The 114,900-nt window shown below is 68.3% G+C and carries 101 protein-coding genes and 1 tRNA gene (2 of these 102 running past the window's edge); 56 read left to right on the plus strand and 46 right to left on the minus strand.

The features are described 5' to 3' along the window. Both B2515_RS13890 and B2515_RS13895 read right to left on the minus strand, forming a co-directional pair. A protein-coding gene (locus B2515_RS13890) for an anthranilate synthase component I family protein (RefSeq protein ID WP_293877243.1) crosses the window boundary here: on the minus strand, window positions 1-1,113 show its 5' portion. It extends 393 nt beyond the left edge of the window; only the first 1,113 of its 1,506 coding nucleotides appear in the window; its start codon is at window positions 1,111-1,113; its stop codon lies off the left edge, out of view. Window position 1,114: 1 nt separating this feature from the next. Next, window positions 1,115-3,055: a peptidylprolyl isomerase gene (locus tag B2515_RS13895; RefSeq protein WP_293877245.1), complete on the minus strand. Its 1,941-nt coding sequence runs from the start codon at window positions 3,053-3,055 to the stop codon at window positions 1,115-1,117. A 110-nt stretch (window positions 3,056-3,165) separates the two neighbouring features. Here B2515_RS13895 and tpiA point away from each other — a divergent pair, with 110 nt between their 5' ends. Both tpiA and B2515_RS13905 read left to right on the plus strand, forming a co-directional pair. Further along, entirely contained in the window at window positions 3,166-3,912 is a 747-nt protein-coding gene (gene tpiA, locus B2515_RS13900) for a triose-phosphate isomerase (RefSeq protein WP_293877247.1), read from the plus strand. Between the two features lie 57 nt (window positions 3,913-3,969). Continuing rightward, on the plus strand, window positions 3,970-4,713 hold the full coding sequence (locus tag B2515_RS13905; RefSeq protein WP_293877249.1) for an energy transducer TonB: 744 nt from the start codon (window positions 3,970-3,972) through the stop codon (window positions 4,711-4,713). A 6-nt stretch (window positions 4,714-4,719) separates the two neighbouring features. Here B2515_RS13905 and B2515_RS13910 read toward each other — a convergent pair whose 3' ends face one another. From B2515_RS13910 to rimO, 3 genes are read right to left on the minus strand one after another with little or no spacing between them, the layout of a single operon-like run. Continuing rightward, a complete protein-coding gene (locus B2515_RS13910) occupies window positions 4,720-6,081 on the minus strand; it encodes a leucyl aminopeptidase family protein (protein ID WP_293877251.1) in 1,362 nt (453 codons plus the stop codon). A 1-nt stretch (window position 6,082) separates the two neighbouring features. Beyond that, window positions 6,083-7,495 carry a serine hydrolase domain-containing protein gene (locus B2515_RS13915; protein WP_414711403.1) on the minus strand — a complete coding sequence of 471 codons (1,413 nt, stop codon included), beginning with the start codon at window positions 7,493-7,495 and terminating at the stop codon, window positions 6,083-6,085. 28 nt (window positions 7,496-7,523) lie between these two features. Further along, window positions 7,524-8,849: a 30S ribosomal protein S12 methylthiotransferase RimO gene (rimO, locus tag B2515_RS13920; protein WP_293877255.1), complete on the minus strand. Its 1,326-nt coding sequence runs from the start codon at window positions 8,847-8,849 to the stop codon at window positions 7,524-7,526. Between the two features lie 78 nt (window positions 8,850-8,927). Here rimO and B2515_RS13925 point away from each other — a divergent pair, with 78 nt between their 5' ends. Then, on the plus strand, window positions 8,928-10,013 hold the full coding sequence (locus tag B2515_RS13925) for an anhydro-N-acetylmuramic acid kinase (protein ID WP_293877257.1): 1,086 nt from the start codon (window positions 8,928-8,930) through the stop codon (window positions 10,011-10,013). A gap of 30 nt (window positions 10,014-10,043) precedes the next feature. Here the strand turns inward: B2515_RS13925 and B2515_RS13930 are convergent, their stop codons facing one another. The 5 genes from B2515_RS13930 to B2515_RS13950 form a co-directional block, all read right to left on the minus strand. Then, the gene (locus tag B2515_RS13930) at window positions 10,044-10,298 is read right to left on the minus strand and encodes a hypothetical protein (RefSeq protein ID WP_293877259.1); all 255 of its coding nucleotides are present in this window, start codon (window positions 10,296-10,298) and stop codon (window positions 10,044-10,046) included. A gap of 47 nt (window positions 10,299-10,345) precedes the next feature. After that, window positions 10,346-11,524, minus strand: a complete 1,179-nt coding sequence (locus B2515_RS13935; protein WP_293877261.1) for a vWA domain-containing protein — start codon at window positions 11,522-11,524, stop codon at window positions 10,346-10,348. Between the two features lie 77 nt (window positions 11,525-11,601). Continuing rightward, a complete protein-coding gene (locus B2515_RS13940; RefSeq protein ID WP_293877263.1) occupies window positions 11,602-12,168 on the minus strand; it encodes a CHAP domain-containing protein in 567 nt (188 codons plus the stop codon). Window positions 12,169-12,327: 159 nt separating this feature from the next. Continuing rightward, window positions 12,328-13,176, minus strand: coding sequence for an AAA family ATPase (locus B2515_RS13945; protein WP_230630400.1), 849 nt, complete (start codon window positions 13,174-13,176; stop codon window positions 12,328-12,330). 62 nt (window positions 13,177-13,238) lie between these two features. Further along, window positions 13,239-13,850, minus strand: a complete 612-nt coding sequence (locus B2515_RS13950) for a DUF6975 family protein (protein WP_293877267.1) — start codon at window positions 13,848-13,850, stop codon at window positions 13,239-13,241. Window positions 13,851-14,079: 229 nt separating this feature from the next. On the opposite strand from B2515_RS13950, the gene B2515_RS13955 reads away from it, so the two are divergent. The 4 genes from B2515_RS13955 to B2515_RS13970 all read left to right on the plus strand — a co-directional run bounded on the left by B2515_RS13955 (window position 14,080) and on the right by B2515_RS13970 (window position 18,203). Further along, entirely contained in the window at window positions 14,080-16,332 is a 2,253-nt protein-coding gene (locus B2515_RS13955; RefSeq protein ID WP_414711404.1) for a DPP IV N-terminal domain-containing protein, read from the plus strand. Window positions 16,333-16,452: 120 nt separating this feature from the next. Further along, complete coding sequence (locus B2515_RS13960) at window positions 16,453-17,481, plus strand: aspartate-semialdehyde dehydrogenase (protein ID WP_293877269.1); 1,029 nt, start codon at window positions 16,453-16,455, stop codon at window positions 17,479-17,481. Between the two features lie 43 nt (window positions 17,482-17,524). Continuing rightward, entirely contained in the window at window positions 17,525-17,806 is a 282-nt protein-coding gene (locus B2515_RS13965; protein ID WP_293877271.1) for a hypothetical protein, read from the plus strand. Continuing rightward, window positions 17,790-18,203, plus strand: a complete 414-nt coding sequence (locus B2515_RS13970) for a type II toxin-antitoxin system VapC family toxin (RefSeq protein ID WP_293877272.1) — start codon at window positions 17,790-17,792, stop codon at window positions 18,201-18,203. Before B2515_RS13965 ends, B2515_RS13970 begins: the two co-directional genes overlap by 17 nt. Before the next feature lie 9 nt (window positions 18,204-18,212). Here B2515_RS13970 and B2515_RS13975 read toward each other — a convergent pair whose 3' ends face one another. Together B2515_RS13975 and B2515_RS13980 are read right to left on the minus strand one after the other, a co-directional pair. Continuing rightward, window positions 18,213-18,851: a YitT family protein gene (locus B2515_RS13975; protein ID WP_293877273.1), complete on the minus strand. Its 639-nt coding sequence runs from the start codon at window positions 18,849-18,851 to the stop codon at window positions 18,213-18,215. Window positions 18,852-18,946: 95 nt separating this feature from the next. Beyond that, on the minus strand, window positions 18,947-19,210 hold the full coding sequence (locus tag B2515_RS13980; protein WP_414711408.1) for a hypothetical protein: 264 nt from the start codon (window positions 19,208-19,210) through the stop codon (window positions 18,947-18,949). 184 nt (window positions 19,211-19,394) lie between these two features. On the opposite strand from B2515_RS13980, the gene B2515_RS13985 reads away from it, so the two are divergent. Further along, on the plus strand, window positions 19,395-20,168 hold the full coding sequence (locus B2515_RS13985; RefSeq protein ID WP_293877277.1) for an alpha/beta fold hydrolase: 774 nt from the start codon (window positions 19,395-19,397) through the stop codon (window positions 20,166-20,168). A 62-nt stretch (window positions 20,169-20,230) separates the two neighbouring features. After that, the gene (locus tag B2515_RS13990; protein WP_293877279.1) at window positions 20,231-22,063 is read left to right on the plus strand and encodes a M2 family metallopeptidase; all 1,833 of its coding nucleotides are present in this window, start codon (window positions 20,231-20,233) and stop codon (window positions 22,061-22,063) included. Between the two features lie 46 nt (window positions 22,064-22,109). Here B2515_RS13990 and B2515_RS13995 read toward each other — a convergent pair whose 3' ends face one another. The 3 genes from B2515_RS13995 to B2515_RS14005 form a co-directional block, all read right to left on the minus strand. After that, the gene (locus tag B2515_RS13995) at window positions 22,110-22,658 is read right to left on the minus strand and encodes a hypothetical protein (protein WP_293877281.1); all 549 of its coding nucleotides are present in this window, start codon (window positions 22,656-22,658) and stop codon (window positions 22,110-22,112) included. A 62-nt stretch (window positions 22,659-22,720) separates the two neighbouring features. Further along, window positions 22,721-24,157 carry an AMP nucleosidase gene (locus tag B2515_RS14000; RefSeq protein WP_293877283.1) on the minus strand — a complete coding sequence of 479 codons (1,437 nt, stop codon included), beginning with the start codon at window positions 24,155-24,157 and terminating at the stop codon, window positions 22,721-22,723. Between the two features lie 178 nt (window positions 24,158-24,335). Then, on the minus strand, window positions 24,336-24,815 hold the full coding sequence (locus B2515_RS14005; protein ID WP_293877654.1) for a peroxiredoxin: 480 nt from the start codon (window positions 24,813-24,815) through the stop codon (window positions 24,336-24,338). 116 nt (window positions 24,816-24,931) lie between these two features. On the opposite strand from B2515_RS14005, the gene B2515_RS14010 reads away from it, so the two are divergent. The 9 genes from B2515_RS14010 (at window position 24,932) to trxA (ending at window position 38,493) form a co-directional block, all read left to right on the plus strand. After that, window positions 24,932-25,492, plus strand: a complete 561-nt coding sequence (locus tag B2515_RS14010) for a YqgE/AlgH family protein (RefSeq protein ID WP_293877285.1) — start codon at window positions 24,932-24,934, stop codon at window positions 25,490-25,492. 87 nt (window positions 25,493-25,579) lie between these two features. Continuing rightward, complete coding sequence (gene ahcY / locus B2515_RS14015; RefSeq protein WP_293877287.1) at window positions 25,580-27,016, plus strand: adenosylhomocysteinase; 1,437 nt, start codon at window positions 25,580-25,582, stop codon at window positions 27,014-27,016. 190 nt (window positions 27,017-27,206) lie between these two features. Continuing rightward, window positions 27,207-29,558: a PAS domain-containing sensor histidine kinase gene (locus tag B2515_RS14020; protein ID WP_293877289.1), complete on the plus strand. Its 2,352-nt coding sequence runs from the start codon at window positions 27,207-27,209 to the stop codon at window positions 29,556-29,558. A 4-nt stretch (window positions 29,559-29,562) separates the two neighbouring features. Next, window positions 29,563-30,009 carry a tRNA (adenosine(37)-N6)-threonylcarbamoyltransferase complex ATPase subunit type 1 TsaE gene (tsaE, locus tag B2515_RS14025; RefSeq protein ID WP_293877291.1) on the plus strand — a complete coding sequence of 149 codons (447 nt, stop codon included), beginning with the start codon at window positions 29,563-29,565 and terminating at the stop codon, window positions 30,007-30,009. Continuing rightward, entirely contained in the window at window positions 30,006-30,989 is a 984-nt protein-coding gene (locus tag B2515_RS14030) for an aminoglycoside phosphotransferase family protein (protein WP_293877656.1), read from the plus strand. Before tsaE ends, B2515_RS14030 begins: the two co-directional genes overlap by 4 nt. Beyond that, entirely contained in the window at window positions 30,986-31,741 is a 756-nt protein-coding gene (locus B2515_RS14035) for a nucleotidyltransferase family protein (RefSeq protein WP_293877293.1), read from the plus strand. The genes B2515_RS14030 and B2515_RS14035 overlap by 4 nt, the downstream gene beginning before the upstream one ends. Continuing rightward, window positions 31,734-34,700: a double-strand break repair protein AddB gene (addB, locus tag B2515_RS14040; protein ID WP_293877295.1), complete on the plus strand. Its 2,967-nt coding sequence runs from the start codon at window positions 31,734-31,736 to the stop codon at window positions 34,698-34,700. The genes B2515_RS14035 and addB overlap by 8 nt, the downstream gene beginning before the upstream one ends. After that, window positions 34,687-38,109 (plus strand): double-strand break repair helicase AddA, encoded by a 3,423-nt coding sequence (gene addA, locus B2515_RS14045; RefSeq protein WP_293877297.1) that lies wholly within the window; start codon window positions 34,687-34,689, stop codon window positions 38,107-38,109. Before addB ends, addA begins: the two co-directional genes overlap by 14 nt. 60 nt (window positions 38,110-38,169) lie before the next feature. After that, a complete protein-coding gene (gene trxA / locus B2515_RS14050; RefSeq protein ID WP_293877298.1) occupies window positions 38,170-38,493 on the plus strand; it encodes a thioredoxin TrxA in 324 nt (107 codons plus the stop codon). Between the two features lie 52 nt (window positions 38,494-38,545). On the opposite strand, the gene B2515_RS14055 is transcribed toward trxA, so the two are convergent. Both B2515_RS14055 and argJ read right to left on the minus strand, forming a co-directional pair. Then, on the minus strand, window positions 38,546-39,343 hold the full coding sequence (locus tag B2515_RS14055; protein ID WP_293877300.1) for an inositol monophosphatase family protein: 798 nt from the start codon (window positions 39,341-39,343) through the stop codon (window positions 38,546-38,548). A gap of 1 nt (window position 39,344) precedes the next feature. After that, complete coding sequence (gene argJ, locus B2515_RS14060; RefSeq protein WP_293877302.1) at window positions 39,345-40,571, minus strand: bifunctional glutamate N-acetyltransferase/amino-acid acetyltransferase ArgJ; 1,227 nt, start codon at window positions 40,569-40,571, stop codon at window positions 39,345-39,347. A gap of 161 nt (window positions 40,572-40,732) precedes the next feature. Here argJ and B2515_RS14065 point away from each other — a divergent pair, with 161 nt between their 5' ends. After that, entirely contained in the window at window positions 40,733-40,987 is a 255-nt protein-coding gene (locus B2515_RS14065) for a hypothetical protein (RefSeq protein WP_293877304.1), read from the plus strand. 112 nt (window positions 40,988-41,099) lie between these two features. Further along, window positions 41,100-43,847, plus strand: coding sequence for a preprotein translocase subunit SecA (secA, locus tag B2515_RS14070; protein WP_293877306.1), 2,748 nt, complete (start codon window positions 41,100-41,102; stop codon window positions 43,845-43,847). Window positions 43,848-43,930: 83 nt separating this feature from the next. On the opposite strand, the gene B2515_RS14075 is transcribed toward secA, so the two are convergent. The 6 genes from B2515_RS14075 to moaA form a co-directional block, all read right to left on the minus strand. Then, window positions 43,931-44,509 carry a CC0125/CC1285 family lipoprotein gene (locus B2515_RS14075; protein ID WP_293877307.1) on the minus strand — a complete coding sequence of 193 codons (579 nt, stop codon included), beginning with the start codon at window positions 44,507-44,509 and terminating at the stop codon, window positions 43,931-43,933. A gap of 112 nt (window positions 44,510-44,621) precedes the next feature. Continuing rightward, complete coding sequence (locus B2515_RS14080; protein ID WP_293877657.1) at window positions 44,622-45,038, minus strand: secondary thiamine-phosphate synthase enzyme YjbQ; 417 nt, start codon at window positions 45,036-45,038, stop codon at window positions 44,622-44,624. A 73-nt stretch (window positions 45,039-45,111) separates the two neighbouring features. Next, window positions 45,112-45,321, minus strand: a complete 210-nt coding sequence (locus B2515_RS14085; protein WP_293877308.1) for a hypothetical protein — start codon at window positions 45,319-45,321, stop codon at window positions 45,112-45,114. A 332-nt stretch (window positions 45,322-45,653) separates the two neighbouring features. Then, window positions 45,654-45,728: transfer RNA gene (locus tag B2515_RS14090), tRNA-Asn, on the minus strand. Window positions 45,729-45,818: 90 nt separating this feature from the next. Then, complete coding sequence (locus B2515_RS14095) at window positions 45,819-46,598, minus strand: NAD kinase (protein ID WP_293877309.1); 780 nt, start codon at window positions 46,596-46,598, stop codon at window positions 45,819-45,821. Continuing rightward, window positions 46,595-47,635: a GTP 3',8-cyclase MoaA gene (moaA, locus tag B2515_RS14100; protein WP_293877310.1), complete on the minus strand. Its 1,041-nt coding sequence runs from the start codon at window positions 47,633-47,635 to the stop codon at window positions 46,595-46,597. Before moaA ends, B2515_RS14095 begins: the two co-directional genes overlap by 4 nt. A 108-nt stretch (window positions 47,636-47,743) precedes the next feature. Between moaA and B2515_RS14105 the strand changes: the two genes are divergently transcribed. Beyond that, window positions 47,744-49,390, plus strand: a complete 1,647-nt coding sequence (locus B2515_RS14105; protein ID WP_293877312.1) for an EAL domain-containing protein — start codon at window positions 47,744-47,746, stop codon at window positions 49,388-49,390. Then, entirely contained in the window at window positions 49,384-49,794 is a 411-nt protein-coding gene (locus B2515_RS14110) for a YybH family protein (protein ID WP_293877314.1), read from the plus strand. Before B2515_RS14105 ends, B2515_RS14110 begins: the two co-directional genes overlap by 7 nt. 19 nt (window positions 49,795-49,813) lie before the next feature. On the opposite strand, the gene mfd is transcribed toward B2515_RS14110, so the two are convergent. Continuing rightward, window positions 49,814-53,296 (minus strand): transcription-repair coupling factor, encoded by a 3,483-nt coding sequence (mfd, locus tag B2515_RS14115; protein WP_293877316.1) that lies wholly within the window; start codon window positions 53,294-53,296, stop codon window positions 49,814-49,816. A gap of 164 nt (window positions 53,297-53,460) precedes the next feature. Further along, window positions 53,461-53,727 carry a succinate dehydrogenase assembly factor 2 gene (locus B2515_RS14120; RefSeq protein WP_293877318.1) on the minus strand — a complete coding sequence of 89 codons (267 nt, stop codon included), beginning with the start codon at window positions 53,725-53,727 and terminating at the stop codon, window positions 53,461-53,463. 73 nt (window positions 53,728-53,800) lie between these two features. Here B2515_RS14120 and recG point away from each other — a divergent pair, with 73 nt between their 5' ends. Next, a complete protein-coding gene (recG, locus tag B2515_RS14125) occupies window positions 53,801-55,867 on the plus strand; it encodes an ATP-dependent DNA helicase RecG (protein ID WP_293877320.1) in 2,067 nt (688 codons plus the stop codon). A gap of 25 nt (window positions 55,868-55,892) precedes the next feature. On the opposite strand, the gene B2515_RS14130 is transcribed toward recG, so the two are convergent. The 4 genes from B2515_RS14130 to serS form a co-directional block, all read right to left on the minus strand. Continuing rightward, window positions 55,893-56,204, minus strand: a complete 312-nt coding sequence (locus B2515_RS14130; RefSeq protein ID WP_293877322.1) for a PilZ domain-containing protein — start codon at window positions 56,202-56,204, stop codon at window positions 55,893-55,895. Window positions 56,205-56,274: 70 nt separating this feature from the next. Further along, window positions 56,275-57,504 carry a tyrosine--tRNA ligase gene (tyrS, locus tag B2515_RS14135; protein WP_293877324.1) on the minus strand — a complete coding sequence of 410 codons (1,230 nt, stop codon included), beginning with the start codon at window positions 57,502-57,504 and terminating at the stop codon, window positions 56,275-56,277. Window positions 57,505-57,554: 50 nt separating this feature from the next. Next, entirely contained in the window at window positions 57,555-58,679 is a 1,125-nt protein-coding gene (locus tag B2515_RS14140; protein WP_293877326.1) for a M23 family metallopeptidase, read from the minus strand. A 10-nt stretch (window positions 58,680-58,689) separates the two neighbouring features. Next, a complete protein-coding gene (gene serS / locus B2515_RS14145) occupies window positions 58,690-59,970 on the minus strand; it encodes a serine--tRNA ligase (RefSeq protein WP_293877328.1) in 1,281 nt (426 codons plus the stop codon). Between the two features lie 103 nt (window positions 59,971-60,073). Here serS and B2515_RS14150 point away from each other — a divergent pair, with 103 nt between their 5' ends. Then, window positions 60,074-60,529 (plus strand): host attachment family protein, encoded by a 456-nt coding sequence (locus B2515_RS14150; RefSeq protein WP_293877330.1) that lies wholly within the window; start codon window positions 60,074-60,076, stop codon window positions 60,527-60,529. A 70-nt stretch (window positions 60,530-60,599) separates the two neighbouring features. Here B2515_RS14150 and B2515_RS14155 read toward each other — a convergent pair whose 3' ends face one another. After that, a complete protein-coding gene (locus B2515_RS14155) occupies window positions 60,600-60,923 on the minus strand; it encodes a hypothetical protein (protein WP_293877332.1) in 324 nt (107 codons plus the stop codon). On the opposite strand from B2515_RS14155, the gene B2515_RS14160 reads away from it, so the two are divergent. The 3 genes from B2515_RS14160 (at window position 60,883) to B2515_RS14170 (ending at window position 62,938) form a co-directional block, all read left to right on the plus strand. Then, entirely contained in the window at window positions 60,883-61,503 is a 621-nt protein-coding gene (locus B2515_RS14160) for a hypothetical protein (protein ID WP_293877334.1), read from the plus strand. The genes B2515_RS14155 and B2515_RS14160 overlap by 41 nt on opposite strands. Before the next feature lie 539 nt (window positions 61,504-62,042). Further along, window positions 62,043-62,474, plus strand: a complete 432-nt coding sequence (gene dksA, locus B2515_RS14165; protein WP_293877336.1) for an RNA polymerase-binding protein DksA — start codon at window positions 62,043-62,045, stop codon at window positions 62,472-62,474. A gap of 128 nt (window positions 62,475-62,602) precedes the next feature. Continuing rightward, on the plus strand, window positions 62,603-62,938 hold the full coding sequence (locus B2515_RS14170) for a PilZ domain-containing protein (protein WP_293877338.1): 336 nt from the start codon (window positions 62,603-62,605) through the stop codon (window positions 62,936-62,938). A 40-nt stretch (window positions 62,939-62,978) separates the two neighbouring features. Here B2515_RS14170 and B2515_RS14175 read toward each other — a convergent pair whose 3' ends face one another. After that, a complete protein-coding gene (locus B2515_RS14175; protein WP_293877340.1) occupies window positions 62,979-63,134 on the minus strand; it encodes a YdcH family protein in 156 nt (51 codons plus the stop codon). 212 nt (window positions 63,135-63,346) lie between these two features. Between B2515_RS14175 and B2515_RS14180 the strand changes: the two genes are divergently transcribed. Next, window positions 63,347-63,544 carry a YdcH family protein gene (locus B2515_RS14180; protein ID WP_293877342.1) on the plus strand — a complete coding sequence of 66 codons (198 nt, stop codon included), beginning with the start codon at window positions 63,347-63,349 and terminating at the stop codon, window positions 63,542-63,544. Between the two features lie 91 nt (window positions 63,545-63,635). Further along, on the plus strand, window positions 63,636-64,094 hold the full coding sequence (locus tag B2515_RS14185) for a DUF1465 family protein (RefSeq protein WP_293877658.1): 459 nt from the start codon (window positions 63,636-63,638) through the stop codon (window positions 64,092-64,094). A 73-nt stretch (window positions 64,095-64,167) separates the two neighbouring features. Here B2515_RS14185 and B2515_RS14190 read toward each other — a convergent pair whose 3' ends face one another. Then, on the minus strand, window positions 64,168-65,124 hold the full coding sequence (locus B2515_RS14190) for an NAD(P)H-dependent flavin oxidoreductase (protein WP_293877343.1): 957 nt from the start codon (window positions 65,122-65,124) through the stop codon (window positions 64,168-64,170). 151 nt (window positions 65,125-65,275) lie between these two features. Between B2515_RS14190 and B2515_RS14195 the strand changes: the two genes are divergently transcribed. Next, window positions 65,276-67,852: a M1 family metallopeptidase gene (locus B2515_RS14195; RefSeq protein WP_293877344.1), complete on the plus strand. Its 2,577-nt coding sequence runs from the start codon at window positions 65,276-65,278 to the stop codon at window positions 67,850-67,852. A 21-nt stretch (window positions 67,853-67,873) separates the two neighbouring features. Here the strand turns inward: B2515_RS14195 and B2515_RS14200 are convergent, their stop codons facing one another. Then, on the minus strand, window positions 67,874-68,236 hold the full coding sequence (locus B2515_RS14200) for a hypothetical protein (RefSeq protein WP_293877345.1): 363 nt from the start codon (window positions 68,234-68,236) through the stop codon (window positions 67,874-67,876). Window positions 68,237-68,352: 116 nt separating this feature from the next. Between B2515_RS14200 and B2515_RS14205 the strand changes: the two genes are divergently transcribed. From B2515_RS14205 to B2515_RS14215, 3 genes are all read left to right on the plus strand, one after another. After that, on the plus strand, window positions 68,353-69,024 hold the full coding sequence (locus B2515_RS14205) for a DUF6445 family protein (RefSeq protein WP_293877347.1): 672 nt from the start codon (window positions 68,353-68,355) through the stop codon (window positions 69,022-69,024). A gap of 166 nt (window positions 69,025-69,190) precedes the next feature. Then, window positions 69,191-72,124 (plus strand): TonB-dependent receptor, encoded by a 2,934-nt coding sequence (locus tag B2515_RS14210; RefSeq protein ID WP_293877349.1) that lies wholly within the window; start codon window positions 69,191-69,193, stop codon window positions 72,122-72,124. An 83-nt stretch (window positions 72,125-72,207) separates the two neighbouring features. Beyond that, a complete protein-coding gene (locus tag B2515_RS14215; RefSeq protein ID WP_293877351.1) occupies window positions 72,208-73,710 on the plus strand; it encodes a tryptophan halogenase family protein in 1,503 nt (500 codons plus the stop codon). 140 nt (window positions 73,711-73,850) lie between these two features. Here B2515_RS14215 and B2515_RS14220 read toward each other — a convergent pair whose 3' ends face one another. Continuing rightward, window positions 73,851-74,903, minus strand: a complete 1,053-nt coding sequence (locus B2515_RS14220) for a LacI family DNA-binding transcriptional regulator (RefSeq protein WP_293877353.1) — start codon at window positions 74,901-74,903, stop codon at window positions 73,851-73,853. Window positions 74,904-75,074: 171 nt separating this feature from the next. Here B2515_RS14220 and B2515_RS14225 point away from each other — a divergent pair, with 171 nt between their 5' ends. Genes B2515_RS14225 through B2515_RS14245 form a run of 5 tightly spaced genes read left to right on the plus strand, consistent with a single transcriptional unit; the run spans window position 75,075 to window position 83,560 of the window. Continuing rightward, on the plus strand, window positions 75,075-76,901 hold the full coding sequence (locus B2515_RS14225) for an alpha-amylase family glycosyl hydrolase (RefSeq protein ID WP_293877355.1): 1,827 nt from the start codon (window positions 75,075-75,077) through the stop codon (window positions 76,899-76,901). Next, window positions 76,898-78,505, plus strand: coding sequence for an alpha-glucosidase (locus B2515_RS14230; protein WP_293877357.1), 1,608 nt, complete (start codon window positions 76,898-76,900; stop codon window positions 78,503-78,505). Before B2515_RS14225 ends, B2515_RS14230 begins: the two co-directional genes overlap by 4 nt. Further along, window positions 78,505-80,595 carry a glycoside hydrolase family 97 protein gene (locus B2515_RS14235; protein WP_414711405.1) on the plus strand — a complete coding sequence of 697 codons (2,091 nt, stop codon included), beginning with the start codon at window positions 78,505-78,507 and terminating at the stop codon, window positions 80,593-80,595. The genes B2515_RS14230 and B2515_RS14235 overlap by 1 nt, the downstream gene beginning before the upstream one ends. An 11-nt stretch (window positions 80,596-80,606) precedes the next feature. Next, on the plus strand, window positions 80,607-82,064 hold the full coding sequence (locus tag B2515_RS14240) for a tryptophan halogenase family protein (RefSeq protein WP_293877361.1): 1,458 nt from the start codon (window positions 80,607-80,609) through the stop codon (window positions 82,062-82,064). Beyond that, entirely contained in the window at window positions 82,061-83,560 is a 1,500-nt protein-coding gene (locus tag B2515_RS14245; RefSeq protein WP_293877363.1) for an MFS transporter, read from the plus strand. The genes B2515_RS14240 and B2515_RS14245 overlap by 4 nt, the downstream gene beginning before the upstream one ends. Here the strand turns inward: B2515_RS14245 and B2515_RS14250 are convergent. Next, a complete protein-coding gene (locus B2515_RS14250; RefSeq protein WP_293877365.1) occupies window positions 83,544-84,119 on the minus strand; it encodes an alpha/beta hydrolase in 576 nt (191 codons plus the stop codon). The two genes, B2515_RS14245 and B2515_RS14250, sit on opposite strands and share 17 nt — an antisense overlap. A 182-nt stretch (window positions 84,120-84,301) precedes the next feature. Between B2515_RS14250 and B2515_RS14255 the strand changes: the two genes are divergently transcribed. Next, window positions 84,302-85,303: an NAD-dependent epimerase/dehydratase family protein gene (locus tag B2515_RS14255; RefSeq protein ID WP_293877367.1), complete on the plus strand. Its 1,002-nt coding sequence runs from the start codon at window positions 84,302-84,304 to the stop codon at window positions 85,301-85,303. Window positions 85,304-85,312: 9 nt separating this feature from the next. Here the strand turns inward: B2515_RS14255 and B2515_RS14260 are convergent, their stop codons facing one another. Next, window positions 85,313-86,236, minus strand: coding sequence for a LysR family transcriptional regulator (locus tag B2515_RS14260; RefSeq protein ID WP_293877369.1), 924 nt, complete (start codon window positions 86,234-86,236; stop codon window positions 85,313-85,315). A gap of 91 nt (window positions 86,237-86,327) precedes the next feature. Here B2515_RS14260 and B2515_RS14265 point away from each other — a divergent pair, with 91 nt between their 5' ends. Further along, window positions 86,328-87,026, plus strand: coding sequence for a pirin family protein (locus tag B2515_RS14265; protein ID WP_293877371.1), 699 nt, complete (start codon window positions 86,328-86,330; stop codon window positions 87,024-87,026). 58 nt (window positions 87,027-87,084) lie between these two features. Next, entirely contained in the window at window positions 87,085-87,675 is a 591-nt protein-coding gene (locus B2515_RS14270; protein WP_293877373.1) for an NADPH-dependent FMN reductase, read from the plus strand. Here the strand turns inward: B2515_RS14270 and B2515_RS14275 are convergent. Continuing rightward, window positions 87,669-89,747: a malate synthase G gene (locus tag B2515_RS14275; RefSeq protein WP_293877374.1), complete on the minus strand. Its 2,079-nt coding sequence runs from the start codon at window positions 89,745-89,747 to the stop codon at window positions 87,669-87,671. The two genes, B2515_RS14270 and B2515_RS14275, sit on opposite strands and share 7 nt — an antisense overlap. Window positions 89,748-89,841: 94 nt before the next feature. Between B2515_RS14275 and B2515_RS14280 the strand changes: the two genes are divergently transcribed. Next, the gene (locus B2515_RS14280) at window positions 89,842-90,735 is read left to right on the plus strand and encodes a LysR family transcriptional regulator (RefSeq protein WP_293877376.1); all 894 of its coding nucleotides are present in this window, start codon (window positions 89,842-89,844) and stop codon (window positions 90,733-90,735) included. Window positions 90,736-90,745: 10 nt separating this feature from the next. On the opposite strand, the gene B2515_RS14285 is transcribed toward B2515_RS14280, so the two are convergent. Continuing rightward, window positions 90,746-92,287, minus strand: a complete 1,542-nt coding sequence (locus B2515_RS14285; RefSeq protein ID WP_293877378.1) for an MDR family MFS transporter — start codon at window positions 92,285-92,287, stop codon at window positions 90,746-90,748. Between the two features lie 145 nt (window positions 92,288-92,432). Next, window positions 92,433-93,797 (minus strand): cryptochrome/photolyase family protein, encoded by a 1,365-nt coding sequence (locus B2515_RS14290; protein ID WP_293877380.1) that lies wholly within the window; start codon window positions 93,795-93,797, stop codon window positions 92,433-92,435. Window positions 93,798-93,887: 90 nt separating this feature from the next. On the opposite strand from B2515_RS14290, the gene B2515_RS14295 reads away from it, so the two are divergent. Then, a complete protein-coding gene (locus B2515_RS14295; RefSeq protein WP_293877382.1) occupies window positions 93,888-94,313 on the plus strand; it encodes a hypothetical protein in 426 nt (141 codons plus the stop codon). Window positions 94,314-94,341: 28 nt separating this feature from the next. Here the strand turns inward: B2515_RS14295 and paoC are convergent, their stop codons facing one another. From paoC to B2515_RS14330, 7 genes are all read right to left on the minus strand, one after another. Beyond that, window positions 94,342-96,549 carry an aldehyde oxidoreductase molybdenum-binding subunit PaoC gene (gene paoC, locus B2515_RS14300; protein ID WP_293877385.1) on the minus strand — a complete coding sequence of 736 codons (2,208 nt, stop codon included), beginning with the start codon at window positions 96,547-96,549 and terminating at the stop codon, window positions 94,342-94,344. After that, window positions 96,546-97,502 carry an FAD binding domain-containing protein gene (locus B2515_RS14305; protein WP_293877387.1) on the minus strand — a complete coding sequence of 319 codons (957 nt, stop codon included), beginning with the start codon at window positions 97,500-97,502 and terminating at the stop codon, window positions 96,546-96,548. The genes paoC and B2515_RS14305 overlap by 4 nt, the downstream gene beginning before the upstream one ends. Next, window positions 97,499-98,134, minus strand: coding sequence for an aldehyde dehydrogenase iron-sulfur subunit PaoA (paoA, locus tag B2515_RS14310; RefSeq protein ID WP_293877389.1), 636 nt, complete (start codon window positions 98,132-98,134; stop codon window positions 97,499-97,501). The genes B2515_RS14305 and paoA overlap by 4 nt, the downstream gene beginning before the upstream one ends. A 170-nt stretch (window positions 98,135-98,304) precedes the next feature. After that, on the minus strand, window positions 98,305-99,603 hold the full coding sequence (locus B2515_RS14315; protein ID WP_293877391.1) for an OmpP1/FadL family transporter: 1,299 nt from the start codon (window positions 99,601-99,603) through the stop codon (window positions 98,305-98,307). 111 nt (window positions 99,604-99,714) lie between these two features. Beyond that, entirely contained in the window at window positions 99,715-100,128 is a 414-nt protein-coding gene (locus B2515_RS14320) for a DUF2147 domain-containing protein (RefSeq protein WP_293877393.1), read from the minus strand. Between the two features lie 282 nt (window positions 100,129-100,410). Continuing rightward, complete coding sequence (locus B2515_RS14325) at window positions 100,411-102,729, minus strand: 3-hydroxyacyl-CoA dehydrogenase/enoyl-CoA hydratase family protein (protein WP_293877395.1); 2,319 nt, start codon at window positions 102,727-102,729, stop codon at window positions 100,411-100,413. Then, complete coding sequence (locus B2515_RS14330; protein ID WP_293877397.1) at window positions 102,729-103,865, minus strand: thiolase family protein; 1,137 nt, start codon at window positions 103,863-103,865, stop codon at window positions 102,729-102,731. Before B2515_RS14330 ends, B2515_RS14325 begins: the two co-directional genes overlap by 1 nt. 123 nt (window positions 103,866-103,988) lie before the next feature. Between B2515_RS14330 and B2515_RS14335 the strand changes: the two genes are divergently transcribed. The 13 genes from B2515_RS14335 to sucD form a co-directional block, all read left to right on the plus strand. Further along, the gene (locus B2515_RS14335; protein ID WP_293877399.1) at window positions 103,989-105,692 is read left to right on the plus strand and encodes a long-chain-fatty-acid--CoA ligase; all 1,704 of its coding nucleotides are present in this window, start codon (window positions 103,989-103,991) and stop codon (window positions 105,690-105,692) included. 21 nt (window positions 105,693-105,713) lie between these two features. Further along, entirely contained in the window at window positions 105,714-106,136 is a 423-nt protein-coding gene (locus B2515_RS14340; protein ID WP_293877401.1) for a MerR family transcriptional regulator, read from the plus strand. A 53-nt stretch (window positions 106,137-106,189) separates the two neighbouring features. Next, the gene (gene hisI, locus B2515_RS14345) at window positions 106,190-106,549 is read left to right on the plus strand and encodes a phosphoribosyl-AMP cyclohydrolase (RefSeq protein WP_293877403.1); all 360 of its coding nucleotides are present in this window, start codon (window positions 106,190-106,192) and stop codon (window positions 106,547-106,549) included. Between the two features lie 5 nt (window positions 106,550-106,554). Further along, on the plus strand, window positions 106,555-107,040 hold the full coding sequence (locus tag B2515_RS14350; RefSeq protein ID WP_293877405.1) for a hypothetical protein: 486 nt from the start codon (window positions 106,555-106,557) through the stop codon (window positions 107,038-107,040). 37 nt (window positions 107,041-107,077) lie between these two features. After that, the gene (locus B2515_RS14355) at window positions 107,078-107,503 is read left to right on the plus strand and encodes a MerR family transcriptional regulator (protein ID WP_293877407.1); all 426 of its coding nucleotides are present in this window, start codon (window positions 107,078-107,080) and stop codon (window positions 107,501-107,503) included. A 4-nt stretch (window positions 107,504-107,507) separates the two neighbouring features. Continuing rightward, window positions 107,508-109,310 carry an acyl-CoA dehydrogenase C-terminal domain-containing protein gene (locus tag B2515_RS14360; protein ID WP_293877409.1) on the plus strand — a complete coding sequence of 601 codons (1,803 nt, stop codon included), beginning with the start codon at window positions 107,508-107,510 and terminating at the stop codon, window positions 109,308-109,310. A 138-nt stretch (window positions 109,311-109,448) separates the two neighbouring features. Then, complete coding sequence (locus B2515_RS14365) at window positions 109,449-110,030, plus strand: ATP-dependent Clp protease proteolytic subunit (protein ID WP_293877411.1); 582 nt, start codon at window positions 109,449-109,451, stop codon at window positions 110,028-110,030. A gap of 84 nt (window positions 110,031-110,114) precedes the next feature. Further along, on the plus strand, window positions 110,115-110,900 hold the full coding sequence (locus B2515_RS14370) for a succinate dehydrogenase iron-sulfur subunit (protein WP_163958972.1): 786 nt from the start codon (window positions 110,115-110,117) through the stop codon (window positions 110,898-110,900). 6 nt (window positions 110,901-110,906) lie between these two features. Beyond that, window positions 110,907-111,368, plus strand: a complete 462-nt coding sequence (locus B2515_RS14375; RefSeq protein WP_293877416.1) for a PaaI family thioesterase — start codon at window positions 110,907-110,909, stop codon at window positions 111,366-111,368. A gap of 122 nt (window positions 111,369-111,490) precedes the next feature. Next, window positions 111,491-112,591 carry a cell division protein ZapE gene (gene zapE / locus B2515_RS14380; RefSeq protein ID WP_293877417.1) on the plus strand — a complete coding sequence of 367 codons (1,101 nt, stop codon included), beginning with the start codon at window positions 111,491-111,493 and terminating at the stop codon, window positions 112,589-112,591. A 121-nt stretch (window positions 112,592-112,712) separates the two neighbouring features. Continuing rightward, window positions 112,713-113,675, plus strand: coding sequence for a malate dehydrogenase (gene mdh, locus B2515_RS14385; RefSeq protein ID WP_293877418.1), 963 nt, complete (start codon window positions 112,713-112,715; stop codon window positions 113,673-113,675). Window positions 113,676-113,756: 81 nt separating this feature from the next. Continuing rightward, on the plus strand, window positions 113,757-114,029 hold the full coding sequence (locus B2515_RS14390) for a GIY-YIG nuclease family protein (protein ID WP_414711409.1): 273 nt from the start codon (window positions 113,757-113,759) through the stop codon (window positions 114,027-114,029). A 54-nt stretch (window positions 114,030-114,083) separates the two neighbouring features. Beyond that, on the plus strand, window positions 114,084-114,900 hold the 5' portion of the coding sequence (gene sucD / locus B2515_RS14395; RefSeq protein WP_293877422.1) for a succinate--CoA ligase subunit alpha. It continues 68 nt past the right edge of the window; 817 of the gene's 885 nt are visible here — the first part of the coding sequence; its start codon is at window positions 114,084-114,086; the stop codon falls past the right edge of the window.

Genomic DNA, 114,900 nt, shown 5'->3' on the forward strand with positions numbered 1-114,900 from the left:
GCTGTAGAATTCGATGCCGTAGCTCGCCGTCACCCGCACCGATCCCGGCGCGGCCGAGCGGCCGACGTCGTTGCGGCCGAGGTCGAGCAGCATCAGATGCTCGGCACGCTCCTTGGGGTCGGCGAGAAGGCTGATCCGGTTCGCCTCGTCCTCGGCGGCGGTCTTGCCGCGCGGGCGGGTGCCGGCGATCGGGCGGATCGTCACCTGACCGTCCCGGACGCGCACGAGGATTTCGGGACTCGAGCCGATCAGCGCGAAGCCGGGCAGGTCGAGGTGATAGAGGAAGGGCGACGGATTGATCCGCCGCAGGCTGCGGTAGAGTTCGAAGGGCGGCAAGGCGAACGGCGTCGAGAAGCGCTGCGCCAGCACCACCTGAAAGATGTCGCCCGCGGCGATATAGTCCTGCGCGCGGCCGACCATCTGCGCATAATGCGCCGGGGTGATCGCGGGTGTGTAGGCGAGGTCGCCGGCATCGCCGCGCACCGGCACCGGCAAGGCGGTGTGCGCGAGCCGGGCGGCGGTGGCATCGAGCCGCTCCTCCGCCGCGGCGACCAGGGCCGCGGGATCGCGCGCCGCGTCCGGCCACACCGGTGCGACCAGATAGAGCGCATCCGCCAGCCGGTCGAAGACGCAGATCACCGTCGGCCTTACGAACAGCATGTCGGGCAGGCCGAGCGGATCTGCCGCCGGCTGGTCGAGCCGTTCGACCAGTCCGATCGTCTCATAGCCGAAATAGCCGACCAGACAGGCGAGCGCCCGCGGCAGGTCCGCCGGCACGTCGCCGCGGCATTCGGCCACCAGCGCGCGCAATGCCGCCAGCGTCGGCTGCCCGGCGGGCTCGAACGCGTCGCGATCGGTCGCCCAGTGCCGGTTGATCTCCGCCCGGTCGCTGGAGGCGCGGAAGACGAGGTCGGGGGCGAGGCCGATCAGGCTGTGCCGCCCGCGCGTCGCGCCGCCCTCGACCGATTCGAGCAGATAGTCGCCGCGCCCCGGCTCGATCAGCTTCAGCGCGGCGGCGACCGGCGTTTCGGTGTCGGCGATCTGGCGCCGCCAGACGAACGCCGGGCGGCCGGCGGCGACCGCCGCGACCGGATCGTCCATCGCCGCGCTCATCTCAATTGCCGTTGCCGGTCAGGTCGGCACGGACCTTGGCGAGGGCGGCGGCATCGGTCTTCACCCCGACCGCATTGCGCACCGCACGGGCGAACTGCTCGGCATATTCGCGGCCGACCAGTTGCGCGATGCTGCCGCGCGCACCGGCGACGGCGGCGGGTGTGCCGGCGGCGTTGCCGGGCACGACGGTGTCGAGCTTGACGATCAGCCAGCCGGCATTGTCCGGCGCCTCGAGCAGCTTGGCATTGCCCTTCGCCATGCTGAACATCAGCGCGAGCGCCGGCTGGACGTTGCCCTGCTGTTGGGCGAGCTGTGCGCGCGTCGCGCTGGCGGGCTGGACCGGCGGCAGCGCGCGACCCGATCCGGCCAGCGCCTGCGCCAGCGGCGTGCCCTTGTTCACCTTCGCCAGAATGTCGCTCGCCAGCTTGCGTGCGGCGGCGCGGGCGCGATCGGCGGTGACGTCGGCCGCGACCTGCGCGCGCACCTGCGCCAGCGGGCGGGGCGCCGCGGCGACGACGCGACCGATCGCGACCACCGCGAAGCCGCCGTCGGTGCCGACCGGCACCAGCTGCGCCGGGTCGCCCTCGGCCATCTGGAACGCCGCGGCGACCACCGGCGTCACTGCCGGATCGGGCTGCGTCGTCGGCGCATCGGGATTGATGCCATTGGCGAGCAGCGCCGGCGTGGTCTGCGCCGACAGCTTCTGGTCGGCGACCGCCTCGTCGAAGGTCGCATTCTTGGCGAGCGCATCGTCGAGCTTGTCGTGGACGTCCGACAGCGCCTGTTGCAGCTTTTGCTTCGACAGTTCGGCGACCAGCTCCGGTCGCGCCTGGTCCAGCGTCTTGCCGGCGACCTGCTCGACCGCATCGACGCGCGCGACCACCCAGCCGAGCGGCCCGCGGACCGGCCCGATCACACTCCCGCGCTGCGCGGCAAAGGCCGCATCGGCGATCGGGGGCGTCGTCGCTGTGGCATAGGCCGCTTTGGTGACGCCGGTCTGTACCGCGGGTTCCAGCCCGGCGGCGCGGGCGGCATCGGCGATCGACGTGCCGCCCTTCACCTTGGCGGCGAGCGTGTTGGCGCCGCCCTGATCGGCGATCACGACCTGGCTGATCGTGCGCTTCTCCGCCGCGGCGAAGCGGCTCGCCTGCTGCCTGTAGGCGGCGGCGACCTCCGCATCGGTCGGCACCGCCCGTGCCTTCACCTGATCGGGCGCAACGAGCGCATAGCGGACGACGCGGCGTTCCGGCACGGTGTAGCGCGCGATGTTGCGGCGATAGAAGGTCTGGAGATCGGCGTCGGTCGGCGCCACACCGGTATCCACCGCGCGGGCGGGGATGAAGCCGACCTGCCCGGTGCGCTTCTCGAGCAGCAGCGAGGCGTAGGGGAGCGCGACCTTCATCGGCACCTGCGTCGCGCCCTGCGTCGGCAGCATCAGCTGCTGGGCGACGATGTCGCGCGCGATATCGGTGCGGACCTGCGCGTCGGTCAGCTTCTGGTCGGCGAGCAGGCGCTGGTAGTTGGCCGGATCGAACTGGCCGTTGGGACCGCGCAGGCCGGGAATGCTGGCGATCACGCCATCGATCGATCGCTTGCTGACGACCATGCCCTGATCGAGCCCGAAGCGTTCGAGCGCGATACCGTTGATCGTGCGGTCGAGCACCGATTGCAGTCCGCCCTGTGCGAGCAACTGCTCCATCGTCGCGGTCGGCTGCTGCTGGCGCGCCGCCTGCAATTCGGTCTGGACGCGGTTGCGCAGCTCGGCCGCGGCGACCTTCTGCCCGCCGACGGTCGCGACGCTGCCGCCCGACAAGGCGCTGGTGCTGCCGCTCAGACCGGTGATGTCACCGGCGGCGAAGGCGAGCGCGATGACGCCCAGCACGATGAAGGTGACGACGATGCCGGCCTTGGAATTGATGATCCGGCGGAAGAAGCTGAGCATGAAAAGGCCGATCGTCCCTTGAACAATTGGCCTCGCTTTAGGGGGGCTGCGCCTTGCCATCAAGCACGGGCGCGGGCATTGCGTGTTTAACGTGTAAAACAGGAGGCGGGATGACGCGGCGCAAGCTCGTGGCGGGCAATTGGAAGATGAACGGGTCGCGGGCCAGCCTCGCCGAACTCGACGGCATCGCTGCGGCGGCGGCCGCCGCACCGGGCGTCGACGTCGCGGTTGCCGTCCCGTCGACGCTGATCGCCCCCGCGGCCGAACGCGTGCCGGGGCTTCAGATCGGCGCCGAGGACGTGCACGAGGCGGAAAGCGGCGCGCACACCGGCTGCGTCTCGGCGGCGATGGTCGTCGAGGCGGGCGCGCGCTTCACCATCGTCGGCCATAGCGAACGCCGGATGGACCAGGGCGAAACCAGCCACGACGCCTGGGCGAAGGCGGCGGCGGCACGGCGCGCGGGGCTCCACGTCATCTCCTGCTGCGGCGAGACCGAGGCGGAGCGCGACGCCGATCGCGCCGAGCGCGTCGTGCAGGCGCAGATCGAGAAATCGGTGCCCGACAATGCCGACGGCAGCTGGTTCACGCTCGCCTACGAACCGCGCTGGGCGATCGGCACCGGCCGCACCCCGACGCTGGAACAGATCGCCGCGATCCATGCGATCGCCCGCGCCAAGCTTCGCATGCTGATCGGCGATGCCGCCGATGGCGTCCGCATCCTCTACGGCGGATCGGTGACGGGCGAGAATGCCGCGACGATCCTCGCCTGCGAGAATGTCGACGGCGCCCTGGTCGGCGGCGCCAGCCTGACGGCAGCGAAGTTCGTGCCGATCATCGAGGCCGCGGCCGGACTGTAGGGCGGGGTACGCGCCCCGGTCAGCGTTGCGAAAGCTGCCATGCGCCATCATCTCGGGATGGTGATCGCGCCCACACCCCTACGCGAACGGCTCGGTGCCGCCGTGCTGACCGCGGCAATCGTCGCCGCGCTCGGCTATGCGCTGTTGCTCGGGCTGGCGTTCCACGGCGCCGCCGGGCCGGCGCAGCAGGCGCTCGCCACCTTCGATCTCGCGCCCGATCCGCCGCCGCCCGAGCGGATCGTGCCGCCACCGCGCAAGATCAACCGGCCGAGCGGCAAGGCATCGCCGCCCAATCTCCGCTCCAAAGCGACCGAGGTTACCGCGCCGGTGCCGATCATTCAGGTCGCGCCGCCGCCGCCGATCGTCGTCGCGCCGCTGCCCAACATCGGCGTGCAGGCGACGTCGGGCGCGTCGGATCGCGCCGGACCGGGCACCGGCGCAGGCGGGATCGGCAACGGCAATGGCGCGGGGGGTGACGGCGATGGCGACGGTAGCGGCCTCGAACGCGTACCGCGGCTCATCACCGGCCGGATCAAGGGATCGGACATCCCCGATGCGATCCTCGACATCGGCTTTCGCGGCGTCGTCGGCGTCCGCTACCGGGTCGGGACGGACGGCCGCGTCACCCAGTGCGCGGTAGTGCGATCGAGCGGCAACGCGCTGATGGACCAGGCGACCTGCGCCGCGATCGAAAAGCGCTTCCGCTACGATCCGTGGCGCGACGCCGCCGGCCGGCCGGTGCGCTCGACGGTGCTGCGCGACCAGCAATGGGACATCGACCCGCCGACGATCGATCGCTGAACGCGGTTATCGCGGGTAGCGCTGCCGCAGCATCGCATAGCAGGCGCGCAGGGCATAGGCGTCGCCGCCCTTGGGCCGACCCGGTTTGGCCCCCGGCCGCCACGCGAAGACGTCCATATGCGCCCATGCCACGCCCTTGGGCACGAAGCGGCGCAGGAACAGCGCGGCGGTGATCGCGCCCGCGAAGCCGCCGTCGGGCGCGTTGACCATGTCTGCGATGTCCGATTTCAGCATCTCGTCATAGGCGTCCCACAGCGGCAGCCGCCATAGCGGATCGTCGAGCGCGGTGCCGGCGGCGAGCAGGTCGGCGGCGAGCGCCTCATCGTCCGTAAACAGCGGCGGCAGGTCGGGCCCGAGCGCGACCCGCGCCGCGCCGGTCAGCGTGGCGAAATCGAGGATCAGCTCCGGTTTGCTCTCACCGGCCTTCGTCAGCGCATCGGCGAGGATCAACCGGCCCTCGGCGTCGGTATTGGTATTCTCCACCGTCGGCCCCAGCCGGCTGCGCAGCACGTCGCCGGGACGGAAGGCATTGCCCGCGATCGCATTCTCGACCGCGGGGATCAGCAGGTGCAGCCGCACCGGCAGCCGCGCCGCCATGACGAGGCTGGCGAGCGCCAACGCATGCGCCGCACCGCCCATGTCCTTCTTCATCAGACGCATGCCCGCCGACGGCTTGATGTCGAGCCCGCCGGTATCGAACACCACGCCCTTGCCGACGATCGCGACCCGGGGATGCGCCGGGTCGCCCCATGCGAGCTCGATCAACCGCGGCGCGCGTTCCTTGACCGCCGCCTGACCGACCGCGTGGATCAGCGGATAGCCGGTGGCGAGCGAATCGCCGCGGGTCACCGTGACGGTGGCGCCATGCTGACGGGCGAGCTGCTCCGTCGCCGCCTCAAGCTCCGCCGGGCCGAGATCGCCGGCGCCGGTGTTGACGAGGTCGCGGACCAATGCGGTCGCCGCGGCGATACGCAGCGTCTCGTCGATCCCGGCCGCGTCGGCGGTCAGCAGGATGCGCGCGGTGGGGTCTTCGGCCTGGCGGTAGCGTTCGAACCGATATTGCCCGAGCAGCCAGCCGAGCGCGGCCGGGCCGATGTCGCTGGCGACGCGATAGGTTCCGGCGGGCAACGCATCGGCCACCCGCGCCAGCGTCCACGGACCCATAGCGCCGGCGACCACCACCGCCTGGACGTCGTCGTCGGCATAGACCGCATGGCTACCCGCCTTGCCGCTGAAGCGCTGCGCGGCAAGGGCGGCGCGCACCCGCGCCGGCTGGGTGCCGAGCCAGGCGTCATAGCCATCGGGCGCGACGAGGTGGATCGGATGCGCAGGCTGGCTGCGGTCGGGCTGGAGCAGGATGTCGGGCATGTCAGTTCGCCGGGCTCACGAGGAATTGTTCGTAGCGCTGCCGGCCATCCGGCTCGGCGAAGGTGCCGATCGACAGCTTCCGCTTCGGATAGGTGACGGTGTAGCGCCGCTGGACGAAGCCGCCGCGCAACCGCTTGGGTCCGGCGAGTTCGAACCCGGTCGGCTCGCCCAGCGCGGACAGGCTGGACTTATAGTCGGCGAGCACCTGCGGCGTGAAATAATAGGCCGCGTTGGCGGTCAGCAGGTCGCGGTCGAGCGTGCCGTTGCGCAGGGCGTCGAACATCGCCCGCGCCGCGCGGGTCTTCGCGGCTTCCACCGCGTCCGCCCCGGCGGGCAGCACCGTCTTGGCGAGCCCGTCGGCGATCGCCATGAAGGCATCGCCGAAATCGGCATTGGTCAGTACGACGATCGCCGCTTTCTGTTCGGGGAACACGATATTCTCCGACAGGAAGCCAACCGCCTCGCCGCTATGCTCGACATAGGGTCGCCCGCCGCGCTTGCCGGCACTGACACCCAGGCCGTAATTGGTCGTGCTGCCATCGGCGAGCAGCACCGGCTTTTCCTGCGCGACCCAGTCGTCGGCGGGAAGCAGGCTGCGATCGAGCCGCGCGACGTCCCATTTCGCCAGATCGCCGGCCGTCATCGACAATTCGCCGGCCGCGAACAGCCAGCCGTCGGCGGGTGGCGGTGCCGCCCGCACCGGCCCCAGCGCATTGCGGTGATAGCCGACCGGGAAGCGGCCGCCGATCGCCTTGTCCTGATCGATCGCGGTGATGCCCAGCGGCTTGAAGATCCGCCGATCGAGGAACGTCATCAGCGGTTCGCCCGCCGCCTTCTCCGCGATCAGCCCGGCGACGACATAGCCGGTGTTGGAATATTGCCACTGCGTGCCGGGCGCGAAGTCGAGCGGTTTCTTCGCCCAGCAATCGACGATCGCCTGCGGCGTGGTCGGCGTCTCCATCGCGGCGAAGCTGTAATCCTGCGGCCAGTAATCCTGCAGTCCTGCGGTATGGCTGAGCAATTGCCGGATCGTGATCCGGTCGCCGCCGCTGATCCCGGGCAGCCATCGACCGACGGTGTCGTCCATCGACAGCTTGCCGTCATCCTCGAGCAACAGCAACGCCGCGGCGGTGAACTGCTTGGAGATGGAGGCGATCTGATAGGGCGCGTCGGTGCGCGCGGGGGCGGTATCCGACTGCCTGCCGTACGCTTTGACGAGCACGATCTTGCCGCCACGGACGATCGCTATCTGCGCCGAGGGCGTGCCGGTCCGGGCGAGGCCGTCCGCGACGACCGTGTCGATCGCGGTCAGTTCGGCGGGCGTGAGCGCCTGCGCCCGGGCGACGGAAGGTGCGACGGTGAGTGCGACGGCGGCGGCGAGCGATCGAAGGAACATCCCGGCGTGCTGCCACATCCACAGCCGCCGGCGAAAGCGAAATCGATCAGACCGGCACGCCGTACAGATCGTGCTCGTCCGCATCCTCGATTGCGACCGGCACGATGTCGCCGACCGAGAGGTGGGCGGCGTCGCGCAGGAAGACCTGGCCATCGATCTCGGGCGCGTCGGCCTGGCTGCGGCCGGTGGCGCCTTCCTCACCGACCTCGTCGATGATGACGGGCAGCGTGCGGCCGACCTTGGCGGCAAGCTTGGCGGCGCTGATCGCGGCGGTCTTGGCCATGATCCGCTGGTAGCGTTCTTCCTTCAGTTCTTCCGGCACGTGGTCGGGCAGGTCGTTCGCCGCCGCGCCCTCAACGGGCTCGAAGCGGAACGCGCCGACGCGGTCGAGCTGCGCCTCGTCGAGCCAGTCGAGCAGATACTGGAAATCCGCCTCCGTCTCGCCGGGGAAGCCGACGACGAAGGTCGAGCGGATCGCGATGTCGGGGCAGATGTCGCGCCATTGGTGGATGCGCTGCAGCACCTTGGCGTCGTTGCCCGGGCGCTTCATCCGCTTGAGCAACGACGGTGCGGCATGCTGGAACGGGATGTCGAGATAGGGGAGGACCAGCCCGTCGGCCATCAGCGGGATGACCTGGTCGACATGGGGGTAGGGGTAGACGTAGTGGAGCCGGACCCATGGCGCGATCTTGCCGAGCTCGCGGGCGAGGTCGGTCATGTGCGGCACGACCTCCTGCCCCTTCCACATCCGCGGCTCCTTGCGGATGTCGATGCCATAGGCACTGGTGTCCTGGCTGATGACCAGCAGTTCGCGCGTGCCCGCAGCGACCAGCTTCTCCGCCTCGCGCAGGATCGCGTCGGGGCGGCGGCTGACGAGATCGCCGCGCAGGCTGGGGATGATGCAGAAGGAGCAACGGTGGTTGCAGCCCTCCGAGATCTTGAGATAGCTGTAGTGGCGCGGTGTCAGCTTGAGGCCGGCGTCCGGGATCAGGTCGATGTACGGTGACAGGTTCGCGGGCGCGGCCTCGTGCACCGCCTCGACCACCTGTTCGTATTGATGCGCGCCGGTGACCGCGAGCACCTGCGGGAAGCGGGCGCGGATGACCTCCGCCTCCTTGCCCATGCAGCCCGTCACGATGACGCGGCCGTTCTCGGCGATCGCCTCGCCGATCGCCTCGAGGCTTTCCTCCTTGGCGGAATCGAGGAAGCCGCAGGTGTTGACCAGCACGACGTCGGCGCCGGCATAGTCGGCGGACATCTGATAGCCGTCGGCGCGCAGCTGGGTGAGGATGCGTTCGCTGTCGACCAGATTCTTGGGACAGCCGAGCGAAACCATGCCGACGCGCGGCGGGGAGGGGAGTCGAGTTGCCATGAGAGCGGCTCACATAGTCGTTTTCGCATGGTTTCGCCAGATGGTCCCGCTAGAGCACGCGGCAGGGAGTGCGCGACTATGCTGGCAGTGGGTCTGATGTCCGGAACGTCGCTCGACGGAATCGATGCGGCGCTGATCGAGACGGATGGCGAGGGGCAGGTCCGGCCCATCGCCTTTCGCGGCGAGCCGTTCTCGGACGCGGCACGGGCGCAGCTGGAGGCGGCGACGGCGCTGGCGCTCACCTTCGACCGGCCGCGGGCGAGCCCGGATCTGGTCGCGGCGGGCGAGCTGATCGACCGGACGCATGCCTTTGCCGTCCACAAGCTGCTGCGCGAGGCGGGGGTCGAGGCGGCGACGGTCGATGCGATCGGCTATCACGGCCAGACGGTGGCGCACCGGCCCGACCGCGGCTGGACGTGGCAGATCGGCGACGGTGCGGTGCTGGCGCGAGCGACCGGCGTCACCGTGGTGAGCGATTTCCGCAGCGCCGACGTCGCCGCGGGCGGGCAGGGCGCGCCGCTGCTGCCGGTCTATCATGCCGCGCTGGTCGCCGGGCTCGATCTGCCGGTGGCGGTGCTCAATCTGGGCGGCGTGGCGAACGTCACCTTCGTCGGTCGCGACGGCGCGCTGGTGGCGTTCGACACCGGGCCGGCCAACGGCCTGATCGACAGCTGGGTCGCGGCGGAGACGGGCGCGCGCTTCGACGACGGCGGCGCGCTGGCGGCGGCGGGCCGGGTCGACGAGGCGGTGCTGACCGGCATGCTCGACCATGGCTTCTTCGAACTGGCGCCGCCCAAGAGCCTCGACCGCAATGATTTCACCATCCAGCCGGCGCGGGGCCTGTCGGCCGCGGACGGCGCCGCGACGCTGACCGCCTTCACCGCGGCGAGCGTCAACGAGGCGATCGACCGGCTCCCCGAACGGCCGCGGCGGCTGATCGTCGCGGGCGGCGGGCGCCACAACCCGACATTGCTGCGGATGATCGCGGAGCGCACCGGACTGACGCCGGAACCGAGCGACGCGCTCGGCTGGAACGGCGATGCGATGGAGGCGGAGGGCTTCGCCTATATGGCGGTGCGGACGCTCAAAGGGCTGCCGATCAGCTTTCCGGGCACGACCGGCGTCGGCGCGCCGCTGGCCGGCGGGGTCGTGAACAGGGAGTGAGCGCTTGCCGCCCGAGACGGCGAACCCGACTCAGCGCCGGCGGACGCTCGCCGGAACGGGGCAGCCGTCGATCTCGCGGACGACGGTGTAGATCGGCGTCGCGGGCGGCATGTCGCCGAGCTTGCGGGCCGCCGGGGGTGGCAGGTCGCCGACGCGGCGGGCACCGGGCAAAACGCAGTGGGGCTTGCCCTTGTGAATGACCGGCGTGTTCGATGGAGGAATCGCGCCGGACTCTGCCAGCGCAGCGGCAGGCAGCAGGACGGCGAGGAGCGGCAGATGGCGCATAATGTGTCTCCCGAGGGGGATACATTATCCCATCGCGCGCGCCGACGCTACCGCTTCCGCGTCAGCTCGCGCATCGCGTCGTCGAGGCCTGCCAGCGTCAGCGGGTACATGCGGTCGGACATCAGCTCGCGCAGGATGCGGGTTGACTGGCTGTAGCCCCATTGCCCGTCCGGCACCGGATTGAGCCACACCGCGGCGGGATAGGTGTTGGTCAGGCGCTGCATCCACACCGCGCCCGCCTCCTCGTTGAAATGTTCGACCGAGCCGCCGGGATGCGTGATCTCATAGGGGCTCATCGCCGCATCGCCGACGAAGACCAGCTTATAGTCGTGGCCGAACTTGTGGAGCACGTCCCACAATGGCGTCCGCTCGGCGAAGCGGCGGCTATTGTCCTTCCACACCCCCTCATAGGGGCAATTGTGGAAGTAGAAGAATTCGAGGTTCTTGAACTCCGCGGTCGCGGCGCTGAACAATTCCTCGCAGAGCCGGACCCACGGGTCCATCGACCCGCCGACGTCGAGGAACAGCAGCATCTTCACCGCATTGCGCCGCTCGGGCCGCATGCGGATGTCGAGCCAGCCGGCGCGCGCGGTGCCGTCGATCGTGCCGTCGATGTCGAGTTCGTCCGCCGCGCCCTCGCGCGCGAAGCGGCGCAGGCGGCGGAGCGCGACCTTGATGTTGCGGGTGCCGAGTTCGCGGGTCGAATCGAGGTTCTTGAATGCGCGCTGGTCCCAGACCTTGAGCGCGCGGCCGTGCTTGCCCTCGCCGCCGATCCGCACCCCTTCGGGATTGTAGCCGGAATTGCCGAACGGGCTGGTGCCGCCGGTGCCGATCCATTTGTTGCCGCCCTGGTGGCGCCCTTCCTGCTCGGCGAGTCGCTGCTTGAGCGTCTCCATGATCTCGTCCCACGAGCCGAGCGACTTGATCTGCTCCATCTCCTCGGGCGTCAGGAATTTCTCGGCGACCGCCTGCAGCCAGTCGGCGGGAATGTCCTCCGCCTGCGTGCCATAGGTGGTGGCGATGCCGCGAAAGACCTTGGCGAAGACCTGGTCGAAGCGGTCGAGCAGCCCCTCGTCCTTCACATAGGTCGCGCGGGCGAGATAGTAGAAGGCCTCCGGCGTGCGGTCGATCACCTCGGCGTCGAGCGCTTCGAGCAGGATCAGATGTTCCTTGAGGCTCGCCGGGATGCCGGCGGCGCGAAGCTCGTCGAGGAAGGTGAGGAACATGCCCTCATCCTAGCCGCGCCGGGCGGCGTGTCCAGCGCGTGACGACCGGATGATCGGTCCGTCCGGTGGCGTATGTCCTAGCGCCCGGCGTCCGGGACGTAGGCGTCGATCAGCGCGCCGACATAATCGGGGTTGCGGCTGGTCAGTTGCGGCGAAGGCCGGCCGCCGTAGATGAAGCCTTCGACCGGATAGACGCTGCCGCCAAGGCCGTCGGCATCGCGATACCAGACCTTCACCTCGCTCCAGTCGTTGCGGTCGGAGACGTCGTACAGCGTCACATCCTGTTCGGCATGGCCGCGTTCGCCGTTCTGGCGCGACCAGTTGGCGTGGGTCAGCATCAGCACGCGCTTCTCGACCACCCGGCTGACCACGGCGACATGGCCGAGCGGCAGGCGACCGGTCTTCGCAAAGACGATGACCGATCCGATCCGCGGCGCGTGGCCGCGGTCGTAGCGGCCCTTTGCCTGCCCCCACCAGGTCCAGGCGTCGCCGTAGATCTGGATGCCCGAGGCTTCGCGCGCGAAGGGCACGCATTGGCCGACGTAATCGAGCAGGCCGGCCGAAGCGCCGAGCGGAGCGGCAATCAGCGTGGCCGCCAATGTTGCCGCGGCCACACTGCCGCATCTGGGAAGAAAACCCCGCATGACCATGGGTTACCGCGGGAGCGATGACCACAGCATTGGCGATTACGGTTAACGGACCATGCAAACGGCAATTATTTGCCGGTCGTTGCAGAGTCGAAACGGCTCGTCGCGGACTCGGTGGTGCGCGCAGTGACGGAAGGGGGCGTGACGGGCCGAGCGTCAGCGTCCCTGCCGTTTCGCCATGAAGGCGAGACGCTCGAACAGCATGATATCCTGTTCGTTCTTGAGCAGCGCACCATGGAGCGGCGGGATCGCCTTGGTCGGATCGCGGTTCTGCAGCACGTCGAGCGGCATGTCCTCGTGCAGCAGCAGCTTCAGCCAGTCGAGCAGCTCGCTGGTGCTCGGCTTCTTCTTGAGGCCGGGGACGTCGCGGACGTCGTAGAAGATGTCCATCGCCTTGCTCACCAGGATCTTCTGGATGCCGGGGAAGTGGACGTCGATGATCGCCTGCATCGTGTCGCGATCGGGAAATTTGATATAGTGGAAGAAGCAACGGCGCAGGAAGGCGTCGGGCAGTTCCTTTTCGTTGTTGCTGGTGATGACCACGATCGGCCGCTCGACCGCGCGCACCGTCTCCTTCGTCTCGTAGACGTGGAATTCCATGCGATCGAGTTCCTGCAACAGGTCGTTGGGAAACTCGATGTCCGCCTTGTCGATCTCGTCGATCAGCAGCACGGGCGGCGTCGGCCGGGTGAAGGCCTCCCACAATTTGCCGCGGCGGATGTAATTGGCGATGTCGTGGACGCGCTCGTCGCCCAATTGGCCGTCGCGCAGGCGGGCGACGGCGTCATATTCGTACAGGCCCTGCTGCGCCTTGGTCGTCGATTTGACGTTCCATTCGATCAACTCGGCACCGGTCGCCTTGGCGATCTCATAGGCCAGCACGGTCTTGCCGGTGCCGGGTTCGCCCTTGACCAGCAACGGCCGGCGCAGCGTCACCGCGGCGTTGACCGCGACCTTCAGGTCGTCGGTGGCGACATAGCTTTGCGTGCCTTCGAAGCGTTTCATGACCGTTCCCGTCAATCGAATGTCGGGTACGTCGTTGGCGGATCGTCGCCCGCCTTGCAAGGTCAGCCTTCGCGCGCGCTCGCCCGGGCCTCCAGCAGGTCCCACAGCGCGCGGTGCTGGGCGAGCAGCTGCTGCGCGCCGAAACTGACCGCGCGTTCGGTCGCCGGCGTGCCGCCGAGCATCGCGATGCTCGCGGCGGTTTCCGCGAGCGGCGGGAAGGCGGCGGGCACCGGCTCGACCCCGAAGCGGGCGGCGGCATGGTCGAGCAGCAGGCGGATCGTCGACCAGTCCTGCACCAGCGCGGCGACCGCGCCCGTGGCGCAGCCGCGCCGTTCGGACTTGGCCAGCATCTCGATCGCGTGATGGCTGGTGATGAGCGCGGCTTCGGTTTCCGCCTGGCCGGGAGTCGAGGGCAACGGTCCGGCGGCGGCGGCGAGCTGCGCGATATAGCTGCGTTCCGCGACGAACGCCTCGGCGACCGCGTCCAGCCAGTCGCAGGCGTCGGGCTGGACGCAATGGGTGCGTGCCTCCGCCGCGAGGCCGGGATGATCGCCATGGACGGCACAAAGCGCGTGGACGGCGTCGGACAGGTCGCGCGCCGACGCGGCGGGCGAGATGAGAAGGGCGAGATGCGGGTGCGCGGCACTGCCGTCGGCGTCACCCAGCTGGGTCACCAGATCCCATGCGCTCGAGTGCCAGCCTGTCTGTGCCGTATCCAACATGTTACCCCGGAAATGATCCCTGCCGTCCCGCCCATCCGTCACGACATGGGCCTTGTCCGACCATGACCTATACGAACCACGTAAAGACACGGTTTACGGCGCGTTAACCCCGGCGCAATCCACCTTTACGTCGCCGGAACGTGGCCTAAGAACGACGGCACGTTGGATTGGAGCTAAGGTGATGCGGAAATGGATCGTGGCGTTGGCGCTGGCATCGGCGGGGACCATGACGGTGGCCGGTGAGGCGGGCGCGCAGGTGGCGAGGCCGGCCGCGGCGGGCGACCTGACGCTGGCGCGGGTGTTCGGCAGCCCCGACCTGTCGGGATCGCAGCCGCGCGGCGTGCGGCTGTCGCCGGACGGCACGTTGCTGACCTTCCTGCGTCCGCGCGCGGACGAGAAGGAGCGTACCGACCTGTGGGCGCGCGACACGCGCAGCGGCGCGGAGCGGATGCTGGTCGACAGCAAGAAGGTCGGCAGCGGCGCGGAACTGACCGAGGCGGAGAAGATGCAGCGCGAGCGCGCGCGGATCGGCGGGTCGAAGGGCATCGTCGCCTATGACTTCGCGCCGGACGGCCGCTCGATCCTCGTGCCGCTCGACGGCGACCTGTATCTCGCGACGCTGAACGGCAATGTGCGGCGGCTGACGCAGACCCCGGGCGGCGAACTCAACCCGGTGGTGTCGCCGAAGGGCGGCTATGTCAGCTTCGTGCGCGACCAGAATCTGTACGCGCAGCCCTTGGCGGGCGGCGAGGCCCGTCCGGTGACGCAGGGCGGCGGCGGCACGATCCACTTCGGCGAGGCGGAGTTCGTCGCGCAGGAGGAAATGGATCGCCGCACCGGCTATTGGTGGTCGCCGGACGAACGCTTCATCGCGGTCGAGAAGTTCGACGAGGCGCCGGTCCATGTCTTCACCCGCGCCTCGATCGGCGCCGCGGGGACCAAGACCTACGAACAGCGCTACCCGGCGGCGGGCACGCCCAACGTGCTGGTCGAGCTGTATGTGATGCGGCCGGACGGGTCGGGACAGGTCAAGGTCGATCTCGGCAGCAACCCCGACATCTATCTGGCGCGGGTCGACTGGACGCCCGACGGCAAGACCCTGCTGGTGCAGCGCCAGAGCCGCGACCAGAAGACGCTTGACATGCTGCGCGTCGATCCGGAGACGGGCAAGGCGAGCGTGCTGTTCACCGAAAAGGCGGGCGCGAAGAGCTGGCTCAACCTCAGCGACGATTACAAGCCGATGAAGGACGGCAGCCTGATCTGGCGGTCCGAGCGCGACGGCTACGGGCATCTGTACCGCTGGACGCCGGGCGGCAAGTGGACGCAGCTGACCAGGGGGCCGTGGGTGGTCACCGGGCTGACGGGCGTCGACGAGGCGAAAGGCCGTCTCTACTTCACCGGGCTGAAGGACGACGTGCTCGAACAGCATCTCTATGCGGTCGATATCGCGAAACCGAACGTCATCACCCGGCTGACCGAGCTCGGCTGGACCAACGGCGCGAGCATGGATCATGCCGCGAGCCGCTTCATCGTGTCGCGCTCCAACCCGTCGCAGCCGACGCAAGTCTATATGGCGGATACGACCGGCAAGCGGATCGCGTGGATCAACGAGAATGCGATCGTGGCGGGCCATCCCTACCAGCCGTTCCTCGCCAGCCATCAGCCGACGAAGTTCGGCACGATCAAGGCCAAGGACGGCACGACGCTCTATTGGGAGATGATTACGCCGCCGCTGGTCGCCGGCAAGACCTATCCGGTGTTCTTCGAACATTACGGCGGCCCCGGCACTGGCCAGCAGGTGACGCGCGGCTGGCAGGGCGCGCTGCCGCAGTTCCTGGTCGATCAGGGCTGGATCTACTTCAAGATCGACAACCGCGGCTCGTACAACCGCGGCAAGGCGTTTGAGGACCAGATCTATCACGCGATGGGCACGGTCGAGGTCGAGGACCAGTTGGCGGGTGCCAACTACCTCAAATCGCTGCCGTTCGTCGACGGATCGAAGATCGCGACCTATGGCTGGTCCTATGGCGGCTATATGTCGCTCAAGATGCTGGAAAAGACGCCGGGCGTCTATGCGGCGGCCGTCTCGGGCGCGCCGGTGACCGCCTGGCAGCTCTACGACACGCATTATACCGAACGCTATCTCGGCGACCCGGCAAAGGACCCGAAGAGCTATGCGGCGTCGGCGGCGGTCGAGGAATCGGTCGGGATCAGGGACCCGCTGCTGCTGATCCACGGCATGGCCGACGACAACGTCTTCCTCGACAATTCGACCAAGGTCGCCGCGAAGATGCAGGGGGCGGGCACGCCGTTCGAGATGATGTTCTACCCCGGTTACACCCATCGCGTCGCTGGACCGGGGGTCAGCCAGCACCTCTGGGGGACGATCCTCGAGTTCCTCGACCGCAATGTGAAGAACAGGCCGGCGAAGTGACGCGTGGCGGCGGGGCTTCGGCTCCGCCGCCGGGCGATGCTTTGTGCGCAATAAAGCGAAAGCGGATGGACCTCGCCACGCAACGCCGATAGGGGGCGCGGCGTACGAGTGGAGGGTTTCATGGGTTATCGGGTGGTGGTCGCGGGCGCGACGGGCAATGTCGGGCGCGAGATGGTCAACATCCTCGCCGAGCGCGAATTCCCGGCGGACGAGATCGCAGTGCTGGCGTCGAGCCGCAGCCAGGGCGAGACGATCGAATACGGCGACACCGGCAAGATGCTCAAGGTGCAGAACATCGAGCATTTCGACCCCGCCGGCTGGGATATGGCGCTGTTCGCGATCGGCAGCGACGCGACCAAAGTCTATGCCCCCAAGTTCGCCGCAGCCGGCTGCACGGTGATCGACAATTCGTCGCTGTACCGGATGGATCCCGATGTGCCGCTGATCGTGCCCGAGGTGAATGCCGCCGCGATCGACGGCTACAAGGCCAAGAACATCATCGCCAACCCCAATTGCTCGACCGCGCAGATGGTCGTCGCGCTGAAGCCGCTGCATGACGCGGCAAAGATCACGCGCGTCGTCGTCTCGACCTATCAGTCGGTGTCGGGCGCGGGGAAGATCGGCATGGACGAGCTGTTCGAGCAGAGCCGCAACATCTTCGTCGGCGATCCCGCGGAGGCGAAGAAGTTCACCAAGCAGATCGCGTTCAACGTGATCCCGCACATCGACAGCTTCCTGGACGACGGATCGACCAAGGAAGAATGGAAGATGGTGGTCGAGACCAAAAAGATTCTCGATCCGAAGATCAAGGTCACCGCGACCTGCGTCCGTGTGCCGGTGTTCGTCGGCCATTCGGAATCGATCAACATCGAATTCGAGAACGAGATCTCCGCCGAGGACGCCAAGCGCATCCTGCGCGAGGCGCCGGGCATCATGCTGATCGATAAGCATGAGGACGGCGGCTATATCACCCCGATCGAGGCCGCCGGCGACGACGCCACCTACATCAGCCGCGTTCGCGAGGACCCGACGGTGGAGAACGGGCTGAACCTGTGGTGCGTCAGCGACAATCTGCGCAAGGGCGCGGCGCTGAACGCGGTGCAGATCGCGGAACTGCTCGGCCGCCGGCACCTCAAGAAGGACGGTTGAGGCTGGACTTCGTCTGTATCCGCGTTTGTGCTATACGACGCGGATGCACGACGGGTTTCACGATCGGATAGACGCCATTGCCGCCGACGCGATCGCGGAGCGTGCGTCCGCTTACGGTCATTCGATCGAAGAGGAGGTCGCTGCGGTGCGCCGCGAGGTGCGGCCGTTGACTATCGAGGAAAAGCTGGCCTTGTCGGCGAGACAGCGGGCGATGGCGCCAACGGATTGTCTGTCCGACGACAGCACCCTCATCATCCGCTGGTATCGCGACACCAATCATGGGCGCGATACCGATGATGGCTGGCCCGATGACGACGGTCGTTGACGCCAGCGTCGCGATCAAACTGTCGGTAGAGGAACTGGGGTCGGCGGCAGCGCTCGAGTTGGTAAGGACCGAGCCGTTTCTCGTCGCGCACGACCTGATCCTGACCGAGGCGGCCAATGCCTATTGGTCTATGGTCCGCACCAGTAGGCTGCTGATGGTGCATGCCGAAGATAATCTGGAAAACCTGCCTAGGTACTTCAGCCGCCTGTACCCAACCGGCGGCTTGATACAGGACGCCTTGCGCATTGCGTTCCTGCTGCGCCATCCGGTCTACGATTGCGTCTATCTGGCGCTGGCCGTACGCCTGCAATGCCGCCTGATCACCGCCGACCGCAAATTTCAGATCAAGGCGGCGGAGCGCTTCAACGTCGAGCTGCTGCCGTTCGAGACGGAATGACCAGACGGGTCAATGCCCGATATATCGTCCCGGGCGGTGCCAGGCGATGAGGATGAGGCTGATCGCCGCGGCGCTCAGCGCAGACCAGGCGAGCTGGACGGCGCTGATGACCGGGATCGACGCGCAGAGGATGACGACGTCGATCGCGATCTGGGTGCGGCCGGCGTTCCAGCCGCGGGTGTTCTGGAGCCAGAGCGTGAGGATTCCGGTGCCGCCGACCCCTGCCTGATGGCGGGCGAGGACGAGGATGCCGAGGCCGATGACGGTACCGCCGACCAGTGCGGCGAAGGCGGGATGGACGTGGACGACGTCGATCGACAGGCGCGAGACGGTCGACAGCAGCGCGATGCCGAGGTTCACCAGCAGCGACTTGACCGCAAACTTCGCACCCATGACCCGGTGTGCGAAGGCGAAGAAGGGAATGTTGATGAGCGTGAACAGCACGCCCGCCGGGATCGGCAGCCAATAGGACAGCAGCAGGGCGATGCCGGCGACGCCGCCGGTGACCAGTCCGGCCGCTTTCAGGAAGACGAGGCCGAGCACCAGCAGGATGCAGCCGATCGCCAGCGCATAGGCATCCTCGGCGACGCTGTGCGGCCGGCCGATCGGAAGGGCGCCGGAGGGAAGGGAATCGTCGCGGGGCTGCATCGGACCTCATGCGTGATGGGTCAGGCGCCTCTCCCGGTCCGCCGCTCTGGTCGGCGGTGATCCCGTCATACAGCAGTCGACGGCGAACGGAAGCGTCACGAGATGCGACGGTGCTTTCCGCCGTAGCGCTGGCCGACATAGGTGCCGATCCGCGCCATCTCGCGCGCCGCGGCCTGCGTCGCCTCGGCGCAGCAGGGCAGGGGATCGCGCTCGGCCTGCGCGGCGCGCATCGCGACGCGATCGGTCAGCTCCTCGATATCGGCGCGGCTGAGCAGGTTCTTCTCGCGCAGCAGGCACACAAGGCTCTGGAGGATCACCAGACTCTCGTCGCCGGCGCGGGATTGCAGACCATTGTCCATCATCGCTCTCCTTACGTCTTCGAATAGAGAGTATGCCGTTATTCGTCTGGTGAAAAGACCAAATCGGTCCCGCTTAATCCGCCGATCCGCCCGGGGCATCCGCTCTCGGGGCATCCGCTACGGCTGGACATGCGCCCCCATTCGACCCAACGAGCGGGGTATCGCCCACAGATGGAACGAGACCTTGGCCGACTCTCCCACCGACACGCAGTATTTCGCCAGCTTCGACGGCACCCGCATCGCCTGGCGCGAACTGGGCGCGGGGCGGCCGGTGGTGCTGATCCACGGCTATTTCTCGAACACCGAGGTCAACTGGCTGAAATACGGCCATGCCGCGGCGGTCGCCGCGCGCGGCTTTCGCGTCATCATGCCCGACCTGCGCGGCCATGGTGCGAGCGACCGGCCGCACGATCCCGTCGCCTATCCGCCCGATGCGCTGATGCGCGACGGGCTGGCGCTGATCGCCCACCTCGGCCTGACCGACTATGACCTGGGCGGCTATTCACTGGGCGGGCGGACGACGATGCGGATGCTGGTCAACGGCGCGCGACCGGGCCGCGTGGTGCTGGCGGGCATGGGGCTGACCGGGATCCTGCAGACCTCCGGCCGCGGCGAATATTTCCGCAACATCCTGACCAACCTCGGCAGTTTCGAGCGCGGCACCAACGAATGGATGACCGAGGCCTTCCTCAAGACGACCAGGGGCGATCCGGTCGCCTTGCTCAACGTGCTGGGGACGTTCGTCGATACGCCGCTGGAGGCGCTGGCGGCGATCGACGTGCCGGTCGCGGTCGTCACCGGGGCCGAGGACGACGACAATGGCTCGGGCGCCGACCTAGCTGCGGCGCTGCCGCAGGCGGTGTTCCGCGAAGTGCCGGGCGGGCATATGAGCGCGGTGGCCAAGCCCGAACTAGGGCAGGCGATCGCGGAGTTTCTGGGCGCCGACCGGCCGGCTTGACCTGCGGGGGGTGAGACGCGCATCCTGCCGGCAACACCATGTTTGTCAGGGGTTTCCAGTCCATGCGTCTCGTTTCCACCGCCGCGATCGCCGCGGCGCTGTTCGTCATGCCCGCCGCCGCCCAGGGGACGGACCAGAACACCGGCCAGACCACGCCGCCGACCGCGGCCGGGGCCGATGCCTATGTCGCCGCGGTCGAAACGGAGGCGGCGGCCCTGTCGATCCCCGCCAACCAGACCGCCTGGGTCAACGCCACCTATATCACCGACGACACCGATGCGCTGACCGCGAAGTCGGGCGCCGAGCTGACCGAGAAGGCGGTGCAATGGGCGAAGGGGGCGGCGCGCTTCAACGGCGTCGCCGGCGTGTCGGGCGACACCCGCCGCAAGCTCGACCTGCTCAAGAACGGCGTCGGCCTTCCCGCGCCGACCACGCCGGGCGCCGCGACCGAGCTGGCGACGCTGACCACCCGGATGTCGTCCAGCTACGGCAAGGGCAAGGGCACGCTCGACGGCAAGCCGATCAACGGATCGGACATCGAGGCGGCGATGGGCGAGACGCGCGATCCCGCCCGGCTCAAGGAAATGTGGGTCAGCTGGAACGACAACGTCGGCGCGCCGATGCGCAAGGACTATATGCGGATGACCGCGATCTCCAACGCGGGGGCGAAGGAGCTGGGCTTCGGCGACGTCGGCGCGATGTGGCGGTCGGGCTACGACATGACGCCGCAGCAGTTCGAGGTGCTGACCGACCGGATCTGGAAGGAGGTCGAGCCGCTTTACATGGCGCTGCACACCTATGTGCGCTGGAAGCTCAACGAGAAATACGGCGATGCGGTGCAGGCGAAGACCGGACCGATCCGCAGCGACCTGCTCGGCAATATGTGGGCGCAGGAATGGGGCAATATCTATGACATCGTCGCGCCCAAGGGGGCAGGCGACGTCGGCTACGACACCGGCGAACTGCTGAAAGCCAAGGGCTACGACCCGGTGAAGATGGTGAAGCAGGGCGAGGCCTTCTATTCCTCGCTCGGCTTCGCGCCGCTGCCCGAGACGTTCTGGCAGCGCTCGCAGATCACCAAGCCCGCCGATCGCGAGGTGATCTGCCACGCCTCGGCCTGGGACATCGACAATGCCGACGATATCCGCATCAAGATGTGCACCAAGGTGAACGGCGACGATTTCGTCACGATCCACCACGAGCTGGGCCACAATTACTATCAGCGCGCCTACAAGGGCCAGCCGTTCCTCTACAAGAACGGCGCGAACGACGGCTTCCACGAAGCGATCGGCGATACCGTCGCACTGTCGATCACGCCCGATTATCTGGTGAAGATCGGCCTGCTCGCGCCCGCGCAGGTGCCGAGCGCGGACAAGGACATCGGTCTGTTGCTGCGCCAGGCGATGGACAAGGTCGCGTTCCTGCCGTTCGGTCTGCTCGTCGACAAATGGCGGTGGGACGTCTTCTCGGGCAAGATCGGTTCGGGCGATTACCAGAAGGGCTGGGACGCGCTGCGCCTGCGCTATCAGGGCATCGTGCCGCCGGTCGCGCGCGACGAAAGCAAGTTCGACGCGGGCGCGAAATATCACATCCCGGCGACGGTGCCCTACACGCGCTACTTCCTCGCGCGGGTGCTGCAGTTCCAGTTCTACAAGGCGGCGTGCGATCAGGCAGGCTGGAAGGGGCCGCTGCATCGCTGCTCCTTCTACGGCAACACGGCCGTCGGCGAGAAGCTGAACGCCATGCTCGCCATGGGCCAGTCGAAGCCGTGGCCCGATGCGCTGCAGGTCATGACCGGCAGCCGGCAGATGTCGGGCAAGGCGCTGGTCGATTATTTCGCGCCGCTGAAGACGTGGCTCGACGCGCAGAACAAGGGCAAGCCGACCGGCTGGTGACGGTTCGCCTCTTCTCCCCTCCCTATCAGGGAGGGGAGGAGAAGGCTCAGATCGTGTCGGGGATGGTGTTCTCGTCGGCGATGCCGGCCTGGAACGACTTGGACGCATCCTGTCCGTCCGGGGTGTGCGCCTTTTTGCCGCCCTCCTTGGGCGTGCTGCTGCGGAGCGTCAGCAGCGCGGCCGCGGCGGCGGCCCCGACCGCGGCGACGCCCGCACCGACCGCGGCAATGCCCCATTTGCTGGTGCCGCTGTCCTTGGTCGCCTTCTTCGGCCCCGGCTTCTTCGCGGTGGCGGCGCGGGGAGTCGCGCGTTTGGTCGAGCGTGGCTTCACCGCCTTGGCGGCCGAAGCGACCGTGCCCTCGGCCTTGGTCGCCGCCGCCTTGACCCGGCGTGTCGTCTTGGCGGCGGTGTCGGCGACCGCGGTTTCGACCTTTTCCTCCGTCGACGGCTCGGGCTTGGCGCGCGGCGTGCGCGGCTTGGCGGTGGCCGTCTTGGCCGGCGTGCTGCGCGTCGTGCTGGTCTTGCGCGGCGCGCGGCGGCGCGGCGTGGCGGCGGGCGATTCGGTCTTCGGCGTGTCGGTGGTGTCGTCGGCCACGGGCATGGACTCCCTGATTGGTTCGGGGGCGTAACGCATTACCGGCGGTTCGGCTCCGACTCCTAGCGGAACGGCGGTTCGTCGAAGGCGCGCAGCTTGCGACTATGCAGTTTCGCCCCCTCCAGCCGCAGCTGTTCGCACGTTTCGATCCCGATCCGCATATGCTCGCTGATCGCGCGTTCGTAGAAGCGGTTGGCCTGTCCGGGCAGCTTCAGCTCGCCATGCAGCGGCTTGTCCGACACGCACAGCAAGGTGCCGTAGGGGACGCGGAAGCGATAGCCCTGCGCGGCGATCGTCGCCGATTCCATGTCGATGCCGACCGCCCGGCTGAGCGAGAAGCGCAGCGCCGAGGCGGAATAGCGCAATTCCCAGTTGCGGTCGTCGGTGGTGACGATCGTGCCGGTCCGCAGGCGACGCTTCAGCTCCTCCCCCGACTGGCCGCTGACGATCTCCGACGCGCGCGCGAGCGCCTGCTGCACCTCGGCGATGGCGGGGACCGGGATCTCGGGCGGCAGCACGTCGTCGAGGACATGGTCGTCGCGCAGATAGGCATGGGCGAGGACATAGTCGCCGATCCGCTGCGAGGGCCGCAGGCCGCCGCAATGGCCGATCATCAGCCATGCTTCGGGGCGCAGCACAGCGAGATGGTCGCAGATTGTCTTGGCGTTGGATGGGCCGACCCCGATGTTGACCAATGTGATGCCGGTGCGGTCGTCCGCCATCAGGTGATAGGCGGGCATCTGGTGCCGCCGCCACGCGCTGTCGTTGACCAGCTTGTCGACGTCGCCGGGGTTGTCGATGACGATATTGCCCGCGCCCGACAGCGCGGTAAACCGGCTTTCCGGCCCCAGCTGCGACGCGCCCCAGCGGACGAATTCGTCGACGTAGCGATGATAGTTGGTGAACAGGACGAAGCGCTGCGTGTGCTCCGACGGCGTCCCCATATAATGGCGCAGGCGGGCGAGGCTGAAATCGGTGCGCAGGGCGTCGAACAGCGCGAGCGGGCGGCTGCCCCCGTCCGCAATCCACAGGCCGTCGGCGATCTCGTCGCCGATATGCGCGAGTTCGGTCGCCGGGAAATGGCGCGCCAGCTCGGTCGCCGACACCGTGTCGAGGCTGAGCGCATGGCCGGGATCGAGCACATAGGGAAAGGGGATTTCCTGCCGCCCCTCGATCGCCTCGACCGTCACGTCATAATCCTCGAGCAGCAGGGTCAGCTGTTCGGTCAGATAGTCGGCGAACAGGGCGGGCTTGGTGACGCTGATCGTATAATCGCCGGGCGAGACGAGCCGGCCGAACGAGCGCAGCGGCGTCGGGCGGTCGCCGACGGTGGCGTAGCGCAGGCGGATGACCGGATAGGCGAACGACCCGTCGATGCGGCTCTGCGGCGAGGGCGGCGTTCCATCGGTGAGATAGGCAGTCAGCGCGGCCTGGAGGCGATCGACCGAGGCGCGGTACAGGCGGTCGAGGTCCGCGACGATCTGGGATGCGGTTGTCATTGCGGATGGTTACGCAATGCCCGTGACGGAGGCAAGACGGGGCAGGGTTCTCCTGAGAACAGCTGGCATCCCCGCGCAGGCGGGAATCCATAATCACGACGGTCGCGGATGGAGCCGTGCCGTCAGCCAGTATGGATCCCCGCCTACGCGGGCATGACCAAGATGTGAGGCGTGGCTGTTACAGCTCGCCGAGCAGATATTCGGCGCTGCTGACCTTGAACTCGCCGGGCGCTTCGACGTGCAGCTGCTTCACGACGCCGTCCTCGACCAGCATCGTGTAGCGCTGGCTGCGCTTGCCCATGCCGAACTTGCTGCCGTCCATGGTCAGGCCGAGCGCTTCGGCGAAGTCGCCGTTGCCGTCCGCCAGCATGGTGATGCCGTCCGCGTCCGCCGACTTGGCCCAGGCGCCCATGACGAAGGCGTCGTTGACGGAGGTGCAGGCGATCTCGTCGACGCCCTTCGCCTTCAGTTCCTCGCGCTTCTCGATGAAGCCGGGCAGGTGCTTGGCGGAGCAGGTCGGGGTGAAGGCGCCGGGGACGGCGAACAGCGCGACGGTGCGGCCGGCGAAGAAGTCGGTGGCGCTGACCTGGTCGGGGCCGTCGGGTGTGACCTTCACGAGGGTGGCGCTGGGCAGGGTGTCGCCGACGGTGATCGTCATGGGGTCAGTCTCCGGATAGCAGCGGCCGCCGGTCGGCGGTGCGCCGCACAGGTCGGGCGGATCGATGGCGATTTCAAGCATGGCGTGTCGCCGCGCGGCGCCTATGTTGCATGACGATGCAAACGCCCGCTTATCTTTCCGGCCAGTTCCTCCTCGCGATGCCGGGTATGATCGATCCCCGTTTCGACCATGCGGTGATCGCGATCTGCGCGCACGACAAAGACGGCGCGATCGGCATCGGCGTCGGCGCGACGATCGACGGTCTCGGCCTGCACGACCTGCTCGACCAGTTCGAGATCGCGCACGGCGTCGCGCCCGACGCGCCGGTGCATTTCGGCGGACCGGTCGAGCCGCGGCGTGGCTTCGTCGTCCATTCGAACGACTGGGGCGGGCAGGACACGATCGATGTCGCCGGGCGCTGGTGCCTGTCGAGCACGGTCGACGTGCTGCGCGCGATCGCGGAGGGCAGCGGCCCGACCCGCTGGCTGGTGGCGCTCGGCTATGCCGGCTGGGGCGAGGGGCAGCTCGACGGCGAGCTGCTGCGCCCGGGCTGGTTCCATGTCGAGGGCGATGCCGGCCTGCTGTTCGACGCGCCGGCGGAAACGCGCTGGACCAGCGCCTTCGCACAGGCGGGGATCGACACCCGGCTGCTCGCGCCGACGACCGGCACCGCCTGATTCACATATAAAGATATCTTTATATTTGATCCGGGCGGCCGGGGCGGCTAAGGGCTGCGGCATCCATTATCTTCAGGAGCATGACCCGTGGCTACTGCGCTCGCGCCCAATGCCGAAACTGGCTCAAACACCGATTACGTCATCAAGGACATCGCGCTCGCCGATTTCGGTCGCGCCGAGATCCGCATCGCGGAAACCGAGATGCCGGGCCTGATGGCGCTGCGCGACGAATTCGGTGCAGCACAGCCGCTCAAGGGCGCGCGCATCACCGGCTCGCTGCACATGACGATCCAGACCGCGGTGCTGATCGAGACGCTGACCGCGCTGGGTGCCGACGTGCGCTGGGCGACGTGCAACATCTTCTCGACGCAGGACCACGCCGCCGCCGCGATCGCCGCGACCGGCGTGCCCGTGTTCGCGGTGAAGGGCGAGAGCCTGGCCGATTACTGGGATTATGTCGGCGACATCTTCTCGTGGGATCGTGACGTCGACGGCCAGACCGCCAACATCATCCTCGACGACGGCGGCGATGCGACGATGTTCGCGCTCTGGGGCGCGAAGCTCGAGGCCGGCCACACGCTCGGCGAGCCGGAGAACGAGGAAGAGGTCGAATTCCAGCGCGCGCTCAAGGCGTTCATCGCCAAGAAGCCGGGCTATCTGACCGAGACGGTCAAGAATCTGAAGGGCGTGTCGGAAGAGACGACCACCGGCGTCCACCGCCTGTACGAGATCGCCAAGAAGGGCGAGCTGCCCTTCCCGGCGATCAACGTCAACGACAGCGTTACCAAGTCGAAGTTCGACAACCTGTACGGCTGCAAGGAATCGCTGGTCGACGCGATCCGTCGCGCGACCGACGTCATGCTCGCCGGCAAGGTCGCCTGCGTCGCCGGCTTCGGTGACGTCGGCAAGGGCTCGGCGCAGTCGCTCCGCAACGGCGGCGCGCGAGTGATGGTGACCGAGGTCGATCCGATTTGCGCCCTGCAGGCCGCGATGGAAGGCTTCGAGGTCGTGACGATGGACGAGGCGGTGAAGCGCGCCGACATCTTCTGCACCGCGACCGGCAACGCCGACGTCATCACCGCCGATCACATGAAGGCGATGAAGCCGATGTCGATCGTCTGCAACATCGGCCACTTCGACAGCGAGATCCAGATCGCCGCGCTGTCGAACTACAAGTGGACCGAAGTGAAGCCCGGCACCGACCTGGTCGAGTTCCCGGACGGCAAGCAGATCATCGTGCTCGCCAAGGGGCGACTGGTGAACCTGGGCTGCGCGACCGGCCACCCGTCGTTCGTGATGTCGGCGTCGTTCACCAACCAGACGCTCGCGCAGATCGAGCTGTGGACGAAGGGCGAGAACTACAAGAACGACGTCTACGTCCTGCCCAAGCACCTCGACGAGAAGGTTGCCGCGCTGCACCTCGAAAAGCTCGGCGTGAAGCTGTCGCAGCTGACCGCGAAGCAGGCGAGCTACATCGGCGTGCCGGTCGAGGGGCCGTTCAAGCCGGATCATTATCGCTACTGATCGGACGCGATCGGTTTCGATGCGACGAGGGCGGTGCCGAAAGGTGCCGCCCTTTTCGTTTGTGATCCTCTCCTCCTTGCGAGGGAGGGTAAGCATGATGCCTCCGGATCAACGACATTGCCGCTGCCGTATGTTCCGTTCTACAGCTTAACGCGAGGGTGCCGTCGGGAGGCATGACGAGGGGTAGGCGTTGATCCAGCTTTCAGTGATGGCGGCGGTCGTATGTGGTGCGATACTCGCGCTGCTGCTCGGCGGGGCCGGCTATGCGCTGTTCGTCGGCTGGCGCCTCCACGGCGAGGCGGCGGCGGTGCTGGATTATAGCCGCGAGACGGAGGCGCTGCGCAGCGTGTCGCCGGCGATGGCGATGCTGGTGCGCGCCGACGGCCGGGTCGAGATGCCGCCGCGGCTGGTCGACTGGTTCGGGCTGGATGCGTCGCCGCGGTTTCTGCAGGATCTGGCGGCGGACGGATCGGGACTGCACCCGGTCGAGGCGCAGGCGCTCGCCAACGATATCAAGGCGGCGCAGCGCGCCGGCCGCGGCTTCGAACGCGCCTTGCATCCGCAGGGGTCGGGCCGCGCGATCACGGTGCGGGGCAGCCGGGCGCCGGGCGAACTGGGCGCGACCGGCGCGGTCGTGGTGTGGACGCTCGACGCGACCGACAGCGAATCGGAGATCACGCGCCTGCGCGACGAGGTCGGGTCGCTGTCGATCGCCTTCGACGCGCTGACCGGGCTGATCGAGGCGGCGCCGCTGCCGATGTGGTATCGCGGCTCCGACCTGCGGCTGGCGATGGTCAACACCGCCTATGTGCGTGCGGTGGAGGGCGCGGACGCCGCCGATGTCGTGGCGCGGCAACTGGAGCTGGTCGAGGGATCGGGGCGCGGGGGGCCGCGTGCGGGTGCGCAGGCGGCGCGCGCGATGGGGACGCCGCAGCGCGAGGTGCTGCCCGCGACGATCGAGGGCGAGCGCCGCTCGCTCGAGGTGCACGACGTGCCGCTGCCCACCGGCGGCGTCGCCAGCTTCGCCGTCGATATTGAAGATCTTGAACAGTCACGTGCCGGCGCCAAACGCTTCGCCGACGCGCAACGTGCGATGCTCGATCGGCTGTCCGCGGGGGTCGCGCAATTCGGCCCCGACCGCGGTCTGGTGTTCTGTAACCAGCCGTTCCGCAGGATGTTCGCGATGCGCGCCGAATGGCTCGCCGACCGTCCCGAGTTCGACCGCGTGCTGGAGCGGATGCGCGAGGCGAGCCGGTTGCCCGAGGTGCGTGACTTTCCGAGCTGGAAGGTCGAGCGCCGCGCGTGGTTCGTCCCCGGCGACACCGCGATCGAGGAAAGCTGGCACCTGCCCGGCGGCACGCACCTGCGCGTCGTCGCCCAGCCGTTGCCGGACGGCGGCCTGCTCGCGATCTTCGAGGACCGCACCGAGCAGGTGCAACTGGCGAGCGCACGCGACACGCTGTTGCGGGTGCGGACCGCGACCTTCGACAATCTGTTCGAGGCGCTGGCGGTATTCGCCGCGGACGGCAAATTGCAATTGTGGAACAACCGGCTGCGCGCGGTCTGGGGGTTCGAGGAGGAGTTTCTCGCAGGCCATCCGCGCGTCGATGCCTTTGCCGAGGCGGCCGCGTCGAAGCTCGCGACGCCCAACCGCGCGGCATTGATCCCGGAACTGGTCCGATCGGCGACCGGGGACCGGCAGCAGCGCGCCGGCCGCGTCGCCTTCGCCGACGGACGCCATTTCGAATTTGCGGCGGTGCCGTTGCCGGACGGCAATGCGCTGCTGACGATGCTCGACATCACCGATAGCCGGCGCGCGGAACAGGCGCTGCGCGATCGCGCCAACGCGCTGGAGACGGCGGATCGGGTCAAGACGCAGTTCGTCGCGAACATGAGCTACGAACTGCGCACGCCGCTGACCTCGATCAGCGGGTTCGCCGAAATGCTGCACGCGGGCTATGCCGGCCAGCTGAGCCCCGACGCCGGCGGCTATGTCGAGGCGATCCTGCAATCGGTCGAGCGGCTCGGCTTGTTGATCGACGACGTGCTCGACCTGACGCAGGGCGGCGACGATGCCGAGATCGAGCGGATCGACGTCGATCTTGCCGCGACCGCGCGGGCGGCGGCGGAGACGATCATGCCCGCGGCGAAGCGTCGCAAGCTCGACTTCGCGGTGGAGCTGGCGCGGTCGACCGGGCGGGTCAGCGGCGATCCCAAGCGGCTGAAGGAAGTGGTCGAGCATCTTTTGCGCCATGCGGTTGCCTCAACGCCTGAAGGCGGGCGCATCCTGTTGCACAGCGACGGCAATGCGACGGGCGCGCGGATCATCGTATCCGACGACGGTTTCGGGATGGACGCGGAAAGCGTCGCGCGCGCGTTCGACCGGTTCGGCGAGCCCGGCATGCAGCCCACCGGCGAGCGCGCGCTGGGGCTGGGCCTGCCGCTGGCGAAGCAGTTCGTCGAGGCGCACGGCGGGCAGATCGATCTGGTGTCGGAGCCGGGCGAGGGGACGCTGGTGACGGTCGAATTGCCGCGGCGGTGAGGCTATGACTCCCATCCATTTGCCCGACGCGACGGCGACCGAGGCGTTCGGTGCGACGCTCGCCGACCATGTCCAGCCCGGCGACGTCATCACGCTCGCCGGCGATCTCGGCGCGGGCAAGACCAGCATCGCGCGCGGGTTGCTCGCCGCACTGGGCCTTGCCGGCGAGGCACCCAGCCCCAGTTTCGCGATCGTCCAGCCCTATGACCTGCCCGAGGTGCGGATGCCGGTGTTGCACGTCGACCTGTACCGGATCGACGACCCGGGCGAGATGGCGGAACTGGGGCTGGACGAGGCGCTGTCGGATACGCTGCTGCTGGTCGAATGGCCGGAGCGTGCGCCCGATCACTGGCCGCATGCGCTGGCGCTCACCCTGTCGCCGGCACCGGACGGCGGACGAATCTTGACAGCGGACGTGCCGGCGGGTTGGAGGCGGCGATGGCCGATATGACCCCGCCCGCCGGCGCTCCCGCTTTCCTCGCGCAACACGGCTGGGCCGGCGATCTGTCTCCTGTTGCAGGCGATGCCTCGTTCCGCCGCTATTTTCGAGTGACGAGCGAAGGGCGAACGGCGATCCTGATGGACGCGCCGCCGCCACACGAGGACCCGCGACCGTTCATCGCGATCGCCGAATGGCTGCGCGGACGCGGGTTCGCCGCCCCTGCGATCCATGCGGCCGACCTCGATCAGGGGCTGGTGCTGCTTGAGGATTTCGGTGACGCCCGGCTGCGCGAGGCGGCGGATGCGGACGAACCCGCAGCGCTGCCGCTCTATGCCGCGGCGATCGACCTGCTCGTCGAACTGCGCGCGCATCCGGCCGAAGGGCTCGCACCCTACGACCGCGCGGTGCTGCATCGCGAGGCGGGATTGCTGGTCGAATGGTATGCGCCGGCGCTGGGGCTCGATGTCGACGTCGCGGGCTATCACGCCGCCTGGGACGCGGTGTTCGACCATGCGCTGACCGACGAGCCGGTGACGGTGCTGCGCGATTACCATGCCGAAAACCTGATGCTGGTCGGCGCGGCGCAGTCACTGGGACTGCTCGATTTCCAGGACGCGCTCGCCGGCCATCCGGCCTACGACCTCGTGTCGCTGTTGCAGGACGCGCGGCGCGACGTCGATCCGGGCGTCGAGGAGGCGATGCTGCAACGCTATCGCGCGGCGACCGGTGCGGGCGAGGACTTCATGGCGGCCTATCACGTGCTCGGCGCGCAGCGGAACGCCAAGATCATCGGCATCTTCACCCGCCTGTGGAAGCGCGACGGCAAGCCGCGCTATCCGACGCTCTGCCCGCGGGTCTGGGCCTATCTGGAGCGGGACCTGTCGCATCCGGTGCTCGGCCCCGTCGCGCGCTGGTTCGACGACAACGTACCGCCCGAACTGCGCGGCGATCCTGCGATGCTGGCCACCGCCGCGGAGGCAGGGGCATGAACCGGCAAAGGTCGCTGCGCCCCGATCCGGGCGGCGTCGTGCCGGACACGGCGATGGTGATGGCGGCGGGCCTCGGCAAGCGGATGCGGCCGCTGACCGCGACGCGGCCCAAGCCGTTGGTCGAGGTGGCAGGCAAGCCGCTGATCGACCACGTCTTCGACCGGCTGGCCAGTGCGGGCGTCAAGCGCGCGATCGTCAACGTCCATTATCTCGCCGACACGCTGGAGGCGCACGTCACCGACCGGTTCGAGGGGATCGAGGTGATCGTCAGCGACGAGCGGCGTCAGTTGATGGAGACGGGCGGCGGGCTGGTGCAGGCGCGCGGCCTGCTCGGCGATGCGCCCGTGCTGGTCATCAACAGCGACAATTTGTGGCTCGACGGGCCGATCGACGCGATCAGGCTGCTCAGCCATCGCTGGGACGATGCGATCATGGACGCGCTGCTGCTGGTCGTGCCCTATGCGCGCGCCAACAATCATCACGGTCAGGGCGATTTCCGCGTCGCTGCCGACGGGCGGATCATCGGCCGGCGCAAGGAGGGCGCGACCGCGCCGTTCGTCTACACCGGTATCCAGATCCTTCATCCGCGCATCATCCGCGACTGGCCCGAGGGGCCGTTCTCCACCAACCTGTTCTGGAGCCGCGCGATCGAGGCGGGCCGCGCCTATGCGCAGGTGCATCAGGGCCTGTGGTTCGACGTCGGCACGCCCGCCGCCATTCCGAAGACGGAGGCGGTCATCGCCAATGGCTGAGGCGCGCAAGCCCCGGCTGTTCACGATCCCCTCGCACAAGGCGTTTGCCGATACGCTGGTCGCTGGACTGATGCGGCGGACCGCGGGCGACGCGATGGCGCTGGCCCGCGGGCTGGTGCTGCTGCCCAACAATCGCGCCGCGCGGGCGGTGACGGCGGCGTTCGTGCGGGCGAGCGGCGGCGGGCTGTTGCTGCCGCGGCTGGTGACGCTCGGCAGCCCCGATCTCGGTGAGGCGGTGGGCGCGGCGCTCGACCCGGTCGACGATCCCAGCCCGCCGCCGCCCGCGGTCGATCCGATGCAGCGACGGATGATCCTCGCGCGACTGGTGTTCGAGGAGCGTGCCCGCGCCGGTGCGTCGATCGACGCGGCGGAGGCAGTGCGGCTGGCGGGCGAATTGTGCCACACGCTCGACCAGCTGCTGGTCGAGGAGGTCGCGCCCGAGGCGTTGCGGGATATCGACCTCGCCCCCGAACTGACCGAACATTGGCAACGCGCGCTGTCGACCTTCGCGATCGTGCTCGAACGCTGGCCGGTCGAGCTTGCCGCGCTCGGCAGGATCGATGCCGCGACCCGGCGGCGGATACTGCTCGACCGGCTGGAGCAACGCTGGCGTGCGGCGCCGCCGACGGGCTTCGTCTGCGCGGCGGGCATCACCGATCCTGCGCCCGCGGTCGCACGGCTGCTCCGCTGCGTCGCGGAGGCGCCGCAGGGGATGACGGTGTTCGCAGGGCTCGACCTCGCGATGCCGCAGGAGGAATGGGACGCGCTCGGCCCGCATCGTCCCGATCCCGTCACCGGCCATATCCGCCGCTCGATCGAAACGCATCCGCAGTTCCACCTCAAACTGATGCTCGACCGGATGAGCGTTGGTCGCGGCGAGGTGGCGAACTGGCCCGGCACCGCCGGTCCCGATGCGGGCGCGGTGCGCGGCCGGGCGATCGCCAATGCGCTGGCGCCGGCCGCCTTCACCGGCAAATGGACCGACCTCAAGGCAGAGGACCGGCGGCTGACCGGCGTCGTCGCCGCCGAACTCGCTACCCCGGCGGAAGAGGCGCAGACGATCGCGCTGGCGCTGCGCGGCGCGCTGGAACAGGAGGGACAGACCGCCGCGCTGGTGACCCCCGACCGTGCGCTGGCGCGGCGGGTGGCGGTGCACCTCAAGCGCTGGGGGATCGACGCCAACGATACTGCGGGGCGGCCGTTGTCGATCCTGCCGCCGGGAACGTTGCTGCTTGCGCTTGCCGAAGCGGCGGCGCAGCGCTTCGCGCCGATGGCGTTGCTGGCGCTGTTGAAGCATCCGCTGGTGCGCAACGATCCGGACGACCGGGCTGTTCGTGGCGCGTGGCTCGACGGTACGCGCGGCGTCGATCGCGGCCTGCGCGGACCGCGGCCGGCTGCGGGGCTGGACGGGATCACCGGGCATCTGCTGACCAACCGGCGCGACCGTGCGGCGGCGTGGTTCGGCGAGGCGGTGGCGCTGCTCAAGCCGATCGAACTGGTCTGCGAACAGGGCGCGCAACCGCTGCCGGCGCTGCTGGCGGTGCTGCGCGAGACGGCACAGGCGTTGTGCGGCGACGAATTGTGGTCCGGGCCGGCGGGGCGGGCGGCGGCGGATTTCCTCGACGCGCTGGAACGCGAGGCGGCGATGGGGCCGCCGCGGGTCGCGCCCGATGGACTGGTGCCTCTGCTGCGCGGGTTGATGGACGAAGTCGCGGTCCGCTACGGATCGCGCGTCGGCCATCCGCGTATCGCGATCTATGGCCTGCTGGAGGCGCGGCTGCAGACCGCGGACCTGATGGTGCTGGGCGGGCTGAACGAAGGCGTATGGCCCGGGCGTCCGGCGCCCGACCCGTGGCTGGCGCCGCGGATCCGGGCGACGCTCGGCCTGCCGGGGCTGGAACGAGCGGTCGGCGTGGCGGCGCATGAATTCGGGCAGGCGCTGGGCGCGCCGCGCGCCATCGTGACGCGGGCACGGCGCGATGCTGCTTCCCCCGCGCTGGCGTCGCGATTATGGCTGCGATTGCAGGCGATGGCGGGCGACCGGTTCGTGCGGGCGCACGATCTGGAGGGCTGGGCGCGGGCGCTCGACGACCCGCAAGCGCACGAACCCGCGGATCGGCCGGCGCCGATGCCCGTACCGGCACTCCGCCCCAGAGTGATTTCGGTGACCGAGATCGACCGGCTGAAGGCGGACCCCTATGCGTTTTACGCCCGCCGGGTGCTCGGGCTGATGCCGCTTGATCCGGTCGACGCCGATCCCAGCGCAGCCTGGCGTGGCACCGCGGTGCACGACATCCTCGAACAATGGTGGAAGCTGGATCGGTGCGCCGCCGATGCGCTGATGGACCGCGCGACCGCGATGCTGGAGGACGAACGGACGCATCCGATGATGCGCGCGCTCTGGCGGCCGCGGCTGGTCGAGGCGATCGACTGGATCGCGCGCACGGTCGCCCAGCAGGATGCAGAGGGCCGCAAGGTCGCTTCTGCGGAGGGACAGGGACATATCGAGATCAACGGCGTCAGACTGTCGGGCCGCTACGACCGGGTCGACCGGCTCGCCGACGGCAGCCTTGCGATCGTCGATTACAAGACCGGCAAGCCGCCATCGTCCGCCGCGGTGCGGGCGGGTTACAGCCTGCAACTCGGGCTGCTCGGTGCCATCGCCGAGCGCGGGGGCTTCCCCGACGTCGCGGGCCGGGCCGGCGGGTTCGAATATTGGTCGCTCGGCAAGAAGCGCGACCAGTTCGGCTATATCGAAAGCCCGGTCGATGCCGAGGGCCGGCGCGAGAAGATCGTGACGGGCGAATTCACCACGATCGCGGTCGCCAATTTCGTCGATGCCGCGGCGAAATGGCTGACCGGCGACGAAGCCTTCACCGCCAAGCTGGTGCCGGAATATGCGCCTTATGCCGAATACGACCAGTTGATGCGCAGGGACGAATGGTATGGCCGGGACTGACCTCGCCACCCTGCCGCGGCTCAAGGGCGCGCAGGCCGCGGCCAGCGATCCGCAGGCGCACGTCTGGCTGTCGGCCTCGGCCGGCACCGGCAAGACGCAGGTGCTGGCCGCACGCGTGTTCCGGCTGCTGCTGGGGGGAACGCAGCCCGGCGCGATCCTGTGCCTGACCTTCACCAAGGCAGGCGCGGCGGAAATGGCGCAGCGGATCAGCAACCGGCTCGCCGCCTGGGTACGGATGCCCGGGCCGCAGCTGGCTGCCGATCTGGAGGCGCTCGGCGAGCGTGCGACGCCGGACCTGCAGGCGCGGGCGCGCACCCTGTTCGCGGGCGTGCTCGACGCGCCGGGCGGGGGGCTGCGCATTCAGACCATCCATGGTTTCTGCCAGAGCCTGCTCGCCGCCTTCCCGGTCGAGGCGGGGCTGACCCCCGGTTTCCGGCCGTTGGAGGCGCGCGAGGAGGCGGTGTTGGCGCGCGAGACGCTGGCGACGCTGCTGGTGGAGGCCGAACGCGACGGTCGCGGCCGTCCGATCGAGACGATCGGCGCGCTGTCGCTGCGGATGGGCGAGGGCGGTGCCGAGGGGTTTCTGCTCGCCTGTGCCCGCTCGCTGGCGGCGCTGGAGGCGCTGCCGAGCGGGATCGGACCGTGGCTGCGCCGCGCGCTCGACCTGCCGCAGGGCAATATCGGCGAGGCGCTGGCGTCGGGCTGCGACGATATCGACGAATCGCTCGTCGAGCGGCTGGCGGCGGCGAACATGGCATGGGCGACCGCGACCGGAGTTGGCCATGCCGAAACGCTGAACCGCTGGCTCGCCGCGGCGCCGCAGGATCGCGCGCTGACGCTGTCCGATCTCGCCGGCGTGGTGCTGACCGGCAAGAACGAGCCGCGCAAGGCGTCGAAAAAGCTCGTCGATCTCGAACCGGACTATGCCGAACTTGCCGGTGCGCTGGGTGCGCATTGCCTCGACCTGCTGTCGCTGACGCAGCGCGCCGCCTACGCCGACCTGCTCGCGGATGCGCTCGACGTCGGCCGCGATTATGCGCGCGCCTATGCGGCGGCAAAGCGGCGATCGGGGGCGGTCGATTTCGACGATCTGATCGGCGTGACGGTGCGCCTGCTCGAACAGCCCGGCATCGGCGAATGGGTGCGCTACAAGCTCGACCAGGGGACCGAGCATGTCCTGATCGACGAGGCGCAGGACACCAACCTCAACCAATGGCGGATCGTCACCGCGCTGGCCGGGGAGTTCTTTGTCGGACGCGGCGTCCACGCTCCCTCGACACGGACGCTGTTCACGGTCGGCGATTTCAAGCAGGCGATCTTCGGCTTCCAAGGGACCGACCCGATCAACTTCCGCTGGGCGGAGGGGCATTTCGCCACCCGTGCCGCCGAGGTCGAGGGCGAGGCGGACTGGCCCGAAGCCGAGCGCGGCCTGCCGTTCCAGCGATTGTCGCTCACGCACAGCTTCCGTTCGACGCGGCCGATCCTCGAATTCGTCGACGCCGCTGTCGCCGCGGCGGGCGAGCCGGGGCTGGGCGCGATCGGCGACGTGCAGGAGCATGCCAGCGAGGTGCCGGGCCCGGGCACCGTCGAACTGTGGCCGCCCGTCGTCGCCGGTGGCAGCGACGAGGATGAGGAAGCGTGGATCGACGACACCGTGCGCGAACAGGCGGTGCGCGTCGCCCGCGCAGTGCGCGGCTGGATCGACGGCGGTCTGATGCTCGAGAGCAAGGGCCGGGCGCTCCGGCCCGAGGATGTGATGATCCTCGTCAAGCGGCGCGGCGACCTCGCCTCGCTGATCGTCGCGCGTTTGTATGCGGAGGGCGTGCCGGTCGCCGGCGTCGACCGGCTGCGGCTCAACGCGCCGCTGGCGGTGCAGGACCTGCTCGCCGCGGTGCGGTTCGTGTTGCAGCCGGAGGACGATTTGTCGCTGGGCTCGCTGCTGGTGTCGCCGCTGATCGGCTGGACGCAGGACGAGCTGATGCATGCCGCGCCGCGCGACCATGGCAGCCTGTGGCGGCATCTGACGCTGACCCAGACCGACGAGCTGCTCGCGCCGCTGCGCACGATGCTGCTGCGCGCCGATATCGCTACCCCCTACCAGTTCCTCGAGGAATTGCTGTCGGGACCGCTCGACGGACGGCGCAAGCTGCTGCGACGGCTGGGGGCGGAGGCGCGGGACCCGATCGAAGAACTGCTCAACGCGGCGCTGTCGTTCGAGACCAGCTCGACCCCGTCGCTGCAGCGCTTCCTCGACTGGTTCGATCGCGGCGATGTCGAGATCGTGCGCGACCCGTCGGCGCCGCTCGACGCGGTGCGGGTGATGACCGCGCACGGGGCCAAGGGCCTGCAGGCTCCGCTCGTGATCCTCGCGGACGCGACCGTCGATCCGACCGCGGCGCCGCGCGCGCTGGTGCGCTGGGCGCCGGAACCGGGCGCGCAGCCGATCCCGATCTTCCGTCCGCGCGCCGCCGAACGCGGCGGGCCGCTCGACGAGGCGATAGCGACGATCGAACGGCGCGAACTGGAGGAGCATTGGCGGCTGTTCTACGTCGCCGCCACGCGCGCGGAGGAACGGCTGGTGATCGGCGGCGCGCTGGGGCCGCGCGCCAAGGGCGAGCCGCCGCTTTCCAGCTGGTATGCCGCAGCGGCGCGCGCGCTCACCGACCTCGGCGTCGCGGTTGAGGGCGTGCGGACCTTCACCGGCAAGGCTGTGCACGCCCCCGTCAAGCCACGCCCCGCCACCAGGGCTGCGGTCGCGGAGGGGATCGCGCTGCCCGACTGGGCGCATCGCGATGCACCGACCGAATCGCGGCCGTCACGGCCGCTCGCGCCGTCGCAGCTCGGCGAGGATGAGGTCAGCGATCCGCCGCCCGGTCCCGCCATGCGCGCCGCGGCGGAACGGGGGCGGCTGATCCACGCATTGTTCGAACGCCTGCCACCAGTCGCGCCCGCGGATCGTGCAGCGAGTGCGGAGCGCTGGCTGGCGCTGGCGGGCGGCGTCGCCGATGCCGCCGTGCGGGCGGAGATCGCCGGCAGCGTGCTTGCGATCCTCGACGATCCGCGCTTCGCGGATCTGTTTGGTCCGGACGCGTTGGCCGAGGCGCCGATCGCGGCGACCCTCGCCAACGGGCTCGTCGTGTCCGGCACGGTCGATCGGCTCTTGATCGCCGACGACCACGTCCGCGTCGTCGATTTCAAGACCGGTCGTCGCGCGCCCGCGACGATGGCGGATATCCCGCGCTATCATCTCGACCAGATGGCGGCCTATGCCGCGGCGCTGGCGATGATCATTCCCGGGCGGCGGATCGAGGCGGCATTGCTCTATACCGGCGGCCCGACGCTCCACCCGCTCGACGCGGCGACGCTCGAACGGCACAAGCCGCGCTTTCGGCCACGGGAGCAAAGCTAGGCCGCGGACGGTTGAGCCGGGGTCCGCGCCATCCTAGATGGGCTGCAAAGGAGAATATCGATGGCTACCAAGGCAATTACCGACGCCAGCTTCGACAGCGACGTGCTCAAGGCCGACGGCCCCGTGCTCGTCGATTTTTGGGCGGAATGGTGTGGCCCGTGCAAGATGATCGGGCCGAGCCTCGAGGAGCTGTCCGAGGAATTGGGTGAGCAGGTGACGATCGCCAAGCTCAACATCGACGAAAATCCCGACGCGCCAGGCCGTTATGGCGTGCGCGGCATTCCGACGATGATCCTGTTCAAGGGCGGTGCACCCGCCGCGACCAAGGTCGGTGCCGAGCCCAAGGGCCGGCTGAAGGCGTGGCTCGAAGGCGCGCTGGCGTAATCGCCTTTCCATGAACGCCCCTTCCCTCAAGGGGAGGGGCTTATTCTTTATCTCAGTCGAACAGCGCCTTCGCCGCCTGTTCCCACAGCGCCGGTGACGCCGCGGCGATCATGCCCTGGCGCTGGTCGCCGACGCGATAGTCGGTGCCGTCGGGCCGGCGGACGACGCCGCCCGCCTCGCGGAGGAACAGCGATCCGGGTGCATGATCCCAGGGCAGCGTCTTCTGGAAGAGCGCGACGTCGTTGGTCCCGAGCACCAGCCGTGGGTATTGCTCCGCGGCGCAACGCGGCATTGGCGTGACCGTGAACGCCATCTCCGCCCGGGCGATCAGCGCCACCCGCGCCGCATCGTCAAGATGATAGGTGGCGATCACCGACGACGGCCGCGCCGCGCCGCTCGGTCGCGTATGGACGCGGGCACCGTCGATATAGGCGCCGCCGCCCAGCACGGCATGGCATAGCCGGTCGCTCACCGGATCGAGGATCCAGCCCGCCTGCGTCTCGCCGTCCGTGACCAACGCGATCATGATGCCGAAGGTCGCGATGCCGCTCGCATAATTGTTGGTGCCGTCGATCGGATCGATGATCCACACCGCGCCGCGATCGATACCGTCGACCAGCGCCGCGTCCGCCGCCACCGCTTCCTCGCCGACCACGCGGATCGCGGGATCGAGCGCCGCCAGCCCCGCGGTCAGCGCCGCTTCGCTCAGCCGGTCGGCGACGGTGACCATGTCGTCCGAGGCCTTCTCCTCGATCTCGTCCGCGGCGAGGTTGCGGAAGCGGGGCATGACGATGTCCGCCGCCACCCTCCGCATCAGCACGACGACGGCGTCATGGTGCCGGTGCTGCATGTCAGCTCCTGTAATCGGCGTTGATCGAGATATAGCCGTGGGTCAGGTCGCAGGTCCAAACCGTCGCCTCGCCATCGCCGAGGCCGAGGTCGACGCCGATCTCGACCTCTTGCCCCTTCAGATGCGCGGCGACCGGCGCTTCGTCATAGCCCTCGACCGCAAGGCCGTCGCGCGCCACCTGCGTCTCGCCGAAGCGGATCGACAGCCGGTCGCGCTCGGCCGGTTCGCCCGCCTTGCCGACCGCCATGACGACGCGGCCCCAATTGGCGTCCTCACCGGCGATCGCGGTCTTCACCAGCGGCGAATTGGCGATCGACATGGCGATGCGGTGCGCGCTGCGGTCGCTTTCCGCGCCGGTGACCGCGATCTCGATCAGCTTGGTCGCGCCCTCGCCATCGCGCACCACCAGCAGCGCCAGTTGCCCACAAAGGTCGGCGAGCGCCGCGGCAAAGGCGTCCGCGCCGTCGCTGTCCGGGCCCGTCAGCGGCGCATTGCCCGCCGCGCCGGTCGCGAAGGCGAGCACCGTGTCGCTGGTCGAGGTGTCGCCGTCGACGGTGATGCACGAAAAGGTATTGCGGTTGGCGGCGTTCATCGCGGCCTGCAGGAAGCCGGGCTCGACCGCGGCGTCGGTGAAGACGAAGCCGAGCATCGTCGCCATGTCCGGCGCGATCATCCCCGAGCCTTTGATGATGCCGACCAGCGTCACCGTCCGCCCGTCGACGATCGCGGACGTCGTCGCGCCCTTGGGATAGGTGTCGGTGGTGCCGATCGTCTCGGCCGCCGCCTGCCAGTCGCACGGGCTGGCCGCATAGGCGGCGTCGAGCCCCGCCTCCGCCTTGTCGATCGGCAGCGGCACGCCGATGACGCCGGTCGAGGCGACGAACACGTCGGACGGCTGGCAGCTGAGATGCTGCGCGGTGCGCGCGGCGATCGCCTCGACTGCGGTGCGCCCGCGATGGCCGGTGAAGGCGTTCGAATTGCCCGCATTGACCACCAGCGCGCGGGCGGCGCCGAGGGTCAGCGCCTTGCGGCACCATTCGACTTCGGGCGAGGGGCAACGGCTCTGCGTCAGCACGCCGGCGACGGTCGTCCCTTCGGCGAGCGTCACGAAGGTGAGGTCGCAGCGATCCCACGTCTTGTAATGCGCGCGTGCGACATGCGGCACGACGCCGGGGATGGCGGGCAGGGCGGGAAAGGGGGTGGCGAGCGGCGAGATGGACGAGGACATGGCGGTGCCATAGGCCGGTTCCGAGACGCTTCCAAGACAGCGCGCGGATGGTGGATCGGGCCGTGGCGGTGGCGAGCGAGGTCGGTTGATCGCGCCATTCGGGCATCGTGGCGCTACACGCGCAGTGGACGCGCCCGCCGGTCCGCCTTATGGCCGGGGCCGTGAACCTGCTGCTGCTCCTGTCCGCGCTGCTGTCCGCCATCACCGGCGGGGCATCGGCGATGCGCGCGCCGACGGCGGCGCATGCGGTTGCGACCGCCGCCGCAGCGGTGCGGGCGGAGGTCCGCTCGGCGCGGATCGCCAGCCGTCCGCAGCAGCCGCTGCCGACGCTTGCACAGGCGTCCGTGCCGTCCGTGCCCGTCCTGCTGCCGCTGGTCGCGATCGAATCGCTCTACGCGAGTCGCCGGCGCGAATAGCGCGCACCCGACGTTGCACCGGCTGCGGCCGATCAATCAATCCGTGACCAACGACGCTGCGCGCCCCCGTGATCGACCGGGCCGCGCGCTCTCCAGATCCAGGAATACGCTTATGTTCGGCGGCATTGCCAAGTCCCTGTTCGGTTCGTCCAACGACCGGTACGTCAAATCCCTCAACCCGCTCGTGGCGAAGATCGCCGCGTTCGAGCCGACGCTGCAGGCGCTGTCCGACGAGCAGCTCGCCGCGCAGACCACCAAGTTCCGCGAGCAGTTGGCGAACGGCACCAAGCTCGACGACCTGCTGCCCGAAGCCTTTGCGACGGTGCGCGAGGCAGCGGTGCGCGTGCTCGGCATGCGGCATTTCGACGTGCAGATGATCGGCGGCATCGTCCTCCATCGCGGCGAGATCGCCGAGATGCGCACCGGCGAGGGCAAGACGCTGGTGGCGACGCTCGCCACCTATCTCAACGCGCTGCCCGGCGACGGCGTCCATGTCATCACCGTCAACGACTATCTCGCCGCGCGCGATGCGGAATGGATGGGGCAGGTGTATCGCTTCCTCGGCCTGACCGTCGGCACGATCATCCCCAACCTGACCGACGAACAGCGCCGCGCCGCCTACAACAGCGACATCACCTATGGCACGAACAACGAGTTCGGCTTCGATTACCTGCGCGACAACATGAAGTACGAGCGCAGCGCGATGACCCAGCGCGCCTTCGCCATGGCGATCGTCGACGAGGTCGATTCGGTGCTGATCGACGAGGCGCGCACGCCGCTCATCATCTCGGGGCCCACCGACGACAAGTCGGAGCTGTACATGAGCGTCGATGCGATCGTGAAGCAGCTGAACGACGACGATTACGAGAAGGACGAGAAGCAGAAGTCGATCATCCTGACCGAGAGCGGCACCGAGCGGATCGAGCGGATGCTGGAGGCGGCGGGCCTGCTGGAGGGCGCGAACCTCTACGATTTCGAAAACACGCAGGTCGTCCACCACGTCAACCAGTCGCTGCGTGCGAACATGATGTTCAAGGCGGACACCGATTATATCGTCAAAGACGGTAAGGTCGTCATCATCGACGAATTCACCGGCCGTATGATGGACGGGCGCCGCTGGTCTGACGGCCTGCACCAGGCGGTTGAGGCGAAGGAGGGCGTCAATATCGAGCCCGAGAACCAGACGATGGCCTCGATCACCTTCCAGAACTATTTCCGCATGTACCCCAAGCTGTCGGGCATGACCGGTACCGCGGCGACCGAGGCGGCGGAATTCTACGACATTTACAAGATGAACGTCGTCACCATCCCGACCAACGTCGGCGTCCGCCGCGTCGACGAGGAGGACGAATTCTACAAGGACACCAACGACAAGTTCCGCGCGATCGCCAAGAAGATCCGCGAGCACGCCTCGCTCGGCCAACCGGTGCTGGTCGGCACGGTGTCGATCGAGAAGTCCGAACTGCTCAGCGAATTCCTGACGCAGGAGGGCGTCGAGCATAAGGTGCTGAACGCGCGCTACCACGAGATGGAGGCGCATATCGTCGCGCAGGCCGGCCGCAAGTCGGCGGTGACGATCGCCACCAACATGGCGGGCCGCGGCACCGACATCAAGCTCGGCGGCAACCTCGAATTCCGCATGCTCGACGAGCATCCCGAATTCGACGAGGGCACGCCCGATTACGAGGCGATCGCCGCGCGCATCCGCGACGAGATCGAGGTGGAGAAGCAGGAGGTGCTCGCCGCGGGCGGTCTGTTCGTGCTCGGCACCGAGCGGCACGAATCGCGCCGCATCGACAACCAGCTGCGCGGCCGTTCGGGCCGCCAGGGTGATCCCGGCCTGTCGCGCTTCTACCTCAGCCTCGACGACGACCTGCTGCGTATCTTCGGGCCGGACACTTTGTTCGCCAAGATGATGCGCAACAATATCGAGGACGGCGAGGCGATCGGCAGCAAGTGGCTGTCGAAGGCGATCGAGACCGCGCAGAAGAAGGTCGAGGCGCGCAACTACGACGTCCGCAAGCAGGTCGTCGAATATGACGACGTGATGAACGACCAGCGCAAGGTCATCTACGAACAGCGCGCCGACATTATGGACGCCGATGCGGTCGGCGACGTCGTCAGCGACATGCGCGCCGAGACGGTCAATGTCATCGTCGGCGGCGCGTGCCCGCCCAATTCCTATCCCGAGCAATGGGACATCGCCGGCATGAAGACCGGCCTCGCCGAAATCCTCAACCTCGACGTGCCGGTCGACGACTGGCTGAAGGAAGATGCGATCGACCCGGAGGTGGTCGAGGAGCGCGTCCGCGAGGCCGCCGACGCCGCAATCGCCGCCAAGGCGACCGAGCTGGACCCCGAGACGTGGACGCAGGTCGAAAAGTCGATCCTGCTCCAGAACCTCGACCATCACTGGAAGGAGCATCTGGCGACGCTGGATGCGCTGCGTCAGGTGGTTCACCTGCGCGCCTATGCGCAGAAAACGCCGATCAACGAATACAAGCAGGAGGCGTTCTCTCTGTTCCAGCGCATGCTCGATGCAATCCGCGAGGATGTGACCAAGACGATCGCGCATGCGCAATTCCAGCTGCAGGCGCCGCCGGAGCTGCCCGAGCTGCCGGACTTCATCACGACGCACTTCGATCCGTTCACCGGCGAGGACAATTCGAACGACATCGACGCCGGCACGATGGGCCGGATCACGACGCAGATGCCGCCGCTCCAGATGATGCAGCCCGACGTGCCGAGCGAGCTCGGCGACAATCCGGAGCATTGGGACGGCCGCGTCAACCGCAACGCCCCATGCCCGTGCGGGTCGGGCCGCAAGTACAAGCATTGCCACGGTGCGGTGACCGCCTGAGCGGGGGCTCACCTGACCGCATAACGAAAAAGGCCGGATCACCCTGCGGTGACCCGGCCTTTTTCATGCGAGACGCGATCGGTTTACTTCGGCAGAACGACGCTCGGCCCGATGCTGTCGACGACCGCGCGGGCGTTGAACGCGCGCAGATTGTCGCGCGGGATCGGACCCTTGCGCATCACGATCTCCGCGGTCGCTTCATAGCGGTCGATCGTGCGGATATCGAAGTCGTTGCCCCAAGGACCGAAGCCGCCGCCGAACCACGGGTCCCAGCTGCGCCAGCCGAAGCCACGGCCATAATAGCGCCACGACGGACCCCAATAGCCGCCGAAGCCGCCATAGCCGAAGCCGGGGGTGCTATAGGTGCGCGATTGCAGGTCGGTGTCGCGATTGGCCATGACGAAATAGTCGTAGCCGCTCTGCAGCGTCAGCTCCGCGGCACGGAACAGCAGATAGCGCTCGACCGTGTCGCGCGAGGTGACGCTGTTGCCAGCGAAGCTGACGAGGAAGCGGTTCGGTTCGACCTGACGATCGCTATAGCCGGTACGGTTGAAGCCCTGTCCGGTAGCGGGGCGGTATGTGGTTTCGGTCGCGCAGCCCGCGACCATCAGGGTGGAGGCGGCGAGGGCCGCGACCACAGCCTTGCGGCCTAGATGCATCATCACTCCAATTCTCCATTCGCTCGCGGATGCGGCGAACCGTGGCGCGTCTAACCCATCACAGTGGAACGAGCGATGAACGACTTGGCTCCGTCAGGCAACGGCTTGCCGCGCGTCATTCGCCGATCAGGTGGAGCGCCAGCGTCCGGCGGTGCGGGCTGGTGCGGTGTTCGAACAGATAGAGGCCCTGCCACGTGCCGAGCGCCATCGCGCCGTTCATCACCGGTATCGACAGCTGAACGCCGGTCAGTGCGGTCTTGAGATGGGCAGGCATGTCGTCCGGCCCCTCGTCGTCATGCTCATAGGCGCGGCTTTCCGGGGCAAGGCGATTGAAATAGGCCTCCATGTCGCGGCGCACCGCGGGCGCGGCATTCTCCTGGATCACCAGCGCTGCCGAGGTGTGCCGACAAAAGATCGTCAGCAGGCCGTCGCGCAGGCCCTGTTCGCGCAGCCAGTCCTGAACCGTCGCGGTGATCTCCACCAGCCCCTGTCGTCGCGTGTCCACCGCCACCATGCCGAGCGCCTGTCGCATCACCACCCCTTTGCTGCGTCGCGCCATCAACCAACGGCGACGCGATCGCGATCCGTCGTCGCGCCGCGGGCAGTCAGCTGTCGAGGGCGAGCGCCGCGATCGCGGCGGCGTTGAGCGTGCGGCGGGCGCTCGGCTCCGGGCCTTCGAGCACCAGATAGGCGGACGCCTGCGCCGCGCCATCGAGCCGGCGCCAGCGTTCGATACATTCATGCACCGACGCCCGCCACGGCTGATGGATCGAGGCGACGAGCTGTGCGGAAAGGATACGGGGCGACGGGTTCACCGGGCGGGTCCAGGGCAAGAGGGCGTGATCTGGTCACCCCCCTATACAGGAGCCGCTAGCGTCCCGTTAACATCGCTGTGGGGGAGGGCGGGTCAGCCCGACTGGCGCTCGCCGGCATCGCTTTTGCGGCCGGTCACCGCCATCAGCACCGGCACCGCCAGCAAGGCCGCGGCCATCGCGCCGATCGCCACTTCCCGAAAGATCATCATGCATCGCCCTCCAGCGGGAGCGTCAGCGCTCCTCGTCATGGTGCCGATGATGTCGGGTTGTACGAAGGGCTGCAAGCGCAAACTGATAGGCGCGCCCTAAGTCACTGACGATGCTGGAGGAAATGGCTCCCTGAGTAGGATTCGAACCTACGGCCGCTCGATTAACAGTCGAGAGCTCTACCGCTGAGCTATCAGGGAACGTCGTCGTGGAGGGGGTCTATACCCGGCAAAAATCGCGATGCAACCCCGTTGTCATGCTTTTTCGAAGGTTCGGGACCGGAAAGGCGATCAGGCGACGAACTGCTCCATCGTGATGCGATCGTCGAGCGCGTGTTCGGGGTCGAACAGCAACGTGAGCTCGCGCGCGCGATCGATCCCGATCGCCACTTCGGCGACGTCGCGGAATTCGCGCTGGTCTGCAACGGCCGACACCGGCCGCTTCGCGCCGTCGAGCACACGCAGCGAGATGCGCGCCTTGTCGGGCAGTATCGCACCCCGCCAGCGGCGCGGGCGGAACGGGCTGATCGGGGTTAGCGCGAGCATGTTGGAACCCAGCGGCAGGATCGGGCCCTGCGCGGACAGGTTATAGGCGGTGGAGCCTGCCGGGGTCGCGACGAGGATGCCGTCGCAGGCGAGTTCGGGCATGACGATGCGATCGTTGACCGACACCTCCAGCTTTGCGGTCTGGCGCGTCTCGCGGAGCAGCGACACCTCGTTGATCGCGGGCGCGTGATGGATGCGCCCGTCCATTCCGGTCACCGTCGCGGCGAGCGGCGTGACCTTGAACGGCTTGGCACGGTCGAGGCGCTCGCCGATGCCGTGGCGGCGCCATTCGTTCATCATGAAACCGACCGTGCCCAGGTTCATGCCGAACACGGGCACCGTCGGTCGCCGTCGGTCGAGCAGGCCGTGCAGCGTCTGGAGCATGAATCCATCGCCGCCCAGCGCGATGATGACGTCCGCGTCGGCGGGGTCGACCCAGTCGGCGGCGTCCGCCAGCTCGGCCGCCGCTGCCTGTGCCGGCGCGGTGGGCGAGGCGACCAGCGCCCGCCGCTCGTACTGGCTCATCCGCCGGTGACGCTCATGTGCCGCGACACCGCCGGCGCCGCGCCCGCCTCGATCCGGAAATCGTGGCGCGCGGGCTTGCGGAGCAGGCCGCGATCGATCGCCGCGTCCAGCCCGACGATGCCGCCGTCGCGCAGCGCACCCTTGAGGTCGACCTGGTCCTCATGGCCGAGGCACAGGTACAATTTGCCCTCGGTGGTCAGCCGTACGCGGTTGCAGCCGTCGCAAAAATTCGCGGTGAGCGGAGAGATCAGGCCGAGCTTCGTCCCCGTCCCCTCGACGCGCCAGTAGCGGGCCGGGCCGCCGGTGCGGTGCGCGTCGCGGACCAGTGGGAATCGCGTCTTGAGATGCTCGAACACGCGGGTCAGCGGGACGAAGCGGTCGGTCCGGTCCTCGTCGATCGCGCCGAGCGGCATCGTCTCGATCAGCGACAGGTCGTGACCCTCGTCGATGCACCATTGTAGCATCGCCGGGATCTCGTCCTCGTTCAGCCCGGCGAGCGCGACCATGTTGATCTTCACCGCCAGCCCCGCGGTCTTGGCGGCGGCGATACCGCCGAGCACCTGCGCGACGTCGCCATGGCGGGTGATGTAGCGGAAGCGATCGGCATCGAGGCTGTCGAGACTGACGTTGATCCGACGGATGCCGGCGTCCGCCATCGCCTGCGCATACACGTCGAGCCGTGTCGCATTGGTCGTCATCGTCAGCTCGTCGAGGCCGGCGCCGACATGCCGCCCCAGTCGCCGCATCAGATCGCCGACGTCACGACGCACCAGCGGTTCGCCGCCCGACAGCCGAATCTTGGTCACCCCGCGCGCGATGAAGCGTTCGGCGATGATCGCGATCTCGTCGAGGCTCAACAATTTGGCGCGCGGCAGGAAGGTCATCTGCTCGGCCATGCAATAGCGGCAGCGCAGGTCGCAGCGGTCGGTGACGGATATGCGCAGATAGCGGATGGTGCGACCCTGGGGGTCTACGAGCGGCGGATCGACCGGGCGGTCGACCAGCGGCTGATCGGATTGGGGAAGGACGCTGGTCATGTCTAGGAGCTAGGCGGTCAACCGTCCGCCGACAAGTCCGTTCCATCTGCGGTACGATGGCGACCGTCTCCATTGCCGGTTAACGGTCTGCGGCCTAGGTTCAAGTCGATGAAAGACCAGGCCGACCGCAGGACGCTGTTCATCGTGTCGGCCCGCGCGGGCGACGCGCTTGCCGCCAGCGCACGCGACGCCGGATGGCGCACGATCATCGATGGTGGTGGCGAGGATGTCGCCGCGCGCGCGCTGGCGAGCCGGGCCGAGGTGCTGTTGGTCGACGCGCGTCGCGATGGGGTGGACGACGTGCAGGCGCTGGGCGGTCTGGCCGCGGCGACGGGATGCGCGCTGATCGCGCTGACCGACGACAGCGCCAAGCTGGACGAGGTGCACGCCGCCGGCGCTACCGATTTCCTGATCGATCGCGGCGATGCCGACGAGCTGCGCCAGACGATCCGCTTCGCCGCGCGCCCGTCGCTGCGCGACCAGAACGAGCGGCGCGGCCCCAGCTTCGGCGACAGCGTCGATCCGGCGGACATGGGCGAATGGATCGATGCGCGGCTGCGGGCCGGCGAGCATGTCGGCGTCTCGATCATCGCGCTGTCGCGGCTCGATATCCTCAATGCCGCGCGCGGTCGCGCGGCGGGCGATGCGCTGATTGCGGAGGCGCGCGTGCAGGTGGAGGCGGTGGTGCGGGCGCTGCTCGGCCCCGCGGCGATCATCAACGCGCCCGGTGGCGGCGACATGATCGTCGCCTCCGCCGCATCGCCGGCCGTGCTCGCCCGCCTCGCCGCCGCGCTGGATGCCGCGCTGGCGCGTCCGCTGGCGATCGGCGGACGGCTGGCGGTGCTCGGCAGCCGCTGGGGCATGGCGGAAAGCGGCACGGCGGACGATGCCGCCAGCCTGTTGCGCCGCGCCGGCGAGGCTCTGGTCGCGGCCAAGGCGAGCGATGGCGCGACGGTACGCGTCGCCGGTCCCGAAGGCGCCGCCCCGCTCGATTCGCTGGCGATCGACCTGCACCTCGCGATCGAGCGCGGCGAGATCGACGTGCTGTTCCAGCCGCAGGCGCCGATCGACGGCCGCCATGTGACGGGGGTGGAGGCGCTGGCGCGCTGGCGGCACGGCCGGCTCGGCCCGCTCGGTGCCGATGCCCTGTTCGCCGCGGCGGACCGCGCCGATCTGGGCATCGCTCTGTCCGATCATATCCAGGAACTGGTGCTGGCGCGGGTCGCGCGCTGGCCGCGACCGCTGGCGGGGCTGCGCATCTCGCTCAACCTCACCGCCAGCGACCTCGGCCGACCCGGTTTCGCGGCGCTGTTCCTGGATCGCGTCGCGGCGAGCGGCGTGCCGTTCGACCGGCTGACGGTGGAGATCACCGAAACCGGGGCGATCCGCAATCTGGAGGCCGCCGCCGCGGTGCTCGCCGCGCTGCGTCAGGCGGGTGTCCGCGTGGCGCTCGACGATTTCGGCACCGGCTATTCCAGCCTTGCCTATCTGACCGCCCTGCCGCTCGACTATCTCAAGCTCGACAAGGCGCTTGCCTGCGGGATCGAGGCGACGCCGCGGCATCGCGGCGTGATCCGCGCGGTGATGACGCTGGCGCGCTCGCTCGGGCTGGAGGTGATCGCCGAGGGGATCGAGACGGAGGCGCAACGCGCACTGCTGGCGGCGGAGGGATGCGCCTTCTATCAGGGGTTCCTGCTGGCCGAACCGCTGGACGAGGCGGCGTTGACTGCGTTGATGGAGACGGAACGATGCTGATCCTGCCGCTGTTGCTGACGATCGTCGCGCCCGCGGCCGAGGTGCCGGAGGCGGCGATCCGCGCGGCGATGGAGGACAGCGCGGCCGGCTGGAGCACGGGCGACATGGCGCGTTTCCTCGCCATCTATGCCGACGAGGCCGTCTTCGTCACCAAGGACGGCCTCGTCCGCGGCAAGGCGGCGATCGCCGCGCGCTACGACCGGAACTATGGCGCGGACGCGGCAAAGCGCGGGCGGCTGTCGTTCCGGATGCTCGGCTTCCGGCGTATCGATGCGACGCACCAGATGGTCTGGGCGCGCTGGACGCTGGATTACGACGGCGGCAAGCAGTTCGGCGGCATGACTTCGCTGCTGTTCGCGCGGCAGGCCGGCGGCTGGAAGATCGTCTCCGACCACAGCAGCTGAACCGGCCTGCGCGCGCGGCTCACCCAGCCGCCTTCGCCAGCCCCTTCGACAATTGCAGCGCCCCGTGCAGCCGCGACTTGGCGTCGGGCCAGGCGCGTTGCAGCACCAGCTTGCTGTCGGGGCGCAGCTTGGCGACGCCGTTCAGCCGGTCGACATAGGCGAGCAGGCCCGCCACGTTCGGCGGCGTATCGTCGTGGAAGGCGACCAGCACGCCGCGCGGGCCGACGTCCATCTTGGCGATGCAGGCCTTTCGCGCGTTCAACTTTATCATGATGACGCTGATGAGGTTTTCGGTCGCATCGGGCAGCGGGCCGAAGCGGTCGATCATCTCGGCGGCGAACGCCTCGATCTCGCGATGCTCGTCCAGTTCGTTGAGGCGACGATAGAGGCCCATGCGCAGGTCGAGGTCCGGCACGTAATCGTCGGGGATCAGGATCGGCGCATCGACGGTGATCTGCGGGCTGAAGTCGCGCGGGCGGGTGGCGAGGCCGCCGGCCTTGGCGTCCATGATCGCCTCTTCCAGCATCGCTTGATAGAGCTCGTAGCCGACCTCTTTGATATGCCCCGATTGTTCGTCGCCGAGCAGGTTGCCGGCGCCGCGGATGTCGAGGTCGTGGCTGGCGAGCTGGAAGCCGGCGCCGAGCGAATCGAGGTCGGACAAGACCTTGAGCCGCTTCTCCGCCGTTTCGGTCATCTGCCGTTCCGGCGGGGTGACGAGATAGGCATAGGCGCGGGTCTTCGACCGGCCGACGCGGCCGCGCAGCTGGTACAATTGCGCAAGGCCGAAGCGGTCGGCACGGTTGACGATGATCGTGTTGGCGGACGCGATGTCGATGCCGCTCTCGATGATCGTGGTGGAGACGAGCACTTCGAACTTCTTGTCGTAGAAGGCGCTCATCCGCTCCTCGACCTCGGTCGGGCTCATCTGGCCGTGCGCGACGACGTAGCGGATCTCGGGCACCTCGTTGCGGAGGTATTCCTCGAGATCGGGCAGATCGGCGACGCGGGGGGTGACGATGAAGCTTTGCCCGCCGCGATAATGTTCGCGCAGCAGCGCCTCGCGCAGCACGACCGGGTCCCAGGGGATGACATAGGTGCGCACCGCGAGGCGATCGACGGGCGGGGTCTGGATCACCGACAGCTCGCGGATGCCGCTCATCGCCATCTGCAAGGTGCGCGGGATCGGCGTCGCGGTCAGCGTCAGCATGTGCACGTCCGCCCGCAGCGCCTTCAGCCGTTCCTTGTGGGTGACGCCGAATCGCTGTTCCTCGTCGACGATGACGAGCCCCAGCCGCTTGAAGTCGATGTTCTTCGCCAGCAGCGCATGGGTGCCGATCACGACGTCGACGGTGCCGCCGGCCAGCCCTTCCTTGGTCGCCTTCGCCTCGCCCGCCGGGACGAGCCGCGACAGGCGCCCCATGTTCATCGGGAAGCCTTCGAACCGCGTCGTGAAATTGTTGTAATGCTGGCGCGCCAGCAACGTCGTCGGGCAGACGACGGCGACCTGCTTGCCCGCCATCGCAGCGACGAAGGCGGCGCGAAGCGCGATCTCGGTCTTGCCGAAGCCGACGTCGCCGACGATCAGCCGGTCCATCGGCTTGCCCGCCGACAGGTCGCCGAGCACGTCGTCGATCGCGCGGTCCTGATCGTCCGTCTCGGCATAGGGGAAGCGATCGACGAAGCTGGGATAGCCGCTGGCGTCGGGTTCCAGCACGTCGCCGGGGTGGAGCGCGCGCTCGGCGGCGGTCTTGATGAGCTCGCCCGCGATCTCGCGGATGCGCTCCTTCATCCGCGACTTGCGGCGCTGCCATGCCTCGCCGCCCAGACGGTCGAGCGACGCGCCTTCCTCGTTCGAGCCGTAGCGCGATAGGACCTCGAGATTCTCGACCGGCACGAACAATTTGTCGCCGCCGGCATATTCGACCGCGACGCAATCGTGCGGACTCTTGCCGACCGGGATCGAGGTCAGGCCGAGATATTTGCCGATGCCATGGTCGGAATGGACGACGAGGTCGCCCGGGGTCAGCGCCGCGAGTTCGGCGAGGAAGGCGTCGGCGGATTTCTTGCGCTTGGCGCGGCGCACCAGCCGGTCGCCGAGCATGTCCTGTTCGGTCAGCACCGCGACGTCGGGCGCGGTGAAGCCGTGGTCGAGCGGCAGCACGACCAGCGCGACGCCGGCGCTCTTCGCCGTATCGGCGACGCCGAGCGCCTCCTGCCAGCTGTCCGCCGCCTTGCCGCCGTGGAGGCCGTGGTCCTTGAGCAGATTGCCGAGCCGTTCGCGCGCGCCGACCGAATAGCTGGCGAGGACCGGCTTCTTGCCCGCCTTGCGCAGCGCCTTGAGGTGGTCGACCACCGCTTCGTAGACGTTGGCGCTCGCCGAGCGTTCCGGACCGAAGTCGCGCGGGCCGTCGACCCCGAAATCGAGGACGGTGGCGCTTTCGGGCTCGTGGAACGGCGTCGTCAGATGCGCATGACCCGCGTCGAGGCCGGCGGCCCATTCCTTCGCGTCAAGGTACAGGGATTTCGCCGCGAGCGGGCGATAGCTGCCGGGCTGCGCAGCCTCGGCGCGCTGGCGGTTCTCGTAATAGTCCGCGATCGATTCCATCCGCGCATCGGCGGCGCCGGTCACGCCGAAGTCGCGGACGATGACGTCGTCGGCGGAAAGATGGTCGAACAGGGTGGCGAGCTTGTCCTCGAACAGCGGCAGCCAATGTTCCATGCCGGCCAGCCGTCGCCCGTCGCTGATCGCCTGATAGAGCGGGTCGCCGGTCGCGGTCGCGCCGAACTTGTCGCGGTAGCGGCTGCGGAAGCGCTTGATCGATTCCTCGTCGAGCAGGGCCTCGGAGGCGGGGAGCAGGGTGAAGCCCTCGACCCGCCCGGTGGTGCGCTGGTCCTCGGGGCTGAAGGTGCGGACCGTCTCGATCTCGTCGCCGAAGAAGTCGAGGCGCAGCGCCTGTTCCTCGCCGCTCGGATACAGGTCGACGATGCCGCCGCGGACGGCATATTCGCCCTGGTCGTGGACGGTTTCGGTGCGGACATAGCCGTTCGCCTGCAACAGCCGGGCGAGGTCGTCGCGGTCGATGCGCGCGCCCGGCTCCAGCGTCGCGACGAGCTGGCGGATGCGGAACGGGGTCAGCACGCGCTGGGTTGCCGCATTCGCCGTCGTCAGGAACAGCTGCGGGCCCCTGGCCTTTTGTTGCAGGCGATAAAGCGCGGCGATGCGCTCAGCCATGATCCGCAGCGTCGGGCTGGCGCGATCATAGGGCAGGCAGTCCCAGGCCGGGAAGCTGACGATTTCCAGCTCGGGCGCGAAGAAGGCGGCGGTGGCGGCGATCGCCCGCATCGCGGCGTCGTCGGGCGCGATGAAGACGGCGCGACCGCCCTTGCCGGAATGCGCGGCGGCGCGCGCGAGATCGGCGAGCAGCGCGGGTTGGAACCCGGCGGGGGCGCCCGACAGGGTGAGCGGGGCCTTGGCGCCGAGGATGGTCTTCAGGTCGGGCATTTTATCGTTTTCCAACATGCTCACCATCCCGTCGTCATTCCCGCGAAGGCGGGAATCCATACGGGCTGGCCTGTCGCCTCAATCGCTGCCGTCACGCTTATGGATTCCCGCCTGCGCGGGGATGACGGGAACGGGGCGGGGGCGGATTGTGCCGTGTTACCCGTTCAGCGCGGCACCGGCACGTAGCTCAGCGAGCGCATCGCTTCCATCATCGGTCCGTCCCATTCGGGCGGGCAGGGCAGCGATCCGATCGCCCAGCCCATGATGTCGACGTCCTGCTCCTCCAGCAGCGCCTCGAACCAGTCGAGCTGGTCCGGGGTCCAGCCGGCGCCATGCGCGTCGAAGAAGCCGCCGATCATCAGATCGGCCTCCTTGGTGCCGCGATGCCAGCTGCGGAACTTCAGGCGTTTGAGGCGGATGGCGTGATCCATGCGGGCGTCCCATGCAAAGCGCCCGGTAACCGCTGGCGGCGGTTACCGGGTCGGGTATAGCGGTCATGTAGTCATGCGCCCCGATATCCTCAATCCGCTGTTCGCCGAAGTCACCGCCCTGAAGGGCGTCGGCCCCGCGCTCGCCAGGCCGCTCGACCGGCTGGGGCTGGCGCGCGTCGTCGACGTCGCCTTTCACCTCCCGAGCGGCTGGATCGACCGGTTGCCGCGCGAGGAACTCGACATGGCCGACGCCGGCCGCGTCATCGCGATCACGCTGACCCCGCGCGACTATCGCACCGGCAGCGGGCGCGGGCCGACGCGGGTGCAGGCGACCGACGCCAAAGGCAATGTCGTGTCGCTCGTCTATTTCGGCGGATCGTCGGGCTGGGTGAAGAAGCTGCTGCCGCTGAACGAACCGCGCCGGGTGTCGGGCAAGCTCGAAAGCTATGGCGAGACGCTGCAGATCATCCACCCTGACATTGCCGGTGCAGGGGGGGGCGAACCGGACGAACCGTTCCGCGAGCGCGAGGCGATCTATCCGCTGTCGGAGGGGCTGACCTCGCGCCGGCTCGGCGGGTTCGCCGCGCAGGCGCTGGAGCGCGCGCCCGACCTGCCCGAGTGGATCGAGCCGGGGCTGAAGTCGAAGCGCGGCTGGCCCGACTGGCGCGCGGCGTTGCAGCGGATCCACGACGACCCCGCCGACAAGATCGCGCGCGAGCGGCTGGCCTATGACGAGATCTTCGCCAACCAGCTGGCGATGACCCTGGTCCGTGCCGACACGCGCAAGCGGCGCGGGCGGGCGCTGGTCGGCGATCGCCGGCTGCGCGACCTGCTGCGGCTGCCCTATGCGCCGACCGGCGCGCAGTCGCGGTCGGTGGCAGAGATCGAGGGCGACCTCGCGCAGACCGCGCCGATGCTGCGACTTCTGCAGGGCGATGTCGGTTCGGGCAAGACGCTGGTCGCGGCGATGGCGCTGCTGATCGCGGTGGAGGCAGGCGCGCAGGGGGCGATGCTGGCGCCGACCGAAATCCTTGCGCGCCAGCATTACGAGACGCTGCGCAAGATGCTGTCCGGCCTGCCGCTCAACATCGCGGTGCTGACCGGGCGCGACAAGGGCAAGGCGCGCGAGGCGACGCTGATGGCGCTCGCGGCGGGCGAAATCGACATCCTGGTCGGCACGCATGCGATCTTTCAGGAGGCGGTCGGCTATCGCGATCTCGCGCTGGTCGTGGTCGACGAGCAGCATCGCTTTGGCGTCGCCGAACGGATGATGCTGCAGGCCAAGGGCAAGGCGCCGCCGCACCTGCTGGCGATGACCGCGACGCCGATCCCGCGCACGCTGACGCTGGCGCAGTATGGCGAGATGGACGTCAGCCGGCTCGACGAGATGCCGCCGGGCCGCGAGCCGATCGAGACGCGGGTGGTGTCGGAGGACCGGCTGGACGAGGTGGTCAATGCGATCGGTCGCCATATGGCCGACGGCGGCCAGGCCTATTGGGTGTGCCCGCTGGTCGAGGAGAGCGAGAAGAGCGATCTCGCCGCCGCGGAGATGCGCGCCGAATCGTTGCGCGCGCGCTTCGGCGACCGGATCGGCGTCGTCCACGGGCGGATGAAGCCCGCCGAAAAGGACTCCGTGATGGAGGCGTTCGCGGGCAACCGGCTGAGCGTGCTGGTCGCGACGACGGTGATCGAGGTCGGCGTCGACGTGCCGAATGCCACGCTGATCGTGATCGAACATGCCGACCGCTTCGGCCTCGCCCAGCTCCACCAGCTACGCGGCCGGGTCGGGCGGGGCGGGGGCCTGTCGCGCTGCCTGCTGCTGCGCGGCAATGCGCTGAGCGAGACGTCGCGCGCGCGCCTGGCGCTGATGCGCGAAACCAACGACGGCTTCCGCATCGCGGAGGAGGATCTGCGGCTGCGCGGCGGCGGCGAACTGCTGGGAACGCGCCAGTCGGGGGAGGCGACGTTCCGGCTCGCCTTGCCCGAGATGCTCGGCGACCTGTTGCAATGCGCGCAGGACGATGCGCGCTTGCTGATCGATCGCGACGGCGGGCTGGAGGGGCCGCGCGGGCAGGCGGCGCGGGTGGCGCTGTATCTGTTCGACCGCGATGCCGGCGTGGCGCTGCTGCGATCGGGCTGAGCGTTCCTCCGATCGGGCTGACCGATCAGCCGCCCATCGCGGCGAGCACCGCATGGTAGCGATTCGCAGGGATCGGCTTTTCGAGCTGACAGCCGATTCGGCCGCCGAGCGCCCAGCGCACCGCCGCCTGCATCTCGCCGACCAGCGGCAGCTGGATGCGCAGCCATTCGCCCGCACTGACCGGCACGTCGCTGCGAATCATCAGCCCCTGCGGCGACAGGTTGACGATCAGCACCGGCACCGTCCGCCGGTCCGCCAGCGTCACGCGGCTGCGATGATGCACCTCGTCGCGCGGTTCGGCACGATCATCGACCGAGAACGAAGCTCCTGGGGCCAAGACGCAACTCCTTATGGTCCCGACGCCGGACCATTTCGGACTTTTTTACGTCCAACCCGTTTACAGAGACTTACCGGGACGGGTTGAGCAGGCCGTGGTTCTTCTTGCCGGCGGAGATCCGCACCGGCTCGCTCCCGACCGGAATCGCCAGCGCGTCGTCGTCGACGCGGTCGCCATTCACCTTCGCGCCGCCGCCCGCGACGAGCCGGCGCGCCTCGCCCTTCGACTTGGCAAAACCGAGCGCGATCAGCGCATCGACGATGCCGATCGATCCGCCGTCGACGGTGATCGCGGGCAGGGCATCGCCGCTGCCCCCTTCCTCGAAGGTGCGGCGCGCGGTTTCGGCCGCCTGCTCCGCCGCGTCCTGACCACGGCACATCGCCGTCGCCGCATTGGCGAGCACCTTCTTCGCCTCGTTGATCCCGGCGCCCTCGCGCGCTTCCAGCGCGGCGATCTCGTCCAGCGGCAGGTCGGTGAACAGCCGCAGGAAGCGGCCGACGTCGCGATCGTCGGTGTTGCGCCAGAACTGCCAGTAGTCGAAGTGCGACAGCTGGTCCTCGTGCAGCCAGACCGCGCCGGCCATGGTCTTGCCCATCTTGCCGCCGTCCGCAGTGGTGATGAGCGGCGTGGTGACGCCGAACACCTCGGCCCCGTCCATCCGGCGTGCCAGTTCGATGCCGTTGACGATATTGCCCCATTGATCGCTGCCGCCCATCTGCAACCGGCAGCCGGCGCGGCGCGACAATTCCAGGAAGTCATAGGCCTGGAGGATCATGTAATTGAATTCGAGGAAGCTGAGCGACTGTTCGCGGTCGAGCCGCAGCTTGACCGAATCGAAGCTGAGCATCCGGTTGACGCTGAAATGCTGGCCGACGTCGCGCAGGAACGGGATATATTCCAGCGCGTCGAGCCATTCGGCATTGTCGAGCATCACCGCATCGGTGGGGCCGTCACCGAAGATCAGGAAGCGTTCGAAGATCCGCTTGATCGACGCGACATTGGCCTTGATGCCCTCTTCGCCGAGCAGCTTGCGCGCCTCGTCCTTGAAGCTCGGGTCGCCGATCTTGCCGGTGCCGCCGCCCATCAGCACGATCGGCTTGTGGCCGGTCTGCTGGAGGCGGCGCAGCAGCATGATCTGGACGAGGCTGCCGACGTGCAGCGACGGCGCGGTCGGATCGAAGCCGATATAGCCCGGCACGACCTGCTTCGCCGCGAGCGCATCCAGCGCGGTCGCGTCGGTCAGCTGGTGGATATAGCCGCGCGAGGCGAGCGTGCTGAGCAGGTCGGACTGGTACGTCATGCGCGCCGGTTAGCAAGCGCAGCGGGCGACGTCACCTGTCGACGCGCGGGTCAGCGGCGCGGCAGCTGCCCGAGCGGATCGACCGGCGTGCGGCCCCTGCGCAGCTCGAAATGCACCTCGGGCCGGTCGGCGAATCCGGAATCGCCCGACAGCGCGACCGTCTGGCCGCGCTTCACGCTCTGGCCGCGCTGGACGAGCAGCTTGCTGGCGTGGCCGTAGACGCTGGTCCAGCCGTTGCCGTGGCGGACGATGACGAGCCCGCCCAGCGCCGCGATGCCGTCGCCGGCATAGGCGACCACGCCGTCCGCGGTCGCGTGGATCGGGGTCGCGACCGGCACCGCGATCTTGATCCCGTCGTTGCGCTCGCCGCTCTTGCCGGGGCCGAAGCGGCGGACGACCTGTCCGTCGGCGGGCCAGACGAAGCCGCCCTGCAACCGCGCCGGCGCCGCGACCACCGCGGTCGGCGGCAGCACCCGGCGCGGGCTCGTCACCGGTTTGGCGGGCGCCTGGCGCGGTGCGGGCGCCGGTTCGCCGCCGGTCAGGATGTCGTCGATGTCGAGGCGGAAGGCGGCGGCGCGATCGGCACGGCTCGGTGGCTGCGCCGGATCGCCGGGGATCAGCACCCGCTGTCCGGCGCGCAGCACATAGGGTTCCGCGAGCTGGTTGGCGCCGACGATCCGCGACCATTCGACGCCATAGGCCCGCGCGATGGCGATGCCCGTCTCGCCCGGACGGACGAGGTGATAGCGGCCGCCGGGGATCGCCAGCGTCTGGCCGGTGCGGATGGTGAAGGGCGGCGCCAGTCCGTTGGCGCGCGCGATCGCCTCCGACGCGGCGCCCGTGCGCTCGGCGACGCGGCGCAGCGAATCGCCCGGGGCGACGGTGTAGGTCTGGCTGGCGACGACCTGCGCGTCCGGGCGCACCGGCCGCGCCTCCCACGCCGGCCGTGCGGTGCGCGGCATCGCGACGTCGCCGCGCTCGACCATGTCGCGGCCGGGGATGTCGTCGGCCGGCCGGTTCGGGGACGGCGTCGCGGCCTGAGGCGGATCGCGCCGCGGCGGCGGGGCCGCGCCGTCATAGGTCGGCGCATAGTCGCCGCCGTCGATGCTCGGGATGCAGCCGGACAGCGTCAGCGTGGCCAGCGCCGTGCAGCCGATGATCCGCCAGCCTCGCATCCCCGCCCTCCTAGCCGCGCGGCGCGAGCCGGGTCAGCCCGCCGAGATAGGGCTGCAGCACCGCCGGCACCGCGACCGATCCGTCCTCCTGCTGATAGTTTTCCAGCACCGCGACCAGCGTCCGGCCGACCGCCAGACCCGAACCGTTGAGCGTATGGACGAAGCGCGTCGCCTTCTCGCCCTCGGGCCGATAGCGCGCGTTCATCCGCCGCGCCTGAAAATCGCCGCAGGTCGAGCAGCTCGAAATCTCGCGATACGTGTCCTGCCCGGGCAACCAGACCTCGAGGTCGTAGGTGCGGCGCGCCGTGAAGCCCATGTCGCCCGCGCACAGGAGCATGCGGCGATACGGCAGCTCGAGCGCGTCGAGGATGCCCTCGGCGCAGGCGGTCATCCGCTCGTGCTCGGCGTCCGACGCCTCCTCGGGAACGATCGACACCATCTCGACCTTGTCGAACTGGTGCTGGCGGATGTAGCCGCGCGTGTCCCGGCCCGCCGCACCCGCTTCCGAGCGGAAACAGGGGGTCAGCGCGGCGAAGCGCAGCGGCAGCTCGCCCGCCGGCAGGATCGCCTCGCGCACGATATTGGTCAGCGACACCTCCGCGGTGGGGATCAGCCAGCGCCCGTCGGTCGTGCGGAACAGGTCCTCGGCGAACTTGGGCAGCTGGCCGGTGCCGAACACCGCCTCGTCCTTGACGAGCAGCGGCGGTGCCACCTCCTCATAGCCGTGACGCTGCGTCAGCGTATCGAGCATGTACTGGCCGAGCGCGCGTTGCAGCCGGGCGGCGGGGCCGCGCACCAGCGTGAAGCGCGCGCCGGCGATCGCGACGCCGGTTTCGAAATCGAGGCCGATGCCCGGGCCGATCGCGTCATGCTCCTTCACCGGAAAGGCGAAGCGCGGCGGCGTGCCGCGCTCGTGGACGACGACATTGCCGCTCTCGTCCTCGCCTTCCGGCACGTCGGCGGCGGGACGGTTGGGGAGGGCGGCAAGCGCGTCGGCCAGCGCCGCCTCCGCCGCGGCCTCCTCCGCCTCCAGCCGGGGCAGCGCGTCCTTGAGTGCGGCGACCTCGGCCATCAGCGCCTGCGCGCGCGCCTCGTCCTTCTGCGCCTTGGCCTGGCCGATCTGCTTCGACACGTCGTTGCGGCGGGTCTGCGCGTCCTGCGCGGCGGCGATGGCGGCGCGGCGCGCATCGTCGAGCGACAGCAGGCCGGCGGCCGGGGCGGCGACGCCGCGGCGGGCGACGGCGGTGTCGAAGGCGGCGGGATCGTCCCGGATGACGCGGATATCGTGCATGGTCCCGCGGCTATGGCGGCGTGCCCGGGCTGGCGCAAGCCGGCAACCCTCTCGTGCCCCGCTGCGTTGAGCCCCCGATTGCAACGATCAGGAGTAAGCGACGATGCAGGTTCCCCATAACGCGTTCGTGCTGGTCGCGGATGGCCGCAAGGCGCTGTTCTTCCGCAACGAGGGCGATGCCGAATATCCCAACCTGCAGGTCGAACATGCCGAGGAACAGGCGAACCCCGCCGACCGCGACCAGAAGACCGACGCCGCCGGCGCCGCATCCTCGACGCGCGGTGGCGGCCAGTTTGCATCCGGCGGCGGGTCGATGGGCGAAACCGACTTCCACCAGCAGGAGGAGGATCGCTTCGCCGCCGAGACCGCGGACATGCTGAAGCGCCGCGCGCTCGCCAACGATTTCGAGGCGCTCATCATCGTCGCGCCGCCCAAGACGCTGGGCGAGCTGCGCAAACATTACCACAAGGAGGTCAGCGACCGCCTGACCGGCGAACTCGCCAAGGATCTGACCGGGCATCCCGTGCCGGACATCGAGCGCGCGCTGCGCTCGGCCTGATCGCGGCGACGCCGACGAAAAAGGGCTGCCTCACCCCCGGGTGCGACAGCCCTTTTCATGTTCACCGCTTTCAGGCGGCCTGCGGTCTGGCGAGCCGCTTGCGGGCGACCAGTGCGGCGGCCGCGGCGCCGAACAGCAGCACCATCGGCGGCGCCGGCACCGGTGCGGGCGGGCCGCCCGACGATCCGGTCGAGCCCGTCGAGCCGTGATGCCCGCTCGACGTCCAGCCGCCGTTCGACGACCAGCCGCCGCTGGTGCTCCAGCCCTTCGAGCTCGATCCGTAAGACGAGCTGCTCGACGAGGTCGAGCTGGAACCCGACGACGATCCGCTGCTGCTCGACGAGGAGGAGACGTTGCCGCTGGAGGACGAGGACGACGAGGTCGACGACGACACGTTGCCGCTCGACGAGCTCGACACGTTGCCGCTGGACGATGACGAGACGTTGCCGCTCGAGGACGACGTGCTGCTGACGTTGCCCGACGACGAGGTGCTGCTGACGTTGCCGCTTGACGTCGAGGAGGTGCTGCTGACGCCGCCGGTCGAGGTGGACGACCCGCCCGTCGACGTGGACGATCCGCCGGTCGAGGTCGAGGAACCGCCGCTCGACGTCGACGAGGACGACCCGCCCGACGAGGTCGAGGACGATCCGCCGCTCGAGGTGGACGAAATCACGACGCTGCCGCTCGATCCCGACGATCCACCCCCGAAGAAGCCGCCGCCGAACCCTCCGCCGAAGCCGCCACCCCAGCCGCCGCTGCCGCCGACGACCACCGGCACCGCGCCGCCGCCACCGCTGACGAAGCCGTCGGCGGCGGGCAGGGGGATCGGAACCGGTGCGGCCTGGGTGGCGACGGTGACGACCGTCGGATCGCACGTCGTCCGGGTGGTGGTGACGATTCGCCGCTTCACGCCGCGATGCACGGCGGCGACCTGCCGACGGACGACGACGCGCTTTTTAGCCTGTTTGACATAGGCCGGGCGGTTCGGTCGCTCGGCGACATGGACGGCGCCCCCGCCGATCAGCGCTCCCCCGCATGCGCAGGCGCACAGTTTTGCCAATGCCATCCGTACGGACATAACGTCACTTTCTCTTTGCCGGCGTCGCCGCCCGGATATGCCGGGTTTAGCGGAGCCTCGCTGCCTTACGACCAAGTGCAAAACAAACGATGAAGCGCAACAGCGTTAATCATCTTCTGCGTTGATTCGTCCGCTTTTCTTCATGTGGCGGTGGGGTGATTGACGTTAACGTGCCAGAGTGGAACACAAGCCATGGCTATGGTTAACGACCGCGGCAACCCGGGGTTTTGGTGCCGGTGGGACATAAATGACGCTAATCGCAACAAAAGGTCGCATCTTTGTTCGATTCGGCAACTCTCATCGCTTGTGGTTCTTTTCGCGCACGATTATAGGCGCCTTCACCATTTGGGGGCGGCCCCGAGGTCATCATGGGGCCGGAGGGAGAGTGGTATGGCAACGCAAGTCAGTCGCGTACACGATGTGAGTTCGAACCCGATGCCGGCAAACGATGCGGGGGCTTTCGACGACGATGGTTATCGGCCGGGTGCCGACGAACCGTTCATGAGCCTGCGTCAGCAGGCGTATTTCCGTAACAAGCTGCTGCGGTGGAAGGACGCGATCCTTCAGGACGCGGCCGGCACGCTCAACCAGCTCCAGCTTGATTCGCTACGCGAATCGGATCTGACCGACCGGGCATCGAGCGAGACCGACTGGTCGATCGAGCTGCGCACCCGCGACCGGCAGCGCAAGCTCGTCTCCAAGATCGAGGCGGCGGTCCGCCGCATCGACGAGGGCGAATACGGTTATTGCGAAGTGACCGGCGAACCGATCAGCCTCGGCCGGCTGGAGGCGCGTCCGATCGCGACGATGACGCTGGAGGCGCAGGAGCGTCACGAGCGCAACGAGAAGATCTCGCGCGAGGATTAGGCGGCGGCGCGCGGATTAAGGAATTCGCTACCGATCCGCGGCTACGCGCGGACGCTATCGTCGGTGGCCCGGTGGGCGCCGACGATCCGCCCATGCCGACAAGCCGGCGAACGAGAGTGGCTTTGCTTATGGATAGCTTTTCCTACGACCCGTTCGCCAAGGCCGACGAGATCGGCGGGTCGCAGCGTAGCCGTTCGCGAGACAGCCTGTTCCTGATGGCCCAGCTCCAGTTCGTCGGCGACGCGAAGATCCGCGAGGTCCGCGTCCGCAACCTGTCGGAGGGCGGGCTGATGGTCGATTGCACCTCCGTCAAGGAACCCGGCACCGCCGTGTCGCTCGATCTGCGCGGAATCGGTACGGTGTCGGGCAAGGTCGCCTGGTGCACCGAGGGGCGGATCGGCATCGCGCTCGATCGACCGATCGATCCCAGGAAGGCGCGCAAGCCGGTCGTCCAGCCGCGCTGATACGAAAAGCCCCTCCGCGAAGGGAGGGGCCGGGTTGCGCCTAGAGGCCGGTGAGCGCTTCCTTGAGCTTCAGTTTCTGCCGTTTCAGGTCGGTGAGGATTGCGGAGTTGGGCATCGGGCGGTGGGCTTCGTCGGCGATGCGGCGGTCGAGCGCGGCATGCTTGGTTTCCAGTGCCTGTTGATGCGTCGTCTGCATTTCGGTGTACCTCCTGATGCATGCGTGTTGGGGGGAATGAGTAAACCACCGACGCGTCGAAAAGTCCTCATCGAAATCGTCCGAACGCGATTAGCCGACCTATATCGTGCGACGACTGGGGGGCGCTCCTGCCAATCGATCGATCGTGCCGCGACGCGCTTGGTCCGGCGCTGCGGCTGGGGTAGGGGGACGCAGGCTCTGGGGGTATTGGCATGGACGAAGCGCAGATCATCGCCCGGCTCGACCTGTTGCGGACCGAACACCGCGATCTCGACGCGGCGATCGACGCGCTGGCGACCAACGGCATCCCCGACCAGTTGCAGATCGCCCGGTTGAAGAAGCGCAAGCTGCGGCTGCGCGACGAAATCTTCAATTGCGAGGACCAGTTGATCCCCGACATCATCGCCTGACCATGAGGCGCACCGCCGATCGGTTCGCTTTGGTACAACCCGCCGCGACGTGCCGCTGTGCAGCGCCGCACCGCTGTGCCACCAGCATCGCATGACCGGCCGCAGCACCGAATCCCGTATCCACCGTCGCCTGATCGACTCGCTCTATACCGAGGCGATGCTGCTCGCCGACGAAGCGCGCGCCTATTTCGACGAGGCGGGCCGCGCCGAGCGCGAATCGCTCGATCCGCTGATTCGCGTCGGCTTCTCATGCGAATCGCTGAAGGTGACGACGCGGCTGATGCACGTCATCGCCTGGCTGCTGACCCAGCGCGCGGTCGATGCCGGCGAACTGCGCCCGCGCGAGGCGCTCGATCCCGCGCGCCGTTTGGGCAGCGCCCCGCAATTCGACGCGAACCTGATCGACGCACTGCCGCCGCGTGCGCGCACGCTGGTCGAGGCGAGCGCCAACCTGCACCGCCGCGTCGGCCTGCTCGACGCCGCGCTCGAGGTGCAGCTCGCACCCAGCCCGGTCCATCGCCTCCACGACCGGCTGGCGCTCGCCTTCTAGGCGGCGGGGCAGGCGACCACCCCCGCGTCGTCACGCGGCCATCCGCCGCCGCCGACGTAGTGCCCCGATCGCCTCAGCCGAGCAGCCGCGCCTTCGCCGCCGCATATTCGGCGGCCAGCCGCGCGACGCGATCGGCGACGCTCTCCACGCGGTCGACCACGCCGATCCCCTGACCCGATCCCCAGATGTCGCGCCACGCCTTGGCCTTCGAGCCGTTGCCGCCGCCGAAGTTCATCGTCTTGAGGTCCCCCTCGGGCAGGTTGTCCGGGTCCAGCCCCGATGCCTCGATCGAGCTGCGCAGGTAATTGCCGTGCACGCCGGTGAACAGGTTGGAATAGACGATGTCCGACGCGCGGCTGGCGACGATCGACGCCTTATATTCCTCCGCCGCATTCGCCTCGGTCGTCGCGATGAAGGGCGAGCCGATATAGGCGAAGTCCGCCCCCGTCGCCTGCGCCGCCAGCACCGCGCCGCCGGTCGCGATCGATCCGGACAGCGCGAGCGGCCCGTCGAACCACTGGCGGATCTCCTGCACGATCGCGAAGGGCGACAGCTTGCCGGCATGGCCGCCCGCACCCGCCGCGACCGCGATCAGGCCGTCCGCGCCCTTTTCCACCGCCTTGCGTGCGAAACGGTCGTCGATGACGTCGTGCAGCGTGATCCCGCCCCAGCCGTGGACGGCGGTGTTGAGGTCCTCGCGCGCGCCCAGCGAGGTGATGACGATCGGCACCTGCCACTTGGCGCAGGTTTCGAGGTCGGCCTCCAGCCGGTCGTTCGACTTGTGGACGATCTGGTTGACCGCGAACGGCGCCGCCGGCCGGTCGGGATGGTCGCGATTGTGCGCGGCCAGTTCCTCGGTGATGCGATGCAGCCATTCGTCGAGCAGTGTCTGCGGCCGCGCGTTCAGCGCCGGAAACGATCCGACGATCCCCGCCTTGCACTGCGCGATCACCAGATCGGGACCGGAAATGATGAACAGCGGCGACCCGATCACGGGCAGCGCCAGACGGTCGAAGATCTTGGGTGTCATGGTGTCGGCATCCTCTCGAGATCGGTTGTTTACCGAAACCGATCTGCCTGTCCAGCGCGTGCGAGGCCGGTTGCGAACCGCCGATCCCTTGCCGTTACGGAACAAAGGCGTATGGCCGCGGCCATACACCCGATCCGGAGTCGATCCCCCCATGAAGCTTGCTGTCGTCACCGCCCTTGCGCTTACCGTATCGACCCCGGCGCTCGCCGCGGGCAGCCTGCCGACCACTGTCGTCCCCGTCGTTTACGACATTTCGGTGACCCCGAATGCGCAGGCGATGACCTTCACCGGCAGCGAGACGGTTGAGATCGACGTCAAGGCCCCGACCGCCACGATTACGCTCAACGCCGCCGATCTGGCGCTGTCGGCGGCGACGTTCGACGGCAAGCCGGTTCGCTATGCGCTCGACAAGGAGAGCCAGCAGCTCACCCTGACGCTGCCCGCCGCCGCGCGCGTTGGCCGGCATACCGTCGGCTTCCGCTGGAGCGGCAAGATCGGCCAGTCCGCCGCCGGCCTGTTCGCGATCGACTACACCAATCAGGACGGGTCGAAGGCGCGGATGCTCGCCACCCAGTTCGAGGCGCCCGACGCGCGTCGCTTCGCACCGATGTGGGACGAGCCGGCGTTCAAGGCGAAGTTCCGGCTGAAGGCGGTGGCGCCCGCCGGGCAGCTCGCGCTGTCGAACATGCCCGTCACCTCGGTCGCGAAGCAGGCGGACGGCACCCAGCTGTACAGCTTCGCCGAAACGCCGATCATGTCGAGCTACCTCCTGTACCTCGGCATGGGCGATCTCGAGCGCAAGACGGTGAAGGCGGGCAACGTCGAGATCGGCGTCGTCACGCGGCGCGGCGTGTCCGACCAGGGCGATTACGCGCTGGAGCAGGCGAAGCGGCTGCTGCCCTATTACAACGACTATTTCGGCCAGCCCTATCCGCTGCCCAAGCTCGACATGATCGCCGGCCCCGGCTCCAGCCAGTTCTTCAGCGCGATGGAGAATTGGGGCGCGATCTTCTATTTCGAGCCCGAACTGCTGTTCGACGCCAAGCGCGCCACCGAAAGCGGCCGCCAGCGTATCTTCACCGTCGTCGCGCATGAAATGGCGCACCAATGGTTCGGCGACCTGGTCACTATGCGCTGGTGGGACGACCTGTGGCTCAACGAGGGCTTCGCCTCGTGGATGGAGAACAAGTCGGCCGCCGATCTCAATCCGGCGTGGCAGGCCGACGCCGCCGCGGTATCGTCCGATCGTGAGGCGGCGATGGGGATCGACGCGACCGCCGCGACGCATCCGATCATCCGCAAGATCGACACCGTCGACCAGATCGGCGAGGCGTTCGACGGCATCACCTATATGAAGGGGCAGGCCGTCATCGGCATGCTCGAATCGACGTTGGGCGCCGAGGCGTTCCGCGACGGCATCCGCCGCTACATGGCCAAGTACAAATATGGGAATACGGTGACCGAACAGCTGTGGGCGGAACTGTCCGCCGCGGCGGGGCAGCCGGTCGCCGACATCGCGCACGGCTTCACGTTGCAGGGCGGCGTGCCGCTGGTGACGCTGACCGGCGCGCGCTGCGTCGGCGGCGCGACCACCGCGACGCTGGCGCAGGGGCGGTTCGGTCTCGATGCCGCCTCGAAGGCGCCGCAGACGTGGAAGGTGCCGCTGGTCGCCGGCACGCTCGGCGGCGGCGAGACGCGCAGCGTCGTCACCGGCCCGGCGACGACGGTGTCGGTGAAGGGCTGCGGCACGCTGCTGCTCAACAAGGGCAAGGGCAGCTACACCCGCGTGATGTACGACCAGCCCGCGCATGACGCGCTGGTCCGCGATTATGTCCGCCTGCCGCTGCCCGACCGGCTCGGCACGCTAGCCGACGATTATGCGCTGGCGGCGGGTGGGTATCAGGATCTGTCGCGCTTCTTCGCGTTGATGGCGAAGGTCGGGCCGGACGCCGATCCGCTCGAATGGTCGCTGGTGTCGGGTCGCCTCGGCGGCCTCGCCGGCACGTTCGAGGGCACGCCGGTCGCCGCGCCGCTCGGCCGCAAGACCGCCGCGATCCTCGCCCCGGTGCTCCAGCGGGTCGGCTTCGCCGCGACGCCGGGCGAATCGCCGCTGGTCGGCAATCTGCGCGAGGGGCTGATCGGCGGGCTGGGTCGCAACGGCGATCCCGCCGTGTTGCGGCAGGCGCGCGATTATGTCGCCAGACTGGCCACCGACCCCACCGCGATTCCGCCGGCGATCCGCCAGCCGATCCTCTCCACCTTCGCGATCCATGCGACCCCGGCCGAATGGGACCAGCTGCTCGCACTGACCAAAGCGGAGACCAATCCGGTCGCGAAGAACCGCTTCGTCTCGCTGCTCGGCGCCGCGAAGGACGATGCGATCGCCACCCGCGCGCTCGGCCTGCTCAGGACCGACACGTTCACCGCCCCGCAGAAGGCGGCGCTGCTGCGCGCGGTCGCGGGCAGCCATCCGGACATGGCGTTCGACTGGGCGGTCGCCAACCGGCCGCTGGTCGATGGCTTCATCGAGGAAAGCAGCCGCTCGGGCTATATCGTCGGTCTGGGGGCGGGATCGAAGGATCCGGCGATGCCCGGGAAGATCGAAGCCTTCGCCCAGACCTTGCCCGAAACCTCGCGCGGCGCCGCGCGCCGGGTGATCTCGGGCATCGCGGTGCGCAAGGCGACCGCCGACCGGCTGCGTCCGGCGGTCGAGGCATGGGTCAGGTAAGTCGTCTCGGGGCGGGGGCGATCAGCCCCCGCCGTTGCCCGGAATGCCGGTGACGTCGGCCATGCCGTCGTCCGCCAGCGCGACCAGCCAGGCGCTGTTGTCGAGGCACCGCACCGCCCACACCGGCTTGCCGTTGCGGTCGCTCTGGCGGGTCGCCTCGGCAATGCCCTGGCACGGCTGTTTGGCATCGTCGATCGCGCGATACAGCACGCCGTTGAGCTGGCGCGGCGGCAGCGCCAGCACCTTGGCGATATAGCCCGTCTCGGCCGGCGCGGCGGCGGTGGTGTTGGCGGCGACCGGCTCGGCGGGCTGCGATCCGCATGCCGCGAGCATGATGGCCAACCCCAGACCCGTCCCCAGCCCCGTCATCGTCAAAGCACGCATCCGTCGTGTCTCCCCTCTGCTGCCAACACCGGCATAACCGGCTCTCCGAAGGAACGACAAGCGCCGCCGCTCCGTTCCGGTTGATCTGCGGGGCCCGGCGATGGCAAGGGCGGCGCATGGATTGGCAGCTATCGATCGAGCGGCATGGCGCGGAGCAACAGCCGGTCGTCGTCATCGACGGCTTCGCGGATGCGGAGCGGTTTCGCGACGATGCGGCCTTCCTGTCGTTCGCGCCGATCGGGCCGCATTATCCCGGTATCCGCGCGGTCGTCGCCCCGGCGCTGTTGCGCGACCTGCTCGCCCGGCTCGAATCGGTCGCGGCGGAGGTGTTCGGCAGCGCCGGGCTGGAGGTGGTCGACGCTTTCTATTCGATCGTCACCACGCCGCCGTCGGCGCTCACCCCGATCCAGCGGCTGCCGCATTTCGACGAGGTGTCGCCGACCCGGCTCGCGCTGCTCCATTATCTGTCGCCCGACGAAAGCAGCGGCACCGCCTTCTACCGCCATCGCACCACCGGGTTCGAATCGATCGATGCGGGGCGATTGCCGTCCTACCGCACCGCGCTCGATGCCGATCTGCGGCTGCACGGCATACCCGATCCTCGATATATCGGCGGCGACACGCCGGTGTTCGAACGCGTCGCGTTGCACCGCGGCCGGTTCAACCGGGCGATCCTGTACCGCTCCAACACGCTGCACTGCGCGCATCTGCCCGAGGGGATGGTGCTCGATCCCGACCCGGAGACGGGCCGGCTGACCGTGAATACCTTCCTCGATTCACGGCTTTAGCGGCGTTCTGTTGCACAAAAAGCACGTACCCCCGGGCGGTATGTGAATACGTATGTGGCCGACTTCACTCCTATCGGCCTCGCGTTCACAAGCCGGCACCACAGTCAGCCGATCATCCGCGATGGAGCGGGCGGGGGCATGGCGCCACGCAGGGGGAGGATCTTTCATGTCCCACATCGATACCACGTTTTCCATGCGCGCGCGGATCGCGCTGCGCTCCACCTCCGTCGCGATCGGCAGCATCCTGCTGGTGACCGGTGGCGCGGCGTTCGCGCAGGAAGCGCCGAACCCGCAGTCGCCGACCGCCAACCCGTCTGCGGCCGCCACGGTCGCGGCGCCCGCGCCCGCCGCCGAACCGACCCCGAACCAGGACGCCGCGCAGGCGCAGACGGTCGAGAATGCGGTCGCCGACGATGCCGACATCGTCGTCACCGGCATCCGCGCCAGCCTCGCCAATTCCGCCAAGATCAAGCGCAACTCGACGCTGATCGTCGACAGCGTCTCGGCCGAGGACGTCGGCAAGCTCCCCGACGTGTCGATCGCCGATTCGCTCGCCCGCCTGCCCGGCGTCACCGCGCAGCGGCTCGAAGGGCGCGACCAGCGCCTGTCAATCCGCGGCCTCGGCCCCGATTTCTCGACCACCTTGCTCAACGGCCGCGAACAGGTGACGGTCGGCGACAACCGCGGCGTCGAATACGATCAATATCCGTCGGAATTCTTCCGCAACGTCAACGTCTACAAATCCGCCGACGCCTCGCTGATCGCGGCCGGCATCTCCGGCACCGTCGACCTGCGCATGCTCCGCCCGCTGGAACAGTCGGGCCGGATCTTCGCGATCAACGCGCGCGGCCAGATGAACGGCATCGACAATCTCAACCCGGATTCGTCGCGCTACGGCTATCGCGCCTCGGCGACCTATGTCGACAAGTTCGCCAACGACACGCTCGGCATCGCGATCGGCGTGTCGGGTTCGCAGACGCCGACGCAGAACGAGCGCTACAACGCCTGGGGCTATAGCGGCACCGGCACGACCGCCGATCCGTATCTGCTGAACGGCGCCAAGCCCTACGTCCAGTCGAACGAGCTGAAGCGCTACGGCGGCGTCGCCACGATCGAATGGGCGCCGTCCGACAGCTTCCATTCGACCTTCGACGCGCTCTATTCGGACTTCACCGAGGAACAGCGCCTGCGCGGCATCGAATTCCCGCTCGCCGGCCAGCTCCGCACCCCGACCAACCCGACCGGTACGGTCGTCAGCGGCGTCACCGGCAGCGGCGGCTTCGTCGATTCCGCGACCTTCTCGAACGTCTATGCGGTGCAGCGCAACGACTTCAACCGGCGCAAGGCGAAGAACCTGTCGCTCGGCTGGAACAACGATCTCAAGCTGACCGACACGATCCACTTCAACGTCGATGCCAGCTGGTCGCGCGCCAAGCGCACCGACTTCCTGCTCGAGACGAACACCGGCACCGGGTTCGCCAAGAGCGGCGTGTCCGACACCGTCCGCATCACGCAGAACGGCAACGGCACCTATTCGATCGTCCCGACGCTCGACTACACCAACGCCAACATCTTCAAGCTGACCGACCCGCAGGGCTGGGGCAACAACGGCACGCAGCAGGTCGTCCAGTCGGGCTTCCTCGGCAATCCGAACTTCAAGGACGACCTGAAGTCGCTCCGCGCCAGCCTGAACGGCGAATTCGGCGGCGGCCTGCTCAAGGGCTGGGAAGTCGGCGCCAACTACAGCCGCCGCAAGAAGACCAGCGCCTACAAGTCCTACTTCCTGTGTCCGCGCGGCACCGGTACCGGGTGCACCGTGACCAGCGGCACGCCGCTGACGGGGAACGTGCCCAGCGAGGCGCTGCTCGGCACCAACATCCCGCTCGACTATCTCGGCGTCCCCGCGATGCTGACCTACGATCCGCTGTACGTCTTCGATAACGCGCTCAATTCGGCGTTCGACAACCGGCCGTCGGCGCTGGTCCGCGACAATCGCGTGATCGAGGACGTCTACACCGGCTATGCCAAGGTCAATATCGACGGCGACCTCGGCGGCAAGGCGGTCAAGGGCGCGCTCGGCGTGCAGGTCATCCGGTCCGAGCAGCGCTCGGTCGGCCAGATCGCCAGCTTGGTCGGCACCGTGGTGACGATCGCCCCGGCGGACCAGCGCGAAAAGTACACCAACGTGCTGCCGTCGGCGACGCTGTCGGTCGAGTTGATCCCCAACGGCTTCGTCAAGATGGGCGCCTCGCAGACGATGGTGCGTCCGCGCCTCGACCAGGAGCGCGTCACGCAGGACGTGTCGATCAACCTCAACAACATCGGCCTCCAGCCGATCGGCAGCAACCCGGTCTTCTCGTCGACCGGCGGCAACGTCGCGCTGCGCCCGTACCAGTCGACCAACATCGACCTGTCGTTTGAAAAGTATTTCGACGCCGGCGGCTATGTCGCACTGTCGACCTACTTCAAGGACCTGACCGACTTCGTCGATCCGAACAATTCGCTGCCCTATGACTTCAGCGGCCTGCTCGGCGCGCTGACGCCGGCGCAGCGGGCGCAGGTGATCGCGTCCGGGCAGCAGATCGGCAACGTCAGCACGCCCGCCAACACCGGCCGCGGCAACATCCTCGGCGTGGAGGCGACGCTGTCGCTGCCGTTCAAGGCGGTGACCAGCGCGCTCGACGGCTTCGGCATTTTCGTCAGCGGCAACTACACCGAATCGACGATCAAATACGCCAACGCACCGACGCCGATCACCTTGCCCGGCCTGTCCAAATGGACCGGCAGCGGCACGATCTACTTCGAGAAATGGGGCTTCCAGGCGCGCGCGAACTATCGCTACCGGTCGTCGTTCCTGGCCGAGATCGCCGGCCTGTCCGCCAACCCGGACTATTATACGGCGCGCCCGGAGGGCATCCTCGATGCGCAGATCGGCTATGAATTCCAGGAAGGCTTCCTGCAGGGCCTGTCGATCCTGGCGCAGGCGAAGAACCTGACCGATCGCCCGTTCACGACCTACTTCAATGGTAATCAGCGCCTGGTCCGCGACTACCAGCGCTATGGCCGCGATTACTACGTCGGCATCACCTACAAGTTCTAAGGGTTTTCCAAGAGGTTCCTCCCCGAACCACCTCGGGCTGCCGTCGCAGGACGGCAGCCCTTTTTCTTGCTAGGACCATCGCCATGACCGACCGTCCCATCACCACGATCGTCATCGCCGGCGGCGGCACCGCAGGCTGGATGGCGGCGGCGACCTTCGGGCGGTTCCTCGAAAGCGGCTATCGCATCCGGCTGGTCGAATCCGAGGAGATCGGCACCGTCGGCGTCGGCGAGGCGACCATCCCGCAGATCCGCCTGTTCAACCAGGCACTCGGGCTGGACGAGGATGCCTTCCTCCGCGCGACCGGCGGCACGTTCAAGCTCGGAATCAGCTTCGACGGCTGGCGCGCGCCCGACCATAGCTACATGCATGCGTTCGGCGACGTCGGCCGCGACGTCGGACTGATCGCCTTCCAGCATTACTGGCTGCGCGCGCGCGGGCTCGGCCTCGCCAAGCCGCTCGATGCCTATGCGCTCAACGACATCGCCGGGCGCGCCGGACGCATGCATCGCGGCGGGCCGCTGACCGCAGCGACGATCCCCGCGATGCCCTATGCCTTCCACTTCGATGCCGGGCTCTACGCCGCCTACCTCCGCCGCTTCGCGGTCAATCGCGGCGTCGAGCGGACCGAGGGGCGGATCGCCACCGTCGAGCGCGACGGCGAGAGCGGCGACGTCGCCGCGCTGGTCCTCGCCTCCGGCGAACGGATTGCGGGCGACCTGTTCCTCGACTGCACCGGTTTTCGCGGGCTGCTGATCGAAGGCGCGCTGGAGACGGGTTACGAGGACTGGACGCACTGGCTGCCCTGCGACCGTGCGGTCGCGGTGCCGAGCGCCAATGTCGGCGCGCCGCTACCCTATACCCGTGCCATCGCGCGCGCGGCGGGGTGGCAATGGCGCATCCCGTTGCAGCATCGCACCGGCAACGGCCACGTCTATTGCAGCGCCTTCACCAGTCAGGAGGCCGCGACCGAAACCCTGCTCGCCCATATCGAGGGCGCGCCGCAGGCCGATCCCCGCCACCTGCGCTTCACCACCGGCCGGCGCCGGCGCGCATGGAACCGCAACGTCGTCGCGATGGGGCTGGCGAGCGGTTTCCTCGAACCGCTGGAATCGACCAGCATCCATCTGATCCAGTCCGCGATCGCGCGGCTGGTCAAGCTCATGCCGGCGCTCCCGGTCGCCGCTGCGCTGCGCGACGAATACAATCGCCAGACCGATTTCGAGATCGAGCGCATCCGCGACTTCCTGATCCTGCATTATTGGGCAAACGGCCGGTCGGAGCCGTTCTGGCAGGCATGCCGGTCGATGGAATTGCCGGAAACGCTGGCGACGAAAATCGCGCTGTGGCGTGAAGCCGGAACGATCACGCGCGAACATGAGGAACTGTTCACCGAGGACGGCTGGCTGCAGGTGCTGGCCGGGCAGGGGGTGGAGGCGCAGGCGCATCACCCGCTCGCGGACCAGATCGCGACGGGCGACCTTGGCGAATATATGGAGACGCTCGAACTGCTCTACCGGCGCGAGGCGCAGGCGATGCCCGCGCATGGCGACTTCATCGCGCAGCATTGCGCGGCACGGGCCTAGGGCCGATCGACATTCCGATGATGACGTGCCAAAAACGGTGGTTTTGCGTGACCCGGAGCGCAGCGTACTAACGGTACGTGAGTACCGGAACGCGCGAAACCGCCGTTTGCAGGCCGTCAGCGCTGAATGTCGATCGGCCCTTAGCTCGACCCGCGCACGATCAGCCGTGGTTGCAGCAGCGCCGTATCGGTCGGCTCCTCCGCGATCCGGCGCAGCAGCGTGTCAACCAGCACCTCGCCCGCCTTGCGGTAGTCCTGTGCGATCGTCGTCAGCGGCGGCTGCGTCGTCGCGGATGCGGGGATATCGTCGAAGCCGATGATCGCCACGTCCTCCGGCACGCGCAGCCCTGCCTCCGCCAGCGCCCGCGCCGCGCCCAGCGCGATCAGGTCGGATGCCGCGAACAGCGCGTCGAACGGCAGGTCGCGCGCCAGCAGCCGCCGCGTCGCGTCATAGCCCGATTGCTCGACCGACAGCGCATCGGCGTGCAGCCCCGGATGCACCGGCAGCCCCGCCTCGCGCAGCGCCGCGCACAGCCCGCGATAGCGGTCGCGGAATTCGGGATAATGGTCGTCGGCATCGCCGATGAAGCCGATCCGCCGGCGGCCGCGCGCGATCAGATGCGCGCCCGCCATCCGCCCGCCCGCGACATTGTCGCAGCCGATCGTCACGCCGATATTGTGGCTGTCGACCGATCCCCAGCGCACGAAATGCGTCCCCTGCGCGACCAGCGCCTCCAGCCGCGCCTTGTAGAGCTCGTAATCGCCATAGCCGAGCAGGATGATCCCGTCCGCCTTGCGGCTGTCCTCGAAATCGCGGTGCCAGTTCGCCGACAATTGCTGGAACGAGGTCAGCAGATCGTAGCCCCGCGCCGCGCAGGTGCGCAGGATCGATCCCAGCATCGACAGGAAGAAGGGGTTGATGAAGCTGCCGTCGTCGAGCGGGTCCTCGAAGAACAGCAGCGCCAGCGTCATGCTCTGTCCTCGGCGCAGCGAAGAGGCGTTCTTGTCGACCTTGTAATTGAGCTGCCGCGCGATCGCCTCGATCCGCATGCGGGTGGCGCCGCTCACCGTCCGGTCGCCGCGGAGCGCGCGGCTGACGGTGGGTTGCGAGACGCCCGCGAGCGCGGCGATATCGAACGACGTCGGTTTGTCGCCGGCCCCCGACGCGCCCCGGCCTCTGGTTTTCACGGCCATCGCCCGATCCTACAGGAGAGCGGCGCCGCGCGAAAGCGCCGCGACCACCGATGTGAAACCGCCGATGTGAATACGTATGCCCTATGCTTGGCTTGGCGCGCCGCTGTCCGCACAACGCCGCCACGGATGCGACCGGCAAAGGATCGGACGCGCGAAGACCCGAGGGGATCTATGCTGAAGCTGGCCACCAAGACCGCGACCGCGCTCGCGCTGCTGTTCGCCGCGCCCGCGGTGACGGCCCAGACCGCCGACTATCGCGCGCGCCTGCCGCAGGACGAGGTGATCTATTTCCTTCTCCCCGACCGGTTCGAGAATGGCGACGCCGCCAACGACCGCGGCGGGCTGACCGGCGGGCCGCTCACCACCGGCTTCGATCCCACCGCCAAGGGCTTCTATCACGGCGGCGACCTCAAGGGGCTGACGCAGCGGCTCGACTATATCCAGCGGCTTGGCGCGACCGCGATCTGGGTCGGGCCGGTGTTCAGGAACAAGCCCGTGCAGGGCGGCCCGGGCCAGCAATCCGCCGGCTATCACGGCTATTGGATCACCGACTTCACCGCAGTCGATCCGCACCTCGGCACCAACGCCGATTTCGACGCGCTGGTAAAGGCGGCGCATGCGAAGGGCATGAAGGTCTATATGGACATCATCGTCAACCATACCGCCGACGTGATCCAGTATCGCGAATGCGCGGGCCAACGCGAATGCCCCTACCGCAGCCGTGCCGACTATCCCTATCAGCGGCAATTGGGCGCGAAGGGCAGGCCGATCAATCCGGGCTTCCTCGGCGACGACGTCCGCACGCCGGCGAACTTCGTGAAGCTGACGCGCAGCGATTACGCCTATACCCCCTTCGTCCCCGCGAAGGAGAAGGGGATCAAGGTCCCGGCCTGGCTCAACGACGTGACGCTCTACCACAATCGTGGCGACACGACCTATCGCAACGAAAGCTCGACGATGGGCGATTTCGTCGGGCTCGACGATCTGATGACCGAAAATCCGCGGGTGGTCGCCGGCATGATCGACATCTTCGGCGGCTGGATCGATCGCTACGGCGTCGACGGCTTCCGCATCGACACCGCCCGCCACGTCAATCCCGAATTCTGGGCCGCATTCGTCCCCGCGATGGAAGCGCGCGCCAAGGCGAAGGGCATCCCCAACTTCCACATCTTCGGCGAAGTGTCGGATCACGAGGTCCGCCCGGCGGTGCTGGCGCAGCATACCATCGTCGACAAGCTCCCCGCGGTGCTCGATTTTGCGTTCCGCCAGGCGGTGGTCGAGACGGTCGCCGGCACCCGCGGCACCGACGCGTTCGAGGCCCTGTTCGACGGCGACGCGCTCTACGCCAGGGGCGCCGACACCGCGGCGATCCTGCCGACCTTCACCGGCAACCACGACGACGGCCGCTTCGCCACCTTCGTGCGCAAGGCGTTCCCGCAGGCGAGCGACGACGAGGTGCTGCGCCGCGTGATGCTGTCGAACGCGATGCTGCTGACCCTGCGCGGGGTGCCGACGATCTATTCGGGCGACGAACAGGGCTTCGTCAGCGACGGCAATGACCAGGACGCGCGCGAGGACATGTTCGCGAGCAAGGTCGCGGTCTATAACGACAATCGCCTGCTCGGCACCGACACGACCACCGCGACCGCGCATTTCGGCACCGACAATCCGCTGTTCCGCCAGACCGCCACACTGGCGCGCCTGCGCGTCGCGACGCCCGCGCTGACCCGCGGCCGGCAGCAGCTGCGCGCGCGGGAGGAGGCGCCCGGCCTGCTCGCCATCTCGCGCTTCGACCCCAAGACCGGTGCCGAGACGCTGCTCGCGTTCAACACCGCGACCGCGCCGATCGAACGGCAGGTGGAGATCGGCGTCGACGCCGTCACCGCCACCACGCTCGCCGGCACGGGCTGCGCGGCGCGCGTCACCGCGCCCGGCAGCCTCACCGTCACGCTTCCTCCCCTTGGCTATGCCGTCTGTGCTTTGAAGGCGACCCGATGAATCCGAACGACCGCCCGTGGTGGCACGGCGCGACCATCTACCAGATCTATCCGCGCAGCTTCGCCGATGCGAACGGCGACGGTATCGGCGACCTTGCCGGGATCACGCAGCATCTCGATCACGTCGCCAGCCTCGGCGTCGAGGCGATCTGGCTGTCGCCCTTCTTCCGCTCGCCGATGGCCGATTTCGGCTATGACGTGTCCGATTATTGCGACGTCGATCCGATCTTCGGCACGCTCGCCGATTTCGACGCACTGGTCGCCCGCGCGCATGCGCTGGGGCTGAAGGTCATCGTCGATCAGGTCTGGGCGCACACCAGCGACCGGCACCCCTGGTTCGTCGAGAGCCGTGCGAGCCGCGACAATCCCCGCGCCGACTGGTACGTCTGGCGCGATCCCAAGCCAGACGGTTCGCCGCCCAACAACTGGCAGTCGGTGTTCGGCGGCCCGGCATGGACGTGGGACGCGCGCCGCAACCAATATTACATGCACAATTTCCTGAAGGAACAGCCGCAGGTCAACGGGCATCACCCCGACGTGCAGCAGGCGTTCCTCGACGTCGCGCGCTTCTGGCTGGAGCGCGGCATCGACGGGTTCCGCATCGATGCGATCAACTTCATGATGTTCGATCCCGACCTGCGCGACAATCCGCCCGCGCCGCTCGACGACGGCATCCCGCGCACCCGCCCGTTCGACTACCAGCTCCACACCTACAACCAGAGCCATGACGCCATTCCCGGCTTCCTCGAACGGGTCCGCGCACTGTTCGACAGCTATGACGCGCGCTTCACCGTGGCGGAGGTCGGAGGCGCGGACAGCGACCGCGAGATGAAGCTGTTCACCGCGGAGGGGCGCCGCCTGCACAGCGCCTATGGCTTCGACTTCCTCTATGCGCCCGACCTCACCCCGCGGATCGTCGCCGATGCGATCGTCAAATGGCCCGAACAGCACGGCGTCGGCTGGCCGAGCTGGGCGTTCGAGAATCACGACGCGCCGCGCGCGATCAGTCGCTGGGTCGCCCCCGACCGGCGCGATGCCTTCGCGCGGATGAAGATGCTGCTGCTCGCCTCGCTGCGCGGCAACATCTTCCTCTATTACGGCGAGGAACTGGGACTGACGCAGGTCGACGTGCCGTTCGAGCATCTGCAGGACCCGGAGGCGATCGCCAACTGGCCGCGCACCCTGTCGCGCGACGGTGCGCGGACGCCGATGCCTTGGCACGCCGACGCGCCGCAGCTCGGCTTCTCCACCGCCACGCCCTGGCTGCCGATCGGCGCCGATCACGCCGCGCTGGCGGTCGACCGGCAGGAGCGCGACCCGCATGCCTTGCTCCACTGGACCCGCGACGTGCTCGCGCTGCGCAAGCGCCACCCGGCGCTGCTGACCGGCGACATCCGCGTGGTCGAGGCGGGCGACACGATGCTCGCGATCGAGCGGCGGAGTGCGGGGGAGACGATGCTGTGCGTGTTCAACCTCTCGCCCGAGCCGCAGCGCTGGGTGCCGGAGGAGCCGGATGCATGGCAGCCGGTCGCCGACAGCGCGACGCAGGGCTGGCATTTCGACGGATATGGCGCATTGATCGCCACACAGACGGGACGAGGATGATGAAGTACTGGCATTACGGCGCCGCCATGGCGTTGGCGCTGCTGGCGACCGCCGCCACTGCGCAGACCGATCCCAATGCCGTCGCGCAGCTTCCGACGACGCAGTTCAAGCCGGTCGCCACCGCGACCTCGCCCGACAGATCGATCGTCGTCACCATCGCCTTCGACAACGACGGCCGCCCGACCTATGCCGTCACCCGCAAGGGCAAGCCGGTGCTGCAGCCCGGCAAGCTGGGCGTGATGTTCACCGACGCGCCCAAGATCGAACGCAACATGACGCTGATCGGCCAGTCGCAGGCAAGCGCCGATAGCAGCTGGACGCAGCCGTTCGGCGAATGGAAGTCGATCCGCGACCGGCACAACGAACTGACGCTGCGCTTCCGCGAAAAGGCGGGGATGCAGCGTGAGATGGACGTGATCTTCCGCGTGTTCGACGACGGCGTCGGCTTTCGCTACAGCTTCCCCGATCAGCCCAATCTGCATCAGGCGAACATCGCCGACGAACTGACCGAATTCGCCTTCGCGCAAGGCGGCACGGCGTGGTGGAAGCCCGCCTATCAGTGGAACCGCGAGGAATATCTGTACAACCGGACGCCGCTCGACGCGGTCGGCACCGCGCAGACGGTGATGACGGTGAAGCTGGCGGACGGCACCCACGCGGCGCTGCACGAGGCGGCGCTGGTCGATTATGCCGCGATGAACCTCGCGCGCGGCGAGGGCAACACGTTCAGGGCGTCGCTGACCCCCGGTGCGGGCGCGCCCAAGGTGACGCGCATGGCGCCCTTCGCCTCGCCGTGGCGGACGCTGATCCTCTCGGACGATGCGCCCGGCCTCTACATGAGCCACCTCGAACTCAACCTCAACGAACCGAACAAACTGGGCGACGTCAGCTGGATCAAGCCCGCCAAGTTCGTCGGCGTGTGGTGGAAGATGATAAAGGGCGACTGGAGCTGGGCGACCGGGCCGATCCACGGCGCGACCAATGCCAACGTCCGCAAATATATCGACTTCGCCGCGGCCAACCGGATTCCCGGCGTGCTGGTCGAGGGCTGGAACGTCGGCTGGGACGGCGACTGGTTCGGCAATGGCAATGCGATGCGCTTCGACACGCCGACGCCCGACTTCGACGCCGACGCGCTCGCCGCTTATGCGAAATCGAAGGGCGTCTATTTGATCGGCCACCACGAAACCGGCGGATCGGCGAGCCATTACGATGCGCAGCTCGACCGCGCCTTCGCCTGGGCGGCTGCGCATGGCGAACCGGTGGTCAAGACCGGCTACGTCACCGATGCCGGCCAGATCGAGCGCGTCGATGCCGACGGGACGAAGAAGCGCGAATGGCACGAGGGGCAGTGGATGGTGAACCACTATCTCCGCGTCGTGCAGGCCGCCGCCAAGCATAAGGTCGGCATCGACAGCCACGAACCGGTCAAGGACACCGGCCTGCGCCGCACCTGGCCCAACTGGCTGGCCCGCGAGGGCGGGCGCGGCATGGAATATAACGCCTGGCCGGGCAAGAACCCGCCCAACCACGAAGCCAATATGTTCTTCACGCAATGGCTCGGCGGCCCGATGGACTTCACCCCGGGGATGCTCAGCCTCGAAGGGCAGGGCGGCAGCGCCCTGCTGTCGACCGAGGCGAAGCAGCTCGCGCTCTACGTGGTGATCTATTCGCCGGTGCAGATGGCGGCGGATACGCCCGAAAATTACGCCAGGCACATGGACGCCTTCCAGTTCATCCGCGACGTGCCGGTCGACTGGTCGGACACCCGCGTGCTCAACGGCGACGTCGGCGAGTTCGTCACCGTCGCGCGCAAGGACAGCGCCAGCGACGACTGGTATCTGGGCAGCGTCACCAACGAGGCCGGCCGGACATTGTCGGTGCCGCTCGACTTCCTCGATGCGGGGCGCAGCTACACCGCCGAAATCTATCGCGACGGTGCGGGCGCGGATTACCGCACCGACGCGCGCCATGCGATCGCGATCGAGAAACGCTCGGTGAAGCGTGGCGACACGCTGTTGCTGGTGCTGGCGCCGGGCGGCGGACAGGCGATCCGCTTCGTCGCGGGCGGCGGGAAGCGGCGGCGGTAGGTGTCCTCTCGGTGACCGCCGCCGCCCCTCCCGCCAGCATCGCGATCCTCGGCGGCGGCACCGCGGGCTGGATGGCGGCTTGCCTGATGGCCAAAGCGTGGCCGCGCTGCGCCATCACCGTCGTCGAATCGCCGGAGATCGGCATCGTCGGCGTCGGCGAAGGCTCGACCCCGCAATTGAAGGCGCTGTTCGACACGCTCGGTATCGCCGAGGCCGCGTGGATGCCGGCGGCGGATGCGACCTACAAGACCGGCATCGCCTTCCACGGCTGGGGCGACGGCACGCCATCCTATTTCCACCCCTTCGCGGGCCAGATCGACCTGCATACGCAGGGGGCGTTCTTCGCCAGCACGCGCGCGCGGCGGCTGGGGGCGGACGTGCCCGCGCACCCCGATCGCTTCTTCCTCAACGCCCGGCTGGCGGCGGCGGGCAGGGCACCGCTCGCACCCCCCAGTTTTCCGTTCCACATCGGCTACGGCTATCATTTCGACGCGCACAAGGTCGGCGTGGTGCTGCGCGACCATGCGCTGGGGCGCGGCGTCGTGCACCTCGCGCGCCGCGTCACCGACGTCGCCGTCGTCGACGGGCGCGTCGCGCGCCTCGATCTCGCGGGCGGCGACAGCATCGCCGCCGACCTTTTCGTCGATGCGAGCGGTTTCCGCTCCGTCATCGCGCAGGGGGCACTCGGCGTGCCGTTCCGCTCCTTCGCCGGCAATCTGTTCGCCGATCGCGCCGTGGTCATGCCGACCCCGCGGGCCGGGCAGCTGCCGGTGCAGACACAGGCGACCGCGCTCTCCGCCGGCTGGGCGTGGGACATTCCGCTGACCACGCGCACCGGCAACGGCTATGTCTATTCCTCGCGCCATCTGTCGGCCGACGCCGCGGAAACCGAATTGCGTCGCCATCTCGGTCTGCTCGATGCCGACGTCGCCGCGCGCCACCTGACGATGAAGGTCGGTCGCGTCGAGACGACATGGACCGCCAACTGCCTCGCGATCGGCCTCGCGCAGGGGTTTGTCGAACCGCTCGAGGCGACCGCGCTGCACATCGTCCAGGCGACGGTCGAGGGCTTCATCGCCGCGCAGGACGGCGGCGGGCGGGACGCGTTCAACGCCGCCATCGCCCGCCGCTACGAGGGCATCCGTGACTATATCGTCGCCCATTACCGGCTCAACCGCCGCTCCGGCGATTTCTGGCGCGAGAATGCCGCCAACGACGACCTGTCCGACGATCTGAAGGCGATCCTGTCCGCCTGGTTCACCGGCCGCGACGTCGGCGAGGTGATCGCGGCGCGCGACCTCGGCGGCTATTATGCGCCGATGTCGTGGGAGGTGCTGCTCGCCGGCTACGGCACCTTCCCCGACGCCGCCCGGCTGCGTGCGGCCGCGCCCGTCGCCGACCTCGCCGGGATCGACGCGCTGCTCGACGGCTGCCTGCTCAACTTTCCGCCCGCCGGGAGATTATCATGACTGCGACCCTGACCCGACCGCGGCAGAGCTGGGCCGGCCTTTTGAACATCTCGTTCGGCTTCTTCGGCATCCAAATCGGCTTCGCCCTGCAAAATGCGAACATGAGCCGGATCTTCCAGTCGCTCGGCACCAGCCTCGACGATCTGCCCGCTCTCTGGGTCGCGGCACCGCTGACCGGATTGCTGGTGCAGCCCGTGATCGGCCATCTCAGCGACCGCACCTGGCTCGGCCGCCTCGGGCGGCGGCGGCCCTATTTCCTCGCCGGAGCCATCCTCGCCGCCATCGCGCTGCTGCTGATGCCGGAAAGCCCCGGGCTGTTGATGGCGGCGTTGCTGCTGTGGATGCTCGATGCGTCGCTCAACGTCTCGATGGAGCCGTTCCGCGCCTTCATCGGCGACATGCTCGACAAGGACCAGCACGCCGCAGGCTATGCGGTGCAGACCGCCTTCATCGGCGCGGGCGCCGTGTTCGGGTCGATCTTCCCGTGGCTGCTCGAACATCTCGGCGTGTCGAACGTCGCGGCGGGCGGCGGCATTCCCGATACGGTGCGCTACGCCTTCTGGTTCGGCGGCGCGGCGCTGTTCCTCGCGGTGCTGTGGACGGTGCTGACGACGCGCGAATATTCGCCTGCCGAGATGGCCGGCTTCCACGGTGCCGTCGCGGACGATCAGGCCCACACGACGCAGGTGCTGGCGGCGCGCGGCGTCGGCGGCAGCATCGCGTGGATCGTATTGGGTGGGACCGTCATCGCCACCGTCGCGGCGCTGGGGCTGGAAAAGGAAGTGTATCTGCTCGGCGCGCTGCTCGCCGCCTACGGTCTCGCCAGCATCATTGCCATCGCGCGGGCGCGGAGCGGGCGGCCGGCGGACATGCTGGGGCATATCGTCGGCGATTTCGGCGGCATGCCGGTGCTGATGAAGCGGCTGGCGGTGGCGCAATGCTTCAGCTGGTCCGCGCTGTTCATCATGTGGATCAACACCACGCCGATCGTCGCCGGCGCCTTCTACGGCGCGCCCGATGCGCAGGGCCCGGCCTATCAGGCGGGGGCGAACTGGGTCGACGTGCTGTTCGCGACCTATAACGGCGTCGCTGCCGTGGCCGCGCTGACGCTGCTGCCGCTGCTGGCGAAGCGGATCGGACAGGCCGGCACGCATATCGTCGGGCTGCTGTGCGGCGCGGCGGGGTTTGCCAGCTTCTTCGTCATCACCGACCCGCAATGGCTGTTGCTGAGCGAGATCGGCATCGGCATCGCCTGGGCGTCGATCCTCGCCATGCCCTATGCGATCCTCGCCTCCAGCCTGCCGCAAGCCAAGCTGGGCATCTACATGGGCCTCTTCAACGTGTTCGTCGTGGTGCCGCAATTGCTGGTGGCGACGGTGATGGGTTCGATCACCAAGCATTTCTTCCCGGCCGAGCCGATCTGGACGCTGGCCTTTGCGGCGGGCGCGCTGCTGCTGGCGGCGGTGGCGATGCTGCGGGTCAACGCCAGCCGGTAATCGCCCGGCCGCGGTCGACGTCGTGTTCGACCATCTGCTGCGTCAGGCGCAGGAACAGGCGCTGCGCCTGACGCCACGCGACCAGCCGGGCGCCCCGGTCACGCGGGCGCTCGCCGACGACCAGCCGGCTGCCCCAGCCGGCGATGGTCGCACCCACGTCAACGTCTGCGCCGGGCTGGATGACGAGCGAGGGGAAGGGCAGTCGCGCCTGCGGGGAGGCGAACAGGTCGCCCGCCTCCGGCTGCGGGGCGAACAGCAGCGCGCCGGCGATCCGGCCGACGTCGTCGGCGGGCGACAGCCGCGCCCACCAGGCACTCGCCGCGCAGCCGATGCCGTCCGCGATCAGCAGTACCCGCGCATCCGCCTCGCGCACCGCGCGGTCGAGCCGCGCCGCCCAGACATTGCGCTCCCCGCGCGACCGCACGTCGATCGGCACGGCCGTCGCGCCCTCCGCGGGCCAGCCGAACATCCGTTCCCATGACGGCGCGGGGCGATGCGCCTCGCCGATGGTGACGACGGAAAAGAGGTCGGTCGGAAAGCCTCCGGCGATGACGGTCATGCGCGTCCCACTCCCTGTTGATCTCGGCCGTCACGATCATGCGCGCTTTTCTGTGATACGCCAGCCAGGAAAAACTTCGCGCGGGGTGAGTGGAGCCACGGCCGTGTCGTGCTGCGGCCCGTTCCGCCGCCGAAGCTTTGCCGATAAGGCGGGGCGGCAGGCAGCTTGGGGACGGAATGACGATGCCGACGATATTGGTGACCGGAGTGGCGGGCTTCATCGGCATGAGCGTCGCCGACGCCTTGCTGGCGCGGGGCGATACCGTCGTCGGGATCGACGTCCTCAACGATTATTACGACCCCGCGCTCAAGCAGGCGCGGCTGGCCCGGCTGACGCAGCGCCATGGCGAGCGCTTCACCTTTCTGCGCGTCGATTTCGCCGATGCCACGGCGTTGCGCAGCGCGCTTGCGCCCCATGCCTTCGACCGGATCATCCATCTCGGCGCGCAGGCGGGCGTGCGCTATTCGATCGAGAATCCGGAGGCCTATGGTCAGTCCAACCTCGTCGGTCATCTCAACCTGCTCGAAGTGGCGCGGGCGCGGCATGTCGCGCATTGCGTCTACGCCTCCTCCTCCTCGGTCTATGGCGGCAACACCACGGTTCCGTTCCGCGTCGAGGATCGCGTCGACCGGCCGGTGTCGCTCTACGCCGCGACCAAGCGCGCGAACGAGGTGATGAGCGAAAGCTACGCGCATCTCTACCGACTGCCGCTCACCGGGCTGCGCTTCTTCACCGTCTACGGTCCGTGGGGCCGGCCGGACATGATGATGTGGATCTTCACCAAGGCAATGTTCGAAGGCCGCCCGATCCCGGTGTTCAATGACGGCAGGATGGAGCGCGACTTCACCTTCATCGACGATATCGTCGCGGGCGTGGTCGCGGCGCTGGACAATCCGCCGCCCGACGACGGGTGGGAGAAAGCGGGCGGCAGCATCGCGCCGCACCGGCTCTACAATATCGGCAACAACCGGTCGGAGCCGCTGGGGCGGGTGATCGGCCTGCTCGAAGCGGCGACGGGGCGGCCGGCGGTCCGGCAGAACCTGCCGATCCAGCCCGGCGACGTGGTCCGCACCGCGGCGGATATCGATGCGATCGCGCGCGACCTCGGCTATCGGCCGACGACGTCGATCGACGTCGGGGTGCCGCGCTTCGTCGACTGGTATCGCAGCTTCCATGGAATTTAGGCACGTGCTTCAGGGCGTGGCCGTTGCCCATGGTGCCCCGGCGAGCGTCCGCGCCAGATGGTCGATCAGCACCTGCACGCGCAGCGGCCGCAAAGGGCTGGGCGGTGTCATCAGGTGGAGCCCGAGCGCCGGCACGCTCCAGTCCGGCATCGCGACCTCCAGCCGCCCGTCGCGTATCTCGTGCCAGACGAGGAATTCCGGCTGCAACGCCAGCCCTTGACCGGCGAGCAGCGCCGGGTTGAGCAGGTCGGCATTGTCGGTCCACAGCCGCACCGGCGGCTCGACCGTCTCCTCGCCGAAGCGGGGATGACGAAAGCGCCACAGCCCGCGCGTCGCCCCGCCGGTATAGCCCAGCGCATGATGATCCCTCAGCTGGGCCGGATGGCTGGGGCGGCCGTGGCGATCGAGATAGGCGGGGGAGGCGACCAGCAGGAGGCGTACCGTGCACAGCCGCCGCGCCAGCAGCGAACTGTCCTCCAGCGCGGCGATGCGCAGCGCGATGTCGAACCCTTCGGCGACGAGGTCGACGCGCCGGTCGCTCAGCGCGAAGTCGAGCGTCACCTCCGGATAGGTTTCTAGAAAGGTGGGCAGGGTCGCGCCGACATAAGCGGTGCCGAACGACAGGGGCGCGCTGATCCGGACGAGCCCGCGCGCGACGTCGGACTGTTCCGCCGCCTCGTCCTCCAGCGCCTCGCCGTCCTGCAGGATGCGACCGGCGCGCGCCAGCGCGGCCCGCCCCGCCTCGGTCAGTGACAGCCGCCGCGAGGTGCGCGACAGCAGCGCCACGCCCAGCCGCACTTCGAGCCGGGCGATCGCCTTCGACACCGTCGGGTTGGACAGGCCGAGCGCCTGCGCCGCGCCGGCGAACGAACCGCGCTCGGCGACCTTCGCGAAGATCGCCCAGGCTTCGAGATCTGGCAGGCGGCGTGTCATTATCGGCAATGATGAGATGCCATCATTGCTATTTCGTCAAGTGGCGTTCGCCCTCATCTAGGACCCAACGGAACGATAACGGAGACAGAGCATGATCGAACGTCGCCCCTTCGCCACCCTCGGCGGTGCCAACCACGGCTGGCTCGATGCCAAGCATCATTTCTCCTTCGCCAGCTATTACGATCCCAAGCGGATGGGCTGGGGCCCGATCCGCGTCTGGAACGACGACACGATCGCCGCCGGCACCGGCTTTCCGCCGCACCCGCATGCCGATATGGAGATCGTCACCTATGTTCGCAGCGGCGCGATCACGCATCAGGACAGCCTGGGCAACATCGGCCGTACCGAAGCGGGCGACGTGCAGGTGATGAGCGCCGGGTCGGGCGTGCGCCATTCGGAGTATAATCGCGAGAGCGACGCGACGACGATCTTCCAGATCTGGATCGAGCCCAAGACGCGCGGTGCGGCCCCGTCCTGGGGCGCCAAGCCCTTTCCCAAGGGCGAACGGTCGGGGAGGTTCGTGACGCTGGCGAGCGGTTTCGAGGCGGATGGCGACGCGCTGCCGATCCGCACCGACGCCCGTATCGTCGGTGCGACGATCAAGGCCGGCGAGACGGCGGAATATGCGCTCGGCGCCGGCCATCACGCCTATCTCGTTCCGGCGACGGGGCGGATCGAGGTCAACGGCGTCGCGCTCGACGCCCGCGACGGCGCGGCGATCGTCGATGAAAGCGTGATCCGCGTCACCGCCACCGAGGATGCCGAGATCGTCCTGGTCGACGCCGCCTGACCCAGTCCTCCCGCCCGGATCTCTTGCGCTTTCCGGGCGGGACCACGAAGGTGATCCGATGAGCGACACCATCCTGATCTTCTACGGCTCCTACCGGTCCGACCGGCAAGGCATCCGACTGGCCGACTATCTGGTCGAGGCGTTCCGCGCGCGCGGTGCCAGCCCCGAGCTGATCGACGCCAAGGCGCTCGACCTGCCGATGCTCGACCGGATGTACAAGGAATATGCCCCCGGCGAGGCACCGCCCGCGCTCGAGGCGCTGGCGGGCAAGATCAAGGCGGCCGATGCGTTCGTCTTCGTCGCCGGCGAGTATAACTGGAGCGTCCAGCCCGGCCTCAAGAACCTGACCGATCATTTCCTTGAGGAATGGTTCTGGCGCCCCGCGGCGATCGCCAGCTATTCGGCGGGTCGTTTCGCGGGCGCCCGCGCCGGTCTGGCGTGGCACGGCATCCTGTCTGAGATGGGGATGATCGTCGTGTCGAGCACGCTTGCGGTCGGCGGCATCGGCAAGGCGCTGTCCCCCGACGCCGAGCCGATCGGCGACGGCGGCGCCAGCCTCGCCAGGGCGTTTCCCCGCTTCGCCGACGATCTGGCGTGGTGGACCGAGGCAGCGCGGGTACAGCGCGCCGCCAAGGCTCCGCCTTACTGAGCGTCCGCCGCCTTGCGCTCGGCCCGGAAGCGGTGGAGCAGGGGTTCGGTGTAGCCGCTCGGCTGCGCGATGCCGTCGAACACCAGGGCGCGGGCGGCGCGATAGGCGATGCTGTCCGCCTCGTGGCCGCGCATCGGGCGATACAGCGGATCGTCGGCATTCTGGCCGTCGACCTTCGCTGCCATGCGACCGAAGGCGGCATCGACCTCGGCTGCCGTGGCGATGCCGTGGAGCAGCCAGTTCGCCATATGCTGCGACGAGATGCGCAGCGTCGCGCGATCCTCCATCAGGCCGATGTCGTGGATGTCCGGCACCTTCGAACAGCCGACGCCCTGATCGATCCAGCGGACGACATAGCCCAGGATGCCCTGCGCATTGTTGTCGAGCTCGGCGCGCACTGTGTCGGCCTGCCAGTTCCGCCCGGCCTCGGCGACGGGGATGGTCAGCAGGTCTGCCAGCGGCGCGACGGCTTCCGCCGTGCGCTCGCGCTGGCGGGCGAAGACGTCGACGCGGTGGTAATGCGTCGCGTGCAGCGTCGCCGCGGTGGGCGAGGGGACCCAGGCGGTGTTCGCCCCCGTGCGCGGATGGCCGATCTTCTGGTCGAGCATGTCGGCCATCCGGTCCGGCGCCGCCCACATCCCCTTGCCGATCTGCGCCTTGCCCGACAGGCCGCAGGCGAGCCCGATCTGCACGTTGCGATTCTCATAGGCGGTGATCCAGGCGGCCGTCTTCATCTCGCCCTTGGGGATCATCGGCCCGGCGTGCATCGCGGTGTGCATCTCGTCGCCGGTCCGGTCGAGGAAGCCGGTGTTGATGAACACCAGCCGGTGACGGACGGCGTGGATGCACGCAGCGAGGTTGGCGCTGGTGCGGCGCTCCTCGTCCATCAGCCCAACCTTGATCGTGTGGCGCTTGAGCCGCAGCAGGTCCTCGACCGCATCGAACAGCCGGTCGGTGAAGGCGGCTTCGGCCGGTCCGTGCATCTTCGGCTTGACGATATAGATCGATCCGGTGCGGCTGTTGCCGCCCTTGTCGTGCAGCGCGATCAGCGACGTGACGATCGCATCGAGGATCCCCTCCGGTGCTTCGCTGCCGTCGGGCAGGCGGATCGCCGGGTTGGTCATCAGATGGCCGACGTTGCGCACGAACAGCAGGCTGCGTCCGGGCAGCGTCAGCGTGCTGCCGTCGGGCGTGGTATAATGGCGGTCGGGATCGAGCGCGCGGGTGACGGTGCGGCCGCCCTTGGCGAAGCTGGCGGTCAGATCGCCCCGCATCAGGCCGAGCCAGTTGGCATAGGCCGCGACCTTGTCCTCGGCATCGACCGCGGCGACCGAATCCTCGAGGTCGCAGATCGTGGTCAGCGCGGATTCGAGCATGACGTCGGCGATGCCGGCGGGATCGTCGCGACCGATCGGATGGCTGCGATCGATCACGATCTCGATATGCAGGCCATTGTTGCGGAACAGCAGCGTGCCGCCGGCGCGACCGACGAATTGCGCGGGATCGATCAGATCGGGCGTGCCGCCGGTCCAGTCGGTCCAGCTGCCGCCGGCGAGCGGAACGGCATCGTCGAGAAACGCCTTGGCCCAGGCGATCACCTGCGCGCCGCGCGCCGGGTCGTAGCCGCCGGGCTTTGCCGTGCCGGGGAGGGCATCGGTGCCGTAGAGCGCGTCGTACAGGCTACCCCACCGGGCGTTGGTGGCGTTGAGCAGGAAGCGGGCATTGAGGATGGGCACTACCAGCTGCGGGCCTGCCATCAGTGCGATTTCCGGGTCGACGTTCGTCGGATCGATCGCGAAGGGGGCGGGTTCGTCGACCAGATAGCCGATTTCGCGCAGGAATTCGGCATAGCCCTCAGGATCGGCGCCATGGCTGCGGTGCCAGTCGTCGATCGCCGCCTGCAACCGGTCGCGTTCGGCGAGCAGCGTGCGGTTCTCCGGCGCGAACCGCGCGTAGATCGCGGCGACGCCCGACCAGAAGGCGTCCGGGGCGATGCCGGTCCCGGGCAGGGCGCGATCCTCCAGGAACGCAGCGAGTTCGGGGGCGATCTCAAGGCCGGCGCGGTTCGTCATCTGTCTGTCCTCTCACAGTGACGCGACGATAGGGAGTGGATCATCCGTTCGCTAGCGGGCAAGATGTTAAAACACTTTGTCGTCAGGAGAACGAATGGCACTTGATCCCGACTATGCGTTGTTCATTGCCGTCGCAGAGGGTGGCAGCCTGTCGGCGGCGGCGCGGAGTCTGCGGATCTCGCCGGCGATGGTGTCGAAACGGTTGCAGCGGCTGGAGGGACGGCTGGGCGTTACGCTCGTCCACCGGACGACGCGGCGCCTCGCGCTGACCGAGGCGGGGGAAGGGTTCCGCGGCGACCTCGGGGCAATCCTCGCGGCGCTGGGCGAGGCGGAGGCGCGGGTCACCGGCGCGCGCGGGATCGCGGCGGGGCCGCTCCGCGTGTCGGCGCCGACCTCGTTCGGGCGGCTGCACGTCGCGCCGCATCTCGCCGCCTTCCTGACCGCGCATCCCGCGGTAGAGCTGACCTTCGACCTTGGCGACGGCTTCGTCGACCTGCTTGGCGACCGGGTCGATTGCGCGATCCGGATCGCCTCCGCGGTGCCGCCGACCGTCGTCGCGCACCGGCTGGCGAACAGCCGCCGCATCCTCTGCGCGGCGCCCGCCTATCTGGCGGCGCAGGGCATGCCGGCGACGGTGGAGGACCTCGCCGCGCATCGCCTGCTGGCGGCGGCGGGGCAGATGCCGTGGCGGCTGGTCGCAGGCGGGCGCACGCTGCAGGTCGAGCGCGACAGCCATGTCCGCACCAATTCGAGCGAGATGGTCCGCGAACTCGCGATCGGCGGCGTCGGCATCGCGCTGCGATCCTTGTGGGACGTCGGCGACGCGCTGCGCGACGGCCGGCTGGTGCGGGTGCTGCCGGGCTGGGAAGGTTCGCAGGACGTCGGCATCTATGCGGTCCATCTGCGCAGCCCCGCTGTCCCACCCGCGGTCGCGGCGTTCGTCGCCTTCCTGCGCGGCGTGGTCGACGAGGCGGCATGGGACGGGTGATCCCGCGCCGTCAGGCCCGGTCGCGACCGCTCAGCTCCGCCCCGGCGCGCGGATCGAAGCGCATGTTGACGAAGATCGCGAGCAGCGAGATCGCCGTCACCGTCCAGAAGGCGAAGCTGAAGTCGGGGAACGCCACCGCCTGCCGCCCCTGCCACAGCATCGACACGTGGAGCGCGGTCGCCCCGATGCAGATGCCGAGCGACAGCATCAGCTGCTGGAAGGTCGAATAGAAGCTGGTCGCCGCGCTCATCCGCGCCTTGTCGATCTCGTCATAGGCGATCGTGTTGTAGGCGGTGAACTGGAACGACATCAGGAAGCCCGACACGACCAGCACCGCGAACACCACGGGCAGCGGCCAACCGGGGCGGAACAGGCCGCAGGCGGCGTAGCCCGCGGTGGCGCCGAGCCCCATCACGATCAGGCTGTTGCGAAAGCCGAAGCGTTTGAGGATGCGCCGCGCCAGCCCCTTCATCCCGAACGAGCCGATCGCGGTGGCGACGGTCATCACCCCGCTCTGCGCGGCGGACAGGCCGAAGGCGAGCTGCATCATCAGCGGCAGCAGGAACGGCTGCGCGCCCTGCGTGATCCGGGTCAGCGAACCGCCGACCACCGACAGGCGGAACGTCGCGATCCGCATCAGCGACAGGTCGAGGATGGGGTGCGCGGCGCGGCGGGCATGACGCCAATAGGCGAGGCCGAACAACGCGCCGATCCCGACCAGCGCCGCCGTGAGCGTGCCTTCTCCCGGACGGCTCGCCATTTCGAACCCGAACAGCAGGCAGCCTAGCGCCGCGCCCGACAGGACGAAGCCGGCGGGGTCGAAGGGATGCGGTGCCTCCTCGCGGATATCGGCGATGAAGCGGCCGACGAGGACGATCCCGAGAATGCCGATCGGCAGGTTGAGCCAAAAGATCCAGCGCCAGTCGAGATAGGTGACGATGAACCCGCCGAGCGGCGGCCCGAGGATCGGCCCGATCAGCGCGGGCATGATGAGCCAGGACATCGCCGACACCATGTCGCGCTTGGCGACCGATCGCAGCAGCACGAGCCGCCCGACCGGCATCATCATCGCGCCGCCGACACCCTGGAGGAACCGCGCGACCGCCATCCATTCGAGGCTGGGGGCGAGGCCGCAGGCGAGGCTGCCGAGTACGAAGACGCCGATCGCGGCGCGGAACACCGGCCGCGCGCCGAACCGGTCCGCCATCGTGCCCGAGGCGGGGATGAACATCGCGAGCGCGAGCAGATAGGAGGTCAGTGCGATGCTTATCGCCGGGGCGGCGACGCCGAAATCGCGCGCCATCGTCGGCAGCGCGGTGGCGAGCACGGTCGCGTCGAGATGCTCCATGAACATCGCGGTCGCGATGATGAGCGCGACGGTGCGGTAGTTGCGGGTCGGCGGTTCGCCGCCCTCGTTATCCGCGGTCGTCGCGATCCCGTCGCCGGCAGGCACGATGCCGTCGCGGACCTCGGCATTGACCGACGCTATCCCCCGTCGTCGCGGCCGCAATAGCTGGCGCGGGTCGAGGGCGGCGGGGATGTGGAGATGCATGACGGGCGTAACGACTTTCTCGCGCGGATCGGGCCTCTCCGGACATGCGGGGGCCGATCCTTGTCATGGGGCCGTATCGCTGTCCTATCCCCATATAGGTACGATCGACCGCTAGGCGAGGGGCCGGACGCATCCGGCAACGCGATCAGGACAGAGTTGCGGCTGCGGCCAGGGCGCGCTCGCGCGCTTCGCGATGGCCGATCATTTTCGGGGGATAGGCGTCGGGGCGGGCGCCGGCCTCGTCGGGATCGTGGATCGTCGCATCGGTCAGGTCGCGCAGTTCCGGCACCCATTCGCGGATATAATCGGCGGCATCGAACTTCTCCGACTGCCCGAGCGGCGCCATGATCCGGCCGAACATATTGGCGTCGACGCCGGTGCCGGCGATCCACTGCCAGTTGACGGCATTGTTGCCGTAATCGGCATCGACCAGACAATCCCAATACCAGCGTTCGCCCTCGCGCCAGTCGATCAGCAGGTGTTTGACGAGGAAGCTGGCGGCGATCATCCGCACGCGATTGTGGATCCAGCCACTGGTCCACAATTGCCGCATACCGGCATCGACGATCGGATAGCCGGTGCGCCCCTGTTGCCACGCCTCGAGGTCGCGCTTCGCCGCGGCGCCCTTGCGCCACGGCAGCGCGTCATATTTGGGCCGGCCGTTGACGTCGCCATAATCGGGCAGGGCGAGCAGCACGCCGGAGGTGAAGTCGCGCCATGCCAGTTCGCGCAGGAAGGCGCCGGCATCCTTCGTGTTCCCCAGCGCATGATAGACGCTGCGTGGCGAAATCTCGCCATGATGGAGATGCGGGGACAGGCGCGACGTTCCCTCTTCGGACGGCAGGTTGCGCCGCCGGTCGTAGGCGGCGACCTCCTGTGGCCAGCCCTTCGCCTTGGCCAGTGCCTCCGCCTCACCGGGCGTCCAGTCGTGGTCGAAACTCTGCGACCAGTCGGGCGCGGTCGGCAGCAGTTTCCAGTCATCGAGGCGATCGCCCGCCGGCCATCGCGACGGTGCCGGGATGGTGTGCGGGACGGGGAGCGGCTCGTCCGGCGGCAGCTGCGATTGCAGCGCCTTCCAGAAGGACGAAAAGACCTTGAACGGCGTGCCTGCGCCGGTGGTGACGTCCTCCAGCCGGACGAGGTGATTGCCGTCGTACAGCGCGAGCGCATCGCCGAGCGCTGCCTCCGCCTCGCGCCACCACGGCTCGTAATGGCGGATGGCATGGATGCGGGTCGCGCCCGTCTCCTCCATCAGCGCCTTGAGCGCGTCGCCCGCCTTGCCGCGCCGCAGGATCAGGCGGCTGTGCTTGGCCTTGAGCGCCTTGTCGAGCGCGGCAAGGCTGTGGTGGAGCCACCAACGTTGCGCACCGCCGATCGCCCAGGCGCCGGGTGCATCGTCGTCGAGGATGTAGACGGGAATGACCGCGCCGTCATGGGCGGCGGCGACGAGGGCGGGCTGGTCGTGGAGGCGCAGGTCCTGCCGCAGCCACAGGAGGGTCGGTTCTGTCATGCGCCTGTCCAAGCGGCTGGCGGTCGGGGAAGTTCCTGTGCGTCGTCACACCCGGCTTGTTCGCGCGCGGCGGGGCGCGCAGGAGGGGGCATGACACGATTCCTCGCCTTGTTGCCGCTGGTGCTGGCGGCCTGTTCCCCCGCCGCGCCCGATCCGACCCCGCCGCGGCTGCCGGTGCCGATCCGCGGGTCCGACGCCATGACGCTGGTGCGCGGCCCGGCGCTCGAACGGCTGGTGCGGGGCAGCGTGCAGAGGCGCGCCGCGGTCGGGGCCGCCGCGCCGCCGACCGAACGGTTCGCCGCGACCGGCGATGGCTATACGCTGAGCTACGACCGGCCCGACACCAGCGGCCGCTACCGGATCACCCCCGACCGCGTGTGCCTGCGCTTTACCGGCGATCGCAGCGCCTATTGCCGCTTCTACCTGACCGACGCGCAGGGCGGGGTGTGGATGGCGGAGGACGATCGCGACTATCCGCTGCACATCGCGGCGGTGACCGTAACCCGCGGGGATTAGGGCCATGGCCCGTCCCCGCGGGTGACGGTCACGCGACCATCGCGGCGCCCGCGATGATCTTGTCGAGCGTGATCGGATATTCGCGGACCCGCACGCCGGTGGCGTTGTAGATCGCATTGGCGATCGCCGCGCCGACGCCGCACAGGCCGAGCTCGCCGACGCCCTTCGCCTTCATCGGCGACGACATCGGATCGACCTCGTCGAGGAAGATCACCTCCTGATGCGGGATGTCGGCATGGACCGGCACCTCGTAGCTGGCGAGGTCGTGGTTGACGAAGAAGCCGAAGCGCTTGTCAACCGCCAGTTCCTCCATCAGCGCCGCGCCGACGCCCATGGTCATCGCGCCGATCACCTGGCTGCGCGCCGCCTTCGGGTTGAGGATGCGCCCGGCGGCACAGACCGCGAGCATGCGCCGGATGCGGATCTCGCCGGTATAGGCATCCACCGCCGCCTCGACGAAATGCCCGGCGAAGGTCGATTGCTGTTCCTTCTTCGCGAGATCGCCGAACTCGATCGCATCCTCCGCCGACAGGCCGGCATTGCCCGCCGCCTCGGCGAGCGGCACGCTGCGGTTGCCCGCGGTGACCTTGCCGTCGGCGAACTGCACGTCGGCCGAATTGAAGCCGAGCTTCTGCGCCACCGCCTCGCGCAGCTTCATGCAGGCGGCATAGACGCCTGCGGTCGAGCTGTTCGCGCCCCACTGGCCGCCCGACCCGGCCGCAGCGGGGAACGAGCTGTCGCCGAGCAGGACGATGACCTTGTCGAGCGGCACGCCCATCACTTCCGCCGCGGTCTGCGCGATGATCGTGTAGCTGCCGGTGCCGATGTCGGTCATGTCGGTGGCGACCGTCACCATGCCCTTCCGGTCGATGCCGACGCGTGCGGCGGACTTCATCGTGATGTTGTTGCGGAAGCCCGAGGCGACGCCCATGCCGACCAGCCAGCGGCCGTCGCGGACCGACCGCGGCTTCGGCTTGCGCTGCGACCAGCCGAACTTGTCCGCGCCCATCCGCAGGCATTCGATCAGCTGCCGTTGCGAGAACTTGCGCTCCGGCTTTTCGGGATCGACCTGCGTGTCGTTGACAATGCGGAACTCGACCGGGTCCATCCCCAGCTTTTCCGCCATCTCGTCCATCGCGACCTCCAGCGCCATCAGACCGGGCGCCTCGCCCGGCGCGCGCATGGCATTGCCTTCGGGCAGGTCGAGCACGGCGAGCCGCATCGACGTCAGCCGGTTGGCGCCGGCGTAGAGCAGCCTGGTCTGCGCGACCGCGGTCTCGGGACCGCCGCCGGGCAGATCGCCCGAACCACTCTCGTGCGCGATCGCGGTGATCTTTCCGTCTCTTCCGGCGCCGAGGCGGATACGCTGGCGGGTCGCCGGACGGTGCGTCGCATTGTTGATCATCAACGGCCGCTGCAACGCGACCTTCACCGGGCGGTTGGCCTGTCGGGCACCGAGCGCCGCGAGGATCGCGTCGGCGCGGACGAACAATTTGCCGCCGAAACCACCGCCGATATAGGGCGAGATCAGCCGGACGTTCTCCTTCGGGATGCCCAGGGTCTTCGCGACCTCGCCCTTGCCCCAGGCGATCATCTGGTTCGACGTCCACAGCGTCAATTTGTCACCCTGCCACGATGCGATGCTCGCATGCGGCTCCATCATCGCGTGGCTCTGGTCGGGCGTCTCGTACAGCGCGTCGAGCTTTACCGGTGCAGCGGCGAACGCCTTCTCGAAATTGCCGACGCGGTCGACGGGCGGCTGCCCTTCTTCGGCGGGCTTCAGCGGCGCGGTCTTGAGCGCGGCGTCGAGGTCGAAGCGGCCCTGATCGCGTGCATAGTCGATGCGGATCAGCGCGGCGGCGGCGCGTGCCTGTTCGAACGTCTCGGCGACGACCAGCGCGATCGCCTGATGGTAGTGATCGACCTGCGGGCCACCGAGCAGCTTGGCGGTGTTCATGTTGCCCTTGCCGAGCGGTCCGGCGGTTTCGGCGGTGACGATCGTCAGCACGCCCGGGGCCGCCTTCGCCGCGCCGAGATCCATGCTCGCGATCCGGCCCTTGGCGATGCCTGCGCCGACGACATAGCCATAGGCCGCATTGGGGGCGACGTCGTGCCGTTCATAGGCATAGGGCGCCTTGCCGGTCGCCTTGAACTTGCCGTCGATGCGGTCGGTGGGCTTGCCGATGACCTTGAGCTGGTCGATCGGGTTCTGGCCTGCGGGGGTGTCGAACTTCATGCTGCGTCTTTCGCTTCGGCCATCACCGCGGCGAGCGTGCGCTCGACGAGGGGGACCTTGAAGGCATTGTCCTGGGTCGGGCGGGCGCCGGTGAGCAATCGCGCGGCGGTCGCCTTGGCACCCTGCGGCAGGACGGCTTCCGCCGCATCGACCCGCCACGGCTTGGGGGCGATGCCGCCGATCGCGACATGGCCGGTGCCGTCGCGCTGAAGGATCGCCGCCACCGAGACGAGCGCATAGGCATAGGACGCGCGATCGCGGACCTTGTGGTAGATATGCGTGCCGCCGACCGGCTTGGGCAAGGTCACCGCGGTGATGAGTTCGCCCGCCCGCAGATTGGTGTCGATGTGCGGGGTATCGCCCCACAGCCGGTGGAAGTCGGCGATCGGGATCCGGCGAGTCTGGCCGTCGGGCTGCACCGTCTCCACCGTCGCATCGAGCACGCGCATCGCCACGGCCATGTCGCCGGGATAGGTGGCGATGCAGGCGCTGCTGGTACCGATGATGCCGAGCTGCCGGCTGTAGCCGCCGATCGCCGCGCAACCCGAACCGGGCTTGCGCTTGTTGCACGGCTGGTTGGTGTCGTAGAAATAGGGGCAACGCGTCCGCTGGAGCAGGTTGCCCGCCGTGGTCGCCTTGTTGCGCAACTGCCCGGACGCGCCCGCGACGATCGCACGCGACAGCACGCCATAGTCGCGCCGCACGCGCGCATCGGCGGCGAGATCGGTGTTGCGCACCAGCGCGCCGATCCGCAGGCCACCGTCCGCGGTCGGTTCGATCTTGTCGAGCGCCAGCCGGTTGACGTCGACCAGATGCACCGGCTCCTCGATCTGCAGCTTCATCAGGTCGAGCAGATTGGTGCCGCCCGCGATGAACTTCGCGCCCGGTTTCGCGGCGACGGCCGCTGCCGCAACCGCAGGGCTTTCCGCCCGTTCGTAGGTGAACGCCTTCATGCCTTGGTCCCCGCGACGTCGCTCATCGCCTCGATGATATTGGAATAGGCGCCGCAGCGGCAGATGTTGCCGCTCATCCGCTCGCGCATCTCCGCGGCGGTTGCGGTCGGTTTGGCGGTGATATCCGTCTGCACATGGCTGGGGACGCCGCGCTTGATCTCGTCGAGCACCGCGACGGCCGAGCAGATCTGGCCCGGCGTGCAATAACCGCACTGATAGCCGTCATGCTTGATGAAGGCGGCTTGCATCGGATGCAGGTCGTCGGGCTTGCCGAGCCCCTCGATCGTCGTGATCTCGTCGCCGTCGTGCATCACCGCGAGCGTCAGGCAGGAATTGATCCGGCGGCCGTCGACCAGCACCGTGCAGGCGCCGCACTGGCCGTGATCGCAGCCCTTCTTGGTGCCGGTCAGCTTCCAATGTTCGCGCAAGGCGTCGAGCAGCGTCGTCCGCGTGTCGAGGTCCAGGCGGTTCAGTCGCCCATTCACCTTCAGCGTCACCGGCATGGTCGGCGGCGCGGCGCGGTCCTGCAGGGGCGGCGGGGCCGCCTCGGCGGGCATGGCGGTTGCCGCCACGCCGATCGTCCCGCCCGCGATCACGCCGCGGCGGGACAGTCGTAGTTCATCCTGGCTCATAAGAGGCCCCCTGATACAATTGAAAACGCCGCGATATCGCGATCGCGGCGTTCACTGGCTCTGGAGGTGCCCTAACGTGCCGAATCCATCCAAAGCAAACGCTTGGTGGAGATACGCGGCGGGACAGGTCCAGGTTCCGCCCAGGGCGGGCGGAACCCGGAATTTGCCGGTCAGAAGCCGATATGGGCGCCGGCCGACACGATCAGTGCGCTGGCGTCGCGCAGGAAGCCGTTGGTGGCGATCGGCGTCTGCACCGCGGTGCCGGCATAGGCGGCGGTCACGCGGTCGATCGACGAATCGTCGATCTTGACGTAGTTCGCGGCCAGATCGATGCCGAAGCGCGGCGTCAGCTGGAAGGTGCCGCCGGCACCGTAGTTCCAGCGGTTGCCGTCCGGCACGCGCGCATCGCGCAGGCCGTTGCGGGTCGGCGTCGTGCCATGCTGGACGCCGGCACGGAGCGTCAGCTGCGGCGACACGGTATAGTCGATACCGCCGGCGAGGCTGTAGCTGTCGCGATAATTCTGAGGCAGCGCGGTGTTGAGCGGCGCGCCGAGGCGGATCGCGTCGAACTTGCTCCAGTTGTAGCGAACCGCCTGGCCGTTGAGGGTCAGCGCCGGAGTGGCGCGGATCCGCGCGCCGACGATCACCTGCGCCGGGGTGTAGAAGCTCGCCTCGACGCCATCCAGCGTGCGGTTCTGCGCGGCGAGCGGGCCCTGCAGCCCCTCGACCAGCAGGTCGCCCTTCAGCGTATGCTCGATGCGTGACTTGTAGCTGACGCCGACCGTCGCCCAATCGTTGTGCATCTGGAAGCCGGCGGTCCAGCCGAGATCCCAGCCGTCGCCTTCGAGCCGCTGGCGGCCGTCGGGCAGCGCCGCCGACAGGTTGGGCAGGGCGTTGCCGAGGCTGGCATAGACATGCTCGACGTTGGCGGCGCCGCCGACGCGCAGCCAGTCGGTCAGCGCGACCGCGATCGACGGCTGGATGTCGAACGTGCGCAACTTGGTGCGGGTCGCGCTGTAGCGGGTCCAGCTGGTCGAATCATAGTCGGTGGTGAAGCTGTACGGCGATGTCACCGCGAGGCCGAGCGCGACCGGGCCGAACGGCAGCGCGATCTGGCCCGAGGGCAGGATGCCGTTGTCGATCGGGTCCTTGGCGAGCTGGTCGCCGCCGATCGGCGCGAACTGGCCGCCGGGGCGGCGGATGACCGTGCCGTTGTTGACGACGTCGCCCTTGGGACGGATCATCGATGCATTGATCGCGGCCTCGCCACGCTCCATCCCGGCGATCGAGGCCGGGTTCCACCAGAGCGACTGCGGGCCGGTATCGGCCACCTCGCCGGAAAAGGCACGGCCGGCGCCGCGTGCCGACTGTTCCTGCAGATAAAAAGCCTGGGCGTGCGCGACGGTGGCGAAACCGAACGAACCGATGAGGGCGGAGGCGAGCAAGGGAGCCTTAAGACGCAATGACATAGCGATGATTCCTGAATGTGGTTGGGAGATAATGGCGGGCGGACGATAGCAGGCTGCCGTGCCCGATCGACCGACCGGGCCGGACGTGCCGGCAGACGGGGAGGCGACCGTTTAGCGGACGCGGGTCCAGGTCTGCGTCTTGCAGAGCGGGACGAACACGCAGCCGCGGACCTTCAACGTATTGGCGTCGACCGGGGTCACCTTGGCCTTGTACGTTTTTCCATCGTCGGGATTGTAGATCTGGCCGCCGGCCCAGGCGTCGCCGTCGGCGGTGAAGCCGCTGATGAGCAGCAGGCCGCGCAGCGGGCGGTTGCGCTGCGCCGCATTCTGGTTGTTGGCGTCCTTGAGGTCGGGCTGCTGGCGGAGCAGTTCGGAGGAGATCAGCCGGCCGCAGATCGACGCGCCGCAGCGCTGGATCTCGACGATGCCGTTGCGCGTCTCGGTCTTCCAGCGGCCTATGGCGGTGTCGGGGGCGGGCGCCGGTGCTGCGGCGGCGAGCAGCGCGCCGAGGATAAGAATGGACATGGGGTAATCTCCTCTCCATGGCCCCGCTAACAGCCGCGGGTGCCGGTCCAGCCGGGGTCAGCTTCGCGCCGTATCTGTACGGTCGCGGTTACGGGTCGAATATGGCGCCGGCCACCTGAACGGTAACCTAATGGCGAGCGCCCTGCCGTATACGGCAGTTAGCGGCCCGCCTAAGCCGTCCAGCACTTGTGTCAAGTGACATGACGTTCATCGGCGCCGTCCGGCGCGGCGATCCGCCCCCTCCGCCGTCCGAGCGGGACGGCTGGCGGAGGGGGCATTCGGTCAGTTGCGCAACGGCTTACCCGTGGTCAGCATCTGCTGGATGCGCGCCTGCGTCCGCGGGTCCTTCACCGCATCCATGAACGCTTCGCGTTCCAGCGTCAGCAGATCGTCCTCGGCGACGATATCGACGACGTCGGCCTCGCCGCCGGTCAGCACGTTGGCGAGTCGGCCGGAGACGACCTCGTCATATGCGGTCGCCATGCCCTTCTTGCGGAAGCCGTCGACCACGCCGGCGATGCCCGTGCGGCCGCTCTCGCCGGGCAGGCGGAACGTGGGCTTCTCCGGCGGCGCATAGCCGGCGACGAGGCCGAGCGCCTTCGCCTTGGCGTCGGCCAGCAGGCGATCGCGGTTCATCGTGATGCCGTCGGTGGGGCGCAGGAACATCATCTCCTTCGCCAGCGCCGCGGACTTGGACACCTGCGCGGTCGAGATCGTCTCGAACGCCTTGGCGACGGCGGGCATCGGCCCGCGCGGCATCAACGGCGCCTTCGATATCCGGTCGAGCATCTCGCCATTGCCACCCCAGCCGGGCAGCAGCCCGACGCCGCATTCGACCAGCCCGACGTAGGTTTCGGCATGCGCCTGCACCGCATCGCTGTTGAGCAGCACCTCGCAGCCGCCGCCCAGCGCCATGCCGGCCGGCGCCGCGACGACGGGGAAGGGGGCGTATTTCAGCGCCTTCAGCGCCTGTTGTCCGCCCGCGACGAGCTTTTCGATCTCGCCCCACATGCCGGCGGCGACGGCGAACATCGCCATGCCGAGGTTGGCGCCCGCGGAGAAGTTCGAGCCTTCGTTATAGATCACCAGCGCCTTGAACCGCTCCTGCACCAGCGGGATGGCCTGATGGATCAGCGCCATGATCTCACCGTCGAGCGCGTTCATCTTGGTGGTGAATTCGAGCGCCGCGACGCCGTCGCCGACATCCCAGAGCGCCACAGAGGCGTTCCGGAGCAGGGGTTCGGACGCCAGCTTGATATCCTCGAGCAGCAACACGCCGTCGCTGCGGACGACGTCGCGATATTCGCCGTCGAGGGTCAGGAACTGCCGCTTGCCCTCGACGACGCGGTAGAAGCTGCGGTCGCCGACCGTGTCGAGGATCGCCGGTACAGTGCGGCCCTCCTCGCGCAGCCGTGCGGTGACGGCGGCGGCGCCGATCCGGTCGAGCAGCTCGAACGGCCCGAACTTCCAGTTGTAGCCGAGCTTCATCGCGTCATCGATGGCGACGATGTCGTCCGCCGCCTCGCCGACCAGCATCGCCGCATAGGAGAGCGTCTTGCCGAGCACCTCCCAGGCATAGTCACCGACCTTGCCCGGCGTGGCGATCAGCGTGGCGAGGTCCTTTTCCGCCTTCGGCGGCAGCGCGGCGGGCTTCTGCCCCTCGCGATAGTCGCCGGTGGCGAGATCGAGCGCCAGCTTGGTCTTCGTCGCCTTGTCGAAGCGGTAGAAGCCGCCCTTGCCCTTGCGCCCCGTAAAGCCCTCGGCGATCATCCGGTCGACCAGCGGCATCGGCCGGACGGTGTCGAAATAGGGGTCGCCTTGCGGCAGCGTCGACGTCAGGCTCTTCGAGAGCAGCGGCATCAGATCGACGCCGACCAGATCGACCAGCCCGAAGATCCCCGTCTTGGGCACGCCCATCGGGCGGCCGCCGATCTGGTCGGCCTCCTCGACGGTCAGCCCCTGGTCCATTGCCGCGTTGATCGCGACGGCGAGCCAATAGGTGCCGATGCGATTGGCGATGAAGCCGGGCGTGTCCTTCGCCCGGACGATCCGCTTGCCCATGAAGCGATCGACGAAATCCTCGACGCGATCCGCGACGGCGGCGTCGGTATGCGCACCGCGGACGATCTCGATCAACCGCATGTAGCGCGGCGGATTGAAGAAGTGCGTGATGAGGAAGTCGGCCTTGAACTGGTCGGAGCGTCCCTCCACCAGATTCTCCAGCGGGATGGTCGAGGTGTTCGACGATACCGCCGTGCCGGGACGCTTCAGCGCCTCCAGTTTCGCATAGAGCGCCTGCTTGATGTCGAGCCGTTCGACGATCGCCTCGACGATCCAGTCGCATTCGGCGACGCGATCGAGATGGTCGTCGATATTACCGGTCTCGACCAGCTTCGCCGCGCCCTTCGACATGAAGGGGGCGGGATCGGTCTTGAGCATCTTCGCGACCGCGCCCTTCGCCACCGCATCGCGATCGTCCCCCTCGCGCGGCACGATGTCGAGCAGCAGGACGGGCACGCCGGCATTGGCGACCTGTGCGGCGATGCCGGCGCCCATGACGCCCGCACCGATCACGCATACCTTCTTGATCTGATCCGTCATTATACGCGCTCCAGCACCGTGGCGATGCCCTGACCGCCGCCGATGCACTGGGTCGCCAGCGCATAGCGGCCGCCCTCGCGCTCGAGCAGCGCCGCCGCCTTGCCGACGATGCGCGCGCCGGTCGCGCCGAGCGGATGGCCGATTGCGATCGCGCCGCCGTCGAGGTTGATCGTCTCGTCCTTCAGGCCGAGATCGCGGATGCAGGCGATCGCCTGGCTGGCGAAGGCCTCGTTGATCTCGACCACGTCGAGGTCGGCGACCGAGACGCCGGCGCGGGCCAGCGCCTTCTGCGACGCGCTGATCGGACCGAGGCCCATCGTCGACGGCTCGATACCCGACACGCCGACCGCCTTGATCCGGGCGAGGATCTTGAGGCCATGCTTCTTCGCGAAGTCCTCGGAGGTCACCAGCACCGCCGACGCGCCGTCGGTCAGCGGCGAAGAGGTGCCGGCGGTCACCGATCCGTCCAGGCTGAAGGCGGGCTTGAGGCCGCCGAGCGCCTCGACGGTGGTGTCGGGACGGATCGTGCCGTCCTCGCTGACGGTGCCGGCCTTGGTCGTGATCGGCACGATCTCATCGGCGAGCCGGCCATCGGCGCGCGCGGCGGCGGCCTTCTTCTGGCTCTTCACGGCAAAGGCATCCTGCTCGCCGCGGGTGATCTGATATTTGGTCGCGACGTTCTCCGCCGTTTCGCCCATGCCCATGTACGCACCCGGATTCGCCTTCGCGAGCGCCGGATTCGGCATCGGGTTGTAGCCGCCCATCGGGATGCGGCTCATCGATTCGAGGCCGGCGCAGATGAACGCCTCGCCCGCACCGATCTGGATCTGGCCCATCGCGATATGGATCGCGCTCATCGACGATCCGCAGAAGCGGTTCACCGTCATGCCGCCGACCGACAGCGGCAGGTCGGCGAGCAGGCCGATCAGGCGCGCGACGTTAAGCCCCTGCTCCCCTTCCGGAAAGGCGCAGCCGAGGATGATATCCTCGATCTCGGCAGCGTCGACGCCGGTGCGCTCGATCAGCCCGCGGATCGTCTGCGCGGCAAGATCGTCGGGGCGGACGCGGGCGAGTGCGCCCTTGCCGGCGAGATGAAAGGGGGAGCGCGCATAGCCGGCGATGACGACGTTGGTCATGAAATCCTCTCTCTGATGGGCATTCGAGCTTGCGATATGCCGTATAGGTGCGATACCTTCCCATTACGTCAAGTAGCACGAGCGGACAATATGCTCGATGATCGACTTTGAGAGGAAGCATGGATGAGCGACACCGCCAAGGCAGACGTGGCCACCGCCGATGAGGCCGTAACGGCACCGCTGGCGATCAAGCAGGGCGTCGCGCTGTCCGCCCGGCCGCGCCTCCTCGGCGAATTGCTCGACCGGTCGGTGGCCCGCTTCCCGAGTCGCGCGGCGATCGACTTCATGGGGCGGGTGACGACCTGGGGCGATCTCGGTGCGGCGGTGGATCGCGCCGCGGCGGGGCTGCAGGCGCTCGGCGTGGTGAAGGGGACGCGCGTCGCGCTCTGCCTGCCCAATACGCCTTACTATCCCATCCTGTTCTACGCGACGCTGAAGGCGGGCGGCATCGTCGTCAACGTCAACCCGCTCTACGTCGAGCGCGAGCTGACGCACCTGATCCACGATTCGGGGGCGGAGATCATCGTCACCTGCGACATCGCCGAGATCCAGGCGCGCGTGCTGAAGGTCGCGGGCGAGACGGGGCTGCGCCACGTCGTCACCTGTTCGATCGCGGACGCGCTGCCGACCGTGAAGAAATTCGCCTACAAGCTGGTCAAGCGCAAGGAGATCGGCCGCGCGCCGCGCAGCGCGCAGCATCTGCATTTCCCCGACCTGATGGCGCACGGGCAGCGGCCGACGCCGGTGCCGGTCGCGCCGGACGAGATCGCGGTGCTGCAATATACCGGCGGCACCACCGGCGTGCCCAAGGCGGCGATGCTGAGCCATGCCAATATCGTCGCCAACACCGATGCGATGCTGGTCCATGTCGGCGGCGAGAGCGCCGAGCAGGATCGCGTGCTCGGCGTGCTGCCGCTGTTCCACGTCTTCGCGCTGACCAACGTGCTGACCTTCGCCACCCTGGTGGGTGCGGAGATGATCCTGTTGCCGCGGTTCGAATTGAAGCAGCTGCTCGCCACGCTCAAGCGGACGCGGCCGACCTATTTCCCCGCGGTGCCGACGATCTACAATGCGCTCGCCAATCTGGGCGCGGACCAGCGGCCCGACCTGTCGTCGGTGAAGGTCTGCATCTCGGGCGGTGCGCCGCTGCCGATCGAGGTGAGGCACGCCTTCGAGGCGAACACCGGCGCGAAGCTGGTCGAGGGCTATGGCCTGTCCGAAGCCTCGCCGATCATCACCTGCAATCCGTTCGAGGGCGTCAACAAGGAGGGGTCGGCGGGCCTGCCGTTCCCCGGCACGACGATCGAGATCCGCGACCGCGAGGATCCGACCCGGATCGTGCCGGCCGGCGAGAAGGGCGAGATCTGCGCCCGCGGGCCGCAGGTGATGGCGGGATACTGGCACAAGCCCGCCGAGACGGAGGCGGCGTTCGCCGACGGCGCGTTGCGCACCGGCGACGTCGGCTATCTGGACGCGGACGGCTATCTCTTCATCGTCGACCGGATCAAGGACCTGATCCTGTGCGGCGGGTACAACGTCTATCCGCGCGTGATCGAGGAAGCGCTGTACGAACATCCCAACGTGGTCGAGGCGGTGGTGATCGGCGTGCCCGATGCGCACCGCGGGCAGGCGCCCAAGGCCTTTGTCGTGCTCAACGAGCCGGGCGCGATCACCGGCCCTGGCCTGCGCGATTTCCTGCGCGACAAGATCAGCAAGATCGAGCTTCCCCGCGAGGTGGAAATCCGCGACACTCTCCCCAAGACTTTGATCGGCAAGCTATCCAAAAAGGAACTGGTCGAGGAAGAGTTGCAGAAGGCGGCACGTTAGACCGCGCGACGGGAGTGGGTGATGGACGGTCCGGGGGACGACAGGGGAGAGTTGCAGGGAATCCAGGAGGTGGCCGACATGCTCGGCATCACGCCCCGGACCTTGCGCTTCTACGAGGACAAGGGGCTGATCGAACCGTGCCGGATCGGGACGACCCGCGTCTACCGCCGGCGCGAGATCGCGCGGATGCAGCTGATCCTGCGCGGCAAGCGGCTCGGCTTCTCGCTGACCGACATCGCCGAATTCCTCGACCTGTACGATGCCGACCCGCAACATCTGGAGCAGATGCGGGCGCTCGCCGAGCGCGTGCGGATGCGGATCGACGAACTGGAACAGCAGCGCGACGCGCTCGACCAGACGCTGGCGGACCTCGCCAAGCTGGAGGGAGAGGCGCTTGCCCGCGTCCATGCGCACGAACCCGAGGCGCAGCGCGCGGCGGGGTGAGGGGCGTGCCGCGCCGGCTTGGTCTGGCTCCCTCTCCGCTGTAGAGCGAGGTGATGGCCGACCCCCGCGAAACCGAACTCCGCCTCGATCCGAAATATGACGCCGCCGGCCTCGTCACCGCGGTCGTCACCGATCGCGCGGGCGCGCTGCTGATGGTCGCCCATATGAATGCCGATGCGCTGGCGGCGACGCAGGCGACGGGCGAGGCGACCTTCTGGTCGCGCAGCCGGGCGCGGCTGTGGAAAAAGGGCGAAAGCTCCGGCAACGTGCTGCGCGTCGTCGAGATGCGGATCGACTGCGATCAGGATGCGCTGTGGATCATCGCCGATCCTGCCGGTCCGGCCTGCCATACGGGCGCGACGAGCTGCTTCTATCGCCGGATCGACGGCACGCGGCTGGTGCCGATCGGGTGAGGCGCATGCTGGTGCTCGCCGCGCTGGTGACCGGCTGCGGCGCACCACCGCAGGCGGCGCAGGACAGCGCCGGTGCGCGACTCGAGGCGGCGGCGGAGCAGGCGGGGCTGGTCGCCGATCCCGCGCGGGCGTCGCTGGTCGGTTCGTGGGCGCTCGATACCGACCGGGTCTGCGTCGTGCCGGGGGCGAGCGGCGCCTACCGGATCGGCGTCTCGATCGATTATGGCGAGGGGCAGGGGTGCGCTGCGTCCGGCAGCGCGCGCCGCGGCGGCGACCGGGTCGCGGTGACGCTGGGCGCCTGTCATTTCGATGCCCGGTTCGAGGGCGACCGCATCGTCTTCCCCGCGACGGTTCCCGCCGCCTGCGACCGGCATTGCACCGGCCGCGCCTCGCTCGCCGCGCTGGCGGTCGAGCATCTCAGCGCGTCGGTGTCGGAGGCAGAAACGCTGCGGTCGCCGGGCGGAAAATTGCTCTGCGCCATGCGTCAATAGATTGACGTTGACGTAAACGTGATGTAACCGCATCGCCATGGCCTCGACACCTGCCTATGCGCTGATCGAACCCCGCCACGATCGCGAGAATTTCAGCATATCGGACCTCTCCGACGAGTTCGGGGTGACCGCGCGGGCGCTGCGCTTCTACGAGGACGAGGGGCTGATCGCCCCCGAACGTCGCGGCACGCAGCGCATCTACTCGCACCGCGACCGCGCCCGGCTTGCCTGGATCCTGCGCGGCAAGCGCGTCGGTTTCTCGCTCGGCGAGATCCGCGAGATGATCGACCTCTACGACCTCGACGACGGCCGCCGCGTCCAGCGCGAGGTGTCGATCGAGCGCTGCCGTGCCCGCATCGCGCTGCTCGAACGGCAGAAGCAGGACATCGACGCCGCCATCGCCGAACTCAACACCTTCGTGACGGTCGTAGAAGCCGTCCATACGTCTGACACACAAGGATAACAGGATGCCTCAGTACACGCCCCCCGTCCGCGACACCCGCTTCATCCTCGAGCATGTCGTCGGCCTCCAGAACTACAGCAACCTTCCGGGGTTCGACGCGGCGACTCCAGACGTGGTCGAGGCGGTGCTGGAAGAGGGCGGACGTTTCGTCGCCGAGGTGCTGTTCCCGATCAACCAGTCGGGCGATCAGGAAGGCTGCACGCGCCACGAGGACGGCAGCGTCACCACGCCCGCCGGCTTCAAGGAAGCCTACAGCCAATATGTCGAAAGCGGCTGGGCGACGCTGGGCAATGCGCCCGAATATGGCGGTCAGGGCATGCCGCACGTCGTGTCGATCGCGTTCCAGGAGTATATGATCTCGTCCAACATGGCGTTCGCCATGTACCCGGGCCTGACGCATGGCGCGATCGCCGCGCTGGTCGCCAAGGGCAGCCCCGAGCAGCAGGCGATGTACGTCCCCAAGATGGTGTCGGGCGAGTGGGGCGGCACGATGAACCTGACCGAGCCGCAGTGCGGCACGGACCTGGGCCTGATCCGCACCAAGGCGGAGCCGCAGGCGGACGGATCGTACGCGATCACCGGCACCAAGATCTTCATCTCGGCCGGCGAGCACGACCTGACCGACAATATCATCCACCTCGTGCTGGCGAAGACGCCGGGCGCGCCGGACAGTTCGAAGGGCATCAGCCTGTTCGTGGTGCCGAAGGTGATGGTCAATGCGGACGGTTCGCTGGGCGAGCGCAACGCGGTGACCTGCGGCTCGATCGAGCACAAGATGGGCATCCATGCCAATTCGACCTGCGTCATGAACTATGACGGCGCCAAGGGCTGGCTGGTCGGCGAGGAGATGAAGGGCCTCGCCGCGATGTTCATCATGATGAACGCCGCGCGCCTCGGCGTCGGGCTGCAGGGCCTCGCGATCGCCGAGGTCGCCTATCAGAACGCGGTCCAGTACGCCGAGGATCGCCGGCAGGGCCGCGCGCTCAACGGCCCGAAGGAGCCGGGCGAGAAGGCGGACACGCTGTTCGTCCATCCCGACATCCGTCGCATGCTGATGGAGGGCAAGGCTTGGACCGAGGGCCTGCGCGCCTTGTGCCTGTGGGGTGCACTCCAGGTCGACCTCGAGCATCATGGCGCGACCGAGGAAGAGCGCGAGATGGCGGGCGACCTGATCGGCCTGCTGACCCCGGTCATCAAGGGCGTCGGCACCGACAAGGGCTATGAAGTCGCGACCAACGCGCAGCAGGTCTATGGCGGCCACGGTTATATCGCCGAATGGGGCATGGAGCAGTATGTTCGCGATGCCCGTATCGCGATGATCTACGAAGGCACCAACGGCGTACAGGCGATGGATCTCGTCGGCCGCAAGCTCGCCACCAAGGGTGGGCGTGCGGTGCAGGCGCTGTTCAAGATCGTCGCGGAGGAAACCGCCGCGGCCGAGGGTGTCGAGGCGACCGCGCAGATCGCCACCGGACTGAAGAAGGCGCTGGGCGAGCTCCAGGCGGCGACGATGTGGTTCATGGCCAATGGCATGAAGAACCCAGAGAATGTCGGCGCCGGCGCGGTGCCTTACATGCACCTGATGGGGATCGTCGCCACCGGCCTGATGTGGCTGCGCATGGCGAAGGCGGCGGCCGAGCTGAAGGCGGCGGGAGAGGGCGATGCCGCCTTCCTCGACGCCAAGCTGGTCACCGCGCGTTTCTTTGCCGAGCGGATCGTGCCGGACGCCGGCGCGCTGCGTCGCAAGATCGAGGGCGGTGCCGAGAGCCTGATGGCGCTGCCTCCCGAGATGTTCCGCGCGGCGTAACCAAAGGGAGGGCGGCCGCGACGTGCGCGTCGACGGCCGCCTCTCGTCACTGATCGTATTTCGTCGATTTCTGCGGCGCGACCGCGCATCTTTGCGTCCGGTCCGGAACCTTGCTGCAATGCAAGGGTTCGCCGCGCCATGACCGACAACAACGCCGCCAACACCGCCAGCAGATATCCCCTGCTCGCCTTCCCCCATATCCAGCTGCATGGCGTCGTCGACGACATGATGTATGCGCGCTTCAAGACGCAGCTGGCCGACGCACCGCAGGACGGACCGCTCGTCGTCTCGATCACCACGCTGGGCGGCGATCCGGAAATGGGCCGCGCGATGGGCGCCGACATCCGCCTGCTGCGCGACTATACCGGCCGCGAGATCCTGTTCGTCGGCAAGGTCGCGGTCTATTCCGCCGGGGCGACGTTCATGTCGGCGTTTCCGGTCGAGAAGCGCTTCCTGACCCGCGGTACGCGGCTGATGCTGCACGAACGGTCGATGACCAGCACCATCCAGCTGTCCGGCCCGCTGACGACCCTGCCGGCGATGCTCAAGGCGAAGCTGCACGAGATCGAGGAATCGGTGAAGATTCAGGAGGAAGGATTCCGCGACATCGTCCGCGGGTCCGGCGTGACCTTCGAGGAATTGCAGAGCAAGGCGCCGTCCAACTGGTATATCGAGGCCGACGAGGCACGCGACCGCGGCCTCGTTCTCGATGTGATCTGATCGCGGCTTTGTCGCTCCGGGGGTTGCGCCGCGCCCCCGAAAGGCATAGCCGCAGGTGCAGCATTCAATAGGAGCGTTGCGGCGATGGCCGAGTTCACCCTGCCCAAGAACAGCAAGGTCAAGGCGAAGGGCAAGGTCCATAAAGCGACCGGGGACGCCAAGCGGATCAAGACCTTCAAGGTCTATCGCTACGACCCCGACACCGCCGAGAACCCGCGCTACGACACGTTCGAGATCAACCTCGACGAATGCGGCCCGATGGTGCTCGACGCGCTCATCAAGATGAAGGCGGAGCAGGATTCGTCGCTCACCTTCCGCCGTTCGTGCCGCGAGGGCATCTGCGGGTCGTGTTCGATGAACATCGACGGCCGCAACGGCCTCGCCTGCACCACCGCGATCGAGGACGTGAAGGGCGAGGTGAAGATCACGCCGCTGCCGGCGATGGACGTCATCAAGGATCTCGTCCCCGACTTCACGCACTTCTACGCGCAATACAGCTCGATCAAGCCTTGGATGCAGACGGTCAGCCCGCCGCCCTCGGGCAAGGAGCGGCTCCAGTCGCCGGAGGATCGCGCCAAGCTGGACGGCCTGTACGAGTGCATCCTGTGCGCCTGCTGCTCGACGTCCTGCCCGAGCTATTGGTGGAATGCCGACAAATTCCTGGGTCCGGCGATCCTGCTGCAGGCCTATCGCTGGCTGGCGGACAGCCGCGACGAGATGACCGGCGAGCGGCTCGACCAGCTCGAGGATCCGTTCCGCCTGTATCGTTGCCACACGATCATGAACTGCGCGAACACCTGCCCCAAGGGCCTCAACCCGGCCAAGGCGATCGCCGAGGTCAAGAAGATGGAAGCCGAGCGCATCCTGTAACCGGCGGTGACGGACACGCCCTCACCGGTCTTCAGCTACGAGGACGATCCGGAACTGCCGGGCTGGAAGCGCTGGCAGTTCCGCGACGCCACGCGCTACAATGCCTTCATCGAGCCGCTGCACGTCCGTGTCGAGGGTGACATCGCCCGGGTGCGGATGCTGCCGCGCCGGGCGCATTCCAACATGCGCGATAACGTCCATGGCGGTGCGCTGCTCGGCTTCATGGACGTCGCCTTGTTTGCGGCGGCGCGCGGGTTCGGCGTGCTGGGGGCAGGGGGCGCGGTGACGCTCGACCTGTCCGCACAATTCATCGGCGGCGGTGTGGTCGGCGTGCCGCTGGAGGCTCGGATCGAATTGCTGCGCGAGACGGGGCGGATGCTGTTCCTGCGCGGGCTGGTCGTGCAGGAGGACGTGCCGACGATCGCCAGCTTTACCGGGACCTTGCGCAAGGCGACCGAACGGGGCTGATCCGACACGCTTGCGTACGGCCCTCACCCTCCCGGCGCGAAGCCGGCGCCGGACGAATACTAGGCGGGACCCGGTTTTCCCTATCCCGAACGCGCGCGGCCGCGTGCGCAGGAGCACGACGAATGACGAAAGTCCTCAACGCCTATGATGCGCTGGTCGCTGCGGGCGAATTGCGCACCGATCCCGAGCAACGGGCGGCCGCCACCCGGCTGGATACGCTCGCTGCCGAGCTGGAGACGCCAAAGCGCGCCGGCCTGTTCGCCCGCCTGACCGGTCGCGGCGGCGCCAGTCCGCGCGGCGTCTACATGTTCGGCGACGTCGGCCGCGGCAAGTCGATGATGATGGACCTGTTCTTCGCGAACGTCGGCGTGGAGCGCAAGCGCCGCGTCCATTTTTCCGAATTCATGCTCGAGGTCCATGGCCGCATCGCGATCGAGCGGCGCAAGGAGGCGGGCGACCCGATCGCCCCCGTCGCCGCGGCGCTGGCCGAGGAGACGCGGCTGCTCGCCTTCGACGAGATGATGGTCACCAATTCGCCCGATGCGATGATCCTCAGCCGGCTGTTCACCGCCCTGCTGGAGGCGGGGGTGACCGTCGTCACCACCTCCAACCGTGCGCCCGCCGACCTCTACAGGAACGGCCTCAACCGCGAGCATTTCCTGCCTTTCATCGCGCTGATCGAGGCGCGGCTCGACGTGGTGACGCTCAACGGGCCGATCGACTATCGCCGCGACCGGCTGGGGCAGCAGAACACCTGGCTGGTCCCCAACGGTCCGGCGGCGACTGCTGACCTTTCCGCCGCCTTCTTCCGCCTGACCGATCACGAGGTGACCGAGCCGATCCCGGCGGAGGACATCGTCGTGCAGGGGCGCACGCTGCATGTCCCCAAGACGCTGAAGGGCGTCGCGGTCTTCTCGTTCCGGAAACTGTGCGGCGAGGCGCGGGGCGCGGCGGACTATCTCGCCGTCGCGCGGCGCTATCATACCGTCATCCTCGTCGGCGTGCCCAGGCTCGGGCCGGAGAACCGCAACGAGGCGGCGCGGTTCGTCGCGCTGATCGACGCGCTCTACGAGCATAAGGTCAAGCTGCTCGCCGCGGCGGATGCCGAGCCGGACGCGCTCTATCCGGAGGGCGACGGGCGGTTCGAATTCCAGCGCACGGTCAGCCGGCTGGAGGAAATGCGCTCCGAGGATTACCTCGCGCAAGGCCATGGCAGCACCTAATTGCACCTGCGAACCATTATCAACTAAAGTCTTAATCCTTGGCGATTAGCGGTTGCCGGGCGCCGAAAAGGGGCGTAGGCGGCATGGCCAATCAGGACCTGCCTTTACGGAGATGGATTGGATGGCTCGCAAGAAGATCGCGCTGATCGGCGCCGGCAATATCGGCGGCACGCTCGCGCACCTCGCGGCGCTCAAGAATTTGGGTGATATCGTCCTCTTCGACGTCGCCGAAGGCGTGCCGCAGGGCAAGGCGCTCGACCTGTCGCAGTGCGGCCCGGTCGAAGGCTTCGATGCGACGATCATCGGTTCGAACGATTACGCCGACATCGCCGGCGCCGACGTCATCATCGTCACCGCCGGTGTCGCCCGCAAGCCGGGCATGAGCCGCGACGACCTGCTCGGCATCAACCTGAAGGTGATGAAGGCGGTCGGCGAGGGCATCAAGGCCAACGCGCCGAACGCCTTCGTGATCTGCATCACCAACCCGCTCGACGCGATGGTCTGGGCGCTCCGCGAATTCTCGGGCCTGCCGCACCATATGGTCGTCGGCATGGCGGGGGTGCTCGACAGCGCGCGCTTCAGCCATTTCCTGGCCGAGGAATTCCAGGTGTCGGTCAAGGACGTCACCAGCTTCGTACTCGGTGGTCATGGCGACACGATGGTGCCGGTCATCAGCTATTCGACGGTGTCGGGCATCCCCATCCCCGACCTCATCAAGATGGGCCGGTCGACGCAGGACAAGATCGACGCGATCGTCAAGCGCACCCGCGGCGGCGGCGGCGAGATCGTCGTGCTGCTCAAGACCGGCTCGGCCTATTACGCGCCGGCGACCAGCGGCATCGCGATGGCGGAGGCCTATCTCTACGACCAGAAGCGCGTCCTGCCGGCAGCGGCCTATGTCGACGGCCAGTATGGCGTGAACGATCTGTACGTCGGTGTTCCGGTGGTCATCGGTGCCGGTGGCGTGGAGCAGATCGTCGAGATCGCGCTGGACGACGAGGCGAAGGCGAACCTCACCGTGTCGGTGGATGCGGTGAAGGAGCTGCTGGTCGCGTGCAAGGGGATCGACGGTTCGCTGAATTGATGAATTGACTGATACCACCCCGGCGGAGGCCGGGGTCCAGTCGGGAAGGTCGTTGTCTTGGGCGAAGCTGCCGCCGTTTACATGATGGCGAACAGGCGCAACGACACGATCTATCTGGGGTCGACGATCAATCTGCCGAAGCGCGTGTGGGAGCACCGTAACGGAGTCGTCGACGGGTTTACGAAGACATATGGTTGCCATGTCCTCGTCTGGTACGAGGTTCTCGGCAGCTGGGAAGCCGCACGGCAGCGAGAGCTGCAGATGAAGCAATGGAAGCGAGCGTGGAAGCTGCGTGAGATCGAGGGTCTCAACCCGGAGTGGGGCGACCTGTATGACCGTATCGCACTGCCCTGAGCGCATTCCCAACTGGACCCCGGCATTCGCCGGGGTGGTAAGGACGAAACGCAGATGAGCATCCTCGTCAACAAGAACACCAAGGTCATCACGCAGGGCATGACCGGCGAAACCGGTAGCTTTCATACCAAGGCGGCGCTGGAATATGGCACGCAGATGGTCGGCGGCGTGACGCCGGGCAAGGGCGGGACCGAGCATCTCGGCCTGCCGGTCTACAACACCGTTGCCGAAGCCAAGTCGAAGACCGGCGCCGATGCGTCGGTGATCTACGTGCCGCCGCCCTTCGCCGCGGATTCGATCCTCGAGGCGATCGACGCCGAGATCCCGCTGATCGTCGCGATCACCGAGGGCATTCCCGTGCTCGACATGGTCCGAGTCAAGCGCGCGCTGTCGGGCAGCAAGTCGCGGCTGATCGGCCCGAACTGCCCCGGCGTGCTGACGCCGGGCGAGTGCAAGATCGGCATCATGCCGGGTAGCATCTTCAAGCAGGGCAGCGTCGGCGTCGTCTCGCGATCGGGCACGCTGACCTATGAGGCGGTGTTCCAGACCTCGAACGCCGGCCTCGGCCAGACCACCGCGGTCGGCATCGGCGGCGATCCGGTCAACGGCACCAACTTCATCGACGTGCTCGAGCTGTTCCTCGCCGATGAGGCGACTCAGTCGATCATCATGATTGGCGAGATCGGCGGCGACGCCGAGGAGCAGGCCGCGCAGTTCCTGATCGACGAGGCCAAGCGTGGCCGCAAGAAGCCGATGGCCGGCTTCATCGCGGGCCGCACCGCGCCTCCGGGCCGTCGCATGGGCCATGCCGGCGCGATCGTGTCGGGCGGCAAGGGCGATGCGGAAAGCAAGATCGCGGCGATGGAAGCCG

Source organism: Sphingomonas sp. UBA978, assembly GCF_002292295.1.
Taxonomy (GTDB): domain Bacteria; phylum Pseudomonadota; class Alphaproteobacteria; order Sphingomonadales; family Sphingomonadaceae; genus Sphingomonas.

Coding starts and splice junctions, on each gene's coding strand:
- B2515_RS13895 (WP_293877245.1), bottom strand. CDS start 3,055: ATGCTCAGCTTCTTCCGCCGGATCATCAATTCCAAGGCCGGCATCGTC.
- tpiA (WP_293877247.1), top strand. CDS start 3,166: ATGACGCGGCGCAAGCTCGTGGCGGGCAATTGGAAGATGAACGGGTCG.
- B2515_RS13905 (WP_293877249.1), top strand. CDS start 3,970: ATGGTGATCGCGCCCACACCCCTACGCGAACGGCTCGGTGCCGCCGTG.
- B2515_RS13910 (WP_293877251.1), bottom strand. CDS start 6,081: ATGCCCGACATCCTGCTCCAGCCCGACCGCAGCCAGCCTGCGCATCCG.
- B2515_RS13915 (WP_414711403.1), bottom strand. CDS start 7,495: ATGTGGCAGCACGCCGGGATGTTCCTTCGATCGCTCGCCGCCGCCGTC.
- rimO (WP_293877255.1), bottom strand. CDS start 8,849: ATGGCAACTCGACTCCCCTCCCCGCCGCGCGTCGGCATGGTTTCGCTC.
- B2515_RS13925 (WP_293877257.1), top strand. CDS start 8,928: ATGCTGGCAGTGGGTCTGATGTCCGGAACGTCGCTCGACGGAATCGAT.
- B2515_RS13930 (WP_293877259.1), bottom strand. CDS start 10,298: ATGCGCCATCTGCCGCTCCTCGCCGTCCTGCTGCCTGCCGCTGCGCTG.
- B2515_RS13935 (WP_293877261.1), bottom strand. CDS start 11,524: ATGTTCCTCACCTTCCTCGACGAGCTTCGCGCCGCCGGCATCCCGGCG.
- B2515_RS13940 (WP_293877263.1), bottom strand. CDS start 12,168: ATGCGGGGTTTTCTTCCCAGATGCGGCAGTGTGGCCGCGGCAACATTG.
- B2515_RS13945 (WP_230630400.1), bottom strand. CDS start 13,176: ATGAAACGCTTCGAAGGCACGCAAAGCTATGTCGCCACCGACGACCTG.
- B2515_RS13955 (WP_414711404.1), top strand. CDS start 14,080: ATGCGGAAATGGATCGTGGCGTTGGCGCTGGCATCGGCGGGGACCATG.
- B2515_RS13960 (WP_293877269.1), top strand. CDS start 16,453: ATGGGTTATCGGGTGGTGGTCGCGGGCGCGACGGGCAATGTCGGGCGC.
- B2515_RS13965 (WP_293877271.1), top strand. CDS start 17,525: ATGCACGACGGGTTTCACGATCGGATAGACGCCATTGCCGCCGACGCG.
- B2515_RS13970 (WP_293877272.1), top strand. CDS start 17,790: ATGACGACGGTCGTTGACGCCAGCGTCGCGATCAAACTGTCGGTAGAG.
- B2515_RS13975 (WP_293877273.1), bottom strand. CDS start 18,851: ATGCAGCCCCGCGACGATTCCCTTCCCTCCGGCGCCCTTCCGATCGGC.
- B2515_RS13980 (WP_414711408.1), bottom strand. CDS start 19,210: ATGGACAATGGTCTGCAATCCCGCGCCGGCGACGAGAGTCTGGTGATC.
- B2515_RS13990 (WP_293877279.1), top strand. CDS start 20,231: ATGCGTCTCGTTTCCACCGCCGCGATCGCCGCGGCGCTGTTCGTCATG.
- B2515_RS14000 (WP_293877283.1), bottom strand. CDS start 24,157: ATGACAACCGCATCCCAGATCGTCGCGGACCTCGACCGCCTGTACCGC.
- B2515_RS14005 (WP_293877654.1), bottom strand. CDS start 24,815: ATGACGATCACCGTCGGCGACACCCTGCCCAGCGCCACCCTCGTGAAG.
- B2515_RS14010 (WP_293877285.1), top strand. CDS start 24,932: ATGCAAACGCCCGCTTATCTTTCCGGCCAGTTCCTCCTCGCGATGCCG.
- tsaE (WP_293877291.1), top strand. CDS start 29,563: ATGACTCCCATCCATTTGCCCGACGCGACGGCGACCGAGGCGTTCGGT.
- B2515_RS14030 (WP_293877656.1), top strand. CDS start 30,006: ATGACCCCGCCCGCCGGCGCTCCCGCTTTCCTCGCGCAACACGGCTGG.
- B2515_RS14035 (WP_293877293.1), top strand. CDS start 30,986: ATGAACCGGCAAAGGTCGCTGCGCCCCGATCCGGGCGGCGTCGTGCCG.
- addB (WP_293877295.1), top strand. CDS start 31,734: ATGGCTGAGGCGCGCAAGCCCCGGCTGTTCACGATCCCCTCGCACAAG.
- addA (WP_293877297.1), top strand. CDS start 34,687: ATGGCCGGGACTGACCTCGCCACCCTGCCGCGGCTCAAGGGCGCGCAG.
- trxA (WP_293877298.1), top strand. CDS start 38,170: ATGGCTACCAAGGCAATTACCGACGCCAGCTTCGACAGCGACGTGCTC.
- B2515_RS14055 (WP_293877300.1), bottom strand. CDS start 39,343: ATGCAGCACCGGCACCATGACGCCGTCGTCGTGCTGATGCGGAGGGTG.
- argJ (WP_293877302.1), bottom strand. CDS start 40,571: ATGTCCTCGTCCATCTCGCCGCTCGCCACCCCCTTTCCCGCCCTGCCC.
- secA (WP_293877306.1), top strand. CDS start 41,100: ATGTTCGGCGGCATTGCCAAGTCCCTGTTCGGTTCGTCCAACGACCGG.
- B2515_RS14075 (WP_293877307.1), bottom strand. CDS start 44,509: ATGATGCATCTAGGCCGCAAGGCTGTGGTCGCGGCCCTCGCCGCCTCC.
- B2515_RS14080 (WP_293877657.1), bottom strand. CDS start 45,038: ATGCGACAGGCGCTCGGCATGGTGGCGGTGGACACGCGACGACAGGGG.
- B2515_RS14095 (WP_293877309.1), bottom strand. CDS start 46,598: ATGAGCCAGTACGAGCGGCGGGCGCTGGTCGCCTCGCCCACCGCGCCG.
- moaA (WP_293877310.1), bottom strand. CDS start 47,635: ATGACCAGCGTCCTTCCCCAATCCGATCAGCCGCTGGTCGACCGCCCG.
- B2515_RS14105 (WP_293877312.1), top strand. CDS start 47,744: ATGAAAGACCAGGCCGACCGCAGGACGCTGTTCATCGTGTCGGCCCGC.
- B2515_RS14110 (WP_293877314.1), top strand. CDS start 49,384: ATGCTGATCCTGCCGCTGTTGCTGACGATCGTCGCGCCCGCGGCCGAG.
- mfd (WP_293877316.1), bottom strand. CDS start 53,296: ATGCCCGACCTGAAGACCATCCTCGGCGCCAAGGCCCCGCTCACCCTG.
- B2515_RS14120 (WP_293877318.1), bottom strand. CDS start 53,727: ATGGATCACGCCATCCGCCTCAAACGCCTGAAGTTCCGCAGCTGGCAT.
- recG (WP_293877320.1), top strand. CDS start 53,801: ATGCGCCCCGATATCCTCAATCCGCTGTTCGCCGAAGTCACCGCCCTG.
- tyrS (WP_293877324.1), bottom strand. CDS start 57,504: ATGACGTACCAGTCCGACCTGCTCAGCACGCTCGCCTCGCGCGGCTAT.
- B2515_RS14140 (WP_293877326.1), bottom strand. CDS start 58,679: ATGCGAGGCTGGCGGATCATCGGCTGCACGGCGCTGGCCACGCTGACG.
- serS (WP_293877328.1), bottom strand. CDS start 59,970: ATGCACGATATCCGCGTCATCCGGGACGATCCCGCCGCCTTCGACACC.
- B2515_RS14150 (WP_293877330.1), top strand. CDS start 60,074: ATGCAGGTTCCCCATAACGCGTTCGTGCTGGTCGCGGATGGCCGCAAG.
- dksA (WP_293877336.1), top strand. CDS start 62,043: ATGCCGGCAAACGATGCGGGGGCTTTCGACGACGATGGTTATCGGCCG.
- B2515_RS14170 (WP_293877338.1), top strand. CDS start 62,603: ATGGATAGCTTTTCCTACGACCCGTTCGCCAAGGCCGACGAGATCGGC.
- B2515_RS14175 (WP_293877340.1), bottom strand. CDS start 63,134: ATGCAGACGACGCATCAACAGGCACTGGAAACCAAGCATGCCGCGCTC.
- B2515_RS14180 (WP_293877342.1), top strand. CDS start 63,347: ATGGACGAAGCGCAGATCATCGCCCGGCTCGACCTGTTGCGGACCGAA.
- B2515_RS14185 (WP_293877658.1), top strand. CDS start 63,636: ATGACCGGCCGCAGCACCGAATCCCGTATCCACCGTCGCCTGATCGAC.
- B2515_RS14190 (WP_293877343.1), bottom strand. CDS start 65,124: ATGACACCCAAGATCTTCGACCGTCTGGCGCTGCCCGTGATCGGGTCG.
- B2515_RS14195 (WP_293877344.1), top strand. CDS start 65,276: ATGAAGCTTGCTGTCGTCACCGCCCTTGCGCTTACCGTATCGACCCCG.
- B2515_RS14200 (WP_293877345.1), bottom strand. CDS start 68,236: ATGCGTGCTTTGACGATGACGGGGCTGGGGACGGGTCTGGGGTTGGCC.
- B2515_RS14205 (WP_293877347.1), top strand. CDS start 68,353: ATGGATTGGCAGCTATCGATCGAGCGGCATGGCGCGGAGCAACAGCCG.
- B2515_RS14210 (WP_293877349.1), top strand. CDS start 69,191: ATGTCCCACATCGATACCACGTTTTCCATGCGCGCGCGGATCGCGCTG.
- B2515_RS14215 (WP_293877351.1), top strand. CDS start 72,208: ATGACCGACCGTCCCATCACCACGATCGTCATCGCCGGCGGCGGCACC.
- B2515_RS14220 (WP_293877353.1), bottom strand. CDS start 74,903: ATGGCCGTGAAAACCAGAGGCCGGGGCGCGTCGGGGGCCGGCGACAAA.
- B2515_RS14225 (WP_293877355.1), top strand. CDS start 75,075: ATGCTGAAGCTGGCCACCAAGACCGCGACCGCGCTCGCGCTGCTGTTC.
- B2515_RS14230 (WP_293877357.1), top strand. CDS start 76,898: ATGAATCCGAACGACCGCCCGTGGTGGCACGGCGCGACCATCTACCAG.
- B2515_RS14235 (WP_414711405.1), top strand. CDS start 78,505: ATGAAGTACTGGCATTACGGCGCCGCCATGGCGTTGGCGCTGCTGGCG.
- B2515_RS14245 (WP_293877363.1), top strand. CDS start 82,061: ATGACTGCGACCCTGACCCGACCGCGGCAGAGCTGGGCCGGCCTTTTG.
- B2515_RS14250 (WP_293877365.1), bottom strand. CDS start 84,119: ATGACCGTCATCGCCGGAGGCTTTCCGACCGACCTCTTTTCCGTCGTC.
- B2515_RS14255 (WP_293877367.1), top strand. CDS start 84,302: ATGCCGACGATATTGGTGACCGGAGTGGCGGGCTTCATCGGCATGAGC.
- B2515_RS14260 (WP_293877369.1), bottom strand. CDS start 86,236: ATGACACGCCGCCTGCCAGATCTCGAAGCCTGGGCGATCTTCGCGAAG.
- B2515_RS14265 (WP_293877371.1), top strand. CDS start 86,328: ATGATCGAACGTCGCCCCTTCGCCACCCTCGGCGGTGCCAACCACGGC.
- B2515_RS14270 (WP_293877373.1), top strand. CDS start 87,085: ATGAGCGACACCATCCTGATCTTCTACGGCTCCTACCGGTCCGACCGG.
- B2515_RS14275 (WP_293877374.1), bottom strand. CDS start 89,747: ATGACGAACCGCGCCGGCCTTGAGATCGCCCCCGAACTCGCTGCGTTC.
- B2515_RS14280 (WP_293877376.1), top strand. CDS start 89,842: ATGGCACTTGATCCCGACTATGCGTTGTTCATTGCCGTCGCAGAGGGT.
- B2515_RS14285 (WP_293877378.1), bottom strand. CDS start 92,287: ATGCATCTCCACATCCCCGCCGCCCTCGACCCGCGCCAGCTATTGCGG.
- B2515_RS14290 (WP_293877380.1), bottom strand. CDS start 93,797: ATGACAGAACCGACCCTCCTGTGGCTGCGGCAGGACCTGCGCCTCCAC.
- B2515_RS14295 (WP_293877382.1), top strand. CDS start 93,888: ATGACACGATTCCTCGCCTTGTTGCCGCTGGTGCTGGCGGCCTGTTCC.
- paoC (WP_293877385.1), bottom strand. CDS start 96,549: ATGAAGTTCGACACCCCCGCAGGCCAGAACCCGATCGACCAGCTCAAG.
- B2515_RS14305 (WP_293877387.1), bottom strand. CDS start 97,502: ATGAAGGCGTTCACCTACGAACGGGCGGAAAGCCCTGCGGTTGCGGCA.
- paoA (WP_293877389.1), bottom strand. CDS start 98,134: ATGAGCCAGGATGAACTACGACTGTCCCGCCGCGGCGTGATCGCGGGC.
- B2515_RS14315 (WP_293877391.1), bottom strand. CDS start 99,603: ATGTCATTGCGTCTTAAGGCTCCCTTGCTCGCCTCCGCCCTCATCGGT.
- B2515_RS14320 (WP_293877393.1), bottom strand. CDS start 100,128: ATGTCCATTCTTATCCTCGGCGCGCTGCTCGCCGCCGCAGCACCGGCG.
- B2515_RS14325 (WP_293877395.1), bottom strand. CDS start 102,729: ATGACGGATCAGATCAAGAAGGTATGCGTGATCGGTGCGGGCGTCATG.
- B2515_RS14330 (WP_293877397.1), bottom strand. CDS start 103,865: ATGACCAACGTCGTCATCGCCGGCTATGCGCGCTCCCCCTTTCATCTC.
- B2515_RS14335 (WP_293877399.1), top strand. CDS start 103,989: ATGAGCGACACCGCCAAGGCAGACGTGGCCACCGCCGATGAGGCCGTA.
- B2515_RS14340 (WP_293877401.1), top strand. CDS start 105,714: ATGGACGGTCCGGGGGACGACAGGGGAGAGTTGCAGGGAATCCAGGAG.
- hisI (WP_293877403.1), top strand. CDS start 106,190: ATGGCCGACCCCCGCGAAACCGAACTCCGCCTCGATCCGAAATATGAC.
- B2515_RS14350 (WP_293877405.1), top strand. CDS start 106,555: ATGCTGGTGCTCGCCGCGCTGGTGACCGGCTGCGGCGCACCACCGCAG.
- B2515_RS14355 (WP_293877407.1), top strand. CDS start 107,078: ATGGCCTCGACACCTGCCTATGCGCTGATCGAACCCCGCCACGATCGC.
- B2515_RS14360 (WP_293877409.1), top strand. CDS start 107,508: ATGCCTCAGTACACGCCCCCCGTCCGCGACACCCGCTTCATCCTCGAG.
- B2515_RS14365 (WP_293877411.1), top strand. CDS start 109,449: ATGACCGACAACAACGCCGCCAACACCGCCAGCAGATATCCCCTGCTC.
- B2515_RS14370 (WP_163958972.1), top strand. CDS start 110,115: ATGGCCGAGTTCACCCTGCCCAAGAACAGCAAGGTCAAGGCGAAGGGC.
- zapE (WP_293877417.1), top strand. CDS start 111,491: ATGACGAAAGTCCTCAACGCCTATGATGCGCTGGTCGCTGCGGGCGAA.
- mdh (WP_293877418.1), top strand. CDS start 112,713: ATGGCTCGCAAGAAGATCGCGCTGATCGGCGCCGGCAATATCGGCGGC.
- B2515_RS14390 (WP_414711409.1), top strand. CDS start 113,757: ATGATGGCGAACAGGCGCAACGACACGATCTATCTGGGGTCGACGATC.